Here is a 115343-nt window from a genome sequence, read left to right as displayed (position 1 = left end):
TTCCGACAGCAACTCCTGCAAGGCGGCTAGCGGCTCCGCCAGGTCCTCTTCGGCGTTGAGCAACTGATCGGCCAGGGTAGCACCGGGATTCTCCGCCAGGTCGGCCAGGAACTGCAGCTGGTCGGGCTCCAGCTCGCCCTTGCGGGCCAGGCGCCGGAACCAGAAGCGCGCACGCTCGGCAGCTTCCTCTTCGTGCCCCTCGTGCAGCAGCAGCATGGCTTCGATATAAGCCAGGGTCGGCGAATCGGGCAGGGCCTGCTGGGCTCTCACGAAGGCGGAACGGGCGCTATCCAGGTCGTCATTGTCCAGGTGCATCAGGCACAGCCGCTCCAGGGCCACGCCGCGCAGGAACAGCGGGCCGCGATCGAGCACTTCGTCGAGCAGTTCGGCGCGCTTGCGGATGAAGCCGCGCTCCTGGTAGAGGTCGATCAGCAGTTCGAAGGCAGGCTCGGCCTGGGCCGGAAGGCGCGACCAGTCGGCCCGCTGGAACAGCGATTCCAGGATCTGTTGGGCACGCCCACGCTGGCCCGTTTCGGCGGCGATGAGCCCAGCCTCGAGCAGGGCCTGGGCGGGGGCGTTGCCGCTCTCCAGGGCGGCCTTGAGCGTCGGTCCCTTCCAGTCGCGCAGCGAGAGCATCCACATCAGGTGGTCGGGCACTTCGGCAGGCATCGAGACCGCCCCGCAGCAATGTTTGGTCTTGCGCCCGGAGTCGCACCAGCAGGGCTCGTTGCGGCCTGGGCGTGCCAAAGGCTCGCAGGTGAAGCCGGCGCGTTCGAGCGGGGTCTGGCTCCACAGGATGGGTGCGAGCGCCTGGGCCATCGCCAGGTCGCCGCCCATCAGCACGGCACCCTCCTCACGCGCCCAGGCCATGAAAGCCGGATAGCGCTCCTCCTCACGGATGGCTGCCAAGGCACCCGAAGCATAGCCCAGCAGCTGTTCCACCCATACTGCCAGCATCACTCTCTCCGCCAGTTCAAAAAGGCGCATATAGTAACAGGGAAGCGTGGTTCGATGCTGCACACAAGCCAGGCATCGCTGCTGGGGCTCATCGTCGCGCCCAGGCCAGCAGTGGACGGGTGCGGGCATGCATGTCGAGGCGAGCCCCCAGGCGTACCAGGTTCCAGTAGTGCCCGTTCAGCGTGCGCGACAGCAGCAACACGTCCGCTGGCGGCTGCAGGCGGTCCATGGCGGCCCACACCTTGGGGGTAAGGTCGCGCAGGCGACGATGCACCCGTACATCGGAGAAGTCCTGCGGCCCAGGCTCGAACAGCGGCGCCACTGCCTCGGCGGATTCGCGATAGAGCGCCAACGGTGCTCCCTTCCCCTGGCGGCCGCCCAGTCGGCGCAGAGCGTCGTCCATGGCCATAGGGTCGGCCGCCAGGGTGGCATCGAGCAGTTGCATCGTTGCCTTCAGATGCGTTTCCGGCACCTCGACCACCGCACCCAGGTCGTAGATCACCAGCCGGCCCTCGGCATCGACGGCAAAGTTGCCGGCGTGCGGATCGGCATGCAGCTCACCATAGGTGAAGAGCTCCTCGGTGAGCCAGTCGGCCAGGGTCGTGGCGACACGCTGCCGCACGGCGGCGTCCTCCTCTTCCAGCTCGCGCAGCGGCGTGCCTGCCACATAGCGCATGGCCAGTACACGGGGGCCGGAGAGCTCGGGTAATGGCTCGGGAAACAGCAGGCCTTCCATATGAGCATAGCGTTGCCGATAGCGCGCCAATGCGAGGGCCTCGGCGTGATAATCGAGTTCGCTGCGCAGGCTGGCGGCGAGTTCCTCGAACAACGCGTCCAGGCGCGCCCGGGATACCTTGAGCCAACGGCCGAGGCGCATGATGCGCCGAAGCTGGGCCAGGTCGCTCTCCAGCACTTCGGCCAGGCCCGGGTACTGCACCTTGAGCACCAGCGTCTCGCCATCCTGGGTCACCGCACGATGCACCTGCCCCATGGAGGCACTGGCGAAGGGCCTGGGTTCGATCTCGCGAAAGTGGACGTCCAGCTCGCCGTACTGCTCGACCAGGGTGCGGCGTATGCTTTCCCATGGCATGGGCTCGGCCTGACGCTGCAGGCGCGCCAGCTCGTCGGCAAGATCCGGCGGCAGCAAGTCGTCCCATTGGGCCATGATCTGGGCCAACTTCATGGCCGGCCCCTTCAGCTCGGAAAGCCCTTCGAAAAGCGCCTCACCCAGCGCGCGCCAGTCGGCCTCGCCACCGAGCCGGCTGCGCAGCAGGGTGCCGCCGGTACGCGCCCCGAGACCCAACAGCCGTCGCGTCCTTCCCCGCTCCCGCATGGTAGCGCTCTCCCCTCTGTCGTTTTTCCGTCTCGGCATTGTACAGCTCGTCGCGCTTTCGGACCCTGGCCATGTTCATCGATTACTGTAAGAATATCCATAAATGAACCGACTGCAGCGGAAAGGTGACATGCGCCTGATCATCGCCGAAAAACCCAGCCTGGCCCGCGCCATCGCCGAGGCCCTGCCGGGCGGGGCACGCCGTGAAGACGGTGCCCTTCACGCCGGTGAAACCGTGGTGACCTGGTGCCTGGGCCATCTGCTGGAGCAGGCACCTCCCGACGCTTACGACCCCGCGTTCAAGCAGTGGCGGCTGGATCACTTGCCGATCCTGCCGACACGCTGGCAACTCAGCCCGCGGCCCAAGGCCAAAGGGCAACTCGCCGTTATTCGCAAGCTGCTCAAGCAAGCCGGGGAAGTGGTGCATGCCGGCGACCCCGATCGCGAAGGGCAACTGCTGGTGCAGGAAGTCATCGAGTACCTGGGCTGGAAGGGGCCCGTGGCGCGTCTGCTGGTCAGCGACCTCAACCGGCCCGCGATACAGCGGGCCCTGGCGCGGCTGGAGGACAACGCCCACTACCTGCCGCTCTACCGTGCCGCCGAGTCGCGCTCGCGTGCCGACTGGCTGTACGGCATCAACCTGACCCGCGCCTGGACCCTGACCGGTCGCCAGGCCGGGCATGACGGCGTTCTCTCGGTGGGCCGGGTGCAGACCCCGGTACTCGGGCTGGTAGTGCGCCGCGACGCAGAGATCCGCGACTTCCGACCCTACCCCTTTTACGTGCTGTGGGCCGATCTGGCGGTTACCGGCGGGCAGCTGCGCGCCTGGTGGCAACCGGTCGAGCACCACCGCCTCGACGACCAGGGCCGTCTGCTCGAACGTGCTCCGGCCGAAGCGCTGGCAGCGCAACTGCCCGGCGCCGAGGGTAAGCTGACCTCGCTCGAGTCCCGCCAGAAGCGTCAATCCGCCCCGCTGCCCTATTCGCTTTCGGCATTACAGGTAGACGCTGCGCGGCGCTTCGGGCTTTCGGCCCAGGCCGTACTGGACATATGCCAACGCCTCTATGAACGCCACAAGCTGATCACCTACCCGCGTTCGGATTGTCGCTACCTGCCCGAGGAGCATCTGGCCCAGGCGCGCGCCACCCTGGCAAGCGCCTGCAGCCAGGACGAGACCCTACGCGGTTGGCTCGCCGGGGCAGATTTCGCCCTGCGCTCCAAGGCCTGGGACGACAAGAAGGTGGGCGCTCACCATGCGCTCGCCCCCACCGGCAAGCCGGCCGAACTCGAGCGCCTGGAGCGTGCCGAAGCCGACGTTTTCCGTCTGATAGCACGCAACGTGCTGGCCCAATTCTATTCCCCATTGATCGTGCGTGAAGTGAAGGCGGAATTCACCCTTCTAGGCGAGCGTTTTCGCGCCAGCGGCCAGGAGGTGCTCCAGCCGGGCTGGAAGCCGCTGTTCACCACCCGAGACGAGGCTCCGCCGCTGCCTCCTCTCACTGAGGGTGAAGGCTGCCGCGTGATGGCCTGTGAGGTCGAGGATCGTGAGACACGCCCTCCGGAACCCTTCAACGACGCCAGCTTGATCAAAGCGATGATGAATATCGCCCGCTACGTCGACGACCCCGAAGTCAGGCGCACCCTGCGTGAGCATGATGGCCTGGGTACCGAGGCGACCCGCGCCGGCATCATCGAGACGCTGATCGAGCGCGGCTTCCTGGTGCGTCAGAAGAAGACGCTGCGTGCGACTCGGCTGGGCACAGGCCTCATCGCCTCGTTGCCCGAGGCCGCGTCCCGCCCGGAGCGTACGGCCCTCTGGGAACAGAGGCTGACGGCCATCGCCGAGCGTGACGACGATCCAGCCCCCTTCCTTGCCTCGCTAATCGAAGACTTGCATGGCCTGCTGGGCAGCGCCGACGCGAATCACCTGCGCCAGGCCATGGCCACAGCCCAGGGCGAGGCCGCCGCAGCCGCATCGAGACGACACGGGGCGAGTGGCAAGAGCCGACGCGGCCGCAGCGCTACGGGGCGGACCCGACGCAAACCGCGCTCGAAGGCATGATCCAGCGAGCTGGCATCAGGCCACCCGGCATCGGTATGCTGACTCTGTCCGATGACCAAGGCAGACCATGAACGACTTTCCCCACCTGATCGTCGGCCCCGGCGCCCTGGGCCGGCTGCTGGCCATGTACCTGGCTGATGTCGTGCCGGTGACGCTGGCCGGCCGCCGCACGTTGCCTGCCGGGCAGACCCTGACCACACCGGAAGGCACGTGCCGCTCACGCCAGCTTGCCGCGCTCGAAGTCGACCGGCTGCCGCCCGAGACGCCCGCCTTCCTGCACCTGACCACCAAGGCCTATGCCACCGAAGCCGCCTACGCCGCTGCCATGGCCCGGCTGCCCGGCACGCCGACGCTGGTGCTGTGGCAGAACGGCTACCAGGTACAGCCCGAGCTCGACCGCCGCCATCCGGGTCCGGTGCTGTGCGCCTCGACCACTGAAGGCGCCTGGGTCCATGGCGATGAAGGGGTGACCCATGCCGGTCGCGGCATCACGTATATCGGCGACCTCGCCCATCGCCATGCGCCGCTCTGCCGCGAGCTGGCCGCACTATTCGGCCAGGCGGGGCTGGCCGCCAAAGCAGTCGACGACATCGGGACCCGTCTGTGGCACAAGCTGGCGGTGAACGCTGCCATCAATCCGCTGGTGGCCCGCTTTCGCATCCGCAATGGCCAACTGCGCGACCGCCCGTTCCGCCCCATGGTGGAACGTATCATCGACGAAGTCGCCAAGATCATGACCGCCGAAGGCGTCGTAACCCCTGCATTGGGCTGGCATGCCCTGGTATGGCAGGTAATCGCTGCAACCGCCAACAACCGCGCCTCCATGCTGCAGGACGTAATGGCCGGGAGACCCACCGAACGCGAGGCCATTCTTCAGCCCCTGCTGTCCGCCGCCCTACGGCATGGGATCGCCACCCCCAACCTGAGTGAACTCGACGATTTCCTGGCGCGAGATGCACATTCCCAGCGTTGAGGAGCAGCCTGGCGGTCACGCTAACCGGCTGCTAAGCTCTTGTAGTTGGCTTCGTACGCCCGAGCTAGGCGCATATTTCGCTTTAACTCGATTCCAATAGGCGAAGCTGAACTGCATCGCACAGGGAATGGGTCAGGGAAAATGAGAGCGTGTTTCAGAGGTGCCATCAGCATGGCTGCCGGCCTGATGCTGCTGCCACACGTGGCCATGGCAGAGACGAGTGCGTCTCCCGGCGCGAACATGCCCCTGCACAACGAGCCTGCCGCCTATACCGAGGCCTCACGCGCCCTGTTGGCTTCCTTGACTTTCTCTACCTTGAGCAGGCCCTCCTACGCCAGCAGGACAAGTGACTTGATGTACCTCGATAATGGCGTCGTGCTGGAAGGCGGTGACCTCGAGACGATCGACGGTTATACCTCCGGCTTCCGCTTGACGGCGGGCTTCTCGCCGGTGAACTTACCCCAGCTCGACCTCGGTGCCGAATTCACCTATCGCGAGAGCGATGAGGTTCCGACCCGTTATTCCGATCAGGCGCTGCTGGTCAATACCACCACGCTGGGCGGAAGCCTGGTGGCCGGGGTGCGCATGGGTCAACTCGGTTTCTATGCCAAGTCGGGCTTCGCCGAATGGGAGGGCGACCCGGTCTCTCCAAGTGAGCCGCAATACATGGCGACGACCGGCACCGCCCGCATTCAGGGTTTAGGTGCACGGCTACAGCATAACCGACTGGTGAGCCGGCTGGAGTTCGAGGAAATCAATGCCCCCAGCATGGCCCACCTGAACCTGATCACGGCTTCGCTCCACTTCGCATTTTGACGTGAGCGAGCGAGACTTTGCTCTCGGCGAAGCGTCTCGTTCAAGCATGTTCTATATTCAAGCAGCGCTGCATGACATCATGCGGCCTTCACATGAACTCATGATCCTGGAGTCACCACGATGAGTCTTAGAATCGGCGATATCGCGCCCGATTTCACTGCGCAAACTACCCAAGGCACCGTGAACTTTCATGAATGGATCGGTGACGGCTGGTGCATTCTCTTCTCGCATCCTAAGGATTTCACTCCGGTGTGCACCACCGAGCTGGGCTACATGGCAAAGCTCAAGCCGGAGTTCGACAAGCGCAACACAAAGATCATCGGCCTTTCGGTGGACCCGGTGGACAATCACGCCGCCTGGTCCAAGGACATCGAGGAAACCCAGGGCACGGCGCCCAACTATCCGATGATCGGCGACGACAACCTCGAGGTCGCCAAGCTCTACGACATGCTGCCAGCCGAGGAGACCGGCAGCGCCGAGGGCCGCACCCCGACTGAAAACGCCACGGTACGCTCGGTGTTCATCATCGGCCCGGACAAGAAGGTCAAGGCAATGCTGGTCTACCCCATGACCTCAGGCCGTGATTTCAACGAGGTCTTGCGTTTGCTCGACTCGATCCAGCTCAATGCCAAGCACACCGTTGCCACGCCGGTGAACTGGCGCCCGGGCGAAGACGTAATTATCCCCCCGGCGGTCAGCGACGAGGAGGCGAAGAAAAAATACCCGGAGGGCTTCACTACGCTCAAGCCCTACCTGCGCACGGTCAAACAGCCTCAGTAAGGCTCGCCTGCGTTGCCGCCAGACATGAATCGCCCCGGCCAAGGCCGGGGCGATTCTCTTGAGGCCACCTTCCCAGTTTGGCGAACGCGGTACATTCTTAGCCCGTGTTGCGCAGGCCTGCGGCGATCCCCGCCATCGTCACCATCAAGGCGCGCGAAAGCTCCCCGCTAATGGCCCCGTCGGCGTCGCGATTACGCTGCAGCAGTTCGGCCTGCAACCCGTGCAGCGGGTCGATGTATGGGTTGCGCACCTCGATGGCCTGGCGGATCAACGGCGTCTGCTCCAGCAACTGCGGCTGGTCGAGAATCTCCAGCAAGACCGACTGCAGCTTGGTGAAGCGCTGGCGCAGCTGGGTGCCAAGCTCCTTGAGGGCGGGCTCGTCGACCAGGCGCTGCTCATAGTAAGAGGCGATGCCAACGTCACCCTTGGCCAACAGCATCTCGAGCATGTCCAGGTAGGTGCCGAAGAAGGGCCAGCGGTCGCGCATCTCGCGCAGCACCTCGAGGCCGCCCTCTTCTTCCATGCGCGTGGAAAATGCTTCTCCGCTGCCAAGCCAGGCCGGCAGCATCAGGCGGATCTGGGTCCAGGCGAAGATCCACGGAATCGCGCGCAGCGTCTCGACGCCACCATCCTGGCGTCGCTTGGTCGGGCGCGAACCTAGCGGCAGATGCCCCAACACACCCTCGGGCGTCACGGCACGGAAGTAAGGTACGAAATCGGCATTCTCGCGCACCACTCCGACATAGGCGCCGTGAGCAATGCCGGCCAGGCGATCCATCTCCTCGCGCCAGCGGGGTTCTGGCGCCGGCGGCGGCAGCAGACTCGCCTCCAGCACCGCGCAGGCGTAAATTTCCATCGAACGCAGGGCAATGTCGGGCTGACCGAACTTGAAGCGTATCATTTCGCCCTGCTCAGTCACGCGCAGGCTGCCGTTCACCGAACCTGGCGGCTGTGACAGAATGGCCGCATAGGCCGGGCCGCCGCCGCGGCCCACCGCTCCACCGCGGCCATGGAACAGGGTCAGGTCCACAGCGTGACTGCGGCACACCTCCACCAGGCGCTCCTGGGCACGATACTGGGCCCAGGCTGCCGCCAACTGGCCGGCATCCTTGGCCGAATCGGAGTAGCCGATCATCACTTCCTGGCGCTCGTCGACCAGCGCTCGGTAACCCGGTAATGCCAGCAACCGGTCGATCACGTCGCCGGCGCGATTGAGATCGTCGAGGGTCTCGAACAGCGGGGCGATGGGTAGCGAGACGACACCTCCCACTTCTTTCATCAGCAGCGCGACCGTGAGTACGTCGGAGGGCTGAGCGGCCATGGAGATGATGTAGGTCCCAAGCGCCTCGGACTGTTCGCTGGCGATGACCATGAAGGTGTCGAGCACCTCGCGGGTCTCGGCCGAACATTCCCAACGCCGCGGAATCAGTGGCCGGCGAGACTCGAGTTCGGCGAGCAGAAAGGCCTGCCGCTGCTCCTCGCTCCAGTCGCGGTAGTGGCCAAGCCCTAGCGCATCGGTGAGCTCCTCCATGACCATGGCATGGCGGCTCGCCTCCTGGCGGATGTCGAGCTTGGTCAGGGTCACGCCGAATACCGCGACCCGGCGCAGGGTATCGAGCAACGCACCGTTGGCGATGGTGTCGAGGCCGACGTCGCACAGCGAACGGTAGCAGGTCAGCAGCGGTGCGTAGAGCTGGTCGCTGCTCTCGATGATCGGGCCACCTTCATAGGTACGCCCGTCCAGTTGGGCCTTGGCCCAGTCGCGTGTCGCCTCGACCCGCTGCAGCAGGCGCTTGAGAAGCTCGCGGTAGGGCTCGGCAACGTTGCCGACTTCGGCCCGCAGGGCACTGTTGCACTTCCACATCGAGAGCTCGGCCTTGAGCTGCTCCAGGTCGCGCAAATAGAGATCGGCCGCCATCCAGCGCCCCAGCAGCAGGACTTCTCGGGTCACCCGCGAGGTGACGTTGGGGTTGCCATCCCGGTCGCCCCCCATCCACGAGGCGAACACGAGCGGCGCGGCGTCCAGCGGCAAGCGTTCACCGGCGGACTCCAGCAGCAGGCTGTCGAGGTCACGATGGAAGGCCGGCACCGCTTGCCACAGTGAGTTCTCGATCACCGCGAAGCCCCACTTCGCTTCGTCCACCGGCGTGGGGCGCTCGTGGCGAATCTCGTCGGTATGCCAGGCCTGGCTGATCAGTTCCTCTAAGCGCCCACGGGCACGGCTGGCCCGCTCGGGATAGTCCAGCGAAGATTCGATGACGGTGAGGCACTCGTCGATGGCATCGTACTTTTGAATCAGAGTACGCCGGATGACCTCGGTGGGGTGAGCGGTCAGCACCAGCTCGACGCGCATGCTGGCCAGACTCTCGACCAGCTTGCGCGGTGCATGACCGGCATTGCGAGCACGCTGCAGCAGCTCGGAGAGTACCGGCTGCGAGCCGGGCTTGTAGTCCTCGACGCGGCGAAAGCGTGCCCGATAGTGCTGCTCGGCAATGTTGGCGAGGTTGAGGAATTGGTTGAAAGCACGGGTCACCGGTAGCAGGTCGCGATCGGGCAGCTTGCGCAAGTACTCGATCAGCTCGCGGCTGCTCTGTCCGTCCCCCTGCCGGCCGCTCTTGGCCAGCCCACGGATGGTCTCGATGCGATCGACGAAGCCTTGGCCCAGATCATCGGCGATGGTGCGGCCCAGGCTGTCGCCGAGGATACGTACGTTGTCGCGTAGGGATTCGTGCAGATCGCCGCTCATGGCCGATCTCCTCCTGAAGACGATTCGGAATGTTCAACTGACGTTTCGGAAACCGGACTCTCGAGCCGCTTGGCCTCTTGCCAATGCCGCTCCATGGTGGCCAGATCGACGTCGCGGGTGGTCATGCCGCCTTCGGCCAGGGCCGCCTCGACATGGCGGAAGCGCCGCTCGAACTTGGCATTGGTGTCGCGCAGGCATCGTTCGGGATCGGCCTTGAGGGTGCGCGCCAGGTTGGTCACGGCGAACAGCAGGTCACCCACTTCTTCGGCGGCATGCATGCGATCACCCTCGGCCAGGGCCTGCTCGACCTCGTCGAGCTCCTCGCGAATCTTGGCGATCACACCCGTGGCGTCGGGCCAGTCGAAGCCCACCCGGGCGGCTCGCTTGGAGAGCTTGGCGGCACGCGACAGCGCCGGCAGAGTGCGAGGGACGTCGTCGAGCACCGAAGCGCCCAGCGGCTCTTCGCTGCGCCCGGCGCGTTCTTCGGCCTTGAGCGACTCCCAGCGACTGTGGACCTGAAGAGTCTCGACCTGCTCGGCACTGACGCCGGGCGGGCGGCGCGACGCCAGGGTACCATCGGGAAACACATGCGGATGGCGACGCACCATCTTGTCGGTCAGCGTGTGCACCACGTCATAAAAGTCGAAACGCTCTTCCTCGCGGGCGAACTGGCTGTAGTAGATCACCTGGAACAGCAGGTCGCCGAGCTCTCCGGGCAGTTCGTCCCAGGCACGCCGTTCGATGACATCGGCCACCTCGTAGGCCTCTTCCAGGGTATGCGGTACGATGCTGTTCCAGCTCTGCTCGATATCCCATGGGCAGCCCTGCTCAGGATCGCGCAGCACGGCCATCAGCGTCAGCAGGTCATCGATGCCGTGTCGGGTCTCGCTCATGTACTGCTCCCCTTATGCTTCATCCCCTTGGCACCGGTACGCAGGCGCTGTACCTCGATCACGTTGGACAGCTGCTGGATGCGTGAAAAGAGCCTGCCCAGCGTCTCCAGACCATCGACCTCTACGGTGATGCGCATCCGGGCGATGCCGTCACTGGTATCGGTCAGTGTATTCACCGACAGGACGTTGACCTTCTCATTGCTCAGGATACCCGTCACGTCGCGCAGCAGGCCGGAGCGATCCCAGGCCTGGATTTCGACCTCCACCGGATACTGGGTGCGGGCACGCTGGCCCCACTCCACCTCGATCACCCGCTGCGGCTCATCGATACGCAGCTGCAGAATATTGGGACAATCCTGGCGATGCACGGTGACGCCACGCCCCTGAGTGATGAAACCGACGATCGGCTCGCCAGGCACCGGATGGCAACAGTTGGCCATGCTGGTCTTGAGATTGCCCACGCCCAGCACGGTAATATCGCTGGTAGTGCCCCGGCCCTGGTCGCGCCGCGGCTTGGCCAGCAGGCGATCGAGCTGCTCCTGGTCGTCGGTCTCGCCGAACAGCTGCTGAGCCTGGTGCAGCACCTGGCCAATACGCAGATCGCCCGCCCCCAGCGCGGCGTACATGTCTTCGGGGCCCTGGTAGTTGACCTTGTGCGCCAGTGTATCGAGGTCCATGTCCTCCACGTCCAGGCGCTTCATCTCGCGGTCGAACAGCGCCTTGCCCTCTTCCACGTTCTGCTCGCGAGCTTGGTGCTTGAACCACGACTGAATCTTGGCGCGCGCCCGCGAGGTGCGCACGTAGCCAAGGCTGGGGTTGAGCCAGTCGCGGCTGGGCCCACCCTTGCTTGCGGTGAGAATCTCGACCTGCTGGCCCGTCCTGAGCTTGTAAGTGAGCGGCACGATGCGACCGTCGACCTTGGCCCCGCGGCAGCGATGGCCGACTTCGGTATGCACGCGGTAGGCGAAATCGATCGGCGTGGCGATGCGCGGCAGATCGATGACGTGGCCGTCCGGCGTGAACACGTAGATGCGGTCCGGGGCCACGTCACTCGAGAGCCCTTCGCGCAGGTCGCTGAAATCACCTACCTCGTCCTGCCATTCGAGCACTTGGCGCAACCAGGCGATCTTCTCCTCGTAACTGGAACTCTTGCCGCCGGTATCGTGCCCCTTGTAGCGCCAATGGGCGCAGACGCCGAGTTCGGCCTCGTCATGCATGGCGAAGGTGCGGATCTGGATCTCGAGGACCTTGTTTTCCGGCCCCAGCACGGCAGTGTGCAACGACTGGTAACCGTTCTTCTTGGGGTTGGCGATGTAGTCGTCAAACTCGTTGGGCACGTGGTGCCAGCGCGAATGAACCAGCCCCAGCACGGTGTAGCAGTCGGTCACCTCCGGCACCAGGATACGCACCGCGCGCACGTCGTTGACCTGGGAGAAGTCGATGCGCTTGCGCTTCATTTTGCGCCAGATCGAATAGATGTGCTTGGCGCGCCCGTTGACCTCGTACTGGGTGATGCCCTGTGTCTCGAGCATGCCCTTGAGCACGTCCACCACATCGTGGATGTAACGGTCGCGGTCCAGGCGCTTCTCGGCCAATTGGCGCGCGATCGTCTTGTAGTCGTCCTCGTGCAGGTAGCGGAAAGAGAGATCCTCGAGCTCCCACTTGACCTGGCCGATGCCCAGACGGTGAGCCAGCGGCGCATAGATGTCGAACACCTCGCGGGCGACCTGCAAGCGCTTCTCTCGGGGGGCGTCCTTGACCTGACGCAGTGCGCAGGTGCGCTCGGCGATCTTGATCAGCGCCACGCGCACGTCGTCGATCATGGTCACCAGCATCTTGCGCAGGTTGTCCTGCTGGTCGTGCTGGACCAGCCCCTGGCTAGGAACCTGGGCGTTGCTGATGGCCGCCATCTGCAGCACACCCTCGATCAGGTGCGCCACTTCTCTGCCGAAGCGCCGTGCCACGGCATCGACCGATATCAACCCTTCGCGCACGGCGCGATAGAGCACCGCTGCTTCGAGGGCCGGCTGGTCAAGCTTGAGCTGGGCGAGGATATCCGCCATCTCCAGACCCATGCGGTAAGTCGTGTCCCGAGGCAGCCAGGCCTTGTGAGGGCGGTCGGCTTCCTGCGCGAGGCGCCTGGCCTGTTCACAGGCCTCGTTCATTTCACCGGGATCGCGCAGCTTGACGTCTTCCTGAAGGCGCTCCAGCCAGTGACCGATGTCGACGTCACCATTGTCTGTCAGTGGCTGATCGTCGCGAACTTTCACCATCTCTCTAGGCTCCTTGCGATGACGGCTGCGTTGCACCGTGTTCGAGCAACAGCAGGGACTCCAGATGCGAGGTGTGCACGAACATGTCGGCCACCGCCACCCGTGTGATGCGATAACCACCATGCACGAGTCGTGCCGCATCGCGCGCCAGCGTGGCAGGGTCACAGGCAATGTAGACCAGCCGCGACACGGGGCGTTCGATCAGCGCACGACATACCGCATCGGCACCGTCACGGGGCGGGTCCAGCACTACCGCCTCGGGCGAAAGACGCGCCAGGAGTCCCGTCACGGCCGCTTGGTCGTTGAGGTCGAGCTGAAGGGCCTCGATATCGAGTTCATTGCTGCTCGCATTCTGCTGGAGACGAATCACCATGGCAGGGTTGCCTTCCGCCGCCGTGACCTTGGCTCCATCAGCCGCTAGCGGCAGGCCGAAGTTGCCGATGCCGGCGAACAGGTCCAGCACGCGGTGACTGGCAATCGGCGCTAGCCATTGCCGCACCGTGGCCACCAGCTCACGATTGACCTGCTCGTTGACCTGCACGAAATCGCCGGGAGCAAAGTCGAGGTGCAACTCTTGCTTGCCCCCCGGCAACCGATAACCAAGCGTGGGGGCCTCGCCCAACCACTCCTGGGCCGGCTGCTCGCGTCCCAGCAGGTGTGCCACGGCTACGCCATGGCTTTCGCCGAACGCGCACCAGCGCTGTCGGTCGGCGCGATTGGCGCGCAGCTGACGAACCACCAATACGCGAGTGGACTCGGTGGCGATCAGCTCCAGGTGCCCCACCAGACGCGGGGCCTCGAGCTCGGCCAATAGTTCCCGCAGCGGTCCGATCAGCACCGAGAGCTTGTCTTGCAGCACCTCGCAACTCTGTATATCGACCAGGCGGCTGGCGTGGCGCGCACGGAAGCCAAGATGCACGCCACCCTCGGCATCCACCTTGACCCCCAGCCGGGCGCGACGCCGGTAGCCGAGTGGATCCCCGACCAGCAGTTCGGGAGGCTCGGCGAGCTCGATGCCCTCCCGTGCCAACAAGTCGGCAAGTACAGCGCGCTTGTGCTCACGCTGAGCCTCGACGGCGAGGTGCTGCAGGTCGCAGCCGCCACACTGGCCATAATGAGCGCAGGGCGGTTCGGCCCGCTCCGCCGATGACTCGAGCAGTTCGCGGACATGCGCCTCGTCGTAGCGCTTGCGCGTGCGATGAACGGCCGCCTCGACGCGCTCGCCCGGCAGCGCCCCTTCGACGAACAGGGTCTTGCCACTGGCGGCATGTGCTACGCCACGTCCATCGTGGGCCAGCCGCTCGATGAGCGTAGCCGCATCCGCGGCCGGTGTCGCTGCAGGAGGGGCTTCGCCCGAACGCCGCTGCAGTCCCGAGACGCCGGAGCGCTGGCGCACCGGACGTCGCTTGCCAAGCATTGCCACCTCATGCCTCCGGGGCGAACAGCCCGGTAGAGAGATAGCGATCACCGCGATCGCAGACGATGAAAACGATCACTGCGTCTTCGACCTGTTCGGCGATGCGCAGCGCACCGGCCAGGGCGCCCCCGGACGAGACTCCGGCGAGAATGCCTTCTTCACGCGCCATGCGACGCATGTGTTCCTCGGCTTCGTACTGACCGATGTCGAGCACATGATCGACACGTGTGGCATCGAAAATGCTCGGCAAGTACTCCTTCGGCCAGCGCCGAATACCGGCAATGCTGGCACCGTCTTCCGGTTGCAAGCCGACGATCTGGACCTGGGGATTGCGCTCCTTGAGATAGCGTGAAACCCCCATGATCGTTCCAGTGGTTCCCATGGAACTGACGAAATGCGTGATCGTGCCCTCGGTCTGCTCCCACAGCTCGGGGCCAGTACCACGATAGTGCGCCAAGGGATTGTCGGGATTGGCGAATTGGTTGAGCGGCTTGCCCTCGCCGCGGGCGATCATCGCCTCGGCCAGGTCGCGCGCCTCTTCCATACCGCCCTCCTTGCTGACCGTGATCAGCTTGGCACCATAGGCTGCCATGGCCTGCTTGCGCTCGCTGGAGGCGCTCTCGGGCATGGTCAGGATCAGGCGGTACCCCTTGATCGTCGCGGCCATGGCCAGCGCGATTCCGGTGTTGCCCGACGTCGCTTCGATCAGGGTGTCGCCGGGCACAATGTCGCCTCTGGCTTCGGCCTGCTCGAGCATCGAAAGTGCGGGCCGATCCTTTACCGACCCGGCAGGATTGTTGCCTTCCAGCTTGGCCAGCAGGGTGTTGTTGCGACCCGCCGTAATGCGCTTCAGCCGAATCAACGGCGTATGGCCGACGATATCCTCGATGGTGGGAAACTGCATGTAAGCATCCTTAGGCTAACGTCTTTTCGGTAGTATATCCGTGCCGTCACCCACTGGACAGGCATGCCCCAACAATGTGGCATACTGGGAACAGAGGCCGTGACCAAGGAATACCGATGTCGCTCGGAAATCGCATGACACTGTGGATATTGTGTCTCCCCCTATTGGTGCTGCTGCTCGTGGCGGTTTTCGTGCTGCACCTGGATACCGAATGGCGCAAGTCTGCCCTACTTGACCGCGTCGTCACTGCTGCCGAACAGCAAGCACCGGAAATGGCCCAGGCCGTCATCGAGGCCGAGCAGTCACGTCTGGACAGCATGGCCAGACGCCTGCTCGATATCGACGAGGCACGTGGCGTGGGGATCTATTCCGACAGCGGCATGATCCAGCTGGAGCTGGGCCGTAACCGCGCCCAGGTCGCGACGTCGCCACCGCTCGAAAAGCATCTCGACACCAGCAGCGACCTTTGGCGTCTGATGGTGCCGCTCACCCCTACCGAACTGGAAGGCAGCGTGACCAGCCGGGCTTGGCTGGAGCTCGATATCGACAGCCGCCCACTCACCCTCGATTACTACCGGCGTCTTGCCACTACGGGTCTTGGCCTGCTGATTCTCGGCCTGCTGCTGTTCGTGATCGCTTCGGCCCTCGGTCGTCGCGTGGATACCAGCCTGGACGATGCCGCCGAGGCACTGCGGCGGCTGCGTAGCGGCGATTTCGAAGCACGCCTGCCCGAAGCGGGCGCCCCCGAGCTTCGGCGCCTGGCCCGGCACGTGAATGCGCTGGGTGAAGAACTCAATCAATCTCACGAGAACATGCAGCGCCAGATCGAGCAGACCACCACCGATCTGGAAGAGTCGATGGAAACCATCGAGATCAAGAACATCGAACTCGACCTGGCCCACCGCAGAGCGCTGGAGGCCAACCGAATCAAGTCCGAATTCCTGGCCAGCATGAGTCATGAAATTCGCACTCCGCTCAACGGCATCGTCGGCTTCTGCCGCCTGCTGGGGCGTTCGCGCCTCGAGCCACGCCAGCGCGAGTGGCTCGACCAGGTGCAAATCGCCTGCGACAACCTGCTGGCACTGGTCAATGATGTACTCGACTTTTCGCGCATGGAGGCGGGCCGCCTCGAGCTGGATCGTGCCGAGCTGGAGATGGTTTCACTGGTCGACGAAGCGTTGAGCCAACAGGCACCGCTGGCTCACCAGAAGGGGCTGCATCTACTGGGCCTGGTCTACGACGACGTGCCGTCACTGCTGCGTGGAGATCCGCTGCGCATTCGCCAGGTCTTGACCAACCTGATTCACAACGCGCTCAAATTCACCGAGCAGGGTGAAGTCATCGTCCGGGTGATGCTCGAGGAGCAGAACTCACAGGGGCGCGCGTTGTTGCGCGTCAGCATCAGCGACACCGGGATCGGCCTCACGCCGCAGGAACAGCACAGCCTGTTCCAGGCCTTTCGTCAGGCCGCCGCCAGTCACTCTCGCCATTACGGCGGTTCCGGATTGGGCCTTGCCATCAGCCGGCAGCTGGTCGAACAGATGGGTGGCCAGATCACGGTGGAGAGCGAACCATCACGGGGCTCGACCTTCTCCTTCACTCTGCCGCTGGATGTTATCGACAATAGTGAGACCGTTCACGAAGCCATTTTCGATAATGAACGCGTCGCCCTCTACGAGCCTCACGACCCGACACGCCATGCGCTCAATCACTCGCTGTCGCTCTGGGGAGGCCAGGTCGAGGAGCTCCGCCAACCTGATCTGATACCTCCTTATCCTTCGCTACTGGTTGCGGCTCTGCCCGCCGACCTGAACGAAGCCCTGCTGGAGGAGTGGCGATCAAGACTTCAGGCAAGCCCCTGTCCCGTGCTGCTATTGGTCAATGCGGCACCGCTGGAAATGCCGGACCTGCACCTGCCCAACGGCTGCGAGATCCTGTCCAAGCCGGTAGCGCGCCAGGCACTGGCGGATGCCCTGCGTCGCTGTAAAGCGGCGCAACCCCGTCATCAGGTCGTGGAAAAACGCCAGGCTCGCGTGCTGGTCGTCGATGACAACGCCATCAATCGCCGGCTGCTGCGGGAGCTGTTGCAACGACCCGGCCTGGAACTGATCGAAGCCGACAGTGGCGAAGAGGCTCTGGCGATGGCCGAAGGACGCTCGTTCCAACTGGTCCTGATGGACATTCGTATGCCGGGGATGGATGGTGTCGAGACGACTCAGGCTCTACGCCGCCTGGGAGGGCACTGGTCGAGCTGCCCGGTCATTGCGGTGACAGCGCATGCTCACGATAGTGAGCGCGAGCGGCTGCAGGCTTCAGGCATGCAGGAAATACTGGTCAAGCCGGTGGACTCCAACCGCCTGGAGGCCGTCCTGCATCGCCACCTCGGCCCGGTGTCGTCCTCTCCCGCAGCGGCCTTGCCCACGCCGCGTGATACTGACGTTGCAAGCGACCTGGCAGTAGTCGACATGGAGCTGGGCACCCGCCTGGCCAACGGCAACGAAAACCTGGCCCGTGAACTGCTGGACGAACTCGTCGCTTCCCTGCCGAAAACCGTGAGCGAACTGCAGGCTGCTCACGCCACCGGGGACCCGGAAACGCTACTGGATGTCGTACACGCGCTCAATGGGGCCTGCCGTTACTGCGGCGCACCCGCACTCGCCCTGGTAGCAGAAACGTTGGAAACCCGGCTGCGCTCGCGCGGGATGACCGACGTCGATACGCTGATCGAAGACCTGCTCCAAGCCATCCAGCGGCTACGCGAGTGGCACGTCGGGCCTCAGGACAAGCCTTCCAGCACCACCATCGCCAGCGCCAGCTCGGCCTCGTCGCTCAAGGACAGGTGAATGGATCTGACACCCGCCGCAGCAGCCAGTTCATGCGCCCGTCCCGAAAGCATCAAGGACGGGCGGCCCAAGGCATCGTTGGCCACCTGAATCTCCGCCCAGCGCATGCCATGGCGCAACCCGGTACCCAGCGCCTTGACGAAAGCCTCCTTGGCAGCAAACCGCTTGGCGAGAAAGGCTGCCTTGTTGACGCGCAGCGCCCAGTGCTCACGCTCAAGCTCACCGAGCACACGCACCGAGAAGCGCTCCCCATGGCGCGCCATGGCGGCCTCGAAGCGTGCCACCCGAGCGATGTCGGTGCCGACGCCGATGATCATTCGTGCTCGTGATGATCGTGATCGTGGTCGTGCTCCTCCAGCGAGGCGATGAAACCCGCCTCCTGGCCGGCTATCAGCAGCCGCTTCATCTCGGCCACTGCCTCCTTGAGCCCGACGAACAGCGCTCGCGCCATGATGGCATGGCCAATATTGAGTTCATGCAGGCCCGGGATCGCCGCGATCGCCTCGACGTTGTGATAATGCAGGCCATGCCCGGCATTGACCGTGAGCCCCAGCTCAAGCGCCATCTCCGTTGCCGCCGTCAGCCGCGCATGTTCCTCACGGGCCGCCTGCCCCGTGCACTCGGCATAGGCTCCGGTATGCAGCTCGATCACCGGCGCCCCGGCGCGCTTGGCCGCCTCGATCTGGCTAGGTTCGGGGTCGATGAACAGCGACACTTCGCAGCCTACAGCCGCCAGGCGACGACAGGCAGCAGCGATCGTATCGAAACCGCCAACTACGTCCAGGCCCCCTTCGGTGGTCAGTTCCTCGCGCTTCTCCGGTACCAGACATATATGCGCCGGTCGGATCTCCTCGGCCAGCACCTGCATCTCCTCGGTGACCGCCATCTCCAGATTCATGCGCGTATTGAGCACCTCGGCGAGGATGCGCACGTCACGCTCCTGAATATGCCGGCGGTCCTCGCGCAGGTGCACGGTAATGCCGTCGGCGCCGGCTTCCTCGGCCAGCGCCGCCGCCTGGACCGGATCGGGGTAGCGCGTGCCACGTGCCTGACGCAACGTGGCAATGTGGTCGATATTGACACCAAGCAGAATGCGCGGGGGATACATGAGGAACTCCAGCTTCGGGTCGGGATGATGCAATCAGTTTGAGGGGGAACGGCGTCGCTCGGCAAGCTGGCGCATCAGTTCGCGCGAACGCAGCGGGCGCGTGCCGAGCAAGGGGGCAAGCGCCGCCCGCGCAATCGCTTTGGCCGGGCCGGCCAGGCCGGGTGCTGCCCAATCGCCGCCGGCCAGCAGACGCAAGGTACGCCCGTCAAGGCCGCGCTCCCCTGGCACGAAGGCACGCGAGGCGGTATCGAAGCGATAGCGACACGCGGGATCGAGCTCGCCGCCCTCCGGCGTGGTATAGCGCGGCGCGGCATCCAGCGCATCAAGCAGAGCGAACTCCAGGCGCCGCAGCGCCACGGCACGACCATCGGGACGCGGCAGCGCCTCGAGCAGGGCCGTGTAGTAGGCGAACACTTCCGCCGCTGGCAGTTCCACCGGCAGCGTTCGCGTCAGCAATTCATTGGCATAGAGCCCGCACAACAACCCCTCGCCCGCCAGCAGCGCCGCCGAACCGCGGCTCTCCATCAGGCGCAGCCGCTTGAGCTCGCCTTCCCCCACCCAAGTCACGTGCAGCGGTGAGAAGGGTTGTAGCCGCCCACGCGAGCGCGAGCCAGGGCGCTGCACGCCCTGAGCCACCGCACGCACGCGGCCATGCTCGAGAGTCAGCAGCTCGACCAGCGCGCTGGTTTCACGGTAGGGGCGCTTGTGGAGAAGAAAGGCCGGTTGCGGCTGCATTAGCGGGAGCCTGGAATACATTCAAACCTAGCCGAGCGAAGGCCAGGCAAGGCAAGAAACGTCGAGATAGCGGAGTTTACATGTAAGTAAATGAGCATACCGAGACGGTTTTTAACGCAGCATGGGCGAGCGCAGGCAGGTTTGTATCATTCCAGGTCGTAGCCCAGGCTCTTCAATGCTCTCTCGTCGTCCGACCAGCCGCGTTTCACCTTGACCCACAGGTTGAGCATCACCTTGGCATCCAGGGCACGCTCCATGTCGAGCCGTGCTTCGCGGCCGATGTTCTTGATCCGCTCGCCCTTGTCGCCGATGAGGATTTTTTTCTGCCCGTCACGTTCCACCAGGATCAAGGCGCTGATATGTATTACCCTGCCTTCGTCGCGGAACTCCTCGATCTCCACCGTCACCTGATAAGGCAGCTCATCGCCGAGCTGACGCATGATCTTCTCGCGCACCAGCTCGGCGGCAAGAAAGCGCTGGCTGCGGTCGGTGATCTGGTCGTCGGGGAAATGATGAATCCCCTCGGGCAGGTGCTTGGCCACCTCCGTCTCCAGCTCTGGCACATTGGTGCCGTGCTTGGCGGAGATGGGGATGATGGCGGCGAATTCACGCCGCGCTCCGACCTCGGCAAGCCATGGCAACAGCGTGCTCTTGTCCTCGAGCCGATCGACCTTGTTCACCGCCAGGATGACGGGTGCCTCGACGTGCTCGAGCCGAGTCAGCACCACTTGATCCTCTTCGGTCCAGCGAGTGCGGTCGATGATGAAGACCACGCAGTCAACGTCGCGCAGGGCTTGGGTCGCCGCCTGGTTCATGAAGCGATTGATCGCCTTGTTGCGATCGCGGCCCAGAATATGGATGCCCGGCGTGTCGACGTAGATGAACTGCGCCTCGCCTTCGGTCTTGATGCCCATGACCTGATGCCGGGTGGTCTGGGGCCGGCGCGAGGTAATCGAGACCTTCTGGCCGAGAATTCGGTTCATCAGGGTCGACTTGCCGACGTTGGGACGACCGACGATGGCGACGAAGCCACAGGTCTCGCTCATGATTTCTGCCCTTTACGGTTCTCGAGCTGGAGCAGCGCAAGCTCGGCAGCCTGTTGCTCGGCGTGGCGACGGCTGGAGCCGGTGCCCAGCGTATGCGATTCAAGTAGCTCGATGTGACACTCCACGGTGAAAGTCTGGTCGTGAGCCTCGCCCTCCACCGTGACTACCTCATAGCGCGGTAGCGGCGACTGGCGCGACTGCAGGAACTCCTGCAGCCGTGTCTTGGGGTCCTTCTGCGTGTCCTGGAGGTCGATCGCCTCCAGGCGTTCGGCGTACCAGGCAAGTACGCGCGTCCGGGCCACGTCCATGCCGGCATCGAGATAGATCGCCCCGAGCACGGCCTCGACCGCATCTGCCAGGATCGAGTCGCGCCGGTGTCCACCGCTTTTCATCTCGCCGGAACCCAGACGCAGACACTCACCGAAGGACATCTCACGCGCCAGCTCGGCCAGGGTCTGTCCACGCACCAGGCGCGCGCGCAGTCGTGAAAGCTGCCCTTCACGAGCCTGCGGGAAACGCTCATACAGGGCCTCGGCGATAACGAAATTGACGATGGAGTCACCGAGAAACTCCAGCCGTTCATTGTTCTGGCCCCCGAAGCTGCGGTGGGTCATGGCCAGTTCCAGCAGCGAGTCATCGCGGAAACTGTGGCCGATGCGGCGGCTGAAGGCGCTAAGGGATTTGCTCACGAAGTTCCTGTTAATTCTGGTCCATCAATGGATGCTGCGAACCTGAGTGAAGCTGGGGAGGCCGCCATTCCAGTGCATCCACACGGCGAATGCCTTGCCGACGACGTTCTCTTCGGGCACGAAGCCCCAGTAGCGGCTGTCGTTGGAGTGGTCGCGGTTGTCACCCATGGTGAAATAGTGTCCGTCGGGCACGACGATCTCGCGTACCCGAGGGCCCGGGTCACGTGGGTTATTGTAGATATGATGGCTCATCTCGCCCAGTTGCTCTTCCAGCAGCCACTCGCCTGGCGCGGTGGCAGGCGCTTCGTCCAGCAGCTGCTTGGGCACGAGCTCACCGTTGATGTAGAGCTGCTTGTCCTCGTAGCGCACGGTGTCTCCCGGCAGCCCCACCACCCGCTTGATAAAGTTCACCGAGGGTTCGTTGGGAAAGCGGAACACCATGACATCGCCACGCTCGGGCTCGCCGAACTCGACGATCTGGGTGTGGGTCACCGGCAGACGCAGGCCATAGGCGTACTTGTTGACCAGAATGAAGTCGCCTATCTCCAGGGTCGGGCGCATGGAGCCGGAAGGTATCTGGAACGGCTCTACCAAGAAGCTGCGCAGCAGCAACACCACCAGCAGCACGGGGAAGAAGGAGCGAGCATAGTCTACCGGCCAAGGCTCCTTCACCGCCCGTTCGCGAGCGGTCTCGTCGAGCCCTTCCGTGGTCCCAGCCTCCACGACGGCCAGCTTGCGACGTCGAACGGAACGCCACCAGACGATATCGAGCAGCCAGATCAGCCCAGTGATGGCGACGGCCACCACCAACAGAAGAGAAAAATCCATAGTATCGCCGGTCCTAGTCGTTCACCTTGAGCACGGCCAGGAAGGCGTCTTGGGGAATCTCCACCCGACCGACCTGCTTCATGCGTTTTTTGCCCGCCTTCTGTTTCTCGAGCAACTTTTTCTTGCGCGACACGTCGCCACCATAGCACTTCGCAGTGACGTTCTTGCGCAGTGCCTTGACGGTCGAGCGCGCCACCACCTGGCCGCCGATGGCTGCCTGAATCGCCACGTCGAACATCTGACGCGGAATCAGTTCCTTCATCTTCTCGACCAGCAAACGGCCACGGCCGTGAGCATGATCCCGATGGATGATTACCGCCAAGGCATCGACGCGGTCACCGTTGATCAACACGTCCAGGCGTACCAGCTTGGCTGCCTCGAAACGCTCGAAGTTGTAATCCAGCGAGGCATAGCCCTTGGAAATGGACTTGAGGCGATCGAAGAAATCCATCACCACCTCGGACATGGGCAACTCGTAGGTGAGCTGAATCTGGCTACCGAGGAATTGCATGTCGAGCTGGTTGCCGCGACGATTCTCGCACTCCATGATGACGTTGCCGACGAACTCCTGCGGCACCAGGATGCTGGCGCGCACGATCGGCTCGCGCATCTCTTCCACGTCGGCCATGTCGGGCAGCTTGGAAGGGTTGGAGACATAGCGGATGTCGCCATTCTTCATCGCCAGCTCGTAGACCACGGTAGGCGCCGTGGTGAGCAGGTCCAGGTCGTACTCGCGCTCGAGCCGCTCCTGGATGATTTCCATGTGCAGCGTACCGAGGAAGCCGACGCGAAAACCGAAGCCCAGCGCATCGGAGTTCTCGGGCTCGTATTCCAGCGACGCGTCGTTGAGCGCCAGCTTCTCGAGCGCGTCACGGAAGTCCTCGTAGTCGTCGGCGCTGACCGGGAACATGCCGGCGTAGACCTGTGGCTTGACCTTCTGGAAGCCCGGCAGCCGCGCTACATCCGGGGTCTTGGCGTGGGTGATGGTATCCCCCACCGGCGCGCCCTGGATGTCCTTGATACCGGCTACCACGAAGCCCACCTCACCGGCACGCAGAATATTGGTCTCCTTGCGCAGCGGGGTGAAGATACCCACCTCGTTGGCCTGCCAATCACGGCCGGTGGACTTGATGCGTATCTTCTCGCCCTTCTTCAGGGTGCCATCGAACACCCGAACCAGCGACACCACGCCCAGATAATTGTCGAACCAGGAGTCGATGATCAGCGCCTGGAGCGGTGCCTCCCGGTCCCCCTTGGGCGGCGGGATGTCCCGTACCAGGCGCTCGAGCAACCCGTCGATGCCCAGGCCGCTCTTGGCCGAGACCTGGCAGGCATCGGTGGCATCGAGACCGATAATCTCCTCGATCTCGTGAGCGACCTTGTCGGGATCGGCCTGAGGCAGGTCCATCTTGTTCAGCACCGGCAACACCTCGAGTCCCTGCTCGATGGCGGTGTAGCAGTTGGCGACCGACTGGGCCTCGACACCCTGTGCGGCATCCACGACCAGCAAGGCCCCTTCGCAGGCGTAGAGCGAACGCGACACCTCGTAGGAGAAGTCGACGTGCCCCGGTGTGTCGATGAAATTGAGCTGGTAGGTATTGCCATCCTGGGCCAGATAGTCGAGCGTGACCGACTGCGCCTTGATGGTGATGCCGCGCTCGCGCTCGAGGTCCATCGAGTCGAGCACTTGCTCCTTGAGTTCGCGCTCGGTGAGTCCGCCGCAGCTTTGAATCAAGCGATCAGCCAGGGTCGACTTGCCATGGTCGATGTGGGCAATAATCGAGAAATTCCGAATATATTTCAGCTTGTCGTTGCTTGCTTCGTTGCTCATCTAGCCCAATCCGGTGTTCGACACGAGCGCGGCAGCGGCGGAGTCATCGGCGCCCGCTATCGTCATGAGAATTCAATGGCCGGTATTGTACCGGCATGGCCATGGGTTGGACAGCACAGCCGCACGAGGCCATCAAAAACGCGAACACCTCCCGCCATGAGCAGGAGGTGTCCAGTCGTCGACCAGCGTCAGGTCGAATCAGCTGCGTGCCAGGCGCAGCGCCACGAACAGGGAGCGCCCCTCACGGTAGAGACGCACGGGGACGGCGCGATCGGTGGGCATTGAGTCGACCAGCTTGCGCAACTGCTCGGCATCCTCTACCGCATGATGATCGAGGCTGACGATCACATCGCCCGGCATGATGCCGGCCTCGGCGGCCGCGCCACCGGGAGCGATGTCACGCACCAGCACGCCGCTATCGATGCCAAGTCGCTCGCGCTCGGCCTCATCGAGCTCGGCCACGGCGATCCCCAGGCGCGCCTGGGCGTCGGACTCGCTGGAGCGCGCCTGAGCCGGTTCCTCGCTGTCGGGCCAGTCGCCGATGGTCACTGTGATGTCCTGGCGCTCGCCATCGCGCATGACAGTCAGCTCGGCATCGTTTCCAGGATCCACCCGGCCGATGAGTCGCGGCAGGTTGCGCGAACGCTCCACCTCCTCGCCATCGACCTCCAGCACGATGTCGCCCGCCTGCAGGCCTGCCTGAGCCGCCGGTCCCTCCGGATCGAGATCGGCGATCAGGGCGCCACTGGGGCTATCCATGCCGAATGACTCGGCCAGGTCGCGTGACACCGGCTGGATCATTACGCCGAGCCAGCCACGACGAACTCGGCCGTCATCCCGCAGCTGGTTGGCGACATCCATGGCCACGTTGATGGGAATCGCGAAAGAGAGCCCCATGAAACCACCGCTACGGGTGAATATCTGAGAATTGATGCCGACCACCTCACCGTCGAGGTTGAACAGCGGCCCTCCCGAGTTGCCCGGGTTGATCGCCACGTCGGTTTGAATGAAGGGCACGTAGGCATCGCGCGGTAGCGTACGGTTGATGGCACTGATGATACCGGCGGTCACCGAGTGGTCGAAGCCGAAGGGGGAGCCGATGGCGGCCACCCACTCACCCACCTGAAGCTGATCGGAATCGCCCATGTTCAGCGTCGGCAGGCCCGTGACATCCACCTTGAGCAGTGCGACATCGGTCTGGGTGTCTGCTCCAATCAGTTCGGCCTCGAGTTCACGGCGATCGTTGAGGCGCACGAGTATCTCGTCGGCACCCTCCACCACATGGGCGTTGGTCAAGATGTAGCCGTCTTCGCTGATGACGAATCCGGACCCCAGCGACTGCCGCTCTCCGCCTCGCCCGGGACCGCCCGGAGGCGCCGGAAGGCGGTCGCCGAAGAAGTGCCTGAAGATATCGGGAATTTCCTGTCCACCGAAACCCTCGAAAGCCTGCGAACGATCCGGTACTACCCGGGTAGTGGAGATATTGACCACACCCGGGGCGGCCTGCTCGACCAGTTCAGTGAAATCGGGAAGGTCACGGGCGAAGGCAGACTGCCACGACAACAGCACGGCCAACAGCAGCGTCCAGAGAGAGAACTGTCGCGTCAATGACATCATAAGAGCTCCTGCATCAGCTTTTACTTCGTCTCAAGCGGTAACTTTATCAAGCGGTACCTGCTACCAAGGAACCGCGCAGCGTTTTCAAGGTGACTCGTTCACCCAAAGAGGCCAGGACAAGTCGTGCATGCCCAGGTTCATTCCGGCGCCTCGCGCCAGACCAGATTCTCCGCCACCTGCACGAGTACCCGCGGGGGCAACTCACCCATGACGACGACCTGAAGGGGACGTTCTTCTGCCACCACATGGCGAACCACGGCGAGCGAGATCCCCAAGCGATGCAATCCGGGAATCAGGCGCTCACGCCCCTCCTCGATCGGCTCGACGAACAGGCTGAGCGTCGAGAGGCCATCGCTGTAAATGCGGTGTCCCAGCGTTTGCTCCTGCCGCTCGGCATCGCTAACGATCGGCTGATCAACGAAGCCTTCGGGCAGCCAGGCCGGAAACCATGACTGCTGTGGCGGTTCCCGGTAGGCATCCAGCACTACGTCCCCTTCATGCAACTGCGGCGGCTGAAGCTCGGTGAGCTGGAACGTCTCCACGACGCGCCCGCGGTCATCGATCAGTTCGCGCTTCAACGGCAGAGACGTCTGGGCATCGAGCCACAGGCGTTGGCCGAAGCGCATCCCGTCGAGCGGTTCGATATCGAGTCGCACCGCACTGCGATTGGCAATACGCTCGTCACGCCCCATGGAGAGTCGGTAGTACTGGTCGATGTGTCGTGCGATACCTACCGGGGAGGCCGGCGCGCCTTCATCGGCACTGGACCAGTTCATGCGGCCGATCCGCCCGTGGCGCTCGAAGAAGACCGGAGGCCCATCGAGGAAGCGCGCCACTTCACGCTCGACTCCATCCTCGATGTCGCGCGAGAGCGCCAGCGTACGCACACCATCGATACCGATACGAACGGCACGCGCCTGGAATTCGAGACAATGGCTGGCCCACAGGCTGCGCTCGAACCACTCCAGCGGCGATTCGGGCTGCTCCCAATCCGTCAATTGGCGACAGTCGAATCGCTCGGCATAGGCCTGCCCTGTCGTAGACTCGGCCAAGGCAGGCGACAAATGGGCCAAGAGCGCAGCACCGCTGAGTAGGGCCAGGCGCTTTGTGAAACGCCCGCCCGACATCAGCGCTGCCCCAATGACTCGTTACCGGAACCGCGCAGCAAGGGCATCCATACGTCGCCGCTGCGATAGGCCGCGCCTTCGGCATGACGATCGAGATAGGACTGGAGCAAACGCGCCTGCTCCTGGTCGGAGCGCTGTGACTGACGGGGATTGGGCGTCATGAACAAGGGGGAATCGAAGCTGGCCCCTACCGGCATCACGCCGGACTGTCCGTTCGAGCCCGCCGGAGAGAACAGCGGCATGCCGACGGGCATCGCCTGGCCACCGCTCCCTGCCTGTGCCGCAAGGCTCGGCTGCAGCTGAGCGGAGGAGGAGCGCGACTCACCATCGGCCAGTTGGGCATTCCCAACCGGGTTAGCGAAATCGCTGCCCTGATAGAACTGCACCCCACTGATCACCATCAGGGTGACCGCGGCGGCAATGCCAGCACTGCGGGCAAAGGGATAGGAGCGGCGCGGTGCGATACGCGACTCTTCCACGAGCGGCGCCGGCTCGGCTTCGAGCCTGGCCATGACCCCGGCCGAAATGTCCGTACTGACATCGATGTCATGATCCCTGCGCAGCAGGCTGCGCATCAAGTGATAGCGCCGCCACGCTTCCACTGCATCCGGCTCGCCCTCGAGCGACTTCAGCACCCGGCGCAGCTCGAGATCATCACCTTCGCTGTCCATCAGGGCAGAAAGCGATTCCCGTGCATTCTGACTCATTCCTAACACCCCCACATCGGCAAGGCGCCCTGCCTCGCTATCAATGATTCCCGGCATTCCCGACCGCACCCAACCGGAATGCCGACAGCCCATGTTGTCGCTGTCATACAGCAGTCAATGCATCAGACGTCATCGACGCGAGACAGTTCAGCGTCGAAGCAAAAACAATGTCGAAAGCTTCACTCCGTTAACGATTCTCGGGTCCGCGACGTCGCCACCAGTGGCTGAATGTGTTGGTCCACCGCCTCCCGTGCACGGAAGATACGTGAACGCACCGTTCCCACCGGGCACTGCATGATGTTGGCAATATCCTCATAGGAGAGCCCATCGAGTTCGCGCAAGGTGATTGCCGTGCGCAGGTCGTCGGGAAGGTTCTCGATTGCTTCGAACACGGCGGCCTCGAGCTGATCCCGAGCCAACGACGATTCGGGTGTCTCGATATCGGCCAGACGTCCACTATGGTCGAGGATCTCGGCATCGGCGATATCGAGATCGCTGCCGGGAGGCCGCCGCCCTCTCGATACCAGATGATTCTTCGCCGTATTGATGGCGATGCGGTACATCCAGGTATAGAAGGCACTTTCTGCGCGAAACTTGCCCAATGCCCGATAGGCCTTGATGAAGGCTTCCTGGGCCACGTCCTGCACTTCGGCATGATCCTGTATATAGCGTCCGATCAGCCCGATGATCTTGTGCTGGTATTTCTTGACCAGTAGATCGAAGGCACGCGTATCGCCCTTCTGTGCACGCTCCACGAGCTGTTGATCGGTTTCCCGGTTACCCATTCATGCTCTCCCCGGCAGGGAAAAACCCTGAAGCGGGATAAGCAATGAATGCGTCGTTAGGTAGTCTGCATGCATGGTATCAACCTGGAGCCCGTTGGCCGCTGTAAGTCCCTGGACGTCATCGTCCGTTCCGACAAGTGTTCCTGTTTCTTGGCCTCGCATCAAGCCGGCCGCCATGCCGCCGCGCTGTAACAATCCCATGGCCATGGGGTTCCGTTGCGATTGCTGATTTCTGCCTCGGCGGGTGTATAGTAGTTCATCTTCTCGCCATCAACGCATCACGACACAGGTAGCAACATGTCAGATCAGCAGGTCAGCAACCTCAACGTCTTGTCCCAAGACGTACTGATCACCCCCGAAGCCCTCAAGAACGAGATCCCCCTCAGCGGAATCGCAGAGAGAACGGTGATCGAGGGACGCCAGACCATTCAGAACATACTCGACGGGACCGACCCCCGGCTGCTGGTAGTGATCGGCCCCTGCTCGATCCACGACGTCGATGCTGCCCTGGACTATGCTCGCCGGCTGCGCGACCTGGCCGACAAAGTGCAGGACTCTCTCTATATCGTGATGCGCGTCTATTTCGAGAAGCCACGCACCACGGTAGGCTGGAAGGGACTGATCAACGACCCGCACCTCAACGGCTCGTTTGAGATCGAAGAAGGCCTGCACATCGCACGCAAGCTGCTGGTGGATCTGTCCGAACTCGGCCTGCCGCTGGCCACCGAGGCGCTGGACCCGATCTCGCCCCAGTATCTCCAGGATTGCATCAGCTGGTCGGCGATCGGTGCCCGCACCACCGAATCGCAGACCCACCGCGAGATGTCATCCGGCCTCTCGAGCCCCGTCGGCTTCAAGAACGGCACCGACGGCAGCCTCGACGTAGCGATCAATGCCCTGCAGTCGGTGTCGCACCCGCACAATTTTCTCGGTATCAACCAGAGCGGCCAAGTGGCGATCATCCGGACCCGCGGCAACGCTTACGCCCACGTGGTTCTGCGCGGGGGCAACGGCAAGCCCAACTACGACAGCGTCAGCGTGGCCCTGGCCGAGCAGGAGTTGAAGAAGGCCGGCATCAAGGCCAACATCATGATCGACTGCTCCCACGCCAACTCCAACAAGGATCCGACGCTGCAGCCGCTGGTGCTGGATAACGTCACCAACCAGATCCTCGAAGGCAACCGCTCGATCATGGGACTGATGGTCGAGTCCAATCTCGGCTGGGGCAGCCAGAAGATTCTCGACGACCATAGCCAGATGCAATATGGCGTCTCGGTCACCGATGCCTGCATCGACTGGCCCGCCACCGAGGAGACGATGACGCGAATGGCGCAGAAGCTGCGTCCGGTGCTGGCCGAGCGACGCCAGGACTGACATCGATCGTTTTGGCAAAAGCCCCGCCTCGCTGCGGGCCTTTTTGCTGAGCACCTGGCTACCGCTCAGGCACCGTCGATCTCGCGACGAAACGGGGGCAAGGCATCGAGCAGGGCCTGGCCATAGCGTCGGGTGAGCACGCGACGGTCGAGCAACGTGATGCGCCCCTGGTCGGACTCCTTGCGAATCAGTCGCCCGCATGCCTGAACCAGCTTGATCGAGGCGTCGGGAACGCTGATGCGCATGAAGGGATTGCCGCCCCGGCTCTCGATCCACTCGGCAAGCGTCGCGCCGACGGGATCGTCGGGCACCGCAAACGGCAACCGGGTGATGACCACGTGGGTCAGGTAGTCGCCGGGCAGATCGATGCCCTCGGCAAAGCTAGCCAGGCCGAAGATCACACTGCCCTCACCGGCATCCACCCGCGCCCGGTGGCGCTCGATCAACTCGCGCTTAGGTAGCCGGTCCTGCGCCAGCACTCGATCACGCCACTGCCCAGGAAGCGCCTTCTCCACTGCTCGCAACTGTGCACGTGACGAGAACAGCATCAGCACCGCCTCCTTCTCGCCGAGGCCGGCGACGAAGTCGATGATGGCGCGCTCATGCCCATCGCGGTCGCCCGGGTCGACGGCCTGTCGCGGCACGCTGAGCACCGCACGGGAATAGTCGAAGGGGCTAGGCAGGCGCTGATAACGATAGCGGTTGGCCAGGCCGGCACGCTCCTGCAGGCGCTCGAAGCGACCCAGCGCAGTGAGCGTGGCCGATGTCACTACGGCCCCGAAACAGCTGCCCCACAGAGTTCGAGCCAGCGTCGGCGCAGCTGACACGGGGCTCGCCGAGAAGGTCAGTTCGGGATCGGCACCGAAGCGCTCCAGCGTCAGCCAGCGCGCCCGTGGCGGCTCGCCATCGATATCCGCTTCGGCATAGGCCTCCCACAAGCCGTGGGCTTCCAGCGCCCGACCATGCAGCAGCGCCAGCAGCGGCAGCCAGGCCTCGGCCTGCTCACGCGGAAGTCCGGTGTGCTTGTCGGGGTCGAGACTCTCACGCAGGATGTCGCTCATGGTTTCGAGCGTACGCGAAAGCTCGGCGAACCCCACCACAAGGTTGCCGGCGTGCTCGCGCAGGGCATCGGGTGTCCGCCCCATCTCGAAGCGATACTGGTGGCCCTCCTCGCCCTCCTCCAGCCCATGCTGACGCCCGGCCAACTGATGGCCCAGCGAGAAGGCCTCACCCAGGCGCGGCTCGAGTGCCGCGATGGTCTCCGGCAGGCCGGCCAACAGCCGCGCCAGCGTCGGTTGTACCGCCAAGGCCTGGTTGAGCTCGGTCAGCGATTTCTTCAGATTGCCCAGCCAGCGCAACGCACCGTTGATGCCCACACGATGGGCGAAGTGGTTCAGCGCCTTGTCCGGCAGATGGTGACCTTCGTCGAAAACATAGATGCAATCTCCGGGAGGCGGCAGCACCACACCACCGCCCAGAGAGAGATCCGCCAGCACCAGGTCGTGGTTGGCGACGATGATGTCGGCACTCTCCAGGTCACGACGAGCACGGAAGAACGCGCAGGCAGCGAAGTGGCCGCAGCGACGGTTGGTGCACTGGCGATGATCGATGGTCAGGCGCCGCCAGTCGCTATCTTCGATCGAATCGGGCCAGCTCTCGCGGTCTCCCTCCCAGCGGCCGCTGCCGTAGGCGTCGGCCATCTCCTGTACCAATGCCTGAAAGTGGTCGCCGCCGCCCTGCGCCAGACTCTGCTCGAACAGTGACAGGGTGGGGTTACCCTCGACGCCATCGAGCGCTTGCTCCAGGCGCGTCAGGCACAGGTAGCGCCCGCGCCCCTTGGCCAGGGCATAGTCGAAATCGAGGCCGCTGTGCGCCTTGAGGGTCGGCAGGTCCTGCAACAATACCTGCTCCTGCAGCGCGATGGTGGCCGTGGCAATCACCAACCGCTTGCCCTTGGCCTTGGCCACGGGCAGCGCCGCCAGCAGGTAGGCCAGGGTCTTGCCGGTACCGGTGCCGGCCTCGAGCACACAGACATGCTCGTCGGAGACCCGTCGGCCGGCGTCGTCGGCCTCGATGGCGCCCAGCGTGCGGGCGATCTCGGCGATCATCAGCCGCTGGCCGTAGCGTGGCGTCAGTCCTTGAGCCTCGAGCACTCGGCGATAGGCGGCCTGTATCTCGCCCTTGAGGGCCTCGTCGAGCATGGGCGTTACAGCAGCCCCTCGGGCGGATGCACGCAGGGCAGCTTGTCCTGAATGTAGCGCTCGATTTCCGGCAGCGAGAAGGCGTCCTCCTCACCGACGAAGCTGATCGACACCCCGGCAGCCCCGGCGCGGCCAGTACGGCCGATGCGGTGGACGTAGTCCTCCGGGTCCTCGGGCAAGGTGTAGTTGATCACGTGACTGACATCCTCGATATGGATGCCGCGTCCCGCCACGTCGGTGGCCACCAATACCTGCACCTCGCCCTCGCGGAAGCGCTCCAGCGTCTTGATGCGCTGGTTCTGCGGCACGTCGCCGGAGAGCATGGCCACATTGATGTCGGCCTTCTTGAGCAGCCCCTCGAGCTTGCGCACCAGGTCGCGGCGGTTGCCGAACACCATCACCCGGTCGAAGTTCTCCTGCTTGAGCAGGTTGACCAGCAGACGCGCCTTGTCGTCATCGCCGACCATGTAGACGCGTTGATCGATGTTGGCCTTGTTGTCGACCGTGACTTCGATCTCGACGTGGGCCGGCTCATGAGTCCACTGGCTTGCCAGGTTGAGGATGTCGTGGGAGAAGGTGGCCGAGAACAGGAAAGTCTGGCGCTCTTCCTTTTTCGGCGTGTGGCGAATGATGCGCTTGACGTCGGGGATGAAGCCCATCGACAGCATGCGGTCGGCTTCGTCGAGCACCAGCACCTCGACCTGGGTAAGGTCGGCGTCGCGTTTCTCGTGGAAATCGAGCAATCGTCCCGGCGTCGCTACCAGGATATCGACCTTCTTGCCCAGTTGCTCACGCTGCTTCTGGTAATCCATGCCGCCGACGACGCTGGCCACGTTGAGATCGGTGAAGCGCGCCAGAGCCTTGGCGTCCTTCTCGATCTGCAGGGCCAACTCACGGGTCGGGGCCACGATCAGCGCACGCGGTGCGCCGGGCTTCTGACCTTCGGGCGTCTCTTCCTCGAGAAAGTAGGCCATTATCGAGATCAGGAAGGCGGCGGTCTTGCCAGTACCCGTCTGGGCCTTGCCGACCACGTCGCCACCCAGCAGGGTGTGAGTCAACGCCTCGGCCTGGATCGGCGTGCAGTACTCGAAACCCAGGGCATGAATGGCGCGCATCAGCGGCAGGGGTAAATCGAAGTCGTGAAAGCGCCACTTGCCCGCCACGGGTGGCACCTGAAACTGGCGCAGGTCCCAGCTCGACTGGCGGCGCCGAGGCTTGCGACGACGACGCTTGGGCTTGCGGTTCTCGGCCGGGGCTGTGGTCTGTTCCGACTCGCTCATAGGCTATGTATCACGTCCGTAGCAATGGATGAAGGAAACACTGCACGAATGCTTGCGCGACCGAATCGCTGCATTGCGCTTCGACTCGCTCGTCGATTCGTTCAGCGTTTCCTGAACTTCGTACAGCCGCATATTGTACCAGCCTATGGCGCCGAGGGCGCGCCTCTTGCATTGGACTGGTAGAATGGCGCTTTGCTGCCACTCGACACCCCATGGAGCCAGGCCCGATGACACGCCGCAAGAAGACACGCTCGCTGGCCGACAAGGTGACCATCCGCACCGGCAAGCGCAAGGACTACAAGAAGTGGCGCCATGAGAACCCCGACCAGGTGGTCTCATCGCGCCGTTTCACCCAGAAGAAGCGCCAGCAGCGCAAGCTGCAGGCAGAGCGCAAGCTGGCCCGGCAGGAACAGGGTGCCAGCATCGCCATTCACCCTGAACGCAATGACACACCTACCGAGGAGCGCGACGAGTGATACGCCTGGTCTCGTTCAACATCAACGGGCTGCGCGCCCGCATGCATCAGCTCGAGGCATTGATCGCCACTCACCAGCCGCTGGTGATCGGTCTGCAAGAGACCAAGGTTCACGACGACGAGTTTCCTCGCGAGGCGGTCGAGGCCATGGGCTATCATGTCCACTACCACGGCCAGAAGGGGCACTACGGCGTCGCTCTGATGTGCCACAAGGCGCTATGCCCCAGTGGGCCGGAAGAGGTCTTTTTCGGCCTTCCGGGCGACGGCGAGGAGTCCCAGCGGCGGTTGATCGGCTTGCGGCTGCGTACCGCCGATGGTGAAGCACTGACCGTTTGGAACGGCTACTTTCCTCAGGGCGAGAACATCGGCCACCCCACCAAGTTCCCCAACAAGCGTGAGTTCTACGCTCAGCTGATCCAGCTGCTGCGCGACCAGCACCGCCCCGACGAGCGGCTGGTGGTGATGGGGGATTTCAACATCTCCCCCGAGGACATCGACATCGGTATCGGCGAGGCCAGCCGCAAGCGCTGGCTGCGCGAGGGCAAGACCAGCTTCCAGCCCATCGAGCGGGAGTGGCTCGGCACACTCAAGGCGTGGGGGCTCAGCGACAGCTATCGGGTGCGCTATCCCGAGGTGGACGACCGCTTCAGTTGGTTCGATTATCGCTCCCGCGGGTTCGAGCGCGAGCCCAGGCGCGGCCTGCGCATCGACTACATCCTGGTCACGCCACCGCTGGCCGAGCGCGTTCGCAATGCCGGCATCGACTACGATCTGCGCGGCATGGAGCGCCCTTCGGATCACGCTCCGGTATGGACTGACTTCGAGGTCTAGAATCTCATGCCTCGTCCCGTTGGGAGCTGCTGCTCCTAGCGGGCCGAGAGCCAGCCCGGGTCTACATTCTACCCGTTGCCTTGCGCCTGCTGCATGGCCTCCCGGGCCAGTTCGAGCCGTCCCCAGGCGTGCGCCAGCAAGCCCAGGCGCCGCCAGTCCTTGCCGCTATTGCTGCGTTCGGCGACAGCGCGCCAAGCCTCCAGCGCCCGCTCGCGATCGCGGGCCTCTTCCCAGGCGCGAGCCAGCAGGCGACGATTAACCAGAGAATTGGGCAGTGTCTCGTCGGCTAGCGCCGCCTCCAGGTACTCCGCCGCCCGGGCCGGGGTACCGGCGGCCAGGTGCAGTTCGATTCGTTGGCGCAGGTCTTCCTCGCCAGCCAGCACCCCCAGTTGCCAACCGGCCTCCCAGATTGCAACGGCCCGTTGCGCATGGCCGAGCCCATGGGCCAGCGCCGCGGCTCGCCGCCACGCTTCGGTGTCAGATTGCTCGTTCAGTGCGGCTTCCAGGCTTGCCAGCGCCTCCTCGCCACGCCCGGCTCGCTGAAACACGGCGGCAGCCAGCGCCTGACGGCGTTCGCTCGGTTCCGGATTGTCGGCCAGAGCACGATCGACCCAGCTCGCCGCCTCCTCCCAGCGCTCCAGCTCGGCCAAGGCGCGGGCCAGGCGCCAACGGTCGTCCACGCTGCCTTCATGCCGCTCATGCCACTCGAGCAGCAGCCTTACCGCCTGTTCGGCCTGCCCTGAGGCCAGACGCAGCCTCGCCTCTTCGTGCAGCCATCGATTACGCTGGGACTGCGGCGCCTCTTGGATCCGGCGAGCCTCGCGCAGGTGGTCTGCCGCCGCTTCGTGCCGCCCCGCGCCGGCTTCGCCACCGGCCGCCAACTGACGATAGAGCGCGCTGGCCCAACGGTCGGCGGCATTTCCCCCTTCGAAGCGGCGTGCCTGTTCGCGGGCTCGCTCACTCACGCTGTCGTGCTCGCCCTGCTGCAGCTCGCGCTGGAGCCGCTCGAGGTCGGCGATGACGTCGCCGGACAGCGCCGGTGTGTCGGCCAGCGCCGGGGCAGCCAGCAGCCATCCGACACAGGCCAGCATGCAGATCACGATACGAACCGTCATATCATCACCTCAACTGGAACTCGAGGCGCTGGCGAGCGCGGCGCACCCCATTGGCCGGCTCGAACTGCCAGCGCGCCACGGCCTGTTCGGCGGCCGAGTCGAAGACGTTGCGCGGCTGCGATTCGGCGACGCGGATCGACGAGCGATCGACGCTACCGTCGGGGCGAATCTGGAACTGCAGCTCGACGTGCCCTTCGAGACCGCGACGCTGCGCACGGGAAGGATACTCCGGCGGTACGCGGCTGGTCGGGGCGATCTGCCCCACATCTACCGGCCCCTGCTCGGCGGGAGCGGCCTGCTCGGCTGGTGGCTCCGACACGGCGCTCGGCGCCGCTGTAGACGGGCTCGGCGCGGGCGTCGCCTCGGGTGTCGGTTCCACGGCCGGCTCGGGTTCGGGCTGCGGCTGAGGAGCCGGCTCGGGAGGCGGTTCAGGCTGCGCTTCGCCCAGCTCGGGCAGGCTGGTGTCGAGCTCAGGCGTTTCCGCCGGCTCGGACGGTAGCTCCGGCTCGGGCATGGCGATGCTGCTTTCCACCGGGGGCAGCGGCTCCGGCCGTGGCGGAGGCGTCGCCTCAGCTTGCGGTGGCGGTGGCTCGGCGCTGGGCTCGACCACTTCCTCCTCCACCCATTCGGGGGCCTCGACCACGCTCATCGTCATGCTCTCGTCGATCACGTCGAACTCCTCCTCCGGTGGCGTGACCAGCAGCCCCAGCAGCCAGAACAGCAGCAGCGCCAGGGCCACGCCACCCAGCGAGGAAAACGAAATGCGTGTCACGGCCGGCTCCGGCTGGCGGCTACCGCTACCTGCTCCACACCGGCCTCGCGGATACTATCCATGACTTCGATCAACAAGCCCGTCGTGGACTCACGGTCGGCCTGGATCACTACCGAGCCGTCATCGCTCACCAGCCCGGCCACCTCGCCACCGACACGATGCAGATCCACCGCGCGGCCGTCGACCCACACGGACCCTTCGGGGGTGATGGCGACCATCACCTGAGCATCGGGCCGCGGCGAAGTGGCACTCGATTCGGGCCGCTCGATCTCCACCCCGCTCTCCTTGATGAAGCTGGTGGTGACGATGAAGAAGATCAGCATGATGAAGACGACGTCCAGCATCGGCGTCAGGTTGACTTCGCTGGCTTCGCCATCCTCGGCGCCAAGGCGGCGTCTACGCATCGTTATCCTCCACGGCGCGGGCCAGGCGGTCGTGAAGCCGCTGATCCTCGCGTCGAATGATGTGCTCGAGGCGGCTGGTGAAAAGCAGCCCTACCACCGCCACCGCCATACCGGTCAGAGTGGGTAGGGTGGCACGTGCCACGCCATCGGCCATGGCTCGAGCCTGGCTGGTGTCGGTCATGGCCAGGCTGTCGAAGACGGCGATCATGCCCGTCACGGTACCCAGCAGGCCCAGCAGCGGGCACAGCGCCACCAATAGCCGGAGCCACGGCAGCGGACGCCGCAGGCGCCCGATCAACTCCCGCGCCCAGGCTTCGCGCAGCGTCAGCGCACTCCAGCTCAGGTGGTCCTGGCGCGCCGCCCAGCGGTCTATCAGGGCTCGCCTGGCCCGGCGATAGGTGATGCGGAAGTACCACACCCGCTCCAGCGCCAGGCTGAACAGCAGCATCGCCACCAGGGCGATCACTACCAGAACCGCCCCCCCTGCCTCGACCAGGCGTTCGAGCGGTTCAAGCCAGAGCGGGATCACGGCGCGCGCTCCCGGTAACGCTATCGGGCCCATGCGGACGCTGCTCGAGCTGCTCGGCCAGCGCCGCGCTCGCCTGCCCCTCGACCAGGCCCGCCAAATGTCTGCTGCGGCCCGCCAAAGCGGTATGGGCGAAAAGCAGCGGCACGGCGGTAATCAAGCCCAGCACGGTGGTCACCAACGCCTGGCTGATACCGCCGGCCATCAGTTGGGGATCGCCGGTTCCGAATACGGTGATCGCCTGGAAGGTCACGATCATTCCTGTCACGGTACCCAGCAACCCCAGCAGCGGCGCCACGGCAGCCAGCAGCTTGACCATCGGCTGGCCGCGTTCGAGGCGCGGCAGCTCGGCAAGCACGGCTTCATCGAGGCGGGCTTCCAGCGCTTCCGGCACGGGGTCGTCCTGCAACGCATGGAAGCGCTGCAGCACGCGTCCGAGAGGGTTGTCTTCCCGCAGCGTACCGAGATCGCGCAGCTGACGGCGCATGGCCAGGCTCACTTTCAACAGGTAGGCATACTGAAGCAGCGCCACCAGCAGGCCGATGGCGCCCAACCCGACCACCACGTAGCCCACGGCCCCACCTTGATGGAAGCGCTCGAGCAGGCTGGGTCGCTGGGCCAAGGCCGCCATCACCTCTCCGCGGGTCGGGTCCAACGACAATTCACGCGATTCGCCGGCATGGAAAGCCGCCAGACTGCCGGCTACTTTAGGCGGCGTGCGCTCGACCACCGACAGCGCCTCGCCGTCAACACCACGCCGCAGCAGGTGGCTATCGGTAAAAGCGGCGAAGTCACCCAGGCGCACGACTTCACGGGGCAGGATTTCACCGCCGGCATTCGCTACCGGCGCATCGAAGCGGACCACGCGACCGGTGTCGACGGTCAGCGCTATCAGGCTGTCGGCAAATGCCTCCAGTTGTTCGAGCTCGAGCACCTCGGCGTCGTCGACGCGCGGTGGCAGTACGGCACCGCCAATGAGCAGCCAGCTGTCAGCCAGGCTGTCGCGCAGCTCGCCGCTGTGCCGTTTCAGCGAAGCCAGAATCGCCTCGAGATCGTCGCCCTGTTCATCCTGGCGCGCTTCGAGCGCTTCGGCTCGCGCGGCCTGTTCGCGGGCCCTCTCCTGCAATTCTGCGTTACGCGCTTCGGCCTCGGCATGCGAGGCCCGCACCTCCTCCAGAGCCGCCTCGAGCGCCTCGCGATCCTCGACCAGCTCGGCCAGACGCGCGCGGTCGCGGCTCTCGGCGGCCTCGCGCTCGGCACGCAGACTCTCGAGCGGGTCCGACTGGGCCAGGGCCAGGCTTACGCTCAACCAGAGCGCTGCCAGCAAACCCACAGCAAAACGTGTCGCTCTCATGTGTCGTCCTCCGCCGACTCGAGCGGCTGCGATAGCGGCACGCTGAGCAGTTCCGGTGCACGGCGATCGCGAGCAATGCGCAACCCATTGCGGACATTGCGTCGCTGGTCCTCGTCAAGCGCTGCCCAGCTGCCCGCTTCGGCCAGCCACACACGTCCGGCGCGGCCGTCAGGGGTGAGGTAAAAGAAGCCCACCCGCCCCAGACGCAGATAATCGACCTCGCGGCGCGACTCTCCTTCGCCGAGATAGCCGCGCCAGGCATCGACTTCGCGCCCGTACTCAAGTTCGGCGCGCCAGGCCTCGACGATTCGCTCCCAACGCTCGGCGGAGGACAGTTCACCGGCTTGGGAGCGCAGGCTGGCGACTCGTGCCAGACGCTCCTCGCGCAGGAAAGGCATGTCGTTTTCGACCCACTGCTCGAGCCGTTCGACCATCCGCTCCTGTAGCTCCGGCAAGGCGTCGCGCGTCTCTTCCAGGGTATCCAGGGCCTGCTCGCGGCGGCTCAGGGCACCCGTCTGCCGCTCGATTCGCGGGGCGAGCGTGGCGTTCTCCCGCGCCAGGCGTCGTTCGGCGCGCTCCAGCTCGCGTAACTCCTCGAGCATGGCACGCATCTCGTCGTCGGCTGCATCGATGCGCGACTGCAGCTCGGCCTGGCTGTGCTGGGCCTGCCTGGCTTCGTCGCGGACATCCGGGTCGGCAAGGGCCACGGAAACAAGGCCCAGCCAGAGAAGGCTCATGATGCGGAGGTGGCGAAACGGTCTCACTGGCTGACTCCCGAGACGTGAATGGCGAGCGGTCGCCTTGGGTTGGGCGGCGTCAGATGATGCCACTAATGATAATTGTTATCAATACACCAGGCCACACCTCCACATCCAATTCTCCTGGCTGAGGCTCCCCAGGCTGACTGTGGTCGAACATGAATTGCGTAAAGAAATGTGCGCTTTTCTTGCCAAAGCGAAACGAAGCGAAGCGGTACATTCACCTTGTCCTGCCCGAAAGAAAGACCCCAGGGACGACGATGGGCAACTGATTGCCCGGCCATGCAACGCGAATCCTCATTGCTCAGCATGTGCTCTTCTTCTGCCGCAGCCGACACCACTCCGCCTTTCTACGGCGGCCTGCTTACTTGATCCAGGCGGTAGCACCATGCGTTCCTTCATCCATGCCTCTCTCAGCAGCCAATGGAATGGCGGCTTCGTGATGGAAATCTTCATCACCAACCAAGGAACCGAATCGATCGTCGACTATCGGGTCGAATTCACACTGGACGGCACCATTACCGATATCTGGGATGGCGTAGTCGACGCACACAGCAGCGATCGCTATGCCATCATCGGCGATGACACCGACAACGATATCGCCCCGGGCGAGACCGTGCGATTCAAGTTCAAGGTGCTGACCGAGAGCGGCATGATGCCTTCCGAGTTGACGGTCAACGGCGCCACTCCCGAGTTTTCCCCCGAAGCGGAAACGCTGCTGGTCGCCGAGACCCAGTCGGTCGAATCCAGCCCGTTCGACGACAATGGTGAAGCCACCGTCGGCCCCGAGACCACTGCCGCCGAGCTGCAAGCCCTGATCGATGCTGCCCCGGAAGGTGCCGTTCTGCACCTGACCGCCGGCGACTATCGATTCGATGCCATGATCAGCGTCTCGCGCTCTGACATCAGCATCGTGGGGGCCGGGCGCGGCGAGACGCGCATCACCTTCACCGATGAAGTCCTCGCCTCCGGAAGCTCACATGCTTTCCTGGTCGAGAGCAAGGCGACCCAGTTCGCCGGCTACCTCGAGCAGAATACCGCCATGGGCGACGACACCCTCTCGCTCAAGACCGACCATGGCCTGCAAGCGGGCGATATCGTGCGCATCTGGCAGGACAACACGGAAGAGTACTTCGCCGAAATCGGCGATACCTCCTGGCAGAAACTGAATGCACCGTTGCGCACCAGCATGGCCACGGTGGTTGCCGTCGACGGCGGTACCGTCACCCTCGACCGCGGCGTACACTTCGGTTTCGATGGCGGCGCGGCCAAGGTACAGCGCTACGACGCGCTGGAGAACGTGACCCTGCAGGGCTTCACGGTGGGCTATGAACTGGGCCCCGCTGACAAGGCCGATTTCAGCAACACGCTCTCCGACCTGACCAATTACCAGGCGATCAAGCTGAACGGCACGGTGGGTGCGCAGGTCAGCGACATCGAGGTGATCAATGGGCCCTCCACCGCCTTCGAGTTCGCCCTCTCCCTCGACCTGCATGCCGACTCGCTCGGTGCGCACGGCGCCTTCAACAAGGGCAGCGGCGGCAACGGCTACGCCTTCGAGCTGCGCGAGAGCTACGACGGCAACTTCACCCAGCTCGAAGACACGGGCATGCGTCATAGCGTGCTGTTCTCCTCGTGGCGCTCCTCGGTGGGAAACGATATTCATGTGCGTGCCACCGACCGCGACATCAACTTCCATGGCGGCCAGGATCACGGCAACACGGTGCATGTCGAACAGTCGATTCGTGACGCCGATGCCGACGGCCTCTCACCTGTGTTGTGGTACAACGATGGCGGCGAGACCTTCGGCGCTATCACCGAGGCCGGCGCCAACCAGATCCGCTTCGATTATGTAGTCGGCTCACGCCGCGATGACGAAATACATGGAACCGACGACGGCGTCTATCTCGACGGAGCCCTGGGTCACGATACGCTGATCGGCGGTGCCGGAAACGACATCCTGCGCGGCGGCCTGGGCAATGACGTTCTCGAGGGTGGTGCCGGCCTCGACACCGCCCACATGGAGCAGAACTACGACGCCTATACCGTTCGGTTCGACGGCGACGGCAGCATCCAAATGGCGGGGAGCGGCGGAGACACCGATACATTGATCGGCATCGAAAGGGTGCTGTTCGCCGATGGCATCGTGCTCGATATCGCAACGCGCACGCTCATGCAGGGTAGCGTGCCCGTGGCGCCTACTCCCGAGGAGATCCTCACCCCTCCCGAGCAGGAAACGGCTGCCGACGAACCCGTAGCCGAGGAGGAGATCGTAGCATCGGAACCTATCGAGCCGACGCCGGAAACCAGCACTACCGAGTCCATCACGACGACCGAGCCCAGCGAAGCGGAGAGCGCAGTCGACACCTCGACTCCGGACTCCTCCAAGCTCGACGTCGGGCTGGCCGTGGTCAGTCGTTGGTCGGGTGGCTATGTGATGCGTGTAGAGGTCGCCAACCATTCGAACAGCGACGTAGCCAGCCCCGAGATAACCTTCACCCTGCCCGCGGAAATCACCACTTTTTACGGCGCCACCCTGCTGGAGCGTGACGGCGACACGTATCGGATCGCCTACGATGGCGGTGATGCACTCAAGGCGGACAGCGCCATGCGCTTCTCCTTCAAGGCCTACGCGCCGGTCAGCGAACCCCCGACCTCGCTCGCCCTGAACGGTACCGAACTAACGCTGCACCCGGAGGCGCTGGTTGTCGGCGAAGCGGCGGATCCCGCGCTGCTCGCCGCGCTCGATCCCGCCCCCACGGCGGCGGATTTTCTGGCGCTCACCAGCAATATCACCAAGACCTGGTCGGGCGGCTACATGTCCGAGTTGCTGGTCACCAACACCTCGGACGTCGTCATCGAGCAACCATCGGTGAGCTTCAGCCTGCCGGGGACCATCACCGATATGTGGAACGGCGAATATACCGCAACTGATGAAGGCTATATCGTGAACGCTATCAATGGCGGCACGGCGCTGGACCCCGGCGAGACATGGCGCGTCTCCTACAAGGTGCGCGACGACAGCGATGCCCTGCCCGAGAACCTCAACGCCGAAGGCGAACTGGTTGGCGTACCCACCGTGGAGGACGATGGGCACATCGGCGCCGAAAGCGACGACGCCCTGCTGGGCACAGCGGCCAGCGATACCCTATACGGTGGCCTGGGCAGCGACAGCCTGACCGGCAACGAGGGCGGCGATCGCTTCGTCTACCTCTCGACCTTCGAGTCCACGGCCTTCGATAGCGACATCATTCTCGACTTCGATCGCGCCGAGGGTGACCTGGTCGACCTCTCTGGCATCGACGCCGATCTTGCCACCGAAGGCGAGCAGGCGTTCGCCTGGGTCGGCAACGCCGCCTTCAGCGGCACCGCCGGCGAGTTGCGCAGCGAGGGCGGACGGGTCCAGGGCGACGTCAATGGCGACGGTGTCGTCGATTTGCAGATAGATGTCCTGGGTATAGACAGCGTGCGCGCCGAAGACTTCATGCTCTAGGTAACGCGACTCGCAGTCGCTTTTCACGCATACACGCCCGGCCATGTGTCGGGCGTAGTTATGAGGCGATAGGTGGTAGAGAGAGTATGGCAGGAACAACAGAGGCCCACTCCGTAGAGCAGGCCCCGAGGTTAGACGAAACGCTAGGTCAATAACGCCAAGTCAAATTAGCCATGACGCTGCGCGGCGCACCGGAAAAGGCCTGGTCCCACTTAAGGCTCGTCAGGTACTCCTCGTCGGTCACGTTGTTGACGTTCAAGGAAGCCGTCAGGCTCTCGTTGATATCGTAGCTGGCCATCAGATCGACCAGAGTATAGGCATCCTGATGCGTCTCGCCAGGAACGTAGTCACGCTCGCGATGGATGTCGTCCTGCCAGCGCACTCTCGCCCCAACCTTGAGCTGTGGCATGAACGGCAGGCGATAACTAGTCATCGCACGCAGAATATTTCGAGGGATATAAGTATTTGTCGCCTCCCCCTCGGCATCCTCGATCTCAAGATAGGTATAGCCGACGCTGGCCTGCCAGCCCTCGGCGAGTTCGCCTGCCAATGTCACCTCGACGCCCTCGCTGGTGATGCCGTCGCCGCCCGTGTAGATCGACGTGCCATCGGGCAAAGTACCAGCCGGCTGGGCTACGTTGTTCTGCTCCATGCGGAACAGTGCCAAAGAGGCATCGGCCCCGCCGTTGAACAGATCTGCCTTGATGCCGACTTCCTGGGCCACGCCGTCGATGGGGTCAAGATAGTCACCGTTGCGGTCGATCTCGGTCTGTGGCTGGAAGATTTCTGTATAGCTGGCATAGACAGACGCTTCATCAGTGATATCAAAGATTAGGCCGGCATAGGGCGTCAGAACGCTGTCATAAGTCGTATCCTGCGAGCTGCCGTACTGTTCCCCGACGGTGTCTAGCCAGCTAAGTCGCGTACCCACGACACCCGTCCAACGATCGGCGAGATCCAGTTTAGCGGCGCTGTAGAAGCTTCTTTCCTTCATCGTTGCATCGTTATCGAACGACGGTTCCCCGAAGCTAGGCTCGGGGTAATCGCCATCCCAACCATCCAACGGAGGCAAACCTTGGGATGCCGTATCATACAGAGAACTCTGCTGGTTGCGACTCTGACTCCAATCACTGCCCAGAACAAGTTGATGAGTCCGGCCCAGCAGGTCGATGTTACCCTTGGCGTGCAGGTCGGCAATCCACTGCTCCAAGTGACGATCGTACTTGCTGATGTAGAGCTGGCTGGCATCGACGCGGCCTGTCGCGGCATCCGGCACGCCATATATATAAAACAGCTGGGTATCCGAGAGCATATCCAGATGCGTCACGGTGCCCTTGAGGGTCCAGTTCTCGCCCAGCTCCTGAGCCAGCTCCAGAAAGCTGCGTCGCGTTTCCACATCCCAGTAGGACCAGTCGGGAGCCGACGAAGTGGAAACATCATAATTGGTAGGATTGCCCGCCGAGTCGTATAACGGCAATGAGCCCCACATGTTGCCGTCGGTATCGTTCTGCTGCCAGGTATGCCCAGCAGTCAGCCGGGTAGAATCAGTGATATCCGCTTCCAGCACACCGTAGAGCAGTCCACGCTCGCGACTCAGGCGATCCAGATAGGAATCGGCTTGCAGACCCGAAGCCACCAGGCGCCCCCTCACCTTTCCCTCGCTATCGAGCGGCCCAGCCACGTCCACGTCTAGACGTCTTTGTTCCCAACTCCCCAAGGTACCCGAGACGGAAGCCTGGGGCGTATCGGTCGGACGCTTGCGTACGAAATTGACGGTAGCTCCAGGGTTACCCGAACCGGATATCAACCCCGTCGCACCGCGCACCATCTCGACACGGTCGTAGATGACGGTGTCCATGTCTCCATGGACGTTGTTATACGGCATCGGCACCCGCAGGCCATCGACCTGGAAGTTCGACACTTCAAAGCCGCGAGCCGTGTAGTAGGTCCGATCCGTCTCCAGCCGCTCCACCGTCACACCGGGGGTGCTTTCCAGCACGTCGTTGACGGTATCGAGCTGGAAATCATCCATTTGCGCTCGCGTCACGGTCGATACCGACTGCGGCGTCTCACGTGGCGTCAGGTCAAGGCGGGTCGCAGTGCTGGTGCGCGGTACCCGGTAGCTGTCGGAGCCCTCGGTGACGAGAGACAGCGCCTCGGCCTCGACGGTTATGGTTTCGAGTTCATCAGCGGATGCCGATGATTGGTCTACATCCTGAGCCAGCAATACAGGCGACATCGCCATGAGGGTTCCAACGGTAGCCAGACCCAAGGCCTGACGTATGGCCTTAGAAAGAGGATCGAGCTCTCTGGAATTCAGAGCAGAATAATGCATTTAGAGTTAGCCTCAAAAGGAGAACGGGATCAAATGATAATGAGTATACTTAATCTTACGCAAGAGATTCTCATTTCAGAAATCAATGAGACCGCATGCCTTTTGAGTTGAAATATCAAATGTTAAACATTATCATTCAACAGCTACACCAAGGCTCCGCCCGAAGAGCCGGACGGATCAAGCTCATTCTATAAGCAAGGGTCGATATACGATGACACACAAGACGCACATCGCCTGGCTGGCGCCGGTGATGCTCGGCTACGCTCTGCCGGGGATGGCATTCGCCGAGGCCGATGGAACCAACGCCTCCAGCGATCTCTCTCCACTGGTCGTCACCGCTACACGAAGCCGCAGCCAGGCCGGCGAGACGCCTCAGAAGGTCACTGTCATCACCCGCGAGCAGATCGAGCAGCAGCTGGCGATTACCCGCGACCGCGGACAGATCCTGGGTAACCTCATCCCCGGCTACTCCCCCAGCCGCCAGAAGATGACCAACTCCGGCGAAACCTTTCGCGGCCGTGCCCCGCTCTACATGATCGATGGCGTGCCGCAATCCACGCCCATTCGCGACAGCGCCCGCGAGAGCTACACCATCGACCTCGACATGGTCGAACGCATCGAGGTGATTCATGGTGCCAGTGCCGAGCACGGCCTGGGCGCCACCGGCGGCATCATCAACTTCGTCACCAAGCGCGCCGAAGGTGGCGGTATCGATCATCACGTTTCGAGCCAGACCACGTTTGACGACGAGCTCGACTCCGAAGGCCTTGGGCATCGTCTGGGCTATCGCCTCAGCGCACAACGTGGTGACTGGGATTTCATTGGCGGTATTACCCGCCAGGAGCAGGGGATATTCCGTGATGGAGGCGGACGCAATGTCGGCATCGATCCGATCCAGGGTGAGATCCAGGATTCGACCAGCTACGACCTCTTCGGTAAGCTCGGCTACTGGATCGATGACGAGCAGAACCTGGAGTTCTCCCTCAACCGCTTTGAGCTGGAGGGCGACAACGACTATGAGCCCGTGGTGGGGAATCGGGTGGATGGCATCCCGACCAGCGCCGAGCGCGGCTCGCCTGATGGCGAAGCGTCTTACAATGAATCCACTACCGCTCAGCTCACCTACCGACACGGCGACTGGTTCGGCAACGAACTGGATGCCAAGGTCTATCACCAGCGCTTCCGCGCCCAGTTCGGCCCACATCCCACGGCCTTTCCCTACCAAGATGACCAAGGCAATAGTCGGCTCGATCAAACCCGTAACGAATCCGACAAGCTGGGCGCCAAGTTCACACTGAGTCGCGACGGCTTGTTCAATGACCGCGTGTCGCTGGCCACTGGCGTAGACCTGCTGCAGGACGATACCCAGCAGAGGCTGGTACAGACCGATCGCAGCTACGTACCCGAGACCCAGTTTCATAATGCTGCAGCCTTCCTGCAGGGTTCGCTGGAAGTAATCGAGCCGCTGACGCTTCATGCCGGCGTTCGCTATGAGCATGCCCAGCTAGACGTCGATACTTACCAGACAGTCGACAGAAGTGATGTTCAACAGGACGCGGTCACCGTTGAAGGCGGCAAGCCGAGCTTCGACGAGACGCTGTTCAATTTCGGACTGGTCTATCAGGCCACCGAGTCGGCACAACTGTTCGCCAACTATTCCGAAGGCTTCGGCATGCCAGACGTGGGGCGGGTATTACGAGGCATTTCCAGCGAAGGACAGTCGGTCGATACGCTGCTAGAGTTGACCCCCATCGTCACCGATAATCGAGAGGTCGGTGCCCGCTTCGACTGGGGGCGTGCTCGTTTGGAGCTGAGTTACTACGAGTCGGACTCTGACTTGGGTGAACGCCTCCTGCAGGACGAAAGCGGCGTATTCGTCGGCAACCGGGAGAAGACCGAGATCCGTGGCGTGGAGCTTGCTGGTGACTTCGACGTGACCGATACCCAAGGCCTGCGCCTTACTTATGCTCGTAACCGGGGCAAGTCGGACACTACCGGTGATGGCCAAGTCGATACCGAACTGACCGGCCTGAATATCGCTCCCGAGCGCCTTACCTTCGGCTGGAGTGCCGCCTGGAGTGATGACCTCTCGACCCACCTCCAGGCAAGTCACTTCTTCAATCGAGACTTCAACGACCAGCAAAATCCCGATCTACGTCGCTTCAACGGCTATACCCTATTAGATGCCTCGCTCGGCTATCGTCTGCCCGTGGGCCAGCTCTCATTGGGTGTTGAAAACCTCACCGACAAGGAATACATCACCTATTATTCTCAGACTGCCCGCCCCGGCGACGATCAGTACTTCGCCGGCCGCGGCCGCACTTTCACACTCGGCTACCAGCTCGATTTCTGATCGCCTGCCCCGCTGAGGTCTGGCTTACTGCTTGACGGCGCCTACGGGCGCCGTTTTTTTGATTGCTTGTATCAGCGCCACCACTCGGGATGGGCTGCCATGATTTCTCGCCGACGCTCCGCTTCCCGAGCCTGCTTGTCGAGCACGGGCGCCAACAGCGCCTCGGCGCGTGCCGGTGTGAGCGCGAAGAGGCCGTCGTCGTCGCCGACGATCAGATCGCCCGGCGAGATCGCCACGCCATCGATGGCCACCGCCATGTTCACCTCGCCTTCCAGTTCCTGGGCGCGGGTGGTCAGCGGGCTTGAGCCACGCGAATAAATGGGCAGCCCCAGCCGTACCAGCTCGGCCGTATCGGTCACCCGTCCCGAGGTCACAACGCCGGCCAGCCCCTTGCGCAGGGCCGCATAGGTACGCAGCTCGCCCCAGCAGGCGCGCCGCTCATCGCCGGCAACGTCGATCACCAGCACGTCCCCTGGTTCGGCCATTTCCAGCGCCTGGCGAATCACGCTGCCATCGAGATGCGGGATGCGCACCGTCAGGGCCCTGCCCAGCAACCGTGTGGGATGGCGCAAAGGCGTGAGGTCGGTGATGGCCCCCAGGTCGGTAAAGTGACCCAGAGTGGAAGTCGCAACCTCGCGGTAACGGGCCAACAGCTCGGGCGAAGCGCCCGACACCCGAGGACGAATATCGAACATGCTCGAGACTCCTTGTCATCGCCGGCTGACTCAGCTTCGCCAGCGGTATAGCAGGTAGACGAAGAACGGGGCGCCGATGCCGGCAACGAAGATGCCTGCGGGCAGGTCACGGGGCAGGAAGGCGATTCGCCCCAGCAGATCGGCATGCAGCACGATCAGGGCGCCGATCAGGGCGGTCACCGGCACCAGGCCGGTATGGCCAGGTACCGCCAATCGACGCGCGATATGCGGGGCTAGCAGACCAACGAAACTCAGCCCGCCGGCAAAGGCCACCGCCGCGCCGGCCAACGCCACGGACAGCAGCAACAGAGCCAGGCGACTACCCTGCAGCGCCGTGCCGAGCCCGACGGCCAGCTCGTCGCCCAGAGCCAGGACATCCAGGCGACGCGCCAGCACCAGCGCCAGGGGCAGCCCCACGAGCGCCCATGGGGCAAGTACCGCCACCTCGCGCCACTGTGCGGCATAGAGACTTCCGGTCAACCATACATAGGCCTGCATCGCCGTCGTATCGGCAGCGAGCACCAGCACCAGCGTAGTGCCCGCGCCCAGCGCGGCGGCAATACCGATGCCGATCAACACCAGCCGCGCCGGGGTCATGCCGCGCCCCGTCAGAACGATGATGACCAGTGCCACCAGCAGTGCGCCGCCCAGCGCCGCCAGGGGTAGCCAGGCTTCGCCCAGCGCCGCCCCGCCCAGCGCCAGGAAGCAGACCGCCGCCAGCGAGGCGCCACCGGTGATGCCGATCACGTCCGGCGAGGCGAGCGGATTGCGGACCAGGCCCTGCAGCAGCAACCCGGCCACCCCCAGGCAGGCTCCGACGAGTATCGCCAGCACCACCCGAGGCAGGCGGATTTCATGGACGATCAGAGCGATGTCGCTGCGCAAGGGAACCAGCAGCGCCTCCAGCACTACCCCAGGTGAGGTCGCTTGACTCCCCAGGCTCAGCGAAGCCAGGACACTGGCCGTAAGCACCAGCGCCAACAGTAGCGTCACCGCCAGGGTGCGGCGTTCGAGGCGCAAGGAGAAGCGTCCTCCGGCTGTGCGTACGACGACGGGAGGGCTCATGGCGCCAGGCTCCTGCGGCGAGCGAGATAGAGGAAAAACGGCGTCCCGAGGAGCGCCGTCATCACCCCCACCGGCACCTCCTGGGGCGGCATCAGAAAGCGTGCCAGGGTGTCGGCACCCAACAGCAGGCCAGCGCCGAGCAGGACACAGCCGGGCAGCACCCAGCGATGATCGCGCCCGAACAGGGCGCGCACCATGTGCGGAACGATCAGCCCGACGAAGCCGATCATCCCGGCCAAGGCCACGGCGCCGCCGGCCAGAACGATGACCGCGGCCCCGGCCAGCAGCTTGACCCGGGCGGTACGCTGTCCCAAGCCCTTGACCACCTCGTCATCCAGCGCCAACAGATTGAGCTGACGCACCAGCAGCAGGCAGACGCCGGCAGCAACCAGGAAGAACGGCAACAGCGGCGTCACCATTTCCAGATCACGCCCCGCCACCGAGCCTGCCAGCCACAACAGCAGGCTTTCGAAGCCCTCCTGGTCGACGATCAGGAGCCCTTGCGCCAGCGAGACGAACAGGGCGGTGACCACTATCCCGCCCAGTACTACCCGCAACGGTGAGAAGCCGCCATCGCGCCCGCGCCCCAGCAGCGCGACCAGCAGCGCCGCCGTCAGAGCGCCGAGAAAGGCCACCCAGGCCAGTGCCAAGGGGGAACGCAAAGCGAAGGCGCTGCTCGCCACTACCACGAAACACATGGCGCCGGCATTGATGCCGAGAATGCTCGGCGCCGCCAGGGCGTTACGCGTCAGCGTCTGCATCAAGGCGCCGGCTACCGCCAGGCTGGCCCCCACCACGGCGGCGATCAGCGCGCGGGGCAGGCGCTCGGTACGCAGGATCAGATGTTGCACCGACCCCGGGTCGGGCGCGAGAAAGGCCTCCACCAAGGTGCCGGGCGCAATCGTAGTGGCACCCAATGCCAAGCTGGCCAGACCGGCAGCAAGTGCCAACAGCAACCCTGCCATCAACCCAAGCAGCCTGGCCGAAGGGGTAGTCAGCATGCCCTGCCCTCTCCTTGGCGCACGGGGTCGTGCAGTTCGTAGTGGTCATAGAGCTCGTCCAGCAGCCGATGGGCGGCCAGGATGCCGGCGCCCATGCTCCAGATCACCGGATCGACGTAGTAGACATGCCCCTGCTCCACCGCATCGAGACTTTGCCACAACGGATGCGCCGTCCAATCGCGGTGGAGTTCGGCCACCGCCACATCGTCACGCATGAAGACGAAAATCGCGTCGGCATCTAGGGCCGGCAAGGTCTCGCGACTGACCAGCTTGATACCCCAGCCACTGCCCTGCTGCCCAGCCGGGCGCAGAAACCCCAGTTGGTCGAGGACACTTCGGGCAAAGCCGTCGTAGTAGAGGCGTACATGATCACCGCGGAAACTGACCACCGAGACCTTCTGCGGCCAGGCGTCGCCCAGCCGGGCCTCGGCACGACAGCGGAAGTCGGCGACGCGTGCCCGCCACTCGGCGAGCAGTGTCTGTGCCTCGGCTTCGCGACCGGTTGCCTCGCCCATCAGCTCGAGCATGGCTTCGACGTCGTGGGCGCTACCGGCAATCACGGTCGGTGCGATGCGCGAGAGCAGCGGATACACGGCGGCATGGCGATAGCGGGCTCCCACGACCAGGTCGGGCGCAAGCCCCGCCACCGCCTCCAGGTCCGGCTGGGTCTCCAGCCCCAGGTAGCGCACGTCCGCGGGCAGCCTGTCGCGCAGATAGCGATACATGGGGCGCTCGAGCCACGACTCGACCACCCCGACCGGCTCGAGCCCCAGCGCCAGCGCAGTATCGGTGGCGCCCTGGTAGAGCGTTACGATGCGCTGCGGTTGGCCCTCGATGCGAGCCTCGCCCAGGGCGTGTTCGACGCTGCGCGCCGCCTCGGCATGGGCCGCCAGGGGCAGGCAGCTCGACAACAGCATCAGCGCGGTGAAGCGACTGCAGGTGTGCAAGAAGAGCATGAGAATCATTCGTTACCGGAGTCGGCGACCTTTATACAGGTTCGGCACCGACAACGCACGTGACGTCCCGCTCCTGCCTGTTCGATTCCATGACATGGAACGGGTTGGGCAGGCTCGACTTGCCCGACGGCATGCTGCCTGGCACTCCTTGCTGCTCGAACAACGGCCGCAGCATGCACTTCAACGGCCAGCGCGACGCTTCGAACAATACGGCATTCAGGGTGCGTCGCTGCAAGGCGTCGAACGGCAGGGCCGCAATCCGTGCCTTCAGGCGAATGCGCATCTCATGCCATAACCGCGCTTCCGCCAATCCAAGGTGAGCATAATGCTGCGTCAGGCTCTCGACGATGGCCAGCAGGTTGACCTGGATGCCCAGCGTCTGCAGATAGAACAGCAGGTCCTGCGGAGTGTCGTTGTAGAGGCTGTTCGAATAGCCCGGGCGAATGTGGTAGCAAGGGTCGTCGATGCCGTGACGATCGAGCCATGGACGATGCAGGCGCACCGAGTCGTGATCACGCAGCAGCAGCCCGTCGAGGCGACCGTCACGACATACCAGAACGGCGTTCTGGCCATGAATTTCCGGCATCAACCCCAGGCGGTAAAGGCGCAGTGCGATATCGAAGAAGGTGTCGCACACTTCGCCGAACAGGGCGATCGCTGCCGTTTCGGTATCGCTCCACCCACGCTGCTGCCGCCATGCGTCGAAGGGGTGCTCGCCGACACGCGCCATCTGAGCGCTCGATACACCCAGCGCCGCCATCGGCACCAAGCGCACGGAGGGGTCTTTCAGCAGTGAAGCCGGATACTCCCGTGCCAGTGCCCCCAAGTGTCGGGGTGGATCGTCGAACAGCCCGCTACCCTGCGGCAGGTAGGACCACCAGCGGCGCTCGTCGCACAGGTACAGCCGTGCCTGGAGTTCCGGATCCCGCTCCCTGGCCTGCTCGAGCAGCGTCTGGCCACGCTCGCCGTTGAGTAGCTTGACCGCCGGCAGGTAGCGCGCAGCCCCCAGCGAGAAGACCGCCATTGGCAGCTTGAGGTGGAAGCGGCTCTCATTCAGCGGGGCCAGCGAGCGCAGCGACGACGTCGCGCCGAAGTCGCCGATGGCGATTTCAAGTGCCACCCCCTCCCCTGTCGCCAGCATGTCGCCGAGATATCGCGGCAGCCCATGCTCGAATTGCCAGGGGTGCACCGGCAGCGCCAGATAGGCCTCCCGGCTCAGGCCGCGCCGCGCCATTTCAGCGTCGAGCTCGGCGCGTTGGGCCTCGTTAAGCAGCAGCAAGGCCGGCTCCGGCGCACTGGGCGTCGCCCCGCTGCCTGTCATCAGGCACTCTCTCCGCATCGCCAGCCAACGCATACGGATGGTTTGCGCGAACTCCGCCGCATGGCACCGATGGCTCGCCTCGTCGAGCCCTTCCTTGGCCTTGGCCAAAGGATGGAAAGGCCGGTCGCGCAGAGCGGCACGACGCTCCAGGGCACGCAGGCTCGCCGCCGCGGAATGCGCCAGCGGCATGTCCAATGGCGCCGCCTCGGCGATGGACTGGCGGGTCTGCCACAGAGTCGTGGACAACAGGCGACGTACGTTGGCCACGCCCGGCTGCTGGCGCTGAACGTCGTCCAGGCAGTGCTTCACTACGAACTCGAGCAGCTCGGCCGGCGCCAGGCGCCTCCAGGTGGCAAGGGTGCCATCGGCGCGGTAGCTCGCCGCGAACACGCCGGCTGTCGCGACATGCCGGTGCGACGGCAATATCGCACTGCGCAGCGGAATCAATACCGCCTCTCCCACCTGGCGCACCGTCCACCAGCGCAGCCACCGCGTCTCCGGCGGCCAGGCCTGAGTGGCAGGCAACGTATCCGGCGACGGCCAGTCGACGGGCTGGTCGTCGAGAAAACCTTCAGCCAGCAGCGTGTCGACGAGATCGCCCAGCAGCCGCGCCTCGGCGAGGCGCCCTGCTTCGGCAAGATCCGCATCGGTCGGTGAAGAAAACGCAATCATCGGACAAGCTCCTTGTCGTCGTGGCAATCATCGAGGTAGAGGTGCCGGGGGTGGGCATGGCCCAGGAAATCATGATGCGAGATGGTCCAGCCGTAGGCACCGGCACGATGGAAGAGCACCACGTCGCCGATTCGCAGCCGTGCCACCGGCACGTCGCTGGCCAGCACATCCTTCGGTGTGCACAGTTCGCCGGCCAGAGTCACGCGCTGAGCGTTGAGTTCAGGGCGTGGGAAGGGATATGGCCAAAGCTGGCATGGCAGCACCTCGAAGGGGTGGTCGTGCTGCCAGGAAGCGGGCAAGCGGAAGTGATGAGTGCCGCCACGCAGGATGGCGAAGTGGCGCCCATGGCTTTGCTTGAGATCGATGACCTCGGCAGCGTAGTAGCCGCAGAAGGCGGCTATGTAGCGTCCCGGCTCGAACAGCAGCTCCGCCCCGGGCAGCGGGTCGCCAGCGAGCAGAGTGCGCATCGCGTCGACGAAGTCCGCCCAGTCGAAGTCCGTGCGCTCATCGTAGGAGACGCCAAAGCCACCGCCGGCATCGACGCAGCGGATCTCCAGGTCGAAGCGCTCGGCCCAGCCCCGCACCCGCGCCAGGTAGGTGGCTACCAGCCGTGCATGCAGGCGCGCATCGAGGTTGTTGGAGATCGAGTGCATGTGGAATCCATCAAGCCGCAGCGCCGGGCTGCGCCGGGCCTCTTCAATGGCTTCTTCCACCTGCGACTCGTCGATGCCGAACTGGGTGGCCCGCCCGGCCATGGTGACGGTAGCCTCGGGCAAGGTATCGTGCAGGTTCACCCGCAGCAGGATCGACACTACCCTGCCACGGCGCTCGGCGATCAGGTTGAGCCGGCGCAGTTCGTGCAAGCTCTCGACGTGAATGCGCTCCACGCCGAGGGCGAGCGCCTCCTCGAGTTCGGCATCCTTCTTGCCGGGGCCGCCGAAGATCACCGACGCCGAGTCACTGACCTCACGGATACGGCGAATCTCGCCGATCGAGGCGGCTTCGAACCCCGCCACCAGGGGCGCCAGGGTCGCGATCAGGCGCCGGTCGGGGTTGGCCTTGACGGCGTAATAGAGCCGGCAGGGCTGCGGCAGCCCCGCCAGCATGGCGCTGACGTGCTTGCGCAGCGCCGCCAGGTCGTTGAGAAAGGCACAGACCGGCTCACGCGTACCGTCGGGAGCCGGCTCGGCGAGAGCTGCCAGGCAACGCTTGATTGCCTCGGATGGCGGGCTCCATGGCGCCTGGGCCAGGATCTTGGCCGCGCTGGTCATGGTCTCGCCTCCTCTCGATAAGGGGCCAGCTTCGCTTGCAGGGCGCGAAAGGCGGTGCCGCGCTCGTCGCCCAGCACGAAGGCGTGCACACCCTTCTCGCGCCAGTAGTCGCGCCGCGCGGCACTTCGAGGGATCGCGCAGAACGGCACCTCGGCACTCCGACAAGCAGCATGGATGTGCTCCAGCGCCTCGTGCACCTCCGGCGCCTCGGTCTGCCAGGGCAAGCCCAGCGACTGCGACAGGTCCGCGGCACCCTCGAGCAGCATGTCCACACCGGGCACATCCAGGATGGCCTCGAGGTTCTCCACCCCTTCCCGACTCTCGATCATCGGCACCAGCATGAGCTCGTCGTTAGCGCGTTGCAGGTAATCGACCAGGTCGTCGGCACCGAAGCGCCCCGGGCGGCCGCTGTTCATGCCGCGCCGCCCCAGTGGATGGAAGCGCAGGCATTCGTTGAGCGCCTGCAGGGGCTCGGGGCAGCGCACGTCGGCAAGAACGATGCCCCGGGCACCGCCGTCGAGCAGCGGCACCACGATGGCCGGGTCGGGGCGCGACACCCGCACCAGCGCGGTGAGCCCGGCGAGCTCCGCGGCACGCAGCATGTGCTCTAGAGTCTCGGGATTCACCAGGGTGTGCTCGGTATCGAGGATAACGAAGTCGAAGCCGGCCTGGCCGATCATTTCGACGGTTACCGCCGTGGGAATCGAGGCGAACAGACCAAGCGCCGTCTCACCTCGCGCCAAACGGCGCTTGAGTTCATTGGGCGTCAACATTGGCTCTCCTCAGGCGCCTGGCCGATGCGGATGCAGCGGGTTGTCACGTATGGCGAAGCGCTTCTCGGTATCACCGAATAGCCGTCGCTTGGTCAGCTCCTCGATGCTCACCGTCGGCGCGAAGAGATCGAACAGTGCGAAGCGCGGCTCCAGTTCGGGATGCGCGGCCTGGTAATCCCGGATGACTTTCGCGGTCATCGACCAGAAGCTTGCCTCCGACAGGTCGTAGTGCTGCTCCAGGCACAGGCAGAGCTCGGTGAGGGCTATGAAGACGAAGGCGTCGTAGGTGAAGTCGCGTACCTCGTCGGCACTTTCAGTCTGGATATAGGAGTTGCGATTGACGGCAGCGTGGCTGGCCGGCTCCGGTACCAGGCTGGGCGCACGCGCGGGCTCGGCCAGCAGCGCCGGGCTGTAGCGCACTCCATCATGGAAGTCCTTGAGCGCGATGCGTTCGGGCCAGCCGTCGCGATGGATCAGCAGGATGTTCTGGCCGTGGGATTCCAGGCCGATGCCGTGGGCGAAGAGCAGGTGAATCAGCGGCGTCACCGTGACCTCGAGCAGCCGCCGGGTCCAGGCCGCTACGCCATGCTGCCGCACCCAGCCGTCGAGCATCGGCACCCCCGTGGCGGCCAGTTGAGTCAGGCCGTTGAAGGCCAACGCGCGCTCGTCCGGATGCAGATAACGGTGCAGGCTCTCGCGCCACACGGCGCCCAGGGTGCCGTAGGCCAGACTGCGCTGCGGCTCGGCCAGGCGCGAGGCGTCATAGGCCACTCCCAGCACCTCACGCAGGATGACGACCCCGCACTCGCGCGCCGCTTCGTCACGCGTCACCAGATCGTGCAGCCAGTCGCTGATGCGCGCACTGTTCTCCACGGTATGGGCAGCCAGGATACGGCTGGTGGATGTGTTGACGATGCTCAACGCCAGCTTGAGGTTGGCCCGCCGGGGCCGGCTGGCATTGGCCAGGGTGCGGATCGACTGCTGAGTCAGGTAGGCGTCGTCGCCGATGCCCAGGTAACAGAGTCGCCCATCGGCCAGCTCGGCCTGGAAGGTGGGCAGAATGACGTGACTCCACTGCCAGGGATGTACCGGCAGGAATACATATTCCTGCGGGCGCCGTGCCGACGCGACGAGCAGGCGCCGGAAGCGTGCCAGCGTCGCCTCTCCCAGCTCCTCGCGCAGAAAGGCAGCCAGGCTCAGCGAAGCCGACAGCGAGACCCGGCTGTGCTCACGAGCCACAGCCAGCCAGACCGGCCGTATATCCCGGCGGAACTCGGGACCATAGACCGCGTTGTCGTCAAGCGTGAAGCCGAGCCGTGACTTGTAGCTCGGGTGATAGGGATGGCCCTCCTGCAGCCACCCTTCCCAGGCATCATGGTCCCACGTAAGGTCCGGGGTGGTCGGCATACCGCTCAATATCCGCGACTGGGCATCCTTGAGCAGGGTCTGCTGCAGCTCTTCCATCAGAAAAGGCAAGCGTTCTGCGGGAACCACTGCACCCACCACTTCGGCCATGAAGCCGGCCAGGGTCGCCTCGTGCTGGTGGCCGTTCGCATCGCGGCGCTGAACGGGCCGGGTCGTCAGCCGGATCCGACCGAAGCTCGCCTTTCGCGCACCCCAAGCGGTATAGCTCACCTCACGCCCTTGGACGTCACGCCCCGTCAGCGAGAACGCGCACTGTTCACCCGGTCCAGACGTCTCCTCGACGACCGGCAGGACCGCTTCGAACAGCAGGCCTTGGATGAACTGGCGCAGCACCCGCTGCTGCACGCGCCAGTACTCCGGCGACGACGGTAGTTGCCCGAGGTCGACGCTCGTTTGCGGGGATCGTAGGGTCGCTTCCATGGGGTCATCCAACTCGCTTGATGGGGTTGAGGATATCGACGAACAGCGGACTTGCGCCCCGCTGTCGGAGGCAACTGAGTAGATTGGCCTTGGCCGGCCAGTGGTTTGCCTGCAGCAGGTCTTCGGCGTAGGCCGCAAGCCGTATATCTTCCGCTTCGCTCAGCCGTTCCAGGCAGGTGCCCACCTGACGCCAGAAGCGCCCCTCGCCGACGCCGAGGTGAGTTGCCAAGGCGTTTACCACGCCTCCCAGGTGGTTGACGAAGAAGTAGTACTGCGTGCGCCACCAGGCGACCTCCGGCGAGTAGAGCAGCGGGCTATCCGCCGCGATGCCAAGCGAAGGCCACACCGCCAAGCGGGTTACCCGCTCACGGTCCAGGCTCACGCCCTCCAGATCGCGCATGTAGAGCGTGGAGGGCCAGCCGCGTTCCAGACGCAGCAGGCTGTTCTGTAGATGGGCCTCGAAGCTGACGCCGGTGCGCGCCAGAATCTCGAGAATCGGTACCAGCGAGACCTCCAGATAGGCCGCGAACCAGCGATCCAGGTCCACCTCGCCGCCTGCACCATGGCGAATCGCGGCAATCAGCTTGGGCTCCGCCTCGCCGGGATAGGGCTCCAGCAGCGAGGCGAGTACGCAGGCATCCTGTGCCTCGACCGGCATGGGTCGATAGATCACCGTGAAGGCAGCAGCGCGATGACTGTCCAGCGCCGGGTGCTCAGGGTCCAGGGTGCGATAGCCGGTCTCCATTACCACCTGGAAGGCGTCGCTCTCCAGCTCACTGCGAAGATGATGAATGAGCCGTGCGGCATCCAGCGTACGACGCGACTGCTCGAGTGTGTTCTCACGAATCAGATTGGTGATGCGTACCTGTAACGGCAGTTTGTAGCCCTGGCCGATTGCCGGCAGCCACACCGAGCGCACCGAGGAAGTGGGATAGGCCAACGGTCCCTGGGCGCTAAGATCGATAAGCAGCCCCTCCTCCAGCAGCAGGTGAATGTCCGGCTGACTCAGCAGATAACCCGCCTGCCAAGGATGAATGGGTAGCAGGGCATAGTGGTCGTAGCGTTCGCCGAGCCGTTGCCGGGCCACTTCATGCACGGCGTCAGCCAGGCCGTCTTCAGGCCCATCGAGCCACGCTTCCACCAGCAAGTCGCGGCGCACGGCCAGGTAGTGCAGTTGGAAGCAGGCACCGCGCTCGGGGCTGAAGTCGTCGAAGGCACGTCGTTCCACGCCCTGGGAGCATTTGGGGAAGGGATGGAACGGATGCCCGAGGTAGAGCGACTGTTCGGCAGCGATGAAGTCCAACGCCGCTTCCGGTGCGGTGCCGCGATGGTGGTAGAAGTCATCGATATGCGCTGCCATGCGGGTAAAGCTGTTGTTGATCTTGTCGCGCATGTCCCACAGCCGCAGCTCGTGGGTATTGTCGGTGGCCGGCGCACTCAAGGATTCCAGCAGCCGCTGGATGATGTCCTGCATGTCGAGTGGTGTCACTCTCCCTTGGTCGTCGCGCAGGTAGAAGGCCGCACCATAGCGATGCTGCCCCGACAGGGAAAAGTCACGTAGCGTGCCGATCAGCTCGCCTGCGGACAACCGCAGGCAAAAGGGCTCGCCGACATCGAGCAGCGACGCCACCAGGCCGGTCTCGGCATGACGCGGATCGTGGCATCCCGTCTCGCGCAGGAAGCTGTTGAGCAGCGCGCGCAGGGTGGTCTCCTTGGCCAGCAGCTGACTGGCATAGGAGGGACAGCTCGCGCGCGGAGTCGGCACCGCGGCCTGACTGGCCTCCCGCTCACTTGCGGGAAATCTGGGTAGCTCGATGTGAATCATGGGCTGGCTTTACCTCTCGGCGGTTGGAAGGAAGCGACAACGCCAAAGGCGTCGCCACGAGAATCAGGGCAGCCAGGACGAGAAAGGCCTCGCTCAATGCCGCCAGGGCGGCCGCTTCGGGACCCATACCCTCGGCGGCGAGTTGCAACGTACGCAGATCGTGGTGCAGGGCCAGCATGGCGACGCCCAGCGCCGAAGCGAGCCGGCGGCCCAGATTGTTCATTGCCGAGGCCTGGGCGACACGCGCGTCCCCCACGGCGTTGAGACCGATCGTGGTCGCCGGCAGGTAGCCGAAGCCGAGCCCGACCCCGCGTGAGGCCATCAACACGCCAATCAGCCACAGGGGCGCGTGATGTCCCAGCTTGGCCAGACCTATCAATGCCATTGCCGATACCACCAGGCCGCCGGCCACCGCATGCCGCGCCCAGCGGCCGTCGGCAAGGCGCCCTGCCCATGGTGAGCAGATAGCCGCCATTAGCGCGGTGGGCAGGAACGACAGGCCGGTCGTGAGGGCGTCGTAGCCCTGGACACGCTGCATCCAGATCGGAATCAGCAGCAGACAACCGAAGGTGGCGACGGCCTGGGCGCAGGCGATGAGCACGCTGGCACGGAATGGAGGGATGGCGAACAGGCGGAGCTCGAGCAGCGGATGCGAAGCGCGACGCTCGACCCGGACGAAGACGACCAGCAGCGTAAACCCAACGCCCAGCGGCACCCAGTGCGCGGCCTCGAGCAGGTCGGCAGGCGAGGTCATGCCTCCCAATGCGACAAGCACTCCGCCTACGCCCAGGGTCACCAGCACGAAGCCGGGCAGATCGAAGCGACGCCCGCGGTCGCGCTCACCCTCCTCGAGGCAAAGGTGACCGCTTGCCAGCGCCAGGATGGCAACCGGTAGATTCATCAGGAACAGGGCCTGCCAGGAACTCATTTCCAGCAGCAGCCCGCCAACACCTGGCCCGATTGCCGGCGCAATCATTACGGCGAGGCCCCAGATTCCAGTGACTCGCCCACGCCGTTCGGCGGGCCAGGCGGCGAAGATCAGCGGCACGGAGAGCGGAATCATCAGGCCGGCGGCGACACCCTGAAGGGCGCGTGCCGTCAACACCCAGGCCAGGCTCGTTGCCAGCGCACCCAGCAGCGAAGCCAACAGGAACAGCCACAGTCCCAGCAGATAGAAGCGGCGCATTCCCCAGCGCTTGGAAAGAAAGCTGGTCAGCGGCATGGTCATGCCCATGGCCACAAGGAACAGGGTCATGACCCAGCTCACCTGGATGGCAGCGGCATTGAACACCCGCATGAGCTCGGGGATCGCCAGATTCAAGGCGCTGTTGTTGAGACTGACGGTAAAGGTTCCCAGCAGCACGGTGACGAGCACTCGGCGCGCGGCATTATCCCTGGATGACATTCCTTTCTTCCCTAGCCCCATGCGGTTGAATGGGGACGAGCCTTGACGATGCCGCAAGGCTGGCACAGCTAATTCTTAAACACAAATGGTTATCAAACACATTTGGTAATTATATGTAATACGTCGCATCGGAAATGAGAAACGCTTATACTCGTCGTCTGCATTCAAGCTGTGATAAGGCCCATGAACACTTCTCGCTCCCAAGCTTGCCGCCTACTGGGCGAAGGCCTGACCGCCGGGTATGAGGATCGTCGCGTTCTCGAGAACGTTGACTTTCGCGTCGCCGAGGGCCGCCTCACGGTGCTGCTAGGCCCCAACGGCAGCGGCAAGTCCACCCTGCTCAAGACCCTGGCCCGCACGCTGACGCCACAGCGAGGCCGGGTGCTGCTCGACGGCCAGGAGATACACCGCTATCGCACCCGGGACGTCGCCCATCGCCTGGGCATCCTTCCCCAGAGCCCCACGGCGCCCGAGGGCATGACGGTCCGCGAGCTTATCGGCATGGGGCGTTTCCCCCACCAGCGACTGTGGCGGCAGTGGTCGAAGCAGGACGAAGAGGCAGTCTTAGAGGCCATGGCCGTGGCCCGGGTCGCGGACTTTGCCGAGCGGCCGGTCGACGCCCTTTCCGGTGGCCAGCGCCAACGCTGCTGGATCGCCATGGTGCTGGCTCAGGATACCGATCTCATCCTGCTCGACGAGCCGACCACCTTTCTCGACCTCAAGGTCCAGGTCGACCTGCTGGAGCTGCTGGTACGGCTGGCCCACGAACGTGGCCGAACCCTGCTGGTGGTACTTCACGACCTCAACCTGGCCGCCGCCCATGGCGATGTGCTGGTGATGATGCGCGACGGTCGCATCGAGCATAGCGGCCCCCCGGAGGCGGTCTTCACCGCGGCGAACCTGAAGCGAGTCTTCGATCTTGATGCCGAGGTGATCAATGCCCCCAGTACCGGCCGGCCGGTCTGCATCCCGGCTCTGGGCAGCGCCACCTCCCCGGCCAGGCGCAAGGAGGAGCTGTCGGCATGAGTGCCACCCAACGTTTCTGTGCCTTGGAAAGCCTCGCACTGGGCGACCCCCTGGCAGGCAGCGCCGCCCACGCCGAGCGCAACCTGCTGCTCAGCTGGCCACGGGCGAAATGGCAGCGCAGCCTGCGCCAGGCCAGCGACATGCCCGACGCGGTGACGGCTCAATTGGAAGCCATCGCCGAAGCGGGACGGCGGGTCAATCTGATTCATCGGCGCGACCATCCCAGCGAACGCCACTGTCTCTACCTGATGCCCGAGAATCGACGTTTCGAGGTAACACGTGAGGTGCTACCCGTCTTTCTGGATGCGCTGGGACGGGGTAAGCCGTTAACAACCTGGGAGGCGTCCCCTCCTGCCGGCCCATTGCTGCTCTGCTGCACCCATGGCAAGAAGGACAAGTGCTGCGCCAAGTTCGGCTATGCCGCCTACAAGGCACTGAACGCAGCGGTAGAGGAGCGTGCCCTGCCCTTCGAGGTATGGGAGAGCACTCATCTGGGCGGCTGCCGGTTGGCCGCCAGTGCCGTAGTCTTTCCTGCCCTGCGCAAGTACGGCCGCATCAACGAGGAGGACGTTCTGCCGCTGCTCGAAAGCGAGATGGCGGGCCGCCCCTACTTGCCCTGCTACCGCGGCGACTCGCGCCTTAGCCCCATGCAACAGTGCGCCCAAGTCGCCGCGATGGAGTGGCTGGCGGCCAAGGGCATCCCTGGCAACGTGTCAGTCGAGCAGCCAAACAGCGAGGCGTCGAGCCATTGGCGGCTGGAAGTGGATTGGCACAGCACCAACGCCTCGGGACGGCTCGCGGTGCGCTGCGAGCCGAGAATGCTGCGCCGCTACGACACCTGTGCCGACTTGATCGAAGCTCCGCCCTCGGCAAGCCAAGTATGGGTAGCGACACAGGTCGAGGCCATCGAAATGGCCAAATCGCTTTCTTGAACTCTATTGCTCGAGTCACACCATGCACGAATCGTTCGGTCTTTTGCGCCGACTGGCCGGGACACTCGGCTGGCTATGCCTGGCAGCCACACCATCCTTGGCCAGCAGCAACGGCTTGGCCACGCTCGACTGGACCCTGGCGGAAACGCTGGTGGCCCTGGACGCTGCTCCTGACGCCGTCGCCCAGGTAGAGGACTATCACAACTGGGTCGGCGAGCCCCCACTGCCTGGTAATGTCCTGGATATCGGGCTTCGCTCGCAGCCCAATGTCGAGCTGCTCGCGCACCTCGAACCAGAAACCATTCTGATATCCCCCATGTTCGGGCATCTGGCACCTCGCCTGGAGCAGATAGGTGCAGTCGATACCCGGGAGATCTACACGCCGCAGGGGGATACCTGGAATCAGATACTCACCCTGACCCGAGTACTTGGCATGGCAAGTGATCGCCGCGATGAAGCCGAAGCGCTGATAGCGGCTACCGAAGCGCGTTTCGAGTCACTGCGTCAAGCGCTGCCGGAAGAAGCGCCACCCTTGCTGGTCGTGCAGTTCATGGACGAGCGGCATGTCAGGGTCTTCGGCGTACATGGCCTGTTCCAGGCCGTGATGGAACGCCTGGGCCTGGAGAATGCCTGGCAAGGGGAAACCAACTATTGGGGGTTCTCAATGGTCGGTCTGGAAGAGCTGCTTGGGTTGGAAGCACGCTTGGTGGTAGTGGAACCCTACCCCATCGGCGCCGAGGAGAAACTTGCCGATAGCGCCCTCTGGCAGCACCACCCCAGCGTTCGCGATGGCAACTTGATCACCCTGCCACCGGTATGGAGCTTCGGCGCCCTGCCCTCGGCGCAGCGCTTCGCCGAGCTGCTGGTGGCCGCGCTGGTTCGCTCCCCCGATGCCTGAGCGTCTGCCATCGACTGCTGACGGGCTCCTTCAAAGTCTCCTCAGCCCCCACATGAAGTAGGCGCCACCGATCAGCGAGGCAACCAGGCCGGCTGGTATCTCGTAGGGGAAGATGATCTGGCGACCCACCCAATCGGCCAGCACCATTAGCAACATTCCCACCAGTGCCGCCCCCAGCAGATGCTGAGGCGCCCTGGACAGGCCCAGCAAACGCGCCATATGCGGTGCCAACAGCCCGATGAAAGAGAGCGGACCTACCACCAGCGTGGCGCATGCCGTCAGCAGGGCCACCAACAGCAGCAGCAGCAAACGGGCACGATTGAGCGCGATACCCAACGCCTGGGTGGTGGAAGCACCCAACGGCAGAATATCCAGCCAGCGAGTGAGCGGCAGAGCACACAACGTCAGCAGTGCCGCCAGCGTTCCAACCGCCAGAGCGCTGGTAAGATCGACATAATAGGTCGAGCCGGCCAGCCAGGCGATGATCTGTTGCCCGCGCGGATCGCCACCTGCCAGCATCACGCTGCGCACGGCATCGAACAGCGCAGTGACCGCCACTCCGGTGAGCAGCAGGCGCTCGGGCACGAAACCGCTTCGTCGATTGAGCGTCACCAGAACCAGCAAGGTGGCAAAGGCGCCCAGGGTACCGATTCCGACCAGCATCCCACTGGTTGGAGCAGGGAGCAGGAAGATGCCCAGAATCAAGGCGATGGCACAGCCACCGCTGATTCCCAACACCTCCGGGCTGGCCATGGGATTGGCGGAGAGGCGCTGCAGCAGCGTGCCGGCCACCGCCAGCATCAAGCCGCTGGCCGCCGCCGCCACTACTCGGGGCATGCGCCACTGCATGACGCGCCAGTTATCCGGCGACAGCCAATACCAGCCATTCACCCCTTGCCCCAGCAGCAAACCCAAGCCGACGGCCAGCAGCAGGCCGATTGCCAGACGCGTAGCCAGACGCCCAGGCGCGGGATGTCGATTCATCAGCACCGCAGCCGGCTGCGGCGCCCGATTGCCCTGCAGCTTCAAGCGCGGGATCAGCCACATCAGCAGCGGCGCTCCCAAGGCACCGGTCACCGCACCGGTGGGGATCAGCGTCGGCAACACACCGGCGAAGTTCTGCAGCAGCAGGTCGGAGGTAGCCAGCAGCACCGCGCCCAGCAGCGTGCCCCAAAGCAAACGCTGGTAAAGACGCCGTGCTCCGGCCATGCGCACGATATTGGGTGCCGCCAGGCCGATGAAACCGACAACCCCCACTACGCTGACGATGCTGGCGGTGATGAAGACCGCCAGTCCCATCCCGGCAAAGCGCAGATACTTGAGCGATACGCCCAGGCTCTTGGCACTGGCGTCGTCCAGCTCCAGCACCGCCATTGGGCGCAACAGGAACCAGGCAGCCACGGCACCGATAGCTAATCGCGGCCATAAGATCGCCACGCCGTCCCAGCCGTTCTGGGCCAGCGATCCTGCTCCCCAGATCAACAGGCCCGACAGCGCCTCATGATTGAACAACAACAAGGCCGTGGCCAACGCCCCCAGATAGAGGTTGACCACCAGCCCCGCCAGCACCACCACGATGGGCACCAGCCCACGTCGCCAGGCCAGCATGAACACCAGCCCCATCGCCAGCCCGCCACCGGCCAGCGCCACCCACTCGCGACCGACGGCCATTAGCCCGGGGGCCAGCAAAGTCGCCGCCATCAGCGCCAAGTTGGCGCCTGATGCCACGCCCAGGGTCGTCGGCGAAGCCAACGGATTACGCAGCACCTGCTGCATCAGCACCCCGGCCAGCGCCAGGCCGCCGCCGGCAAGTAGCGCAACCGAGAGCCGTGGCCACCAGGCATAGTGCAATAGCAGTTGGTCAACTTCCTCGTACGACGGAAATAGCAGAGACTTCAGGCCCAGGGCCAGCCCTCCCTGGGTCTCGAGCCCAAGCCATAACAACACCAGCAGCGGCAGGCTCAGCAGCCAGCAGGTCAGCGCCGGCGAAACGGTACGCATCGTGTTTCCCGTCATCCCCGCCATCCCTGCCGACAGCCACCCGGCTTCGGTCTCATTCTCTGCAGCATGCTTGCATCGATCATGCTTCGGCTCTTTCTCATTGACTCTTGAAGACGTATTGCTGGATGAGATCTTATCTGAAAACGATTATCAGTTGAATCGCCTCCTCCCTTGATTGACAGCGACACTCTCACCAATCAAAATGCAAATAGATCTCATTGAGATTTTTCGGGGCTCCCATGACCGCAGAACGCACCCAGCTTTATTACACTTGCGTCTTTCTGCACGTCTCCTTCCAGGCCATCCGGAACGCGGTGGCTACCTCCGCCAAGCTAGACGAAACGCCTTGCTGGTTGGATGCACAGATGCTTCGCATGCTCCTCAGCGAGCTGCAGCGCTGCCGATGTGAAGCTGCACCGTTCAAGGAGGCCTGCCAGTTGTTGGATACCGCCACTTACCACTGTCAGCTGCTCATGGCGCAATGCCCCGCCGCCCTCGACCGCCAGCTCTGCCGGTATCATCTGGAAGCGATCATGGCTCCGCTGAAACAAGCCACGCTGCAACTCTCGGGCAACACCAAGCGTACCTCTGGCATCACCCGCCCAACGGCTGCGCAGTTGGCTGGGATGGTAAGTACATTCGAGTTTGGTTTGTCCGGTAGATGAGAGCAACGATTCTCGTTTACCCTGTAAAGATCGAAACCCGTCAAGGAATCCAGCATGTTCGAAGTCAAGGGCGCCACCTTCCAAATTGATGGCAAACTGCTACTGAAGCCCATCGAACACTGCTTTGTGGAGGGCAAGGTCTATGGCTTGATTGGCCATAACGGCTCGGGCAAATCGACATTGGTCAAGCTGCTCGCCCAGCAGCATCCAGTGAGCCAAGGCGAAATCCGGCTCGACGAGCGGCTCTTGAGCGACTGGGGCCAGCGCGAATTTGCCCGACGTGTCGCCTATTTGCCCCAGCATCTGCCCAGTGCCGAGAACCTGACCGGGCGTGAATTGATCGCCTTCGGCCGCTACCCCTGGCACGGCCTGCTGGGGCGACATACAGCCCAGGACAAGGCAGCGATCGAGCGGGCCATCGAACTCAGTCACACCGAGGCCTTTGCCGACCGCCTGGTGGATACTCTCTCCGGCGGCGAGCGCCAGCGCGTATGGCTGGCCATGCTGCTGGCCCAGGAGAGTCGTTTCCTGCTGCTGGACGAACCGTTGGCAGCACTTGATATCGCCCACCAGATGGAAGTACTGGCACTGATCCGCAAGTTGTGCGACGAACTGAAGCTATGCGTGATCATCGTGCTTCACGACATCAACATGGCCTCGCGCTACTGCGATGAGCTGCTCGCGCTGCATAGCGGCCGATTGCTGGCCCACGGTTCGCCCGACGAGATGATGACCGATTCCACCCTGGAAGCCATCTACGGCTTGCCTATGCAGGTCATGACCCACCCCAGCGGAGAACACCGGATTGCCGTGGCATGCTGAGTCAGAAACTCCAAACGAAAATCGCCGCAGCCAAGGGCTGCGGCGATTCGGAACATACCGTTGCGTTCAGGTCATGAAGTGGCCTGCTGGTAACGGCGCTCCACGTCCTCCCAGTTGACCACGTTGAAGAAGGCGCTCACGTAGTCGGGACGCTTGTTCTGGTACTTCAGGTAATAAGCGTGCTCCCATACGTCCAGCCCCAGCACCGGGGTGTTGCCGTGCATGTGCGGGCTGTCCTGGTTCAGGGTGTTTTCCACGACCAGTTTCTTCTCGGGCGTAACGCTCAGCCAGGCCCAGCCGCTACCGAAACGACCCAAGGCTGCCTTGGTAAAGGCCTCCTTGAAGGCATCGAAGCCGCCCAGCTCGCTGTCGATAGCTTGAGCCACCTTACCTTGGGGCTGACCGCCACCGTTCGGTGACATCATCTCCCAGAACTTGGAGTGGTTGGAGTGGCCGCCACCGTTGTTGATGACCTCCTGCCGCTTCGCTTCAGGCACCCGATCGATGCTGGCCATCAGCTCGTCCACCGGCACGTCTTCCAGTCCGGTGCCCTCCAGGGCGGCATTGAGCTTGTCGACGTAGGTCTTGTGGTGACGCGAGTGATGGATTTCCATGGTCATGGCGTCGATGTGTGGCTCGAGCGCGTCATAGGCGTAAGGAAGCTCGGGCAGTGTATGCGGCATATTCGCTCCTCCATGAAGGCGATTGAGTTCAGGGACGTTCGTCCACGACTTCAACCATCTAGCATGGCAAAAGCTGGCGCTTGACGCTAATAGCGAATTTGAAATTTCGATATAGCCAAGCCTAATGAACCGCACGTGGCGGGCGTCAACACGCCGAAAGCCGGCCACATCGGGCCGGCTGTCAGTGCACTAGTCCAGCGCTTACAACTTGCTTTCCAGCTCCGGCAGGATCTCGAACAGATCGCCGACCAGGCCGTAATCGGCGACCTGGAAAATCGGCGCCTCCTCGTCCTTGTTGATGGCGACGATCACCTTGGAGTCCTTCATGCCGGCCAGGTGCTGGATGGCGCCGGAAATGCCCACGGCGATGTAGAGCTCCGGCGCGACGATCTTGCCGGTCTGCCCCACCTGCATGTCGTTGGGCACGAAGCCGGCGTCCACCGCGGCGCGCGAGGCGCCGATGGCGGCACCCAGCTTGTCGGCGATGCCGTCGAGCAGCTTGAAGTTCTCGCCGCTGCCCATGCCGCGCCCACCGGAGATGACCACCTTGGCCGCGGCCAGCTCGGGGCGATCGCTCTGGGCCAGTTCCTGCTTGATGAAGGTGGACTGGCTGTTGTCGACCACCGTGTCGACGCTCTCGATGGCGGCGTTACCGCTTTCACCTACCGCATCGAAGCCGGTGCTGCGCACGGTGATCACCTTGAGGCTGTCGGCGCTCTTGACCGTGGCGATGGCGTTGCCGGCGTAGATCGGGCGCTTGAAGGTGTCGGCGTCGACCACCTCGACGATCTCGGAGAGCTGGCTGACGTCCTTCAGCGCGGCGACCCGCGGCAGCACGTTCTTGCCGGTGGTGGAGGCGGCGGCGAGGATATGGGAATAGTCGCCGGCGAGCTCGACCAGCAGCGCAGACAGCGGTTCGGCCAGCTGATGGGCGTAGACGGCGTTGTCGGCCACGCGGACCTTGTTCACGCCGTCGAGCTTGGCCGCGGCATCGGCCACGGCGCCGACGTTCTCGCCCGCGACCAGCACGTCGATGTCACCACCGATGGCCTGGGCGGCGGCAACCACGTGGGCGGTAGCGCCAACCAGGACGCCGTCGTGATGTTCGGCTAAAACCAGGATGCTCATGAAATCGGCTCCCTTCAAAGCACTTTGGCTTCGTTCTTGAGTTTGTCCACGAGCTCGTCGACGGAGCCCACCTTGATGCCGCCCTTGCGCTCGGCCGGCGATTCGACCTTGAGCAGCGTGAGCTTGCTGGCCACCTCGATGCCGTAATCGGCCGGGGTCTTGACGTCGAGCGGCTTCTTCTTGGCCTTCATGATGTCGGGCAGCTTGGCGTAGCGCGGCTCGTTGAGGCGCAGGTCGGTGGTGACGATGGCCGGCAGGGTCAGCTCGACGGTCTGCAGGCCGCCGTCGATCTCGCGGGTGACCTGGACCTTGTCCCCGTCCACCTGCACTTCGGAAGCGAAGGTGCCCTGGGGCAGGCCGGCGAGCGCGGCGAGCATCTGGCCGGTCTGGTTGTTATCGGTGTCGATGGCCTGCTTGCCGAGGATGACCAGCCCGGGCTGCTCCTCTTCCACCACCTTGGCCAGCAGCTTGGCTGCCGCCAGCGACTCGACGCGCTCTTCGGTCTCGACATGCACGGCACGATCGGCACCCAGCGCCAGCGCGGTGCGCAGCTGCTCCTGGGCGGCCTTGGGGCCGATGGTCACCGCGACGATCTCGGTGGCCACGCCTTTCTCCTTCAGCCGCACGGCCTCTTCCACGGCGATCTCGCAGAAGGGGTTCATGGCCATCTTGACGTTGGTGAGGTCGACGTCGGAGTGATCCGCCTTGACGCGGATCTTGACGTTGTAGTCGATGACGCGTTTGACCGCGACGAGTACTTTCATGGTGTCCTCGCTTGGTTCGATGGGTGAACCGTCTGGTTTTGGACTCGCTGACGCCCAGCGCCTTCAAGGAAGGTCAACGATCCCTTAGAACCGGTTGGTATTCCTTTATATTTCATGCAAGCGTTTGATAGGCATCAAACCAAAAAACCTTGCCAATGTGCCACAGGCCGAATGGTGGCAACAATCCCCTGACAGTGCGGTGTTATCCTACATTGCCATCGTAGGGGTGTCCTGAGTCGTTTATTATGCCTATCATGTAGAATATCGAGAAGCAAACGACCGTTTTATTTTACTTCGACGTTGGTGGCACGGTTCCGACGCCGAAGCCGAGGGAGGAGCGACTGGCATGTCTGAGCAAGTAGAACGCGATTCGATGGACTTCGACGTGGTGATCGTTGGCGCCGGCCCCTCGGGGCTGTCGGCCGCCTGCCGCCTGATGCAGCAGGCCAATGAGGCAGGTCAGGAGCTGACGGTGTGCGTGGTGGAGAAAGGCTCCGAGGTGGGTGCACATATTCTATCCGGGGCCGTCTTCGAGCCTCGCGCCCTGCAAGAGCTGTTCCCCGACTGGGAAGAGCGTGGTGCCCCGTTGACCACCCCCGCGACCCGCGATGAGGTCTATCTGCTCAAGGATGCCGAAAAGGCCCAGAAGCTGCCCAACGCCCTGGTGCCGAAGAGCATGCACAATACCGGCGGCGACATGAAGCGTTACGTGATCAGCGCCGGCAACCTGTGCCGCTGGCTGGCCGAACAGGCCGAAGGGCTCGGCGTCGAGGTATTCCCCGGCTTCGCTGCCCAAGAGGTGATCCACGACGAAGACGGCACCGTGCGCGGCATCCTCATCGGCGACATGGGCGTGGCCGCTGACGGTACACCCAAGGACAGCTACATGCCGGGCATGGAGCTGCGCGCCAAGTATACGCTGTTCGCCGAGGGCGCCCGCGGCCATCTGGGCAAGGCACTGATCTCGCGCTTCAAGCTCGACGAGGGCAAGGACCCCCAGCACTACGGCATTGGCCTCAAAGAGTTGTGGGACATCCCCGCCGAGAAGCACGAGCCGGGGCTGGTGCTGCACGGTTCGGGCTGGCCGCTGGCCAGCGACACCCACGGCGGCTGGTTTCTCTATCATGCCGAGAACCATCAGGTGGTGGTCGGCCTGATCATGGACCTCTCCTACAAGAACCCCTGGCTCTCGCCGTTCGACGAGTTCCAGCGGATGAAACATCACCCGGTGCTGGCCAAGCACCTCGAGGGCGGCAAGCGCGTGGCCTATGGGGCACGGGCCATCACCAAGGGCGGCCTCAACTGCCTGCCGAAGATGACCTTTCCCGGCGGCCTGTTGATCGGCTGCGATGCCGGTACGCTGAACTTCGCCAAGATCAAGGGGCTGCACACGGCGATGAAATCCGGCCTGGTGGCCGCCGAGACGGTATTCGAGGCGCTGGCCGATGGTGACGAGGGCGGACGTGAGCTGACCGCTTTCAGCCACAAGTGGGAGCAGAGCTGGGCCTACGCCGAACTCGAGGAGACCGCCAGTTTCGGCCCGGCGCTGCACAAGTACGGCACCGTAGGCGGTGGGGCCTACAATTTCGTCAACCAACTGCTCGGCGGAAAACTGCCCAACCTGCACGACACCACGCCGGACCACGCTGCCCTCGAGCCGGCCGAAAAGTTCGAAAAGATCGACTACCCCAAGCCCGACGGCAAGCTCTCCTTCGACAAGCTCTCCTCGGTATTTTTATCGAATACCAACCATGAGGAGGACCAGCCGAGCCATCTGAAGCTGCTGGATCCGGCAATTCCCGTTCAGGAGAACTTGCCGAAGTACGCCGAGCCCGCTCAGCGCTATTGCCCGGCCGGGGTCTACGAGATAGTGGAAGACGACGACGGCAAGCCACGCTTCCAGATCAACTTCCAGAACTGCGTGCACTGCAAGACCTGCGACATCAAGGATCCGGCGCAGAACATCAGGTGGGTAGCGCCGGAGGGCGGCGGCGGACCCAACTACCCGAACATGTAAGGGTGACAAGCAGACGAAGGGCGTGCCATTGGCACGCCCTTCGTCGTGCTGCAAGAAGAGAAACTCGGGAAGAACTGCCCGTGGCCTTCACTCAGCTGCGACCAGCGGCAGCCTGGGTGGTTGCCGACACCAGCCGAGACAGCAGAGCGTGCGCTTCATCTGCGCGCGGTAGCTCGGGGGTTAACAGACCCAGCTCATGCACGGTCTCGAGACAGTGTCGCACGGCGTCGATACCGAAGCCGCGGCCGGCTAGGATCTCGCGATAACTGACGGTATGCAGGTCAGTGAAGCCACTAGAGAATTCGAACTCTTCTCCGTCGCAGGTGATGCTGCGATAGGTGGAGTGTTGGCCGCTCACGCGCTCGGGCAGATCCTCGGCATCGATGGAAAGAAACCAGCGTACCCGCGCCTTTTCGTATTCGAGATAGCCGGCGGCTTTGTGCTCGTCGTGGTAGTGCAGCACCAGCTTCTGCAGCTCGCCGAAGATGAGGTACAGCATATCGAAGAAGTGAATGCCGATTTCAGCTATCACGCCGAACGATTTTCGCGGGTCGCCCTTCCAACTGACCAAGTACCAGGGCCCGCGTACCGTGATATAGGTCAGTTCGACCTCGTATCGGCCCTCGCGTCGCTCGGTCAGCACCTTGTCACGCAACTCATGAATGGCCGGATGGTGGCGTAGCTGCATGACGCTGTATACGCGATGCCCGGTCTCTCGCTCAATGCAGCGAAGCTCATCGAGCTGAGCCGGGATAGACACCAGCGGCTTCTCGCAGATCACATCGCAGCCCAGGTACAGCCCGGCGGTAATGTGCGCACTGTGCAAATGGTTGGGGGAACAAACCACCCAGTAGTCGACCCCCTTCCCCTTCTGCCGCCTGAGCCACCAGGCATGCTCCATGAAGCTCTCGAACTCGGTGAAAAACGCACAGTCGGTCGAGATGGAATCGATAATGCCTACCGAATCGTTGATATCGTAAGCCGCTACCAAGGTGTGTCCCGTCTCCTTGATAGCCTGCATGTGTCGAGGCGCGATGTATCCGGCAGCTCCGATGAGGGCAAAATTCATCGTCTTCTCCCTCGGTTCCCTTGACCGCCATGCTCCCTGTCCTTCGGCTGACCTGCAGGTCGCTCACAGGTAATTAAAGCCTAGCTCAGTCAGCCTCGTGCCACCGGCCTTGACGGGTCACGAACCCATTCGCTCCACGATCCAGGGAAGAGTCGGGGCATGGGGCGACCGGCAATGGCATAAGCCAGGATGTTGTGGCAGGCGGTCACGCCTGAGCCGCAGTAAGCCACGATGGCCTCGCCACGGGGAAGCTCGGCATCCAGCGTCTCGGACGCTTTGAAGCGTCCAGCTTCGGTCAGGTTGGCAGCACTGGGTCGACACACCGCACCGGGAATGTGTCCGGCAACCGGATCGATGGGCTCGGCCTCACCGCGAAAGCGCTCCTCACTACGGGCATCGACCTTGAGTTCCCGCCCCGAGAAGACTTCGTCTGCGCTCATGCAGGCGCTGTCATCGAAGCTCGGCTGCCAGCGGCTCGGTTCGGGTTGCACCTCCTGTCCCAGCTCAAGCTCGCCGCCCTCCTCCTGCCAGGCACGCAGCCCCCCGTCGAGTACGCGGACGTCAGGATGGCCCGCCCACACGGCCAGCATCCACCAGGCCCGAGCCGCGGCCAGTTGACCGCCCATGTCGTCCAGCACCACAACGGGGACGGCAGGTGAGATTCCGAGCCGCTGTAGCGTGTCGGCAAAGGCATCGGACGGCGGCAATGGGTGGCGGCCGCCTGCACCGGGTTCTGCCGCAAGGTCGCGATCGAGGTCGAGATGCAGGCTACCCGGCACGTGCCCGGCTTCCCACAGGCGATGACCGGCTGCGTTATCACCCAGCCGGGCACGGCAATCGAGAACTCTGGGTGGATTTCGTCCTTGCTGCGACGCGGCCAGCTCGGCGGCAGTGATCAGCACTTGGCTCATGCGCGTTCTCCTTGGACAGGCACGGTACGCGCCCCCTCGCTGGCAAGCAGTTCAATGGGAGCTCGGCAGGCCAACAGGCGACGCCGCCCGGCCTGTTTGAAGTTTACCTCGATGACCGGATCCGCGGGATCGCCCTCCACCACCACGACCTCGCCCTCGCCGAATACCGCATGGCGCAACCATTGCCCGGGGCGATACGGCTGTGTTGAATAGGTCGCGCCCGGCTCAGCAACTGCTGGTGCGCGTTGCGTCAACTTGACACCCTCACGATCCACTGCGGCCAGGTAGCGCGAGACCAGCTCGGGTGAAGCGACTGTCAGCGAGGCATCTCCCTGCGCTGGGTCCGACAGCCGAGCCGCGACTTGGCGGCAATCTTCCCATGCCGTCTCGGCAAGGAAGCGACTGGGACGATGGTCGCCACCGTCGTGTAGCAGCAGCAGGCGCTCGCATGCGCGGGTTACGGCAACGTAAAACAGGCGTCGCTCTTCTTCCAGACGCTCGGGCGACAGCGGATTGTCGCGGCTGTAGTGGGGAAAATCTTCTTCATTGACGCCTGCGACCATCACCAGCGGCCATTCCAATCCCTTGGCGCCGTGCACGGTGGTGATCAGCAGCCCGTCGGCATGATTTTCGACAGGGCGCTCGAGCAGTTCGATGAAGGCGTCGATGTCACGTGTCTCCCCCGCCTGCTCGACGAGCACGTCGAGCAGGCGCACGTCCTCTTCGCCTTTCTCGCGGCGTGCGGCGGCGCGCTTGAGTACCTTTTCGGCATCCAGGGAGTCGATCACATGCGTCAGCAGACGCGCCGGCTCCCAGCGGCCGAGACGGGGAAGTTCACACAGTAGCGTCCAGCGCCGCTTCAGGTTGCGGCGCTGCATGGGTTTGAGGCCGGCCAGCAAGGGATCGTCCCGTTCAGGGTAGTGCTGCGTCTGCGCCAGCCGCTGTGTCAGGGCAACGAGACGTTCACGGGCAACGAACGGTGTGGGTTGCTCGAACATGCGCAGAAGATGTGCCGGGTCGAGCAGCAAGGCCGGGGTCCGTGCCAGGCGCAGGTAGCCGGCGAGTGCCTGCACCAGTGGCAGACGGAAGACGAAGCGATCCTCGCGGGAGAGGCGAAACGGGATGCCGGCTTGCAGCAGTTGCAGTTGAACGGGCACCGACAATGCCCAGCTGCGCACCAGTAAGCACGCCTCGCTCAACGCTCGCCCGACGTGTTGCCAGCTGTCGAGGGTAGCCAGTAACGCCGCTCGCCCCTGTTCGACGGTCAGTTCGGTGCGTGGATTACCGGGGGCGGCAAGGCATAGCTGGTCGGGCCGCCGCCGATTGGCGGCGATGGCATGGTTGGCCAGCAGTGCCAGCGAGTGGCCATGGCGGAAGGTGGTGGAGAGCGGGTAATCGGTCGCCGCACCGAAAGTCGCGGTGAAATGCTCGCGCATGGTGTCGGGATGGGCTCCCCGCCACTCGTAGATGCACTGGTTGGCATCCCCTACCGCCATCACGTCGGCGTCGCGTCCGGCGAGCAGTGCCAGCAGGCGCAGTTGGGCCTGGTTGATGTCCTGGTACTCGTCGACGATCGCCTGGTCGAGAAAGCCCTGGACCCGTCGTACCAAGCCGGCATCCGCCTCCAGCGCGCGCAGGGGCCGATAGAGCAGGTCGGAATAGGTCATGAGACCGTGCTCTAAGAGCAGCGCCTCGAGGCGCTCGAAGGCCTCGGCAAAGTGCTCGGTGCCTTCGTCGTAATCGAGCCGCTCCAGGAGGGTGCCCGCCGGCATCATTTCGGCCTTCACCAGGCCGCAGAAAAGCGCCAGCGCCTCCAGGGTATCGGCCTCAAGAGCCATCTCACGCTGTTCGCCATCCTCCAGTACGTCAAGGGTAGCCTGGCGCAGCAGCCGCTCCACCTGCCAATCGGCGGCGATCAGTCGGCGCGGTGCCAGTGCGCCCCAGCGGGTGAGGCTCGCGGTCAGACGATGTCCCAGCGAATGAAAGGTACGCACGTCCGGCAGGCGCTGGCCCACTGGCGCCATCTCGACGAGCCGACGCTGGAAGTCGTCGCGCGCCGAGCGGTTGAACATCAACACCAGGACCCGGTTCGCCGGGACCCCGCGTGCGAGCAGGTGCAATACGCGCGCAACCAGGGTGGTAGTCTTGCCGGCACCCGCCACGGCGGCTACCCGGGCATGACCGGCATCGTGCTCGACAACGGCACGCTGCTCGACGGTCAGCCTCACGGAGCCTCGGCGGGCAAATTGCCCAGCGGCTGCCATACGCCTGCACTGGTCAAGCCGAGTTCGTTCCCACCGCCCTCCTCCTGGCGCTGTTCGGCACAGTCCACCAGGCGGTAGAAGACGTTGCGACCCAGACGGGCCGAGAGGCCGAAGCGCACTGGCACCTCCGGCACCTGCGTGCCGTCAGGCGTGGCACTCAGCTGCAGCCGATGCACGTCGTCCAGTCGCAAGCGGTCGCCGGCATTGGTAGTGAACCACCAATCCCCTGCCGTGTCCTGCTCGGCATCGACCACGACGAAGGGGCGATCGACCACATGGATACGCTGCTTCTCCACCGGGGTGACCAGATAATAGTGGCCGTCGTGTTCACGTCGCAGCAGCGTCGAAAGCAGCCTGACCAGGCGGGCGCGTGTCATTTCGCTGCCTTCGTGGAACCAACGGCCGTCGGCGGCAATCTCCAGGTCCATCTCCCCGGCCTGGGTCGGCTGCCAGCGGTCCACAGGAGGAATGACCCCATCGGGCTCGACGTGGTTGAGCAGTGGGTCCAGGTTCATGCTTGTCCCTTCGACATGAAATTCTCCCCCTGGCTACACCAGGCCGGCCCGGGCCAGGACATCGCGAGTCTCGTCAGATACCTCCGGAGCGGCCTGGCGAAACAGCTGGTAGAAGTTGGCCGTGGTCTGCATGGCAACCTCGTCGATGCTGATACGACGCTCTCTGGCGATGCACTGGGCCACTTCCACTACCCAGGCCGGCTCGTTAGGCTTGCCGCGATGCGGCACCGGCGCCAGGTAGGGGCTGTCGGTCTCGATCAGCAGCCGGTCGAGAGGCACACGGCGCGCCACCTCGCGCAGGCTCTCGGCATTACGAAAAGTGACGATACCCGACAGCGAGATGTAGAAGCCGTGACCAACCGCCTCCCGCGCCATCTCGAGGTCTTCGGTGAAACAGTGCAGCACCCCGCCGATGGCCGGATCGCTGTGTTCACGAATCAGTGCCAGGGTGTCCTCGCGGGCATCGCGGGTATGCACGATCACCGGCAGCTCGAGCTCGGTGGCGGCAATCAACTGACACCTGAAGCGCTCGCGTTGCACCTCCCGCGAAGGCACGTGCTCAGGCGTCTTTTCGAGATAATGGTAATCCAGCCCGCACTCGCCGATGGCCACGGCACCGAAGCGCTCCGCCGTCTCTTTGATAAGCTCGAGGTCGGGCTCGCGCTCAAGCAAATGCATCGGATGCACGCCAGCGGAGATCGCCACGTCGGCGTGCTCACGAGCGATCCCGGCCAGGCTCGGCACGTCCTCGAGGGTCACCGCAATGGCAAGGAACTGGCGCACGTCGCGTGCGCGGGCCGCCTCCAGAGCGACGGTGAGGCTGCCGTCGTGAGTCTTCGGATCGAGGCGGTCGAGGTGACAGTGAGAGTCGACAAACATGCAGGGTGAAACTCGTCAGTTGTATGGCCCGAAACGGCAGTGCTTACCATCACAGGGTATAGGTCGGGGCGCCTTTGTCCAGTTGGCCTGCCAGCAGGGCCTCGATACGGCCGCGCACGGCCTGGTCCTCATGGCTGAAGTGAATACCGATACCCGGCACTCGCCTTCCTGCCACGCCATCGGGCGAGACCCACACGACCTGGCCGGTCACCGGCACTCGCTCGCTCTCGCCGGGCAGGGTCAACAACAGATAGACCTCCTGGCCCAGCTCGTAGCGCTCGCGAGTGGGCACGAAGATACCGCCCCGTTCCAGCAGCGGCATATAGGCGGAGAGCAGCGTCTGCTCGTCCTGGATCGTCAGTGACAAGGCCTTCTGCGGTGCCATGAGTTCTCCTCCCTTCGCCCTGCGTCAGGAGCGCAGCAGGGTCGACCAGCGTACCAGCCAGGCCTCGAGGACCAGCTGAGGGTTGGGATTGCCGCCCGCAGCCAATAAACGGCGCTGCTCGCGGGCGAAGTCCAGTAGCCGGAACCAGTCCCGCACCCGGGCGTTCTTGACCGCCTGGCGGTAAAGCGGCAACAGGTCGGGGTTGCGTACTTCTTCGGTTTCCCCCGACAAGCCCAGGCGGATGAGATCCTCGAGCCAGGCAATACCGTACCACAGGATCGACTCCAGGGACTGTCGGTCGAGGCGGGCCGCCTCGGCTACCGGCTCAGCGCCGCGCACCAAGGCATCGAAGGTTTCATGCAACTGCTTGCGCAACGCCCTGGATTCGGGGGTGGCCAGCTCGGCCGCCAGCAGCGGCAGGCCGCCCGAGACCTGATACCAGAACGCGGCTTCTTCGCGACCGCCCAGTTGCGTCGACAGCCACTCCAGGTTCAGTTCGGGCTGCGGCAGCGGCAGGCTCCAGTGCTGGCAGCGCGAGCGAATGGTGGCCAGCATGCGCGAAGGAACGTCCGCGAGCAGCACGAACTGGGTCCGCCCCCCCGGCTCCTCAAGGCTCTTGAGCAGCGCGTTGGCGGCGGCCACGTTCATCGCCTCGGCCGGCGATAGCACGATCACGCGATAGCCCCCCTGCTGGGCGGTCTGGGCCACGAAGGCATTGACCTCGCGGATGGGGTCGATACGGATCTGCCGCTTGCCCTCTTCCGGTGAGACTCGCAGCAGGTCGGGATGATAGCCGGCCGCCAGCATGCGGCAGCCGTGGCAATGACCGCAGGCCACCTCGCCCGGAGAGGTGCACAGCAAATAGCCGATCAGAGCTTCGGCGAAGCGCTGCTTGCCGACACCATGCGGCCCCGAAAGCAACAGCGCATGAGGCAGCCGAGCACCGCGGTGCAGCGTCAGGAACTGTCGCCACAGCGGCTCCTGCCAGGGCAGCGGGGTCGGCAGAGAGGGCTCGCTCACAGCCATGCCCCGAGCCGCTCATCCAGGCATGCAGCAAGGCGCGCCTGCACGGTTTCCAAGGGGGCATCCGCATCGACGACCGCCACCCGCCGGGGGGCTGCGCCGGCACGTGCCAGATAGGCTTGCCGCACGGCCTCGAAGAAGGCTGCGTGCTCCTGCTCGAAGCGATCGCGAGTGTCGCCGCTGGCGTCCAGGCGACCCTGCAGGCGTCGCTGGGCGGCGTCCACCGGCATATCGAGCAGCAGCGTCAGATCGGGCTCGAGCCCCTGCTGCACGAAGCGCTCCAGCTCGGCGATACGGCCCGGGTCGATGCCACGTCCACCCCCCTGGTAGGCGAAGGTGGCGTCGGTGAAACGGTCGCAAAGTACCCAGGCGCCACGCTCTAGTGCAGGACGAATGCGCTGCGCCAAGTGCTGGGCACGGGCGGCGAATACCAGCAGCAACTCGGCATCGTCGGCGAACGGTTCGTCGACCTGCGGCGAGAGCAGCAGCTCACGAATGGCCTCGGCCCGCGGCGTGCCGCCCGGCTCCCGGGTGCGCACCACCTCGACGCCGCGTGCCAACAGCCACTGGGCCACCCACGCCAGATTCGTCGACTTGCCGACTCCCTCGCCGCCTTCCAGAGTGATGAATCGTCCACGCTGTTGCATCGGAGCTCCTGTGCGTCCGGCCGCTCAACGGTTGCGAATGTAGCGGTTCACGGCATTATTGTGTTCGCGCAGCGTACGCGAAAAGTGGTGCCTACCGTCGCCCCGCGAGACAAAGTAGAGGGTCTCGCCGGGCAGCGGATCGACGGCGGCCTCGAGCGCGGCTCGCCCCGGCATGGCGATGGGGGTCGGTGGCATGCCATCGATGGTATAGGTGTTGTACGGAGTCGCTTCCTGCAGGTCGGCGCGGGTGATACGTCCCTCGTAGCGGTCACCCATGCCATAGATCACGGTCGGGTCGGTCTGCAGGCGCATGCCGCGCTCCAGGCGACGCTTGAAGACACCGGCAATCTCGCGACGCTCCTCGGGGGCTCCGGTCTCACGTTCGATCAGTGACGCCATGATCAACGCCTCATAGGGCGTCTCGATAGGCAGGTCGTCGCTGCGCTCTGCCCAGACCTCGTCCAGCACTTGCTCCATGCGTGCCAATGCCTGACGCAGGATGTCGGCGTCGCTCATACCCTTGTGGTAGCGATAGGTGTCGGGAAAGAACCAGCCCTCGGGGTGACGCCCCTCGCGGTCGAGCAGTGCCATGATCTCCTCGTCGCTGAGGTCAGCGGTGCGGCTCTCGAGCTTGGGTGCGGCATCGAGACGGGCACGCATCTGACGGAAGTTCCAGCCCTCCGGAATGGTCAGTGGATAGGTGACGACCCGGTCGCTGCCGAGCAGTTCGACCAGTTCACGCCCGCTCATGCCCGGCTCGAGCATGTACTCGCCGGCTCGCAACTGCGGAGTGGTATCGGGTTCGACTCGCGTCAACAGGCGAAACACCCACTCGTCCTCGATCACACCGCGCGCCTCGAGGTCCGCGATGACTCGGTTGTACCCCGCCCCACGCGGTACTTCGTAAAGGGTTTCCTCATCCACCGCGATGGGGGCGTCGAGCCGGCTCTGCCAATAGCGATAGCCGGCGAACACCGCTACGGCCGCCAAGACGACCAGCACCACCAGAAACTTGACCAAACGCAGCATGCGCCTTCCTCGTTGCCCTATTCATTGCCCACGACACTCACTCCGCGGAAACAAGCCGGCGAAGACCGCCTGGCCATGTTCGACCCGCACGGCTTAATTTCCGCAGTCTGTCGGGTATCCCAGTAGCCCATGGGCCTCACGCTGAACGCTGCGATGAAGGTCGAGCAGCGTCCAACGTCGCTGTATGACGCCATCGGCGGCATCCAGGCGCACGACGGGCCAGAGCCCTTGGATGGAGTTGCCGAGCCACACGGCCTCGGCTTCCATCAGCACCTCCGGTCCCATGGTGACTTCCGTGACCGACAGCCGTTCCATCAGGCCGGCTCGCAGCGTACCTGCCACACCGCAACCGTTGAGTCGCGGTGTTTCGAGCCGTCCCTGGCGCTGCCAGAAAAGGTTCATGCAGGTAGCTTCGATCAGGTTCCCCTGGCTGTCGCAGAGCAACCCTTCCGCCACCTCGGGTTCACTCCACTCACTGCGCGCCAGCACGTTCTCGAGCCGATTGAGGTGCTTGATTCCCGCGAGCAGGGGCTGGATGCCCAGTCGCAAGTGGCAATGTCGCACCCGCACGCCCGTCTCCCACCGCTGGGCTTGTGGCGTAAAGCGGGACAGCTGCCACAGCAGGCGCGGCGCGGACGAAGATGAGGGGAGGTAGCCGCGACCGCCGCTGCCACGGGTCAGAACCAGTTTGAGTACCTGCAGTCCAGTTCCCGCCTGAGCCGGCAGGCCGTCGAGTTCGTCACTAGCCGGCATGGGAATGCCCAGCACGCGACACCCTCTCGCCAACCGGGCCATGTGTTGCGGCCATAGCAAGGGTTCGCTATCGCGAACCAGCACGGTTTCGAACAGCCCGTCACCATAGGCCAGGCCGCGGTCGTCGACCGGAATCTGTGCTTGCGCTAACGGCCGAGTCATCAAAGATGCTCAGCGCAGCCGGGAAAACACCAGGGTACCGTTGGTGCCCCCGAAGCCAAACGAATTGGATAGCGCCACGTCGATCTTCATCTCACGCGCCGTATGCGGCACGTAGTCGAGATCGCAGCCCTCCTGGGGATTGTCCAGGTTGATGGTCGGCGGTGCGACCTGATCCCGAATTGCCAGAATGCAGAAGACCGCTTCGACGGCGCCGGCAGCGCCCAGCAGGTGACCGATCATCGACTTGGTGGAACTCACCGCCACGGAAGAGGCTTCCTCACCCAGCACCTTTTTCACCGCACGGGTCTCAGCCAGATCTCCGGCCGGGGTCGAAGTGCCATGTGCATTGATGTAGTCGACTTTCGAAGTATCCAGGCCCGCATCGCGTATGGCATTACGCATGGACAGCGCCGCCCCGTTGCCGTCCTCGGGCGGTGCGGTCATGTGGTAGGCATCGTCGCTCATGCCGAAACCGGTCAGCTCGGCGTAGATGCGTGCGCCACGCGCCTTGGCGTGCTCGTACTCCTCGAGCACCAGAACGCCCGCGCCGTCCGACAGCACGAAGCCGTCGCGGTCGCGATCCCAAGGACGACTGGCGGCCTGAGGATCGTCGTTGCGGGTCGACAGCGCCCGCGCTGCGGAAAATCCGCCCAGGCCCAGCGGCGTGGTGGCCATCTCGGCGCCGCCGCAGATCATCACGTCGGCATCGCCGTAGGCGATGGTGCGTGCGCTGTAGCCGATGTTATGGGTGCCGGTAGTACAAGCGGTGGTAATGGCGATATTTGGGCCCCGGAAGCCATGCTGGATGGCCAGGTTGCCGGAAATCATGTTGATGATCGATCCGGGTACGAAGAACGGCGAGATACGGCGCGCACCGCCCTTCTGGAGCGCATTGTGGTTCTGCTCGATCATTGGCAGCCCACCGATACCGGAACCGATGGCGACACCGATACGCTCAGCGTTCTCCTCGCTGCACTCGATACCGGCATCCTTGATGGCTTGCGCTCCCGCTGCCACCCCATACTGAATGAACAGGTCCATTTTGCGCGCATCTTTCGGGTTCAGGTACGGGCTGATGTCGAAGTTCTTGACCGAACCGCCGAAGCGAGTGTTGAAGCCGGTAGCATCGAAATGCTCGATGGGGGCAATACCGCTGTTGCCGGCCAGGATATTTTCCCAGCTCTCATCGACGGTATTGCCCACCGGCGTGACCAGTCCCAGCCCGGTCACCACAACTCTACGAGCCATCAGAAATCCTCCAGACAACCTTGATGACACGGCCCTTCTCCCAGACCGCCATTTGCGCGCATTATACCGGACATGCTCCTTGCATGGGCAGCCACGGTCTCGATACAAAGCAAAAAGCCGCCCTGGCACTCAGGACGGCTTTTCAAGGGCCCTCAACGGAACCCTCACCTCAGCAAGCGGTGACGACCGCGCCCTTACTGATGGGCGTTGACGTAATCGATGGCTTCCTGAACGGTGGTGATCTTCTCGGCTTCCTCATCGGGAATTTCGGTATCGAATTCCTCTTCGAGCGCCATGACCAGCTCGACGGTATCCAGGGAATCAGCGCCAAGGTCCTCGGTGAAGGAGGAGCTGTTCTGGATATCCTCTTCCTTGACATTCAGGCGCTCGGCCACAACCTTCTTCACGCGCTCTTCGATGGTGCTCATTATACGTACTCCAGTCGTTCAAGTTAGCCGTTCAGATGACCAGCCGTTTGGTCCGCAAACTCAAGCTGCGGGGTAGTTTATAGACGCCCCCCTGTCGGCGCAACCACCGACCCTCAGGGGCTTCAACGCATGTTCATGCCACCGTTGACCTGCAATGTCTCGCCGGTGATATAACCGGCGCCCTCGCTCGCCAGGAAACCGACGGCAGCTGCGATCTCACCGGGCTCACCAAGGCGCGCCAGCGGAATCTGCGTCAACAGCGCCTGGTGCTGCTCCTCGGGCAGTGCCCGCGTCATGTCGGTGGCAATGAAGCCAGGCGCCACGGCGTTGACGGTGATCGCTCGCGATGCCACCTCACGCGCCAGGGCGCGAGTGAAGCCTTCCATGCCCGCCTTGGCGGCAGCATAGTTGGTCTGGCCGAGATTGCCCATGGTCGCCACGACCGAACTGATGCTGACGATACGACCGAAGCGAGCTCGGGTCATGCCGCGCAGGCAAGCCTTGGTGACCCGATAGACTGACTTGAGGTTGGTATCGAGCACCGCATCCCATTCGTCTTCCTTCATGCGCATCAGCAGATTGTCACGCGTGATGCCGGCATTGTTGACCAGAATGGTGGGCGCGCCGAACTCCTCGGTAATGCTCTTGATCACGGCATCGACACTGGCCTGGTCGGTCACATCGAGTGCCCGGCCGGCCCCCTCGATACCGTGGGCACGCAGGTCTTCATCGATCCTGGCCGCACCCGACTCGGTGGTGGCGGTACCGATCACTACGCGCCCCTGCCGGCCAAGCTCATGAGCAATGGCCTGGCCAATGCCACGGCTGGCACCGGTCACCAAGGCGATTCTGCGTTCGCTGGACATAACCTGTTCCCGCTCCGAATGCTGTTTGGTCCTGGGGCTCGATGCCCCTCCTTGTATGGGCTGGCCGTGCCTTACTGACCGACCGCCTCGCGCGCCAGGCCGAGCGCTGCCTCAAGACTGTCGGGGTCATTCACCGCCAGCCCCTTGCTGCCTTTGACGATGCGTTTGCCGAGGCCGGTAAGCACTTTGCCCGGCCCGCACTCGATGAACACCGAGGCACCCGCCGCCTCCATCGCTTCGACACATGAAGTCCAGCGCACCGGCTGGTAGAGCTGCTCGACTAACCGCGTACGCAATGTCTCGACATCGGCATGGGCATGGGCGTCCACGTTCTGATAAACGGTATAGCGCGGTGGACGCATGTCGAGGTCGGCAATGGCAGCCTTGAGTCGCTCGGCGGCCGGCCGCATCAAAGCACAGTGCGAAGGCACCGAGACCGGCAACGGCATGGCACGCTTGGCGCCCGCCTCCTGGCACAGGGCGATGGCGCGCTCTACGGCGGACTTGTCACCAGCGATCACCACCTGCCCCGGGGCATTGTAGTTCACCGCTGCCACGACCTCATTCTGCGCTGCCTCGGCGCAGGCTGTTTCAACGGTGGCAGCCTCGAGCCCGAGGATGGCCGCCATGCCACCCCGACCGACCGGAACCGCCTCCTGCATCGCCTCGCCACGCAAACGCACCAAACGAACGCCATCGGCGAAACCCATGACGCCAGCACACACCATAGCACTGTATTCGCCCAGACTATGTCCCGCCATGGCACCGGGGCGAGGGCCTTCCAGCTCCTGCCATACACGCCAGATGGCAACACTGGCCGTCAGCAGCGCCGGCTGGGTACAGGCGGTAGCGTTCAGAGCCTCGTCGGGCCCCTCCTGGACCACTTTCCACAGGTCGTAGCCCAACGCATCGGCGGCTTCTTCGAAGGTCGTCCGCACGACGCTATAGCGTTCCGCCAGCTCCCGCAGCATACCCACCTGCTGGGAGCCTTGCCCGGGAAAGACGAGGGCAAGGGGTTGAGTCATGTCGTTCACCATTGCTCTTGTTGAGTGCTGTCACAACGGGCATCAAGCTCCACGGCGAGTCGCCTGGGCAAGTCACGCCTGACTTCCTGCACGGCCCGCGACACAGCATAGAAAAAGCCAGTGGCATCGGCACTGCCGTGACTCTTGATCACGATGCCATCGAGTCCCAGCAGGCTGGCGCCATTGTAGCGCACCGGATCGAGTTCATTCTTCAGCCGGCGTAGCGCCGGCCTTGCCAACATGCCGACCAGACGGCTGCTCCAGTGCGACTCGAAGGTCAACTGAACCCGCTCGATCAGCATGCGCGCCAATCCTTCGCTGGCCTTGAGTACCGCATTGCCAACGAAACCATCACACACCACCACATCGGCGGAGCCGGCAAATATCCCGTCCCCCTCGATGAAGCCGATATAGTTCAGCGAGCCCATCGCTCTCAGCAGTGCATCCGCTTGGCGCACCGCCTCACTGCCCTTGGTGCCCTCGCTGCCCACATTGAGCAACGCCACCCTGGGTGCGGCGAGCTCGTCTACATGGCGCGCCATGACCTCCCCCATACGGGCGAAGTCCACCAATCGCCCCGCAGTTACATCGACATTGGCGCCGAGGTCCAGCAGGTAGCAACGCCCGTCGCTGCGGGTCGGGATGGCAGTGCAGATGGCGGGGCGCGGGATGCCCGCCACGGTGTCTAGCGCGCGCCGAGCCAGGGCCATCAAGGCACCGGTATTGCCAGCACTGACACCCGCCGCAGCATTGCGGTTGGCCACGTGGGCGAGCATCAACGCCATGCTCGTGTCGCCGCCATGCCGCAGCGCATCGGAGGGTCGCTGATTCTGGCGAATCAGACCCGATGCATGATGGACGCACAGATGCGAACCAGCCGCGGCGAGATGCCGCGGCAGATTCTCGAGCTCGTTTGACAGCTGGTCGCCCGGGCCGAACAGATCGACTTCCAGTCCCGGGCAAGCCTGGACTGCAGCAGCCGCACCGTGAACGGCGACAGCGGGACCGACGTCTCCGCCCATCGCATCGATGGCAATCCGCACGTTCAGGTGCCGATGGTCATCGACAGTGGGTCGACTCAGGCGTCGACCACCTTGCGGCCACGGTAGAAACCGTCCGGAGAGACGTGATGACGCAGGTGAGTGGTGCCGGTTTCCTTGTCCTGAGACAGGGTCGGTGCGCTCAAGGCGTCGTGGCTACGACGCATGCCGCGCTTGGAACGAGTCTTACGGTTCTGTTGAACTGCCATGGGTGTCACTCCGAAGTGAGACGATAAACAATCAGGATTTGTCCTTGAGGTGACGCAGCACCTCGAAAGGACTAGCAGGAGTCGGCTCGCTTGATTCGGCCTCCTCGCCGCTGCTCAGCTGGTCGCGCGAGACACGGCAATGCGCCTCGTCGTGGTAAACCACCTGGGGCAGACTGAGGATCAGTTCATCCTCGATCACCTCCAGCAGGTTCAGCTGTTCGTTTTCCACCAGCACCGGCTCATGGGTGCTCGGCAGCTCTGCCGCCAGCGCATCGCTCGAAACCATGCCCAGCAGGAACTCGCTCTCGACATGCTGGGCCATGGGCTCGAGGCAGCGCCGGCAAGGCAACTGCAGCTCGGCTTCGACACGACCGCGGATCTCGCGGCGGCCCTGGGCGTCGATACCGAAATCGAGCCATACCTGACAATCGCCTGCCTGCGCACCCACCTGCTCGGCCAGACGCTCGAACTGGTCGAGAGCCATCAGGCCGGAGAGGCTTTCGCTGCGGGCGGCAAGCCGGTAAGGCTCGACCCTATTGGGTAGTCGTGAGGTCAACATAGGCGCGCAATGATAGGCACTCCCCATGCCCCTGTCAAAGTCGCCTTCTCAACAAGTTACAATGCCCGCTCGCTCGGATCCCCGATGACCCTTTTCGCACACCCCAGGAGCGCACCATGCCTCGACTCGTTCTCGCTTCAGGCTCCCGCTGGCGCCGTCAACTCCTTGACCGTCTGGGGCTGCCATACGCCTGGACAAGCCCCGACATCGACGAGACACCTCGCCCCGGCGAAGCACCCGAAACGCTGGTACATCGGCTGGCTCTGGCCAAGGCCAGCCGCGTGGCCGAAACACACCCGGAACATCTGGTGATCGGCTCGGATCAGGTCGCCGTGTTCGACGGTGACATTCTCGGCAAGCCCGGCGACACAGCGACGGCTCTGGCACAGCTGGCGCGTTTCTCCGGCCGTCGCGTGACCTTTCTCACCGGCCTCGCACTGATCGATACCCGCAGCGCACGCCACTGGGTCTGCCATGAACGCTACGACGTCCTCTTTCGCCAGCTCACCGAGGGCGAGATAGCTCGCTACGTCGAGCGCGAGCAACCCCTGGACAGTGCCGGCAGCTTCCGCATGGAGGGGCTCGGCATTACTCTGTTCGAAAAGCTCGAGGGCGACGACCCCAACACGCTGATCGGCCTGCCTCTGATTCGGCTGTGCGCGCTGCTTCGCGAAGCGGGCCTCGACCCGCTAGGGGATCAGGGCAACTGGTAACGTACGGGCGAGCGGCTGGACGGTACGCCCATCCATTCGGCGGCTACGCGACCGAACTGGCGGCTCAGGCGTTCGAAGGGAGCCAGTCGCGGCGTGTAGTCGTGCAAGCGCACCTCGCCGAGCAGCTCGCGACTCAGGGCATCGAGACTGCTGATGCCATCGATCAGTCCAAGCTCCAGGGCCTGCTCGCCATTCCAGATCAGGCCGGTGAAGAGCCGTTCGTCATCGGCCAGGCGATCACCGCGCCCCTGCCGCACGGCCTCGATGAACTGGTCATGGGTGGTATCCATCACCGTCTGCCAGAATTCGCGCTCTTCCGGCGCCACAGGCGAGAAGGGATCGAGAAACCCTTTGTTTTCGCCGCTGACATAGATGCGCCGCTCGATACCGAGGCGCTCGATCGCCTCTTCGAAGCCGAAGCTGGCGAAAATGACGCCGATGGAGCCCACCAGGCTCGCCGGCGCCGCAACGATCTCGTCAGCCGCAGCCGCCATGTAGTAAGCACCGCTGGCGCCCACATCCTCGATCACCGCGATGATCGGCTTGTCGCCCTCCTCGCGCAGGCGCAGGATCTCGTTATAGACACGCTGGGACTGCACCGGGCTCCCCCCCGGGCTGTCGATATGCAGCACCACGGCAGTAGCGTTGGCCGCCTCCCAGGCACGGTTCAGCCCTTCGATGATGCGCTCGGCGCTGGCTGGCGACTCGCTGTCGATCACCCCGCGCACCGTAACCACTCCCAGGTGCTGGCGCTCCGGCTCAGTGATCGGATCGCCGAACAGGCTATAGAAGGTGGCCATCAACGAGGCCAGGATCAAGGCGGCAAAGAGGAATCGGAAGAACAGCTTCCAGCGCCGCGAACGACGCTGCTCGACTAGCACCCCGTCTATCCAGCGGTCGAGCATCTCCTGCTGCGCCAGGCGCTGGCGCTCGCGCAGCGCTTCGGCGCTCTCGGCTGCCGGTGCCGGCTTTTCGCTCTTTTCCCGGCGCGCCTCGCCAGCCTGCCCGGAGGTCAACTCCGGCCCTTCGGTCCAGCGGTCTTCACGCTTGTCATCGCTCATCAGGTCGCCTTCCTTTCACCTCTATCGATTCAACCAGTCAAACAGCTCGGTAACCGCCCCGGCAGTATAGACAGGGCGGCTCGTCGCCAGCCGCTCGGGGGCATGTACACCCCAGGTCACGGCAACCCGATCCATGCCGAGGGCGCGCGCCATCTCCAGGTCGTACTCGGTATCGCCCACCATGACGGCCTCCTCGACCGGCACGTCGAGTTCGACCAGCAGCTCCTCGAGCATCTGAGGGTGTGGCTTGGAGCGGGTCTCGTCGGCAGTACGGCTGGCATGGAACCAGCCGCCACTGCCGCTCTCGCGGAAGATCCGATCGAGCCCGCGCCGGCTCTTGCCGGTTGCCACGGCCAGGCGTCTCGCGCCTTGCTTGCGCAGCGCGGCAACACCGGTCTCGACGCCGGCGAAGAATGCCATCGGCGTGCTATCGCCCTCGACGAAATGGTGGGCATAGCGGCTGCGCAGCAGCTCGAAGCGCTCGGCATCTATGCCCGGGCACAGCCGGTCGATGGCTTCGGGAAGTCCCAGGCCGATGATGTCGCGCACGGCGGCGTCCTCGAGGTGCCCCCAGCCGGCATCGCGCGCCGCCGCCTGCATGCAGGCGACGATACGAGCGGCGGAGTCCATCAGGGTGCCGTCCCAGTCGAAGATCACCAGTCGATAGCGCATCGCAACTCCTGTAGAAGTTCCAGTGGCATGTCGAGCCTCAGCGGCTCTCTCGGGCTCGTTCGAGCACCTCCTCGAGCTCTTCGGGAAGCGGCGCGCGAATCTGTACCGGGCGTCCGCTACTGGGCTCGGGAAAAGTCAGCGACTCGGCATGCAGGAACAGACGCGACAAGCCCAGGTGGCGAGCCAGCGACATGCCTTCCCGCGAGCCGTACTTGTCGTCGCCGAGCAGTGGGTAGCCGGCATGAGCGGCATGCACGCGGATCTGGTGGGTACGCCCGGTCACAGGCTCGGCCTCGATCAGCGTAGCCTTGGGGTACGCCTCGCGAACGGCGAAGCGGGTTCTCGCCACCTTGCCGGCCGCATCTACACGCACCCGGCGTTCGCCATTGCCGGCATCGTAGCGATCAAGACGGGCACTGACGAACTCACGGCGCGCGGGCCATCGCCCCGCCACCAGCGCCAGGTAGCGCTTGTCCATCTGGTGATGCTTGAGCGCCTCGTTGAGCGTCAGCAGCGCCGGGCGCGACTTGGCCAACAGCAGGCAGCCCGAGGTATCGCGATCCAGGCGATGGACCAGCTCAAGGAAATCGAGATCCTCCCGCACCTGGCGCAAGGCCTCGATGAGACCGATCTTGACGCCGCTCCCCCCATGCACCGGAAGACCGGCCGGCTTGTTGAGCACCAGCCAGCCCGGACCCTCTACCAGCACGCTGCCGGCCAGCAGGTTGCGCAACCCCTCACTGACCTGCTTGACCGCCTCGCGCGGGGCCAGCTTGAGCGGCGGGATGCGGACCATGTCGCCCACCTGCAGGCGATAGTCGGCCTTCACCCGCTTCTTGTTCACCCGCACCTCGCCCTTGCGCACGATGCGGTAGACCAGCGTTCGCGGCACGCCTTTCAGGCGCGTTATCAGGAAGTTGTCGACCCGCTGGCCCGACTGGCCTTCGCCCACCTCCACCCACTGTACGTCGCGCCCCTCGGCCATGACACTCCCGCTGAAAATCCGTTGTGAGGCCGCATTCTAACGCACTCGACGACGCGCTGCGCCAATTGCTGACGATTGCCAATACTGCTATATTGCGAGCTCGCTCGGATGGATCCCTTCGGTCCCATGGCGCCTGCACGACAGACACGCAGGCCGGAGCGACGAAATCGGGCGACGACGACCCTACAATGGGTCCCGACGCCAACGAGTGATAGACGCAAGAAGTAGACAAGTAGTGACGCCACGCCCGGACCCGACTCGCGACAGTGACAGGCGAGCGGTGGCCACGGGAATCGTTCCACATCGTGCCGGTGGCCGGCGTTGGCGAATCGATGAATGCCAGGTGTCTGGCGGTGACAGCAGGGCCGGATGGGAGAAGCCCCACCGAGACATGTCCTGCCTCCGCCACGTACTCAACATGATCATGTCGTATTGGGCCCGTTTCGGGTACCGGTACGATCGGGCGCCACTGCGCATCCGCGACATGCGCTGAGCACAAGCACGCAGCACCCAGAGGTTCGCCTTCTTCGAAGCCTACCGGCGCGTCCAGTTTGCGAGACAACATGAAACGGATGCTCATCAATGCGACCCAGCCCGAAGAGCTGCGCGTCGCGCTGGTAGACGGACAACGCCTGTATGACCTGGACATCGAATCGGGTGCCAGGGAGCAAAAGAAAGCCAATATCTATCGCGGCAAGATTACCCGCGTCGAGCCCTCCCTCGAAGCCGCCTTCGTCGACTTCGGGGCCGATCGTCACGGCTTTCTCCCTCTCAAGGAGATCTCCCGCGAATACTTCCTGAAGGACACCTCGGGGCGCCCCAGCATCAAGGAGGTGCTCAAGGAGGGTCAGGAAGTCATCGTGCAGGTCGACAAGGAGGAGCGCGGCAACAAGGGTGCGGCGCTGACCACTTTCATCAGCCTGGCCGGCCGCTTCCTCGTGCTGATGCCCAACAATCCTCGCGCCGGCGGTATCTCACGGCGCATCGAGGGCGAAGAGCGCACCCAGCTCAAGGAAGCCATGGGCCAGCTCACGGTACCGGAGAAGATGGGCGTGATCGTGCGCACCGCCGGTATCGGCCGCAGCAGCGAGGAGCTGCAGTGGGACCTCAATTACCTGGTCCAGGTGTGGGAGTCGATCACCGAGGAGGCCGGCAAGCGCCAGGCGCCTTTCCTGATCTATCGCGAATCGGATGTTATCATTCGTGCCATGCGCGACTACCTGCGCCAGGACATCGGCGAGGTGCTCATCGATGATCCGACGGTGCATCAGCGCGCCCTGGCTTTCATTCGCCAGGTCATGCCCTCGTACCAGCAGAAGATCAAGCTCTACGCCGATGAAGTCCCGCTGTTCTCGCGCTTCCAGATCGAATCCCAGATCGAGACCGCCTACGAGCGTGAAGTGAAACTGCCCTCCGGTGGTTCCATCGTCATCGACCACACCGAGGCCCTGGTCTCCATCGATATCAACTCGGCGCGCGCCACCCGTGGCAGCGACATCGAGGAAACCGCGCTGCAGACCAATCTCGAGGCGGCCGATGAGATCGCCCGCCAGTTGCGCCTGCGTGACATCGGCGGTCTGGTGGTGATCGATTTCATCGACATGAGCCCGGCGCGCAATCAGCGTGAGGTCGAGAATCGCATGCGCGACGCGCTCAAGCTCGACCGCGCCCGCGTACAGATCGGTCGCATCTCGCGCTTCGGCCTGATGGAAATGTCGCGCCAGCGCCTGCGCCCGTCGCTGGGCGAAACCAGCGGCGTGGTCTGCCCGCGCTGCAACGGCCAGGGCACCATTCGCGACGTGCGCTCGCTGTCGCTGTCGATCATGCGCCTGATCGAAGAAGAGGCGATGAAGGAGCGCAGCGCCCAGATCCGCGCCATTCTGCCGGTGCCGGTCGCCACTTACTTGCTCAACGAGAAGCGCTCGGTACTCGCCGACATCGAGAAGCGCCAGGGTGTGCGCGTCCTCGTGTTGCCCAATCCCGACATGGACACGCCGCACTACGATGTTCAGCGCTTGCGCGACGATCATATCGAGGAGGAAGGCGAGCAGGACAAGTCCAGCTTCGAGCTGTCGGTAGATACCGAAATCGGCAAGGAGCCGGACACCAGCATCGCCAAGCCGGTCGCCCGCACCGAGGCGGCCGTCAAGACAGTTATTCACAACGAGCCGGCCCCAGCCTCACTGCAACAGGAGCCGGCCCCGCAGCCCTCTCCTACGGCTGCCACCCCAACTGCCGCCCCTACGGGCGCAGCCCCGGCTTCTGGCGTACTCGGTCGCCTGCTGAAGGGTGTCAGCAAGTTGCTCGGCGGGGGCGAAAGCGATACATCCACTTCGCAGCAGCCCCGCAAGCCGGTCACACCTCCTCAGTCTCGCAGCAGCGAGGAAGAGCGTGGCGAGCGCAACGGTCGCCAGCGGCGTCGCTCGCGTGGCGACGCCCAGGATGACAACCGCAGCCAACGCGGCCAGACTCGCCAACAGGAAAACGCCCGCAGCGACTCACGCCAGGAGGCGCGCCAGGACAACGCAACTGGCCGTAGTGAAGGTCGTGTTGAAGGCCGCAGCGAAGGACGCGGCGGTCGCGGTCGCAACCAGGCGCGTGCCGACAAGCCCCAGGCTAGCGAAGAGGGACGTCAGGGCAGCAAGCCACGCAGCCGTGACGAAGCTCCTCGTCGCCAGAAGGCCGAGCCCCAGGAAAAACCCGCCGAGCAGGCGGCCGAACCGACCAGAGCCGATGATGGCAAGCCCAAGCGTACGCGCAACAACCCGCGTAACCGCACACGTCAGCATGCCATCAATCCGCAGGCCGAAGCCGAGCAGAAACGACTGCAGGCAGGCGAGCAGGCGGAACTCGCCACCGACGAGGCAGAGGTCGAGCAAGCCAAGGCTGAATCACCCAAGTCGGTAGAGAAGCCCGCCGAGCCGGTCAAGGCCGAGCAGCCCAAGCCGGATGCGCCCAAGCCGACGGAGAAGCCCGCCGAGCCGGTCAAGGCCGAGCAGCCCAAGCCGGATCAGGCCAAGGTCGACGCACCCAAGCCGGTGGAGAAGCCTGCCGAGCCGGTCAAGGCCGAGCAGCCGAAGGCGGATCAGGCCAAGGTTGACGCGCCCAAGCCGGTGGAGAAGCCTGCCGAGCCGGTCAAGACCGAGCAGCCGAAGGCAGATCAGGCCAAGGTCGACGCGCCCAAGCCGGCGGAGAAGCCCGCCGAGCCGGTCAAGGCCGAGCAGCCAAAGGCAGATCAGGCCAAGGTCGACGCGCCCAAGCCGGCGGAGAAGCCCGCCGAGCCGGTCAAGGCCGAGCAGCCGAAGGCAGATCAGGCCAAGGTCGACGCGCCCAAGCCGGTGGAAAAGCCTGCCGAGCCGGTCAAGGCCGAGCAGCCGAAGGCGGATCAGGCCAAGGTCGACGCACCCAAGCCGGTGGAAAAGCCTGCCGAGCCGGTCAAGGCCGAGCAGCCGAAGGCGGATCAGGCCAAGTTCGACGCGCCCAAGCCGGCGGAGAAGCCCGCCGAGCCGGTCAAGGCCGAGCAGCCGAAGGCGGATCAGGCCAAGGTCGACGCGCCCAAGCCGGTGGAAAAGCCTGCCGAGCCGGTCAAGGCCGAGCAGCCGAAGGCAGATCAGGCCAAGGTCGACGCGCCCAAGCCGGCGGAAAAGCCTGCCGAGCCGGTGGAGTCAAAGCAACCGGAACAGGCCGAGGCAGAAGCTCCTGAGTCGGAGGAAAAACCTGCCGTCGAAGAGTCGCCTGCAGCCGCTCGTCGACGCCGCCGCGCGCACAATGACCCGCGCGAGATACGTCGGCGCGAGCAGGAAGCGCATAAAGGCAACCAGGGCTGACAAGCCACGCCGCAAACGAATGGCCCGCGCACTTGAACTGCGCGGGCCATTTTCGTTGCTAAACGGGTGTTTGCCGAGCGACTTCGTTAGCGGTGGACTCAAGCCAGCCTGGGTTCGCGCTCCAATACCACGCCGAAACGTGCCTGAACCTGCTCGACTACGCGATCGGCAAAGGCCAGTAGCTCTGCGGCGCTGCCGCCCCCAAAGTGAACCAGCACCAGAGCCTGGCGGTCGTGCACGCCGAAATGGCCGCTACGCCAACCTTTGAGGCCGCATTGATCGATCAACCAACCGGCAGCCAGCTTGACACGCCCATCCGGCAGTTCGAAATGCGGCATCGCAGGCCATGACGTCATCAGTTCAGCGGCCCGCTCCGATTCGACGATGGGATTCTTGAAGAAGCTGCCGGCATTACCAAGCTCTGCCGGGTCGGGCAGCTTCTCGCGGCGAATGGCGCATACCGCCTCGGCCACCTCGAGCGGGCCTGGGCACGGTCCTACCCGCTGGGCCAGATCGCCATAAGCCAGGCGTGGTGAGGCCACCCGGGTCAGGCGTAGCGTCAAGCCGGTAATGACTACCCTTCCCTCCAACTCGCCCTTGAAGATGCTGTCACGATAGCCGAAGGCACACTCCTCGGGAGTGAGTACGGCACTGCGGCCATCCTCCACGAACAGTACCTGGACCGCCTCGAGCACCTCGCATAGCTCGACGCCATAGGCGCCGATGTTCTGGATCGGTGCGGCGCCGCAGAAACCCGGAATCAGCGCCAGGTTCTCCGTCCCCCATAGCCCGCGGCCGGCCAGGGCCATGACCAACGCATGCCATTCGACCCCTGCCCCAACATGCACCAGAACGCTGCTGCCCTGTCGCTCCAGCCACCAGTGGCGCAGCGCCGGCTTGAGCACCAGCCCCGATAACCGCTCGGGAAGGATCAGATTGCTGCCTCCGCCGAGGACGGTCAGGATCCAATCCCGCTCGGCCGCCTGGCGCAGCAGTCGTCGCAGCGGCTCGATGGCCGCCGGCGCGGCGAAGTGCTCGGCACGGCAGGGCAATCCCAAGGTGTTGGCCGAACTCAGATCATGTTCGGCCAGAGTGGCATCGCTCAACGCCGCGCCCCCTCAAGACGCCGGGTGATATCCTCGACCAGGCCGCGGGAAGCGGACTCGATCAGGTCCAGCACCTCCTCGAAGCCCCGCTCGCCACCGTAAAAGGGGTCGGGTACCGGGCGGTCGACATGACCGGCAAAATCGAGGAAAAGGCCTATGTGGGCCTGACACTCCTCGGGACACAGCTGGCGCAGCGCCGCCAGGTTGTCGTGATCCATGGCCAGAAGGTAATCGAAGCGCTGGAAATCCTCGCCCGACAGTTGGCGCGCGCGAAGCTCGCTCAAGTCGATGCCACGACGACGGGCGGCGTCCGCGGAGCGCGGGTCCGGCGACTTGCCCACGTGCCAGTCACCGATGCCGCACGAGTCGACCTCGACACGATGCGCCAGCCCTGCCGACTCGAGCTCCCGACGAAACACGCCTTCGGCGGTGGGTGAACGACAGATATTGCCGAGACAGACGAACAGAACGCGCATGAGTCTCCTCCTGCTTACGAATTCTCGATCAGCAAGGCCCTGACGCGCTCCAGGTCCTCGAGCGTATCGACACCGGCTGGATTGGGCTCGGCAGCCAGGGCCACCTGGATGGCATGGCCGTGGTGCAGCGCCCGTAGCTGTTCCAACTGCTCTAGCTGCTCCAGCGCCGCGGGGCTCCAGTCGCGATACTCCGCCAGGAAAGCAGCACGGTAGGCGTAGATTCCGATATGGCGAAGCCAGGCATCGGTCTCGAGCCACTCCGGACGCGTGGCGAACGACTCGCGATCCCAGGGAATGGGGGCGCGCGAGAAATAGAGAGCACGGCCGGAAAGCGCCCGCACCACCTTGACCACGTTGGGATTGAACAACGTCTCGACGTCGGCGATAGGCTCGGCAAGGGTCGCGATGGAGGCGCCGGGGTCGTCATGCAGCCGCATGGCGACCTGGTCGATCAAGCGCGGCGGAATCAGCGGTTCGTCGCCCTGCACGTTGACCAGCACGGCGTCGTCGGCGAGCCCCAACTGGTCGACCACCTCGGCCAGACGGTCGGTGCCGGAGGAATGGTCGGCGCGGGTCATCACCACCTCGGCCCCCAGCGGCAGCATGGCGTCTCGTATACGTGCATCATCAGTGGCCACCACCACGCGACTGGCGACGCTTTCGCTGGCACGTCGCCAGACATGCGCCACCATGGGCTCACCGCCGATGTCGAGCAGCGGCTTGCCCCGAAGCCGAGAGGAGCCGAAACGTGCCGGAATCACCGCAATGAAGGCGTTTTCCTGCGCCATCACACCTCTCCGGTACGACCGGGTGAAGCCGGCAGCTTCTCGTCGACCTCCATCCGGCGCGCCTCTTCGGGCAGCATGACCGGAATGCCGTCGCGCACCGGATAGGCCAGGCCATCGTAGTGGCACAACAGTTCCTCGGCCTTGCGGTCGTACTTGAGCTTGCCCTTGCACAGCGGGCAGACCAGCATGGCCAGCAATTCCTTGTCCATCGTCTCACCTCTATCGTCCACGAGTTCCGTCCACGAGTTTCATGCTCTTATACATTTGACCATACGGTTATCGCAGCCCTGCCAGCCGACTGTCCAGCCAGGCGACGAAGTCTGCCGACGGTTCGGCTTCGACCTCGAGTACCCAGCCCTGCGCGAGAGTCATGGCATCGCATTTCTCTGCATCCTTGGCCGTCATCACTACTGGCAGGTCATCGTCGAAAGCCAGGTCCTGCGGCAAGAAGCGATGGTGATCGGCGAAGGCATGCGCGCTTGCTGCTACGCCCAGGTCGTTCAGAGTCGCGAAGAAGCGTCCGGGATTACCGATTCCCGCGACCGCGTGCACTGGCCCCCGAAAAGGCAGCGGGTCCAGGGGAAAGCTCGCGCCGTCCGCCAACGAGCGCCAGCGCACCGGGGCCAAGCGAAAGGCGTGGGTTCCCTCGGGCAGTGCGATAGCCGCTTCACCATTGACCAGCACGGCGTCCACCTCACTCAGGCGCGACAAGGGCTCACGCAGCGGGCCCGCCGGCAGGCAACGTCGATTGCCGAAGCCACGGAGACCATCCACTACTACCAGTTCGACATCGCGTCCCAGCGCCAGGTGCTGCAAGCCATCGTCGCTCAGCAGAATATTGCAGCCCTGTTCGAGCAGCGCCCGGGCCCCACGCGGGCGGTCAGGGTCGACCACCACCGGCAGGCCGGTCTGGCGCGCCAGCATGCGCGGCTCATCACCGCTCTGGGAGATCGGCGTCCGTGTCGTGACATGCAAAGGATAGTCTGCGCCCCGCCCCGCCTTACCGCCGTACCCCCGCGACACGATGCCAGGCCGCCAGCCGCGTTCCTTCAGGTAGCGGGCAAGCCAGGCCACCAGGGGAGACTTGCCCGTCCCTCCCAGGGTCACGTTGCCGACCACGATTACCGGTACCGGGGCTCGCCACACCGTACGATGACCATCACGGTAGGCTGCCGCACGCCGCGCTATGGCCCATCGATAGATCGACTCGAGCGGGCGCAGCGCCTTGAGCCAGACGGCATTGCCATAGGCCGCCTGCAACCAACGCTCGCCCAGGCCATCGCTCATGACACCGAGGCTTCCTGGAACTGCAGCCGATGCAGCGCTGCATAGGCTCCATTGTGTGCCAGCAATTCGGCATGGCTGCCCTGTTCGACGATCCGACCCTGTTCCATGACAATGATGCGGTCCGCCCGTTCGATCGTAGAGAGGCGATGGGCGATGACCAGCGTGGTCCGCCCACGGCAGACCACCTCGAGCGCTTGCTGAATATAACGCTCCGACTCGGTATCCAGCGCCGAAGTGGCCTCGTCGAGCACTAGCATCGGCGAGTCCTTGAAGATCGCCCGGGCGATGGCCAGGCGCTGACGCTGTCCACCGGAGAGCATCACGCCATTGTCGCCGACGATGGAGTCGTAGCCTTCAGGCAGCCGCTCGATGAATTCATGGGCATAGGCTGCCTTCGCCGCCGCCTCGATGCTGCTGCGCTCGGCCTGCGGTACGCCATAGGCGATGTTGTCGGCCACGCTGGCGTTGAACAGGGTCACCTGCTGCGACACCAGTGCAATCTGACGGCGCAAGGGTGCCAGGCGGTATTCGTCGATAGGCACGTCGTCGATCAGCACCTGGCCGGAGGTAGGTCGATAGAAGCGTGGCAGCAAGCCGGCCAGGGTCGACTTGCCACTGCCCGAGCGTCCCACGATGGCAACCATCTCGCCGGGCTCGATGGCCACGTCGATGTCCTTGAGCACCTCGGGCTGATCGTCGCCGTAGCGGAAGTGAACTCCACGCAGTTCTACCCTGCCGCGCAGACGCTCGGGTTCACGGGTGCCTTCGTCGGGCTCTGTCGGCACCCGCATCAGGCCGAACAGCTCCCCGGCCGCGGCGATCCCTTTCTGGATCTCGCTATTGATCTCGGTGAGCTGGCGCACCGGCTTGGCCATCAGCGACGCGGCGGTGATGAAGGCGACGAATTCACCGGGCGTCATGTCGGCCAGCAGCGCCGGTGACATCGCAAACCACACCAGTATGGCCAGTGACACGGCGATCATCAGCTGGATCACCGGCGTGCTGACCGCCTTGGTCAGGGCTTCCTTCATCTTTTGCTGGCGGTTGTAGTCGCTGGCCCGGGCGAAGCGCGCCTTTTCAAAGGCCTCGGCGCCGTGGGTACGCACCACGCGATAGCCGGTGAGGGCCTCGGAGGCTACATGGGTGACGTCGCCCATGGAACTCTGGATGCGCTGGGAGATGCGCCGAAACCGCTTGCTGGCATAGCTCACTACGCCGCCGATCAGCGGCGTCACGGCGAGGAACAACAAGGTCAGCATCCAGTTGGTCCACAGCAGGTAGGCCAGCAGACCGAGCACGAACAGTCCTTCACGCAGCAGAATCGTGATGGCGTTTGTCGCCGCTCCGGTAACCTGCTCCACGTGGTAGGTGACCCGCGAGATCAGGTGACCGCTGGAATGGGAGTCAAAGAATCTTCCCGGAAGGTGCAGCATGTGGTTGAACACGTTACAGCGCAGGGCATGTACCACGTTGCGTGCCACGTTGCTCATGAAATAGGTACCGAGAAACGTCCCCACCCCCCTGACCGCGAACATGAACACCACGAACAACGGCAGAAAGAGGCGAAAGGAGGCATCGGGGTCCTGGATGCCGTCGATCAGGCGCTTCATCATCTCGGCCAAGGCCGTGCTGGAGGCCGCATAGAGCGCGTAGCCGACGATCGCCAGGGAGAAGGAGATCCAATGTGGCTTCACGTAGGCCAGCAGTTGCTTATAGAGGGCCCAGCCCGAGTATTGGGTCCGGTCTTGAGTCACGGTGTCTCCGCTTGCGTGGATGTTGCCTGTGTTTCGCGTGTGGCGATGCGAACTTGACGGATGCCGAGCACTCCCGCCTGGTCGAGCGCCCGCACCACGTCGGCGTGCACCGCCCTGGCATCGGCCTCGATCACCAGCCCGTGCTGCCTGGCCTGGTCGGCCTCGGCGGCGAGTGCGTCGCCAAGCTCGGCGGTAGCCAGTTCACGCTCGCCCAGCCGGTAGCGCCCCTGTTCGGTCACCACTAGAGTGACCGGCGAAACCTCGAGGTCAATGCCGCCTGCGCTTTCGGGAAGCGTGAGCTCAAGCGCCTGGCGGGTTTCGAAAGTGGTCGAAACCATGAAGAAGATCAATAGCAGGAAGACCACGTCGATGAGCGGCGTGAGGTTGACCTCCACCGGATCACGGCGACGGCGCGCAAACCTCACGAGCGCCGGGCCTCTGCAGATGGACGCTCTGCCTCACGCTGTTCGCTGAAGCCCAGCTCGCCACGGTAATGGGCGAGAAATTCCACCACCTGGCCCGCCTGTTCCTCCATGCGCACGGTGATATCTTCGACCCGCCGCTGGAAGTAGCGATGAAACATCAGCGCCGGGATCGCTACGGTGAGGCCCGCTGCGGTAGTGACCAAGGCGCGCGAAATGCCGCCAGCCAGTTCGGCGGTACGCCCGGCACCGTCGGCGGACACGATCACCGCAAACACTTCGATCATGCCGACCACGGTGCCCAGAAGACCGATCAGGGGGGTAATCGCGGCAATGGTGCCCAAGGGGCTCAGAAAGCGTTCCATGTCGTGGATGACGGCGGTCGCGGCCTCCTGCAGCCGTGCCCTGACCTGCTCGTGACCCAGGCGCGCATTGCGCAGCCCCGCAGCCAGCACGCCACCCAGCGGCGAATGGCCCTCGAGCCAGTAGAGGTTGACCTGGCCACGGGCCACCAGCGAGCAGACTTCCTGGCCCAGGCCGTAAGGTGCAATACGCTTGGCACGCAGGGTCCAGAGGCGCTCGATGATGATCACCGTCGCCAATAGCGAACATCCCAGCAGTGGGATCATCAACCAGCCGCCGGCGATGAGCGCGTCCATCATGTCCATCGGTTTCCCCTCTTCACGCAACGACCGTCGCGATCAATGGCGCGATTCTACCCCATGGCACCAGCCTTCGACACCGCCGCGGCGCCAGGGTATGTCACGCTCGGCGTGAAGCGACACCTGCTCTTCGCGACCCAGCCAGAAAGTTACGGCGCCATCCAGGGCGGTGCTCCATTGACAACTGCCGGCGCGGCGAAAGCGCCGCACCACTTCGTCGTGAGGGTGTCCGAAGGCGCTGTGTCGAGCAACACTGTAAATCACGTGGCGCGGCGCCACCCACTGCACCAGATGCGGTCCCGAGCTGGTGTGGCTGCCATGGTGCCCGGCCACCAGTAGCGTGACCGGCAGCTCCACGTCGAGCAGAAACATTCGTTCGATCTCGCGGCCGACATCACCGGTAATCAACAAGCGGTCGCTGCCAGCCGTCACTTCCAATACGCAGGAGCGATCGTTATTGGAAAGCTGCTCCGTCTCCTCGGGCGGCCAGAGCACCCGATAGGACACACCATCCCGCTGCCAGGCCTGTCCGCGCCGGCAGCTTTCGAAGGGTACGCCGATGGATTCACCGGATGGGGCCAGATACCGCCCTACCGCATGTTCCGCAGCCAGCACGGCAACGCCACCGGCATGATCTAGGTCTCCGTGGCTCACTATTACCTCATCGAAGTGTTGCCCCGCCGGCCACAGCGAACTCAGCGGGGCAAAACCCGAGGCGAAGCGGGGACCGCTATCGTAGAGCAGACGATAATTGGCGCTACGCAGCTCGATCAACTGGCCCTGGCCGACATCCTGCACCCTCACCCGCAGGGCGCCTGGCTCGGATAGAGGTGCCGTCAGCCCCAGCATGGCCGGTACCAGCAGTAGCGCAGCCCCCAGGCGCAATGTCCTGGTCAGGCCGGGAAGCGCCCATAGCAGTGCCACGAGGCCGAGCATGAGGGCCAGAGGCAGGACCTGCTCCGGCGAGGGCCACCACAGCGGCAAGCGCTCCACGGCCAGCTCCAGCAATCCAACCAGCAGCCGTGCGGCGTACTCGAAGAGCCGCCAGCACCAGTCGCCCAGGTACGGAAGGGGCGCGAACAGCCAACCCAGCAGACCGAGTGGCACCAGCAGGAGGCTCACCAGCGGCACCGCCACTAGGTTGACCAGCGGCGCCGCCGGGGCCAGCCTGGCGAATGCCAGCAGTACGGCGGCCGCCATCAACGGAGCCAGCAGCAGCTGAGTACGCACCAACCCCCGACCCCAGCCGGAAACGCCCCGCGGCCGCGGGCGCCCCTGCCAGATCAGGATCAGCAGCGCCACGGCCAGGAACGACAGCCACAGCCCGGGGCGCCACGCCGACAGAGGGTCGAAGGCTATCACCAGCCCCAGAGCCAGCCACCACGCCTGCCACGGGCCGGGTGCATGTCGCCCGCTGGCCACCCATAGCCCGATCAGCGTCATGATCATGGCGCGCATGGCCGGTGGCTCCAGCCCCGCCAGCCAGGCATAGCCGACGGTCGCGACACCGGCCAGCCACCATGGCCATACCGCCATTCGCCAGCGGCGCGGCACGACCAGCCGGGCCAGAGCGCGTGAAGCCAGCAGCACGAAGGTCGCCACCAGCCCCACGTGCAATCCGGAAATCACCACCAGATGGGTCGTGCCGCTGGCGTTGAGCAGATCCCAGTCGTCGCGCCCGAGCCGCTCGCTCGCTCCCAGTGTCAGGGCGGCCAGCCAGCGCCGGGTCTGCGGGGAGAGCTGGCGTTCATCGAGATAGTTGAGCGCGCGCTGGCGCAACGATGTCGGCGCCGCCGCCAGTCGCTCGGCCCCGGGCTCGCTGCGCACGTAGCCGGTGGCCTGGATTCCCTCGCGCCAGAGCCAGGCGCCATAATCGAAGGTACCGGGGTTGGCGAACCCCCCCGGCGGTCTCAACCGCACGGTCATGGCCCAGCGCTCCCCTGGCTCGACCTCAGGCGCCTCGAAGAAGCTTAGCCGCACCCGGCGCAAGGAATCGCACGGCAGCCTGGCGGAGTCCCACGGCCGGCACGCATCGACGCGTACCATCAAACGGCTGAGCCGCCCTTCCTTCTCGACGGATTCGATGCGCCCCTCCAGGGCGAGATCGGCGCGCAGTAACCCGTCGGGCAGCTCAGCACCCTGGGCCAGCAATACCTGAGACGCTGCGAAGGCAAAGACCGCTGCCAGGGCGACAGCCCGCCATTCGCCTCTCGCGACCAGGAACAGCAGGCACAACGACCAGGCTTCAAACAGTCCTGACGGCGCCCAGCGTCCCAACCCTACGCCGACCAGCGCTGCCAGCGCCAGCGGCATTGCCATACCCCGTCGCACTCCCTCGCCCCCTTCTTCCCCGACCCCAGGCCCGATTCACTCCGTTGAGCCACATTCCGCCCCCAGCATGGCGAGCCTGCTTGCATACATGGATAATACCCGGGTCCCGAAGCAGCGAGCCAATCCGACATGCCGCGGCGATTCCTGCAGCGCTACATGCCCAACCCCGAGACGCTCAGGCGCCAGCGCTCGCTGCGCTTCATGAATCGAATGATCGGCGATCCCGGGCTTTGGGTGCTCACCCGGCGCACCGTGGCCAACGCTTTCTCCGTTGGACTGTTCAGTGCCATGCTGCCGATCCCCTGCCAGATGGTGGTTGCAGCCTTCGGCGCCTGGCTGCTGCGCTGCAATCTGCCGCTCTCCGTGGGTCTGGTGTGGATCACCAACCCCTTGACCATGCCGCTGGTTTTCTATGGCAACTACCGGATCGGCGCTTGGCTGATGGATACTCCGGCGCGAGAGGCTCCTACTCGCGTCTCGACCCGCTGGATCGCCGAACGCACCGCCGACATCGTGCCTGCCGTGGCGTTGGGCTCGGTGGCAACAGCTATAGTGCTGGCCCTTGTGGTGAACCTGCTGGTACGCCTGGCATGGCGCTGGCACGTCTCCCGCAGCTGGAAACAGCGTGCCACGAAGCGCCGGCTGAGACGCCGCGAAACGAGCGATTGAGCCCCTTGGACAAGGGGCTCTGAAGGGAATGTCAAATCGAAGGCACCTTGGCAGAGCAGGACTCAGGCTTGCTCGCTGAGACGCCCCCCATCCAGCCTCATTACTCGATCCTGGTGGGCGGCGAGCGAGGGGTCGTGGGTCACCACAACGAAGGCACATTCGGTGGTGCGGGCCAGCTCGTCCATCAGGGCCAGGATACTGGCAGCGGTGCTCTGGTCGAGATTGCCGGTGGGTTCGTCCATCAGTACGAGGCTGGGGTCGGTGACCAGGGCTCGGGCAATGGCCACGCGCTGACGTTCGCCACCCGAGAGCTCGCCCGGCTTGTGGTCGGCACGATGCTCGATGCCCACCTTGACCAGCAGCTCGCGAGCCCGCGCCTCAGCGGTCTTCTTGCGCTGTCCGCGAATGATCAGCGGCAGTGCTGCGTTCTCCAGCGCGGTGAATTCGGCCAGCAGATGGTGGAACTGATAGACGAAGCCGATATGGCGATTACGGAACTTCCCCAGTGCCGCCTCACCCAGGTCGAGCAGGGATTCGCCGGCAATGGCCACCTCGCCACGCGTCGGGCGGTCCAGCCCCCCCAAGAGATTGAGCAGCGTGGTCTTGCCCGACCCCGAGCTACCCACCACGGCGACACGCTCCCCGGCGCATACCTCGAGCGATAGGCCATCGAGCACGGTGACGTCCTGAGGCCCCTCGCGATAGATACGCGTCAGGTCGCGGCAGGCCAGCATTACCCTGCCACTGGCCGTACGCTGCGTGAGGCCCCCCTGGTTTGCGGTGGTCAAATCACTCATAGCGCAGTACCTCCGCAGGCTGCACGCGCGAGGCGCGCCAGGCCGGATAGAGAGTGGACAGGAAGGTCAGGCCGAAGGCGGCGCCAATGATGTTTCGCACGTCATCCCAGTGCAGGCGTGACGGGAGGTCGCTGATGAAATAGACACCGGCGTCGAGAAATTGGATACCAAGGGTCGATTCCACCCAACCGATCAGGTCGGAAACGGTCAATGCCAGCAGGATGCCGAGCCCCACGCCAATGGCGATACCGATGATGCCGATCGCCAAGCCCTGGACGACGAAGATGCCCATTATCGAGCGCGGTGTGGCGCCGATGGTACGCAGTATGGCGATATCGGCGTGCTTGTCGGTTACCACCATCACCAGGGTCGAGACGATGTTGAAGGCGGCCACGGCGATGATAACCGTGAGCAACAGCGCAATCATGCGCTTCTCCATCTGGATCGCCTGAAACAGGTTGCCATGGGAGTAGGTCCAGTCGATACCGCGATAGCCCATGCCCAGCTGGTTGACGATGGCGCGCGTCTCGGCCCCTGCGGCGAACAGGTCGTCCAGCTCCAGACGTAGCCCACCCACGGCGTCGCCCAGTCGTGCCAGGGTCTGCATGTCCTCGATGTTGGCATAAGCCAGGTTGGCATCGAGATCGGCGCCGACGCTGAAGATGCCGCTCACTGTGAAACGCTTGAGGCGCGGAAAGACACCGGCCGGGGTAATCGATGCCTCGGGCACCAACAGCGTGACACGGTCACCCACGCCAACCCCCAGATGACGCGCCAGCAGGGAGCCCAAGACGACGTTCCACTCGCCCGGCTGCAGGTCGTCGAGGCTGCCTTGGCGCATGTGGCTACCGATGATCGAGACACGATCCTCCCACTCGGGATGAATGCCGTTGACCATGGCACCCTCGTTGCGCCCACTCACCGAAAACATGCCCTGCTGCTCAACGTAGGGCGCAGCACCGATCACCCGCTCGCGCTGCATCAGCTGTTCGGCCAATGCCTCCCATTCGACCAGGCCGCTGGGGGACTCGATCTTGGTATGCGGCACCATGCCGAGAATGCGGGTGCGCAGTTCATGGTCGAAACCGTTCATTACCGAGAGCACCAGGATCAGTACCGCTACGCCCAGCATCAGGCCCAGCATGGAGGTCAAGGATATGAAGGAAATGAAATGGTTGCGGCGCTTGGCGCGCACATAACGCAACCCTATCAGCAGTGGTAGGCGGTCGAGCATCATCGCGTTCCTTGTCAGAGGTGGCCATGGTACGGTTTTTTCCGCTGCGCTGCATCGGATGCGTTGGGTTTCCCAGAAGCTTGCATCATTGGCGGTGCGAGCCTACATTTCGCCGACTCGGTACACGGCACCGTTCTAAGGAAGCACTGAACAAATCGACGAGCGAGATGAAGCACAAGGCGCATGGAGCACAGGAACCGGAGCATATGGGGTATATGTGAGGGTTCCGCGCACCGCGCAACGCAGTGATGCGCTCGCGTAGGCATTTGTGCAGCGCTTCCCTAAGACGCGACTCAAGAGGCTTTGCTCATGGCCAATCGCCTGCTTCCCGAATGGCACCCACAGGATGCCGTTCAGCTCACCTGGCCCAGTCCGACCAGTGACTGGGCACCCTTGCTCGAGCGCATCGAGGCCACCATGGAAGCGATGGTGGTGGCCATAGCGCACGATCAACACATGCTGATCGCGGTGCCCAGCGCCGCCACACGCAACCATCTCGCAAGGCGCTTCGCCAACCTTGGGGTCGATCCTGCACGCCTGCAGTTCGTCGTAGCCGAAGCCGATGACACCTGGACTCGCGACCATGGCCCCATCGCCATCGAACGCGACGGTAGACTTCTGCTGCTCGACTACGTTTTTACCGGCTGGGGCGGCAAGTTCGAGGCCGAGCGCGACAATCGCCTGACCCGGTGCCTGGCCGAAGCGGGCGCCTACGCCTGCTCGGTGGAGAGCCGCGACATCGTTCTCGAAGGCGGCGCCATCGATACCGACGGCAAAGGCACCCTGCTCACCACCCAAGCCTGCCTGCTCAACCCCAACCGCAACCCTGAGCTGGACCGTGCAGAGGTGGAAGCGCTGTTGAAGGCCGATTTCGGCATCGAGCGGATCCTGTGGCTGGCCAGCGGCCACCTTGAAGGCGACGATACCGACAGCCATGTGGACACCCTGGCGCGTTTCTGCGACCCAACGACCATCGCCTATGTGCGTTGCGACGATGAAGCCGACCCGCACTACCCGGCCCTGGCCGCCATGGAGGCGGAACTCAAGGCGTTTCGCCGCGCCGACGGCGAGCCCTATCGCCTGGTACCGCTGCCCTGGCCACGGCCCTGCTTTGACCCGATGGATGGGCATCGGCTGCCGGCCACTTACGCCAACTTCCTGATCGTGAACTCCGCGGTGCTGGTGCCGGTCTATGGCGATGCCGCCGATAGTCGGGCGCTCGCTGTCCTGGCCGAGGCCTTTCCCGGCCGGGAGATCGTACCCATCGACTGCCTGAGCGTGATTCGCCAGCACGGCAGCCTGCACTGTCTGACCATGCAGCTCCCCCGGGGCAGCCTGAACGCCGCTACACAGCAAGGAGAAACCTCATGACCCGCACCCTGAAGGTCGGCCTGGTCCAGCAGCCCGCCTGGCCGGACAAGGAGCGCAGCCTGGCCGAGAGCGAAGTTGGCGTACGCGAGCTGGCAGCCGCCGGTGCCGAACTGGTACTGCTCCAGGAGCTGCATGCCACGCACTACTTTTGCCAATATGAGGCCACTGAGCTGTTCGACCTGGCCGAACCGCTGGACGGCCCCACCGGACGGCGGCTCGCTGCCCTGGCGGCCGAGCTAGGCATCGTACTGGTCGGCTCGCTGTTCGAGCGCCGCGCCCCAGGGCTTTATCACAATACCGCGGTAGTCTACGACCGCGACCGCGGCCAGGTGGGCGTCTACCGCAAGATGCACATCCCCGACGACCCGGGCTTCTACGAAAAATTCTACTTCGCCCCGGGCGATCAGGACGATAGCCGCAAACAGGGCTTCCAGCCCATCGACACCTCGGTGGGCCGGCTGGGGCTGCTGGTGTGCTGGGACCAGTGGTATCCGGAAGCGGCACGACTGATGGCACTGGCGGGTGCCGAGGTACTGCTCTACCCCACCGCCATTGGCTGGAGCCCCTCGGACGACGACGCCGAGAAGGCGCGCCAGAAAGAGGCCTGGACGCTGATCCAGCGCAGCCACGCGGTAGCCAACGGGCTGCCGGTGATCGTGGCCAATCGCGTCGGTCACGAACCGGATCATTCCGGCGTCGGCGACGGCATCGACTTCTGGGGTGGCAGCTTCGTCGCCGGGCCCCAGGGCGAGCTACTGGCCCACGGCGGCACCAAGGCCGAGCGTTTGCTGGTCACCCTCGACATGAGTCGCGGCGAGGACGTACGACGCATCTGGCCCTACCTGCGCGACCGCCGCATCGACGCCTATGGCGACCTGACCCGGCGTTACAGGGATTAATAATCGGTTCAACGCACTTTGCCGGGAAACGCGGCACGGATCTTCAGGAAAAAGTACGCTGTGTCGCGGTACCCGTAGGCCATCCGCTTGATGACCTTGATTCGGTTGTTCATGCCTTCCAGCACACTGGTGTTCAGCCGGTGCCGGGCACTGGATAGGATTCCCTCCAGATAGGGCGCCAGGCGCTTAGCGAAGCGTTCCAGAGCCTCTATGCCGCTGCTGATGGCCATGTCGTACCACTCCTGCCAGGCGTTGCGGGCAGTGACCTCGTCGTCGGCAAACCATAGGGTCTTCAGCTGATCCTTGAGCAGATACGCCGTGGTAAGTGACGCATTGGCCGCCAGCAGCTCCTTCAGCTTCACCGCCTGCTCGGGCTTGAGATTGTCGGCATTCCGCAGCAGCAGCCAGCGGCTACCCTTGATGACCTTGCGGGCCGCCTTGTCGCCGCGCAGCTGATTGGCCTGGTCGACGCGCACCCGATCCATCACCTCGCGCCCGTACTTGGCCACCACATGGAAGCGGTCGTAGACCACCTCGGCGTTGGGACATTGGTCCTTCACCTCGAGATCGAAGGCCGTATTCATGTCCATGGCGACGGCCTCGATCTGCTCTCGCGCCTCGCCGAGCCACTCAAAGAATGGGCGAACTGCCTCGCGGGAGCGGCCTTCGCCGACCCATACCACCTGTTGGGTGTCAGCGCAGGCGACCACAATGGCGTAGCGGTGCCCCTTGTGCAGGGCGAACTCGTCCATCATCAGGCGTCGCAAGCGTGTCGGATCCGGTTCCGGCAGATCACGCTCCAGGCGCTGCTTGTCGATGGTCTTGACGGTATGCCAGTGCAAACCGACCAGGTCCGCGACATGCCGAATCGGCAGCAACGTGACCAGACGCTCTACCCACTGACGCAGCGTAGTGGTGACTGGCGATCGTCCTGGCAGCCAGTCGATACGCTCCCGTGTCGGGCCGCAGAGGGGGCAGCGAAGACGTCGGACCGGGACGTTGAGCTCCACTCGGTAGATCAGCAGTGGCGCCTCGCGGACGCGCCGGCGATACACGTCATGTACCAGTAAACAGGCGTGGTCGCAGCCGCTGCAGACGGGCGGGACCCGGTCATCGGGCTCCAGTTGGAGCCGCAGTGTCTGAGGATCCAGGAACTCGTGGTGGGTGACGGTGAACCCTTTCCAGAATAGGCAGAGCGGGGTAGCATTCATGGCAACGGCGGTGTCCGTAGGCTGACGTTTTGGCGAATATCAGCTTACCCGGATTTACCGCCGTTTCTCTATCCTGCCCGCGCCGCAAGCCCTGCCTGTTTCACGCTGATCTGCGATGAACCTAATAATCCAGCTGTGAAATACGTACCGCCATAAACGGCGCTGGAGACAAGCCGGAGAGGAGGTCTTTTGCCATGGGTGAGGAGCATCGCTCCGAACGGGCTGGCCATGGATGGCCAGCACCGGTCCTGCAAGCGGAGCAGGATGCGAGAGCGAAGCAGGGCAAAAGTAGCGCCTAGGGAAGGGTTTACAGCGCCTCCTCGAAGGTTTGGTGCCAGATCAGCCGTGGGCACAGATCACAGAGGCTTATCGGGTCGGGATTAAGAAAAACCCACCGCTGCTGAGGCAGGCGGTGGGTTTCCTTTACAGCCGAGCTCAGGCCTCCGGCGCCTTCCAGAAGTCGCGAATCGAGGCGATTCCCTGGGCACCCACGGCGCGGGCGTGGTTGGCGTCGAAGCGGGTCATACCGCCCAGCGCGAACACCGGCATGGCAGCACGCTCCACCAGTTGCTGGAAATCATGCCAGCCCATCGGCGCCACCTCGGGATGCGACGGTGTGGTACGCAGCGGCGAAAGGGTAACGAAGTCGCAGCCGATGCGAGCCGCCTGGCCGAGCTGCCGGTGGTCGTGGGTCGAGGCCGAAAGCCACTTGTCTTCTGCGATGGGCCGACGCTCGAGGCTCATCAGTCGCTCGCTGGTGAGGTGAACGCCGTCGGCATCGACCTTCTCCAGCAAGGCGGGATCGGCATTGAGCAACAGCTGCGCGCCGTGCTGACGGCAGCGCGCCAGGGCCCGCTCGGCACGTGCCAGATAAACGGCCTCGTCAAGGTTCTTGGCACGCAGCTGCACCAGGCGCACGCGATCTTCCACCAGCGCCCGCTCCAAGCAGGCGTCGAAGATATCCTCGTCGGCCTCCTCGGCGGAGATCAGGTACTCTGTCGGTAGCATCACTGCCTGCAGGATGGGCAGGTTGGCCGCCGGAAACGGGTAGTTGACCAACTCGTCGAGCGGTACCCAGCGCACCGCTTGTCCTTCACGCCCGAACGGCTCGCCACTGAACTCATGCACCTGCCAGACATCGAGCAGAATGTGTTTGTCAGGATATTCATGATGGATGCGAATCAGCGGCTGAGCGCGCCTGATCTCCACCCCGAGCTCCTCGTGAAGTTCGCGCTTGAGACCTTCCAAACCGGTCTCGTAGGGCGCCAGCTTGCCCCCCGGAAACTCCCACAGCCCACCATGGTCGACGTTGGAGGGGCGGCGGGCAATCAGCGCCTTCTGGCCATCGCTGCTGATGATGGCGGCAGCCGCCACGTGCACCCTTCTCTTCACCATTACGTTCATTGACTCCTACCCGCTTGTCCCGCGCCGTCACGAGCGACGCAGGGGTGATGTTCTTGCGGCGTGGCCCTGCCTGGCAGGGATGGCCTAGCTGCGATATTCGGCGTTGATGCTGACGTAGTCATGAGACAGGTCCGACGTCCAGACCGTAGCACTCTCCTCGCCCCGTCCCAGCGCGATACGGATAGTAATCTCTTCCTCGCGCATCACCCGGCTGCCGTCCTCTTCGGTGTAGCCGGCAGCCCGGCCACCCTTCTCGACCAGCCTCACGTCCCCTAGATCGATAGCCACTCGCTCGACATCGAAATCACTCACCGGGGCGCGCCCCACCGCCGCCAGGATGCGCCCCCAGTTGGCGTCGGAAGCGAACAGCGCCGTCTTGACCAGCGGCGAGTGCGCCACGGTAAAAGCGACGCCCAATGCTTCTTCACGGCTCGCCGCCTCGGACACCTGCAGCGTGACGAACTTGGTGGCACCCTCGCCGTCGCGAATGATCGCCTGGGCCAACTCGGTCATGACCCGCTGCAACCCGTTGCGGAATACGGCGACCTGCTCATCGCTGGCCACCTCGGCGCCACGCCCGGTGGCGATCAGCACGCAGGCGTCGTTGGTCGAAGTGTCGCCATCCACGGTGATGCAGTTGAACGAACGATCCACCGTCTCGCGCAGCAGCAAGTCGAGCAGCGATTGTTCGATGGCGGCATCGGTCGCCACGAAGGCCAGCATGGTCGCCATGTTGGGCTTGATCATGCCCGAACCCTTGCTGATGCCGTTGATGGTCACCTCACTTCCACCTATCGTCAGCGTGACGCTGGCGCCCTTGGCTCGGGTGTCGGTGGTCAGGATACCCTCCCCCGCCTGTTGCCACGCCTCGCCATCGGCCCCCAGCGATTCCAACGCCGACGGCAAGCCGCCCAAGAGCCGCTCCATGGGCAGCGGCTCGCCGATCACGCCGGTGGAAAACGGCAGCACACTTTCCTCCGGCACGCCCGCGAGTCGAGCAAGTTCCGCACAGGTCGCATGGGCGTCGCGCAGGCCAACCTCGCCGGTACCGGCATTGGCATTGCCGGTGTTGATAACAAGCAGGCGAGCGCCTTCGCCGCGCGCCTGACAAGCGGCCAGATTGGCCTTGGCCACCGTGACGGGTGCGGCGCAGAAGGCGTTGCGGGTGAAGCTGCCCGCCACTCGGGCGCCCTGAGGGATCTCGATCACCACTAGGTCGCGCCGCCCCGGCTTCTTGATGCCGGCCATGGCGGTACCCAGACGCAGCCCTTCGATAACCGGCATGGCCGGAAAACGTGTCTCACCCACAGCCATGGAAAAATTCACTCCTCAATCGTTTAGGACGACCTGTCAGCTCAGCTGACCGCAGCACTGCTTGTATTTCTTCCCCGATCCGCACGGGCAGGGATCGTTGCGCCCCACTTTGGGCCCTTCGCGGCGCATGGGCCGGCCATCGGCCGCGGCTGCCGGCGCGGGAGCGCTCTGAGCCTCGCTCTCGGTGAGTTCCGGGTCATCGTGACGACTCGCGGCGGTCGCCTTCTCGCGCTCCAGCGCCTCACGCCGCTGACGCTCGAGCTCATCGACCTCCTCCGGCCGGCGCACATGCACGTGGCTGGTGATACGGGTGATATCGGCCTTTATATTGGTCAGCAAGGTCTGGAACAGCTCGAACGCCTCGCGCTTGTACTCCTGCTTGGGGTTCTTCTGAGCGTATCCGCGCAGGTGAATACCGCGACGCAGGTGATCCATGGACTGCAGATGCTCCTTCCAGCGCGTGTCGAGCACCTGCAGCATGATCTGTTTCTCGAAGCGGCGCATCAGCTCGGCGCCGGCAATGTCGACCTTCTCCTGATAGATGCCTCGGTGCATCTCATGAAGGCGCTCGCGCAGCTGCTCTTCGTGGAAACGCTCGTCCGCCTCGGACCACTCCAGCACCGGGGCTTCGAGGCTGAACTCGGTCTTCAGGTGTTCCTGCAGGCCGGCAAGGTCCCACTGCTCCGGCAAGCTCTGCGGCGGCACGAACTCGCTGATAGCGAGGTCGAGTACCTCGTCGCGGATGCCCAGCACGTTCGAGGAGACATCCTCGGCGGCCAGGATCTCGTTGCGCTGCTCGTAAATCACGCGGCGCTGGTCGTTGGCCACGTCATCGTACTCGAGCAGCTGCTTGCGAATGTCGAAGTTGCGACTCTCGACCTTCTTCTGTGCGCGCTCCACGGCGTTGGTGACCATCTTGTGCTCGATGGCCTCGCCGCGCTCGAGGCCCAGCGCCTTCATCATGCGCTGTACGCGGTCGGAGCCGAACAACCGCATCAGGCTGTCTTCCATGGAGAGGAAGAAGCGCGTCGAACCCGGGTCGCCCTGGCGGCCGGCACGTCCGCGCAACTGGTTGTCGATGCGGCGGGATTCATGGCGCTCGGAGCCGACCACGTGCAGGCCACCGGCCTCCAGCACTGCCTCGTGGCGCACTCGCCACTCCTCGCGCAGTTTCTCTACCTGCTGCTCGGTGGGATTTTCGAGCTTGGCCGCCTCGGCCTCCCAGTTGCCACCCAGAACGATGTCCGTGCCACGGCCGGCCATGTTGGTGGCAATGGTGATGGCACCGGGGCGCCCGGCCTGGGCAATGATCTCGGCCTCGCTCTGGTGCTGCTTGGCGTTGAGCACGTTGAACTTGAGCCCCGCCTGCTTCATCAACCCCGCCAGGTACTCGGAGGTCTCGATGGAAGCGGTACCCACCAGCACCGGGCGCCCGGCCTCGGTCTCGTCCTTGACGTCGTTGATGATCGCCTCGAACTTCTCCTCCGCCGTGAGGTAGACCAGGTCGTTGAGATCGCGACGAACCAGCGGCCGGTTGGTGGGGATGACGATCACGTCCAGGCCATAGATCTGGCGGAATTCGAAAGCCTCGGTGTCGGCGGTACCGGTCATACCGGCCAACTTGTCGTAGAGGCGGAAGTAGTTCTGGAAGGTGGTCGAGGCCAACGTCTGGCTCTCGCGCTGTACCGGCACGCCCTCCTTGGCCTCCACCGCCTGGTGCAAGCCTTCGGACCAACGCCGCCCAGGCATGGTGCGGCCGGTGTGCTCGTCGACGATCACCACCTGATTGTTGGCAACGATGTAATCGACGTCGCGGTGGTAGAGGTGGCGGGCGCGCAGCGCCGAGTGCATGTGGTGCAACAGGTTGAGGTTCTGGGCGGCATAGAGCGAGTCCTCCGGGCCCAGCAGCCCCTCGGCGCGCATCAGCTCCTCGACCTTGTGGTGGCCGGCCTCGGTGATTTCGACCTGCTTGTGCTTCTCTTCGAGCACGAAGTCGCCGCTAACGGGAGCATCGGCGTCTTCGGAGACCTCGCCCTTCTCCAGTTGCATGGCCAGGCGGTCGACCACCTTGTAGAGCTCGGTGTTCTCGTCCACGGCACCGGAAATTATCAGTGGCGTACGCGCCTCGTCGATCAGGATCGAGTCCACCTCGTCGACGATGGCGAAGCTCAGGTCGCGCTGGACCTTGTCTTCCAGCGAGAAAGCCATGTTGTCGCGCAGGTAGTCGAAGCCATACTCGTTGTTGGTGCCATAGGTAATGTCGCAGGCGTAGGCGGCACGCTTCTCCTCGGAGGTCTGGCCGGAATAGATAACGCCCACGGAGAGGCCCAGGAACTCGTACAGCGGACGCATCCACTCGGCATCGCGGCGCGCCAGGTAGTCATTCACGGTTACCACGTGCACGCCGTTGCCCGGCAGGGCGTTGAGATACACCGCCAGGGTGGCCACCAGGGTCTTGCCCTCGCCGGTCTTCATCTCGGCAATGCGCCCGCGGTGCAATGTCATGCCGCCGATCATCTGCACGTCGAAGTGGCGCATGCCCATTACCCGCTTGCTGGCCTCGCGCACCGTGGCGAATGCCTCGGGCAGCAGGGCATCGAGGCTTTCACCCGCCTTCAGCCGCTCGCGGAACTCCTCGGTACTCGCCTGGAGGGCGGCGTCGTCGAGCGCTTCGAACTGTGGTTCCAGCGCGCTCACCTGCGCCACCTGCCGCTGCATGCGCTTGACTTCGCGGTCGTTCTTGGAGCCGACGACCTTGCGTAACAAAGTATTGATCATGAAACGTCCATTCTGCGTATCGCGGTTAGCCGGCGCTATGCAAGACTGGCGCTAGGCCAGCCGCCACCGGCAGCATTCGTTGGCTTACGAGCAACACGACAGGTGGGGAGGTCCACGGCGGGAAAAGACATCATGGGCGGCGGCCCAGCGACGCGGTGGCATCAAACGCGGTGGAGCGACACGCTTCGCCTTAACCGCCGGGCGCCGCCGCGGCCAATGCGGCATGGCACGGCGGCGGGCCACGTGACGACAGCGGGCGCGCATCAAGGTCGGAGCAAGAATGCAGGTCTGTACCACCCGCTCGGCAAGACGCAGCGTTTCCGCCTGGCTCAGGCCAGCCGGCAACAGACAACTCACCAAAAGCCCGGCCAGCCACCAACGCGACCGCTGTCGACAGCGGGTCGACACAGCCGATGGGCTGGCGACGCTACGATCCTTTGGCTGGGCGGTCATGCTGTCGCTGTTCTCCGAGCGTGCTAGGCTTGGCGTGTTGGTTCGGATGAGAAAACAAGCCCATGAGTATAAAGGTTAAGCGCTCACGAGCACAGCCCATGTCTCGGCTACTGGGAGGCAATGGGGAACTGGCGCCGCTGATGCGCACGGCAAGGCTGATCGCCCGGGCGCAGCAGCACCTGCGCGAGCATCTTCCGGAAGAGGTGCGCGAGCACCTGTTCGTGGGAGGTTACCACGACGGCAAGCTGGCACTGCTCACCGACCGAGCGGTATGGCTGACCTGGTTGCGCTACGAGCAGCCGCGTCTGCTCGAACTGCTGCACCAGCTGCCGGAGTTCGCCGCGGTCACCGGCTTCAGCCTGAAGGTACGCCCCGTGCGACCGCTCAAGGTGCCGCCCCGCCAGATCCGAACGCTGCCAGCGCCGGCCGCCGACGAGATTTCCGCTTGTGCCGCCGATGTCGACGACCCTCGGCTGAAGCGTGCCCTGGAACGACTCGCCTCTCACGCGGAGCGCGGCGATTAGCGCTGCCTGCTGCGCGTGATCAAGCCAGGCGGTAGGTAATACCGTCCACCTCGACTTCGCGAATGTCATCATAGGAGACGGTAACGC

Annotated in this window: 99 protein-coding genes (2 of these 99 running past the window's edge); 22 read left to right on the top strand and 77 right to left on the bottom strand. The window is 64.2% G+C overall.

From position 1 onward, the window contains the following. Positions 1–957: the 5' portion of an SEC-C domain-containing protein gene (locus HNO52_RS08150; protein ID WP_197568647.1), read on the bottom strand. It extends 861 nt beyond the left edge of the window; 957 of the gene's 1818 nt are visible here — the first part of the coding sequence; its start codon is at positions 955–957; the stop codon falls past the left edge of the window. An 88-nt stretch (positions 958–1045) separates the two neighbouring features. After that, positions 1046–2290: an ABC1 kinase family protein gene (locus HNO52_RS08145; protein ID WP_197569146.1), complete on the bottom strand. Its 1245-nt coding sequence runs from the start codon at positions 2288–2290 to the stop codon at positions 1046–1048. A gap of 130 nt (positions 2291–2420) precedes the next feature. On the opposite strand from HNO52_RS08145, the gene HNO52_RS08140 reads away from it, so the two are divergent. The 4 genes from HNO52_RS08140 to HNO52_RS08125 all read left to right on the top strand — a co-directional run bounded on the left by HNO52_RS08140 (position 2421) and on the right by HNO52_RS08125 (position 6921). Next, positions 2421–4352 carry a DNA topoisomerase III gene (locus tag HNO52_RS08140; protein ID WP_197569145.1) on the top strand — a complete coding sequence of 644 codons (1932 nt, stop codon included), beginning with the start codon at positions 2421–2423 and terminating at the stop codon, positions 4350–4352. Positions 4353–4419: 67 nt separating this feature from the next. After that, positions 4420–5325, top strand: coding sequence for a ketopantoate reductase family protein (locus tag HNO52_RS08135; RefSeq protein ID WP_197568646.1), 906 nt, complete (start codon positions 4420–4422; stop codon positions 5323–5325). A 171-nt stretch (positions 5326–5496) separates the two neighbouring features. Continuing rightward, positions 5497–6141 carry a hypothetical protein gene (locus HNO52_RS08130; RefSeq protein WP_232090647.1) on the top strand — a complete coding sequence of 215 codons (645 nt, stop codon included), beginning with the start codon at positions 5497–5499 and terminating at the stop codon, positions 6139–6141. Between the two features lie 120 nt (positions 6142–6261). Continuing rightward, positions 6262–6921, top strand: a complete 660-nt coding sequence (locus tag HNO52_RS08125) for a peroxiredoxin (RefSeq protein WP_197568644.1) — start codon at positions 6262–6264, stop codon at positions 6919–6921. Between the two features lie 97 nt (positions 6922–7018). On the opposite strand, the gene ppc is transcribed toward HNO52_RS08125, so the two are convergent. The 5 genes from ppc to cysM are packed head-to-tail and all read right to left on the bottom strand — an operon-like array spanning position 7019 to position 15154. Further along, a complete protein-coding gene (gene ppc, locus HNO52_RS08120) occupies positions 7019–9667 on the bottom strand; it encodes a phosphoenolpyruvate carboxylase (RefSeq protein WP_197568643.1) in 2649 nt (882 codons plus the stop codon). Further along, positions 9664–10560: a nucleoside triphosphate pyrophosphohydrolase gene (gene mazG, locus HNO52_RS08115; protein ID WP_197568642.1), complete on the bottom strand. Its 897-nt coding sequence runs from the start codon at positions 10558–10560 to the stop codon at positions 9664–9666. The genes ppc and mazG overlap by 4 nt, the downstream gene beginning before the upstream one ends. Then, the gene (relA, locus tag HNO52_RS08110; RefSeq protein ID WP_197568641.1) at positions 10557–12833 is read right to left on the bottom strand and encodes a GTP diphosphokinase; all 2277 of its coding nucleotides are present in this window, start codon (positions 12831–12833) and stop codon (positions 10557–10559) included. Before relA ends, mazG begins: the two co-directional genes overlap by 4 nt. Positions 12834–12837: 4 nt before the next feature. Continuing rightward, positions 12838–14256, bottom strand: a complete 1419-nt coding sequence (locus tag HNO52_RS08105) for a TRAM domain-containing protein (RefSeq protein ID WP_197568640.1) — start codon at positions 14254–14256, stop codon at positions 12838–12840. Between the two features lies 1 nt (position 14257). Next, a complete protein-coding gene (gene cysM, locus HNO52_RS08100) occupies positions 14258–15154 on the bottom strand; it encodes a cysteine synthase CysM (RefSeq protein ID WP_197568639.1) in 897 nt (298 codons plus the stop codon). A gap of 134 nt (positions 15155–15288) precedes the next feature. Here cysM and HNO52_RS08095 point away from each other — a divergent pair, with 134 nt between their 5' ends. Then, positions 15289–17997, top strand: a complete 2709-nt coding sequence (locus HNO52_RS08095) for an ATP-binding protein (protein WP_232090645.1) — start codon at positions 15289–15291, stop codon at positions 17995–17997. Here HNO52_RS08095 and acpS read toward each other — a convergent pair. The 11 genes from acpS to rpoE form a co-directional block, all read right to left on the bottom strand. After that, positions 17931–18314 carry a holo-ACP synthase gene (gene acpS, locus HNO52_RS08090; RefSeq protein WP_197568637.1) on the bottom strand — a complete coding sequence of 128 codons (384 nt, stop codon included), beginning with the start codon at positions 18312–18314 and terminating at the stop codon, positions 17931–17933. The genes HNO52_RS08095 and acpS overlap by 67 nt on opposite strands. Continuing rightward, a complete protein-coding gene (gene pdxJ / locus HNO52_RS08085; RefSeq protein WP_197568636.1) occupies positions 18311–19105 on the bottom strand; it encodes a pyridoxine 5'-phosphate synthase in 795 nt (264 codons plus the stop codon). The genes acpS and pdxJ overlap by 4 nt, the downstream gene beginning before the upstream one ends. 33 nt (positions 19106–19138) lie before the next feature. Further along, a complete protein-coding gene (recO, locus tag HNO52_RS08080; RefSeq protein WP_197568635.1) occupies positions 19139–19840 on the bottom strand; it encodes a DNA repair protein RecO in 702 nt (233 codons plus the stop codon). A 146-nt stretch (positions 19841–19986) separates the two neighbouring features. Beyond that, positions 19987–20886, bottom strand: coding sequence for a GTPase Era (gene era / locus HNO52_RS08075; RefSeq protein WP_197568634.1), 900 nt, complete (start codon positions 20884–20886; stop codon positions 19987–19989). Further along, positions 20883–21575, bottom strand: a complete 693-nt coding sequence (gene rnc / locus HNO52_RS08070) for a ribonuclease III (protein ID WP_197568633.1) — start codon at positions 21573–21575, stop codon at positions 20883–20885. The genes era and rnc overlap by 4 nt, the downstream gene beginning before the upstream one ends. A 24-nt stretch (positions 21576–21599) precedes the next feature. Further along, positions 21600–22403, bottom strand: a complete 804-nt coding sequence (gene lepB, locus HNO52_RS08065) for a signal peptidase I (protein ID WP_197568632.1) — start codon at positions 22401–22403, stop codon at positions 21600–21602. Positions 22404–22416: 13 nt separating this feature from the next. After that, positions 22417–24234 (bottom strand): translation elongation factor 4, encoded by a 1818-nt coding sequence (gene lepA / locus HNO52_RS08060; protein WP_197568631.1) that lies wholly within the window; start codon positions 24232–24234, stop codon positions 22417–22419. A 198-nt stretch (positions 24235–24432) separates the two neighbouring features. Then, complete coding sequence (locus HNO52_RS08055; protein WP_197568630.1) at positions 24433–25851, bottom strand: DegQ family serine endoprotease; 1419 nt, start codon at positions 25849–25851, stop codon at positions 24433–24435. A 137-nt stretch (positions 25852–25988) separates the two neighbouring features. Further along, entirely contained in the window at positions 25989–26978 is a 990-nt protein-coding gene (locus tag HNO52_RS08050) for a MucB/RseB C-terminal domain-containing protein (protein ID WP_197568629.1), read from the bottom strand. Continuing rightward, complete coding sequence (locus HNO52_RS08045) at positions 26978–27685, bottom strand: sigma-E factor negative regulatory protein (protein WP_197568628.1); 708 nt, start codon at positions 27683–27685, stop codon at positions 26978–26980. The genes HNO52_RS08050 and HNO52_RS08045 overlap by 1 nt, the downstream gene beginning before the upstream one ends. A 179-nt stretch (positions 27686–27864) precedes the next feature. Further along, a complete protein-coding gene (gene rpoE / locus HNO52_RS08040) occupies positions 27865–28470 on the bottom strand; it encodes an RNA polymerase sigma factor RpoE (protein ID WP_197568627.1) in 606 nt (201 codons plus the stop codon). A gap of 297 nt (positions 28471–28767) precedes the next feature. Between rpoE and HNO52_RS08035 the strand changes: the two genes are divergently transcribed. Beyond that, entirely contained in the window at positions 28768–29844 is a 1077-nt protein-coding gene (locus HNO52_RS08035; RefSeq protein WP_197568626.1) for a 3-deoxy-7-phosphoheptulonate synthase, read from the top strand. A gap of 65 nt (positions 29845–29909) precedes the next feature. Here the strand turns inward: HNO52_RS08035 and dinG are convergent, their stop codons facing one another. After that, a complete protein-coding gene (gene dinG, locus HNO52_RS08030; protein WP_197568625.1) occupies positions 29910–32045 on the bottom strand; it encodes an ATP-dependent DNA helicase DinG in 2136 nt (711 codons plus the stop codon). A 5-nt stretch (positions 32046–32050) separates the two neighbouring features. Continuing rightward, positions 32051–33325 carry an ATP-dependent RNA helicase RhlB gene (gene rhlB / locus HNO52_RS08025; RefSeq protein WP_197568624.1) on the bottom strand — a complete coding sequence of 425 codons (1275 nt, stop codon included), beginning with the start codon at positions 33323–33325 and terminating at the stop codon, positions 32051–32053. Between the two features lie 227 nt (positions 33326–33552). Between rhlB and HNO52_RS08020 the strand changes: the two genes are divergently transcribed. Both HNO52_RS08020 and xthA read left to right on the top strand, forming a co-directional pair. Beyond that, on the top strand, positions 33553–33801 hold the full coding sequence (locus HNO52_RS08020) for a hypothetical protein (RefSeq protein WP_197568623.1): 249 nt from the start codon (positions 33553–33555) through the stop codon (positions 33799–33801). Beyond that, positions 33801–34631, top strand: coding sequence for an exodeoxyribonuclease III (gene xthA, locus HNO52_RS08015; RefSeq protein ID WP_197569144.1), 831 nt, complete (start codon positions 33801–33803; stop codon positions 34629–34631). The genes HNO52_RS08020 and xthA overlap by 1 nt, the downstream gene beginning before the upstream one ends. 68 nt (positions 34632–34699) lie before the next feature. Here the strand turns inward: xthA and HNO52_RS08010 are convergent, their stop codons facing one another. Genes HNO52_RS08010 through HNO52_RS07985 form a run of 6 tightly spaced genes read right to left on the bottom strand, consistent with a single transcriptional unit; the run spans position 34700 to position 39566 of the window. Continuing rightward, positions 34700–35746: a tetratricopeptide repeat protein gene (locus HNO52_RS08010; RefSeq protein WP_197568622.1), complete on the bottom strand. Its 1047-nt coding sequence runs from the start codon at positions 35744–35746 to the stop codon at positions 34700–34702. A 4-nt stretch (positions 35747–35750) separates the two neighbouring features. Then, positions 35751–36518 (bottom strand): energy transducer TonB, encoded by a 768-nt coding sequence (locus HNO52_RS08005; RefSeq protein ID WP_197568621.1) that lies wholly within the window; start codon positions 36516–36518, stop codon positions 35751–35753. Then, positions 36515–36922, bottom strand: a complete 408-nt coding sequence (locus HNO52_RS08000; protein WP_197568620.1) for an ExbD/TolR family protein — start codon at positions 36920–36922, stop codon at positions 36515–36517. Before HNO52_RS08000 ends, HNO52_RS08005 begins: the two co-directional genes overlap by 4 nt. Further along, positions 36915–37484, bottom strand: a complete 570-nt coding sequence (locus HNO52_RS07995; protein ID WP_197568619.1) for a MotA/TolQ/ExbB proton channel family protein — start codon at positions 37482–37484, stop codon at positions 36915–36917. The genes HNO52_RS08000 and HNO52_RS07995 overlap by 8 nt, the downstream gene beginning before the upstream one ends. Then, complete coding sequence (locus HNO52_RS07990; protein WP_197568618.1) at positions 37432–38802, bottom strand: MotA/TolQ/ExbB proton channel family protein; 1371 nt, start codon at positions 38800–38802, stop codon at positions 37432–37434. Before HNO52_RS07990 ends, HNO52_RS07995 begins: the two co-directional genes overlap by 53 nt. Further along, positions 38799–39566 (bottom strand): DUF3450 domain-containing protein, encoded by a 768-nt coding sequence (locus HNO52_RS07985; RefSeq protein WP_232090644.1) that lies wholly within the window; start codon positions 39564–39566, stop codon positions 38799–38801. The genes HNO52_RS07990 and HNO52_RS07985 overlap by 4 nt, the downstream gene beginning before the upstream one ends. Before the next feature lie 382 nt (positions 39567–39948). On the opposite strand from HNO52_RS07985, the gene HNO52_RS21220 reads away from it, so the two are divergent. Beyond that, positions 39949–43053, top strand: coding sequence for a cellulose binding domain-containing protein (locus HNO52_RS21220; RefSeq protein WP_197568617.1), 3105 nt, complete (start codon positions 39949–39951; stop codon positions 43051–43053). A 148-nt stretch (positions 43054–43201) separates the two neighbouring features. On the opposite strand, the gene HNO52_RS07975 is transcribed toward HNO52_RS21220, so the two are convergent. Then, positions 43202–45298, bottom strand: a complete 2097-nt coding sequence (locus tag HNO52_RS07975; protein ID WP_197568616.1) for a TonB-dependent siderophore receptor — start codon at positions 45296–45298, stop codon at positions 43202–43204. Between the two features lie 301 nt (positions 45299–45599). On the opposite strand from HNO52_RS07975, the gene HNO52_RS07970 reads away from it, so the two are divergent. Then, the gene (locus HNO52_RS07970; RefSeq protein ID WP_197568615.1) at positions 45600–47741 is read left to right on the top strand and encodes a TonB-dependent receptor; all 2142 of its coding nucleotides are present in this window, start codon (positions 45600–45602) and stop codon (positions 47739–47741) included. Between the two features lie 71 nt (positions 47742–47812). On the opposite strand, the gene HNO52_RS07965 is transcribed toward HNO52_RS07970, so the two are convergent. The 10 genes from HNO52_RS07965 to HNO52_RS07920 are packed head-to-tail and all read right to left on the bottom strand — an operon-like array spanning position 47813 to position 60570. Beyond that, the gene (locus HNO52_RS07965) at positions 47813–48436 is read right to left on the bottom strand and encodes an RraA family protein (protein ID WP_197568614.1); all 624 of its coding nucleotides are present in this window, start codon (positions 48434–48436) and stop codon (positions 47813–47815) included. 30 nt (positions 48437–48466) lie between these two features. Continuing rightward, positions 48467–49501, bottom strand: coding sequence for a FecCD family ABC transporter permease (locus tag HNO52_RS07960; protein ID WP_197568613.1), 1035 nt, complete (start codon positions 49499–49501; stop codon positions 48467–48469). Beyond that, entirely contained in the window at positions 49498–50502 is a 1005-nt protein-coding gene (locus HNO52_RS07955) for a FecCD family ABC transporter permease (RefSeq protein ID WP_197568612.1), read from the bottom strand. The genes HNO52_RS07960 and HNO52_RS07955 overlap by 4 nt, the downstream gene beginning before the upstream one ends. Beyond that, on the bottom strand, positions 50496–51458 hold the full coding sequence (locus tag HNO52_RS07950) for an ABC transporter substrate-binding protein (protein WP_232090643.1): 963 nt from the start codon (positions 51456–51458) through the stop codon (positions 50496–50498). Before HNO52_RS07950 ends, HNO52_RS07955 begins: the two co-directional genes overlap by 7 nt. Positions 51459–51489: 31 nt before the next feature. Further along, entirely contained in the window at positions 51490–53451 is a 1962-nt protein-coding gene (locus HNO52_RS07945) for an IucA/IucC family protein (RefSeq protein ID WP_197568611.1), read from the bottom strand. Continuing rightward, positions 53448–54722 (bottom strand): type III PLP-dependent enzyme, encoded by a 1275-nt coding sequence (locus HNO52_RS07940; RefSeq protein ID WP_197568610.1) that lies wholly within the window; start codon positions 54720–54722, stop codon positions 53448–53450. The genes HNO52_RS07945 and HNO52_RS07940 overlap by 4 nt, the downstream gene beginning before the upstream one ends. After that, on the bottom strand, positions 54719–55495 hold the full coding sequence (locus HNO52_RS07935; RefSeq protein WP_197568609.1) for an HpcH/HpaI aldolase family protein: 777 nt from the start codon (positions 55493–55495) through the stop codon (positions 54719–54721). The genes HNO52_RS07940 and HNO52_RS07935 overlap by 4 nt, the downstream gene beginning before the upstream one ends. A gap of 9 nt (positions 55496–55504) precedes the next feature. Continuing rightward, positions 55505–57340 (bottom strand): IucA/IucC family protein, encoded by a 1836-nt coding sequence (locus HNO52_RS07930; protein ID WP_197568608.1) that lies wholly within the window; start codon positions 57338–57340, stop codon positions 55505–55507. Between the two features lie 4 nt (positions 57341–57344). Next, complete coding sequence (locus tag HNO52_RS07925) at positions 57345–59165, bottom strand: IucA/IucC family protein (protein WP_197568607.1); 1821 nt, start codon at positions 59163–59165, stop codon at positions 57345–57347. Beyond that, positions 59128–60570, bottom strand: a complete 1443-nt coding sequence (locus HNO52_RS07920; RefSeq protein WP_197568606.1) for a DHA2 family efflux MFS transporter permease subunit — start codon at positions 60568–60570, stop codon at positions 59128–59130. Before HNO52_RS07920 ends, HNO52_RS07925 begins: the two co-directional genes overlap by 38 nt. 183 nt (positions 60571–60753) lie before the next feature. Here HNO52_RS07920 and HNO52_RS07915 point away from each other — a divergent pair, with 183 nt between their 5' ends. Genes HNO52_RS07915 through HNO52_RS07905 form a run of 3 tightly spaced genes read left to right on the top strand, consistent with a single transcriptional unit; the run spans position 60754 to position 63426 of the window. Beyond that, positions 60754–61596, top strand: coding sequence for an ABC transporter ATP-binding protein (locus HNO52_RS07915; protein WP_197568605.1), 843 nt, complete (start codon positions 60754–60756; stop codon positions 61594–61596). Next, on the top strand, positions 61593–62528 hold the full coding sequence (locus HNO52_RS07910; protein ID WP_197568604.1) for a ferredoxin family protein: 936 nt from the start codon (positions 61593–61595) through the stop codon (positions 62526–62528). Before HNO52_RS07915 ends, HNO52_RS07910 begins: the two co-directional genes overlap by 4 nt. 22 nt (positions 62529–62550) lie before the next feature. After that, on the top strand, positions 62551–63426 hold the full coding sequence (locus HNO52_RS07905; RefSeq protein WP_197568603.1) for an ABC transporter substrate-binding protein: 876 nt from the start codon (positions 62551–62553) through the stop codon (positions 63424–63426). Between the two features lie 30 nt (positions 63427–63456). Here the strand turns inward: HNO52_RS07905 and fhuB are convergent, their stop codons facing one another. Continuing rightward, the gene (gene fhuB, locus HNO52_RS07900) at positions 63457–65427 is read right to left on the bottom strand and encodes a Fe(3+)-hydroxamate ABC transporter permease FhuB (RefSeq protein WP_232090642.1); all 1971 of its coding nucleotides are present in this window, start codon (positions 65425–65427) and stop codon (positions 63457–63459) included. A gap of 239 nt (positions 65428–65666) precedes the next feature. On the opposite strand from fhuB, the gene HNO52_RS07895 reads away from it, so the two are divergent. After that, complete coding sequence (locus HNO52_RS07895; RefSeq protein WP_232090641.1) at positions 65667–66092, top strand: hypothetical protein; 426 nt, start codon at positions 65667–65669, stop codon at positions 66090–66092. Positions 66093–66146: 54 nt separating this feature from the next. Next, a complete protein-coding gene (locus HNO52_RS07890; RefSeq protein ID WP_197568601.1) occupies positions 66147–66914 on the top strand; it encodes an ABC transporter ATP-binding protein in 768 nt (255 codons plus the stop codon). Between the two features lie 71 nt (positions 66915–66985). Here the strand turns inward: HNO52_RS07890 and HNO52_RS07885 are convergent, their stop codons facing one another. The 3 genes from HNO52_RS07885 to HNO52_RS07875 all read right to left on the bottom strand — a co-directional run bounded on the left by HNO52_RS07885 (position 66986) and on the right by HNO52_RS07875 (position 69489). Next, the gene (locus tag HNO52_RS07885; protein ID WP_197568600.1) at positions 66986–67597 is read right to left on the bottom strand and encodes a superoxide dismutase; all 612 of its coding nucleotides are present in this window, start codon (positions 67595–67597) and stop codon (positions 66986–66988) included. A 201-nt stretch (positions 67598–67798) separates the two neighbouring features. Further along, positions 67799–68725, bottom strand: coding sequence for an electron transfer flavoprotein subunit alpha/FixB family protein (locus HNO52_RS07880; RefSeq protein ID WP_197568599.1), 927 nt, complete (start codon positions 68723–68725; stop codon positions 67799–67801). 14 nt (positions 68726–68739) lie between these two features. Beyond that, positions 68740–69489, bottom strand: a complete 750-nt coding sequence (locus HNO52_RS07875; protein ID WP_197568598.1) for an electron transfer flavoprotein subunit beta/FixA family protein — start codon at positions 69487–69489, stop codon at positions 68740–68742. 346 nt (positions 69490–69835) lie between these two features. Between HNO52_RS07875 and HNO52_RS07870 the strand changes: the two genes are divergently transcribed. Further along, positions 69836–71506: an electron transfer flavoprotein-ubiquinone oxidoreductase gene (locus HNO52_RS07870; RefSeq protein ID WP_197568597.1), complete on the top strand. Its 1671-nt coding sequence runs from the start codon at positions 69836–69838 to the stop codon at positions 71504–71506. A gap of 91 nt (positions 71507–71597) precedes the next feature. On the opposite strand, the gene HNO52_RS07865 is transcribed toward HNO52_RS07870, so the two are convergent. From HNO52_RS07865 to HNO52_RS07785, 17 genes are all read right to left on the bottom strand, one after another. Next, positions 71598–72575, bottom strand: a complete 978-nt coding sequence (locus HNO52_RS07865) for a Gfo/Idh/MocA family oxidoreductase (protein WP_197568596.1) — start codon at positions 72573–72575, stop codon at positions 71598–71600. Between the two features lie 89 nt (positions 72576–72664). Continuing rightward, a complete protein-coding gene (locus HNO52_RS07860) occupies positions 72665–73486 on the bottom strand; it encodes a sulfurtransferase (protein WP_197568595.1) in 822 nt (273 codons plus the stop codon). Next, on the bottom strand, positions 73483–75714 hold the full coding sequence (locus HNO52_RS07855; protein ID WP_197568594.1) for an ATP-dependent helicase: 2232 nt from the start codon (positions 75712–75714) through the stop codon (positions 73483–73485). Before HNO52_RS07855 ends, HNO52_RS07860 begins: the two co-directional genes overlap by 4 nt. Continuing rightward, the gene (locus HNO52_RS07850) at positions 75711–76265 is read right to left on the bottom strand and encodes a DUF1285 domain-containing protein (RefSeq protein ID WP_197568593.1); all 555 of its coding nucleotides are present in this window, start codon (positions 76263–76265) and stop codon (positions 75711–75713) included. Before HNO52_RS07850 ends, HNO52_RS07855 begins: the two co-directional genes overlap by 4 nt. A gap of 33 nt (positions 76266–76298) precedes the next feature. Next, the gene (locus tag HNO52_RS07845; protein WP_197568592.1) at positions 76299–77144 is read right to left on the bottom strand and encodes a TatD family hydrolase; all 846 of its coding nucleotides are present in this window, start codon (positions 77142–77144) and stop codon (positions 76299–76301) included. Positions 77145–77193: 49 nt separating this feature from the next. Continuing rightward, a complete protein-coding gene (locus HNO52_RS07840; protein ID WP_197568591.1) occupies positions 77194–77529 on the bottom strand; it encodes a PilZ domain-containing protein in 336 nt (111 codons plus the stop codon). Between the two features lie 24 nt (positions 77530–77553). Then, a complete protein-coding gene (locus HNO52_RS07835; RefSeq protein ID WP_197568590.1) occupies positions 77554–78555 on the bottom strand; it encodes a DNA polymerase III subunit delta' in 1002 nt (333 codons plus the stop codon). Beyond that, positions 78546–79199 (bottom strand): dTMP kinase, encoded by a 654-nt coding sequence (gene tmk / locus HNO52_RS07830; RefSeq protein WP_197568589.1) that lies wholly within the window; start codon positions 79197–79199, stop codon positions 78546–78548. The genes HNO52_RS07835 and tmk overlap by 10 nt, the downstream gene beginning before the upstream one ends. Positions 79200–79223: 24 nt before the next feature. Beyond that, entirely contained in the window at positions 79224–80228 is a 1005-nt protein-coding gene (mltG, locus tag HNO52_RS07825; protein WP_197568588.1) for an endolytic transglycosylase MltG, read from the bottom strand. Positions 80229–80321: 93 nt separating this feature from the next. Then, the gene (gene pabC, locus HNO52_RS07820; RefSeq protein ID WP_197568587.1) at positions 80322–81143 is read right to left on the bottom strand and encodes an aminodeoxychorismate lyase; all 822 of its coding nucleotides are present in this window, start codon (positions 81141–81143) and stop codon (positions 80322–80324) included. Between the two features lie 9 nt (positions 81144–81152). After that, a complete protein-coding gene (gene fabF, locus HNO52_RS07815; RefSeq protein WP_442907172.1) occupies positions 81153–82394 on the bottom strand; it encodes a beta-ketoacyl-ACP synthase II in 1242 nt (413 codons plus the stop codon). Between the two features lie 191 nt (positions 82395–82585). Continuing rightward, positions 82586–82819, bottom strand: a complete 234-nt coding sequence (gene acpP, locus HNO52_RS07810) for an acyl carrier protein (protein WP_008956801.1) — start codon at positions 82817–82819, stop codon at positions 82586–82588. A 122-nt stretch (positions 82820–82941) separates the two neighbouring features. Next, complete coding sequence (fabG, locus tag HNO52_RS07805) at positions 82942–83685, bottom strand: 3-oxoacyl-ACP reductase FabG (protein ID WP_197568585.1); 744 nt, start codon at positions 83683–83685, stop codon at positions 82942–82944. Between the two features lie 71 nt (positions 83686–83756). Beyond that, entirely contained in the window at positions 83757–84710 is a 954-nt protein-coding gene (gene fabD, locus HNO52_RS07800) for an ACP S-malonyltransferase (RefSeq protein WP_197568584.1), read from the bottom strand. A gap of 5 nt (positions 84711–84715) precedes the next feature. Continuing rightward, positions 84716–85753 (bottom strand): phosphate acyltransferase PlsX, encoded by a 1038-nt coding sequence (gene plsX, locus HNO52_RS07795; RefSeq protein ID WP_197568583.1) that lies wholly within the window; start codon positions 85751–85753, stop codon positions 84716–84718. A 35-nt stretch (positions 85754–85788) separates the two neighbouring features. Continuing rightward, positions 85789–85959 carry a 50S ribosomal protein L32 gene (gene rpmF / locus HNO52_RS07790; RefSeq protein WP_021820795.1) on the bottom strand — a complete coding sequence of 57 codons (171 nt, stop codon included), beginning with the start codon at positions 85957–85959 and terminating at the stop codon, positions 85789–85791. 31 nt (positions 85960–85990) lie between these two features. Next, positions 85991–86518 (bottom strand): YceD family protein, encoded by a 528-nt coding sequence (locus HNO52_RS07785; RefSeq protein ID WP_197568582.1) that lies wholly within the window; start codon positions 86516–86518, stop codon positions 85991–85993. 116 nt (positions 86519–86634) lie between these two features. Between HNO52_RS07785 and HNO52_RS07780 the strand changes: the two genes are divergently transcribed. Further along, the gene (locus HNO52_RS07780; protein WP_197568581.1) at positions 86635–87231 is read left to right on the top strand and encodes a Maf family protein; all 597 of its coding nucleotides are present in this window, start codon (positions 86635–86637) and stop codon (positions 87229–87231) included. Here HNO52_RS07780 and sppA read toward each other — a convergent pair. The 3 genes from sppA to HNO52_RS07765 are packed head-to-tail and all read right to left on the bottom strand — an operon-like array spanning position 87216 to position 89949. After that, on the bottom strand, positions 87216–88292 hold the full coding sequence (sppA, locus tag HNO52_RS07775; RefSeq protein ID WP_197568580.1) for a signal peptide peptidase SppA: 1077 nt from the start codon (positions 88290–88292) through the stop codon (positions 87216–87218). The two genes, HNO52_RS07780 and sppA, sit on opposite strands and share 16 nt — an antisense overlap. 21 nt (positions 88293–88313) lie before the next feature. Beyond that, entirely contained in the window at positions 88314–88964 is a 651-nt protein-coding gene (locus tag HNO52_RS07770; RefSeq protein ID WP_197568579.1) for an HAD family hydrolase, read from the bottom strand. A 37-nt stretch (positions 88965–89001) separates the two neighbouring features. Then, positions 89002–89949: an RluA family pseudouridine synthase gene (locus HNO52_RS07765; RefSeq protein ID WP_197568578.1), complete on the bottom strand. Its 948-nt coding sequence runs from the start codon at positions 89947–89949 to the stop codon at positions 89002–89004. Positions 89950–90512: 563 nt separating this feature from the next. Here HNO52_RS07765 and rne point away from each other — a divergent pair. Further along, positions 90513–93776: a ribonuclease E gene (rne, locus tag HNO52_RS07760; RefSeq protein WP_197568577.1), complete on the top strand. Its 3264-nt coding sequence runs from the start codon at positions 90513–90515 to the stop codon at positions 93774–93776. 98 nt (positions 93777–93874) lie between these two features. Here the strand turns inward: rne and murB are convergent, their stop codons facing one another. From murB to HNO52_RS07715, 9 genes are all read right to left on the bottom strand, one after another. Beyond that, on the bottom strand, positions 93875–94882 hold the full coding sequence (murB, locus tag HNO52_RS07755; RefSeq protein ID WP_197568576.1) for a UDP-N-acetylmuramate dehydrogenase: 1008 nt from the start codon (positions 94880–94882) through the stop codon (positions 93875–93877). Continuing rightward, the gene (locus HNO52_RS07750; RefSeq protein ID WP_197568575.1) at positions 94879–95358 is read right to left on the bottom strand and encodes a low molecular weight protein-tyrosine-phosphatase; all 480 of its coding nucleotides are present in this window, start codon (positions 95356–95358) and stop codon (positions 94879–94881) included. Before HNO52_RS07750 ends, murB begins: the two co-directional genes overlap by 4 nt. A gap of 14 nt (positions 95359–95372) precedes the next feature. Continuing rightward, on the bottom strand, positions 95373–96146 hold the full coding sequence (kdsB, locus tag HNO52_RS07745) for a 3-deoxy-manno-octulosonate cytidylyltransferase (RefSeq protein WP_197568574.1): 774 nt from the start codon (positions 96144–96146) through the stop codon (positions 95373–95375). After that, positions 96146–96355, bottom strand: coding sequence for a Trm112 family protein (locus tag HNO52_RS07740; protein ID WP_197568573.1), 210 nt, complete (start codon positions 96353–96355; stop codon positions 96146–96148). The genes kdsB and HNO52_RS07740 overlap by 1 nt, the downstream gene beginning before the upstream one ends. Before the next feature lie 67 nt (positions 96356–96422). Then, positions 96423–97433: a tetraacyldisaccharide 4'-kinase gene (gene lpxK / locus HNO52_RS07735; protein WP_197568572.1), complete on the bottom strand. Its 1011-nt coding sequence runs from the start codon at positions 97431–97433 to the stop codon at positions 96423–96425. Next, on the bottom strand, positions 97430–99187 hold the full coding sequence (gene msbA / locus HNO52_RS07730; RefSeq protein WP_197568571.1) for a lipid A export permease/ATP-binding protein MsbA: 1758 nt from the start codon (positions 99185–99187) through the stop codon (positions 97430–97432). Before msbA ends, lpxK begins: the two co-directional genes overlap by 4 nt. Further along, positions 99184–99612 carry an ExbD/TolR family protein gene (locus HNO52_RS07725; RefSeq protein ID WP_197568570.1) on the bottom strand — a complete coding sequence of 143 codons (429 nt, stop codon included), beginning with the start codon at positions 99610–99612 and terminating at the stop codon, positions 99184–99186. The genes msbA and HNO52_RS07725 overlap by 4 nt, the downstream gene beginning before the upstream one ends. After that, positions 99609–100277: a MotA/TolQ/ExbB proton channel family protein gene (locus tag HNO52_RS07720; protein WP_197568569.1), complete on the bottom strand. Its 669-nt coding sequence runs from the start codon at positions 100275–100277 to the stop codon at positions 99609–99611. Before HNO52_RS07720 ends, HNO52_RS07725 begins: the two co-directional genes overlap by 4 nt. Positions 100278–100310: 33 nt before the next feature. Further along, complete coding sequence (locus tag HNO52_RS07715) at positions 100311–102590, bottom strand: DNA internalization-related competence protein ComEC/Rec2 (protein WP_197568568.1); 2280 nt, start codon at positions 102588–102590, stop codon at positions 100311–100313. 141 nt (positions 102591–102731) lie between these two features. Here HNO52_RS07715 and HNO52_RS07710 point away from each other — a divergent pair, with 141 nt between their 5' ends. Next, the gene (locus HNO52_RS07710; RefSeq protein ID WP_197568567.1) at positions 102732–103271 is read left to right on the top strand and encodes a DUF2062 domain-containing protein; all 540 of its coding nucleotides are present in this window, start codon (positions 102732–102734) and stop codon (positions 103269–103271) included. A 62-nt stretch (positions 103272–103333) separates the two neighbouring features. Here HNO52_RS07710 and HNO52_RS07705 read toward each other — a convergent pair whose 3' ends face one another. Further along, entirely contained in the window at positions 103334–104068 is a 735-nt protein-coding gene (locus tag HNO52_RS07705) for an ABC transporter ATP-binding protein (protein WP_197568566.1), read from the bottom strand. Beyond that, positions 104061–105302, bottom strand: coding sequence for a lipoprotein-releasing ABC transporter permease subunit (locus HNO52_RS07700; RefSeq protein ID WP_197568565.1), 1242 nt, complete (start codon positions 105300–105302; stop codon positions 104061–104063). The genes HNO52_RS07705 and HNO52_RS07700 overlap by 8 nt, the downstream gene beginning before the upstream one ends. Before the next feature lie 309 nt (positions 105303–105611). Here HNO52_RS07700 and HNO52_RS07695 point away from each other — a divergent pair, with 309 nt between their 5' ends. Both HNO52_RS07695 and HNO52_RS07690 read left to right on the top strand, forming a co-directional pair. Next, the gene (locus HNO52_RS07695; RefSeq protein WP_197568564.1) at positions 105612–106673 is read left to right on the top strand and encodes an agmatine deiminase family protein; all 1062 of its coding nucleotides are present in this window, start codon (positions 105612–105614) and stop codon (positions 106671–106673) included. Beyond that, the gene (locus HNO52_RS07690; RefSeq protein WP_197568563.1) at positions 106670–107572 is read left to right on the top strand and encodes a carbon-nitrogen hydrolase; all 903 of its coding nucleotides are present in this window, start codon (positions 106670–106672) and stop codon (positions 107570–107572) included. The genes HNO52_RS07695 and HNO52_RS07690 overlap by 4 nt, the downstream gene beginning before the upstream one ends. Before the next feature lie 8 nt (positions 107573–107580). Here HNO52_RS07690 and HNO52_RS07685 read toward each other — a convergent pair whose 3' ends face one another. From HNO52_RS07685 to secA, 4 genes are all read right to left on the bottom strand, one after another. Further along, positions 107581–108783, bottom strand: a complete 1203-nt coding sequence (locus HNO52_RS07685) for an ISL3 family transposase (RefSeq protein WP_197568562.1) — start codon at positions 108781–108783, stop codon at positions 107581–107583. Between the two features lie 435 nt (positions 108784–109218). Beyond that, positions 109219–110178, bottom strand: coding sequence for a Nudix family hydrolase (locus HNO52_RS07680; protein WP_197568561.1), 960 nt, complete (start codon positions 110176–110178; stop codon positions 109219–109221). 93 nt (positions 110179–110271) lie between these two features. Continuing rightward, positions 110272–111501 carry a bifunctional glutamate N-acetyltransferase/amino-acid acetyltransferase ArgJ gene (gene argJ / locus HNO52_RS07675; RefSeq protein WP_197568560.1) on the bottom strand — a complete coding sequence of 410 codons (1230 nt, stop codon included), beginning with the start codon at positions 111499–111501 and terminating at the stop codon, positions 110272–110274. A gap of 36 nt (positions 111502–111537) precedes the next feature. Then, positions 111538–114279, bottom strand: coding sequence for a preprotein translocase subunit SecA (gene secA, locus HNO52_RS07670; RefSeq protein ID WP_197568559.1), 2742 nt, complete (start codon positions 114277–114279; stop codon positions 111538–111540). A gap of 551 nt (positions 114280–114830) precedes the next feature. Here secA and HNO52_RS07665 point away from each other — a divergent pair. Next, entirely contained in the window at positions 114831–115256 is a 426-nt protein-coding gene (locus HNO52_RS07665) for a DUF721 domain-containing protein (protein WP_232090639.1), read from the top strand. Positions 115257–115275: 19 nt separating this feature from the next. On the opposite strand, the gene HNO52_RS07660 is transcribed toward HNO52_RS07665, so the two are convergent. After that, positions 115276–115343, bottom strand: the 3' portion of a protein-coding gene (locus tag HNO52_RS07660) for a hypothetical protein (RefSeq protein ID WP_197568557.1). The gene runs 193 nt beyond the window's last position; only the last 68 of its 261 coding nucleotides appear in the window; its start codon lies beyond the right edge, outside the window; it ends in the stop codon at positions 115276–115278.

It is taken from the genome of Halomonas sp. MCCC 1A13316 (genome assembly GCF_014931605.1).
GTDB lineage: Bacteria > Pseudomonadota > Gammaproteobacteria > Pseudomonadales > Halomonadaceae > Halomonas.
Note: the sequence above shows the minus strand (reverse complement) of the source record. Positions and strands in the feature narration are given on the sequence as shown.

Excerpts from the sequence above, each read along its gene's own strand:
- sppA (WP_197568580.1), bottom strand. The coding sequence starts at position 88,292 with ATGAGCGATGACAAGCGTGAAGACCGCTGGACCGAAGGGCCGGAGTTG.
- dinG (WP_197568625.1), bottom strand. The coding sequence starts at position 32,045 with ATGCTCGACGAGGCCCTCAAGGGCGAGATACAGGCCGCCTATCGCCGA.
- HNO52_RS07915 (WP_197568605.1), top strand. The coding sequence starts at position 60,754 with ATGAACACTTCTCGCTCCCAAGCTTGCCGCCTACTGGGCGAAGGCCTG.
- HNO52_RS07870 (WP_197568597.1), top strand. The coding sequence starts at position 69,836 with ATGTCTGAGCAAGTAGAACGCGATTCGATGGACTTCGACGTGGTGATC.
- tmk (WP_197568589.1), bottom strand. The coding sequence starts at position 79,199 with ATGCAACAGCGTGGACGATTCATCACTCTGGAAGGCGGCGAGGGAGTC.
- HNO52_RS07680 (WP_197568561.1), bottom strand. The coding sequence starts at position 110,178 with ATGGTGAAGAGAAGGGTGCACGTGGCGGCTGCCGCCATCATCAGCAGC.
- HNO52_RS07875 (WP_197568598.1), bottom strand. The coding sequence starts at position 69,489 with ATGAAAGTACTCGTCGCGGTCAAACGCGTCATCGACTACAACGTCAAG.
- HNO52_RS07770 (WP_197568579.1), bottom strand. The coding sequence starts at position 88,964 with ATGCGCTATCGACTGGTGATCTTCGACTGGGACGGCACCCTGATGGAC.
- recO (WP_197568635.1), bottom strand. The coding sequence starts at position 19,840 with ATGCAGCCGCAACCGGCCTTTCTTCTCCACAAGCGCCCCTACCGTGAA.
- acpS (WP_197568637.1), bottom strand. The coding sequence starts at position 18,314 with ATGATCATCGGCGTCGGCACCGACATCGCTCGGGTGGCACGCTTCGAG.
- kdsB (WP_197568574.1), bottom strand. The coding sequence starts at position 96,146 with ATGGCGCAGGAAAACGCCTTCATTGCGGTGATTCCGGCACGTTTCGGC.
- lepA (WP_197568631.1), bottom strand. The coding sequence starts at position 24,234 with ATGAGCAACGAAGCAAGCAACGACAAGCTGAAATATATTCGGAATTTC.
- pabC (WP_197568587.1), bottom strand. The coding sequence starts at position 81,143 with ATGACTCGGCCGTTAGCGCAAGCACAGATTCCGGTCGACGACCGCGGC.
- mazG (WP_197568642.1), bottom strand. The coding sequence starts at position 10,560 with ATGAGCGAGACCCGACACGGCATCGATGACCTGCTGACGCTGATGGCC.
- HNO52_RS07995 (WP_197568619.1), bottom strand. The coding sequence starts at position 37,484 with ATGGGCCCGATAGCGTTACCGGGAGCGCGCGCCGTGATCCCGCTCTGG.
- HNO52_RS07945 (WP_197568611.1), bottom strand. The coding sequence starts at position 53,451 with ATGATTGCGTTTTCTTCACCGACCGATGCGGATCTTGCCGAAGCAGGG.
- HNO52_RS08095 (WP_232090645.1), top strand. The coding sequence starts at position 15,289 with ATGACACTGTGGATATTGTGTCTCCCCCTATTGGTGCTGCTGCTCGTG.
- acpP (WP_008956801.1), bottom strand. The coding sequence starts at position 82,819 with ATGAGCACCATCGAAGAGCGCGTGAAGAAGGTTGTGGCCGAGCGCCTG.
- HNO52_RS07700 (WP_197568565.1), bottom strand. The coding sequence starts at position 105,302 with ATGCTCGACCGCCTACCACTGCTGATAGGGTTGCGTTATGTGCGCGCC.
- HNO52_RS07880 (WP_197568599.1), bottom strand. The coding sequence starts at position 68,725 with ATGAGCATCCTGGTTTTAGCCGAACATCACGACGGCGTCCTGGTTGGC.
- HNO52_RS07705 (WP_197568566.1), bottom strand. The coding sequence starts at position 104,068 with ATGAGTGATTTGACCACCGCAAACCAGGGGGGCCTCACGCAGCGTACG.
- HNO52_RS07905 (WP_197568603.1), top strand. The coding sequence starts at position 62,551 with ATGCACGAATCGTTCGGTCTTTTGCGCCGACTGGCCGGGACACTCGGC.
- HNO52_RS07685 (WP_197568562.1), bottom strand. The coding sequence starts at position 108,783 with ATGAATGCTACCCCGCTCTGCCTATTCTGGAAAGGGTTCACCGTCACC.
- rne (WP_197568577.1), top strand. The coding sequence starts at position 90,513 with ATGAAACGGATGCTCATCAATGCGACCCAGCCCGAAGAGCTGCGCGTC.
- HNO52_RS07835 (WP_197568590.1), bottom strand. The coding sequence starts at position 78,555 with ATGGCTGTGAGCGAGCCCTCTCTGCCGACCCCGCTGCCCTGGCAGGAG.
- HNO52_RS07925 (WP_197568607.1), bottom strand. The coding sequence starts at position 59,165 with ATGATTCACATCGAGCTACCCAGATTTCCCGCAAGTGAGCGGGAGGCC.
- fabD (WP_197568584.1), bottom strand. The coding sequence starts at position 84,710 with ATGACTCAACCCCTTGCCCTCGTCTTTCCCGGGCAAGGCTCCCAGCAG.
- HNO52_RS07715 (WP_197568568.1), bottom strand. The coding sequence starts at position 102,590 with ATGGCAATGCCGCTGGCGCTGGCAGCGCTGGTCGGCGTAGGGTTGGGA.
- HNO52_RS08145 (WP_197569146.1), bottom strand. The coding sequence starts at position 2,290 with ATGCGGGAGCGGGGAAGGACGCGACGGCTGTTGGGTCTCGGGGCGCGT.
- HNO52_RS07910 (WP_197568604.1), top strand. The coding sequence starts at position 61,593 with ATGAGTGCCACCCAACGTTTCTGTGCCTTGGAAAGCCTCGCACTGGGC.
- HNO52_RS08125 (WP_197568644.1), top strand. The coding sequence starts at position 6,262 with ATGAGTCTTAGAATCGGCGATATCGCGCCCGATTTCACTGCGCAAACT.
- HNO52_RS07840 (WP_197568591.1), bottom strand. The coding sequence starts at position 77,529 with ATGGCACCGCAGAAGGCCTTGTCACTGACGATCCAGGACGAGCAGACG.
- HNO52_RS07955 (WP_197568612.1), bottom strand. The coding sequence starts at position 50,502 with ATGCTGACTACCCCTTCGGCCAGGCTGCTTGGGTTGATGGCAGGGTTG.
- rpoE (WP_197568627.1), bottom strand. The coding sequence starts at position 28,470 with ATGGGTAACCGGGAAACCGATCAACAGCTCGTGGAGCGTGCACAGAAG.
- HNO52_RS07845 (WP_197568592.1), bottom strand. The coding sequence starts at position 77,144 with ATGTTTGTCGACTCTCACTGTCACCTCGACCGCCTCGATCCGAAGACT.
- HNO52_RS07940 (WP_197568610.1), bottom strand. The coding sequence starts at position 54,722 with ATGACCAGCGCGGCCAAGATCCTGGCCCAGGCGCCATGGAGCCCGCCA.
- ppc (WP_197568643.1), bottom strand. The coding sequence starts at position 9,667 with ATGAGCGGCGATCTGCACGAATCCCTACGCGACAACGTACGTATCCTC.
- HNO52_RS07765 (WP_197568578.1), bottom strand. The coding sequence starts at position 89,949 with ATGGCCGAGGGGCGCGACGTACAGTGGGTGGAGGTGGGCGAAGGCCAG.
- HNO52_RS07860 (WP_197568595.1), bottom strand. The coding sequence starts at position 73,486 with ATGAGCCAAGTGCTGATCACTGCCGCCGAGCTGGCCGCGTCGCAGCAA.
- HNO52_RS07895 (WP_232090641.1), top strand. The coding sequence starts at position 65,667 with ATGACCGCAGAACGCACCCAGCTTTATTACACTTGCGTCTTTCTGCAC.
- lpxK (WP_197568572.1), bottom strand. The coding sequence starts at position 97,433 with ATGAGCGATGGCCTGGGCGAGCGTTGGTTGCAGGCGGCCTATGGCAAT.
- HNO52_RS08050 (WP_197568629.1), bottom strand. The coding sequence starts at position 26,978 with ATGTCGGGCGGGCGTTTCACAAAGCGCCTGGCCCTACTCAGCGGTGCT.
- secA (WP_197568559.1), bottom strand. The coding sequence starts at position 114,279 with ATGATCAATACTTTGTTACGCAAGGTCGTCGGCTCCAAGAACGACCGC.
- mltG (WP_197568588.1), bottom strand. The coding sequence starts at position 80,228 with ATGCTGCGTTTGGTCAAGTTTCTGGTGGTGCTGGTCGTCTTGGCGGCC.
- HNO52_RS08130 (WP_232090647.1), top strand. The coding sequence starts at position 5,497 with ATGGCTGCCGGCCTGATGCTGCTGCCACACGTGGCCATGGCAGAGACG.
- HNO52_RS07695 (WP_197568564.1), top strand. The coding sequence starts at position 105,612 with ATGGCCAATCGCCTGCTTCCCGAATGGCACCCACAGGATGCCGTTCAG.
- era (WP_197568634.1), bottom strand. The coding sequence starts at position 20,886 with ATGAGCGAGACCTGTGGCTTCGTCGCCATCGTCGGTCGTCCCAACGTC.
- HNO52_RS07720 (WP_197568569.1), bottom strand. The coding sequence starts at position 100,277 with ATGGACATGATGGACGCGCTCATCGCCGGCGGCTGGTTGATGATCCCA.
- HNO52_RS08020 (WP_197568623.1), top strand. The coding sequence starts at position 33,553 with ATGACACGCCGCAAGAAGACACGCTCGCTGGCCGACAAGGTGACCATC.
- HNO52_RS07950 (WP_232090643.1), bottom strand. The coding sequence starts at position 51,458 with ATGCTCTTCTTGCACACCTGCAGTCGCTTCACCGCGCTGATGCTGTTG.
- HNO52_RS08055 (WP_197568630.1), bottom strand. The coding sequence starts at position 25,851 with ATGATGTCATTGACGCGACAGTTCTCTCTCTGGACGCTGCTGTTGGCC.
- HNO52_RS08000 (WP_197568620.1), bottom strand. The coding sequence starts at position 36,922 with ATGCGTAGACGCCGCCTTGGCGCCGAGGATGGCGAAGCCAGCGAAGTC.
- HNO52_RS07965 (WP_197568614.1), bottom strand. The coding sequence starts at position 48,436 with ATGTTCGATATTCGTCCTCGGGTGTCGGGCGCTTCGCCCGAGCTGTTG.
- lepB (WP_197568632.1), bottom strand. The coding sequence starts at position 22,403 with ATGGATTTTTCTCTTCTGTTGGTGGTGGCCGTCGCCATCACTGGGCTG.
- HNO52_RS07740 (WP_197568573.1), bottom strand. The coding sequence starts at position 96,355 with ATGGACAAGGAATTGCTGGCCATGCTGGTCTGCCCGCTGTGCAAGGGC.
- relA (WP_197568641.1), bottom strand. The coding sequence starts at position 12,833 with ATGGTGAAAGTTCGCGACGATCAGCCACTGACAGACAATGGTGACGTC.
- HNO52_RS08135 (WP_197568646.1), top strand. The coding sequence starts at position 4,420 with ATGAACGACTTTCCCCACCTGATCGTCGGCCCCGGCGCCCTGGGCCGG.
- HNO52_RS07780 (WP_197568581.1), top strand. The coding sequence starts at position 86,635 with ATGCCTCGACTCGTTCTCGCTTCAGGCTCCCGCTGGCGCCGTCAACTC.
- HNO52_RS07890 (WP_197568601.1), top strand. The coding sequence starts at position 66,147 with ATGTTCGAAGTCAAGGGCGCCACCTTCCAAATTGATGGCAAACTGCTA.
- HNO52_RS07750 (WP_197568575.1), bottom strand. The coding sequence starts at position 95,358 with ATGCGCGTTCTGTTCGTCTGTCTCGGCAATATCTGTCGTTCACCCACC.
- rpmF (WP_021820795.1), bottom strand. The coding sequence starts at position 85,959 with ATGGCAGTTCAACAGAACCGTAAGACTCGTTCCAAGCGCGGCATGCGT.
- HNO52_RS07785 (WP_197568582.1), bottom strand. The coding sequence starts at position 86,518 with ATGTTGACCTCACGACTACCCAATAGGGTCGAGCCTTACCGGCTTGCC.
- HNO52_RS07960 (WP_197568613.1), bottom strand. The coding sequence starts at position 49,501 with ATGAGCCCTCCCGTCGTCGTACGCACAGCCGGAGGACGCTTCTCCTTG.
- fabG (WP_197568585.1), bottom strand. The coding sequence starts at position 83,685 with ATGTCCAGCGAACGCAGAATCGCCTTGGTGACCGGTGCCAGCCGTGGC.
- HNO52_RS08045 (WP_197568628.1), bottom strand. The coding sequence starts at position 27,685 with ATGAGTCAGAATGCACGGGAATCGCTTTCTGCCCTGATGGACAGCGAA.
- HNO52_RS07885 (WP_197568600.1), bottom strand. The coding sequence starts at position 67,597 with ATGCCGCATACACTGCCCGAGCTTCCTTACGCCTATGACGCGCTCGAG.
- HNO52_RS08140 (WP_197569145.1), top strand. The coding sequence starts at position 2,421 with ATGCGCCTGATCATCGCCGAAAAACCCAGCCTGGCCCGCGCCATCGCC.
- HNO52_RS07690 (WP_197568563.1), top strand. The coding sequence starts at position 106,670 with ATGACCCGCACCCTGAAGGTCGGCCTGGTCCAGCAGCCCGCCTGGCCG.
- HNO52_RS07975 (WP_197568616.1), bottom strand. The coding sequence starts at position 45,298 with ATGGCGATGTCGCCTGTATTGCTGGCTCAGGATGTAGACCAATCATCG.
- HNO52_RS07990 (WP_197568618.1), bottom strand. The coding sequence starts at position 38,802 with ATGAGAGCGACACGTTTTGCTGTGGGTTTGCTGGCAGCGCTCTGGTTG.
- cysM (WP_197568639.1), bottom strand. The coding sequence starts at position 15,154 with ATGCAGTTTCCCACCATCGAGGATATCGTCGGCCATACGCCGTTGATT.
- HNO52_RS07665 (WP_232090639.1), top strand. The coding sequence starts at position 114,831 with ATGTCTCGGCTACTGGGAGGCAATGGGGAACTGGCGCCGCTGATGCGC.
- HNO52_RS08035 (WP_197568626.1), top strand. The coding sequence starts at position 28,768 with ATGTCAGATCAGCAGGTCAGCAACCTCAACGTCTTGTCCCAAGACGTA.
- fhuB (WP_232090642.1), bottom strand. The coding sequence starts at position 65,427 with ATGCGTACCGTTTCGCCGGCGCTGACCTGCTGGCTGCTGAGCCTGCCG.
- HNO52_RS07970 (WP_197568615.1), top strand. The coding sequence starts at position 45,600 with ATGACACACAAGACGCACATCGCCTGGCTGGCGCCGGTGATGCTCGGC.
- argJ (WP_197568560.1), bottom strand. The coding sequence starts at position 111,501 with ATGGCTGTGGGTGAGACACGTTTTCCGGCCATGCCGGTTATCGAAGGG.
- HNO52_RS07710 (WP_197568567.1), top strand. The coding sequence starts at position 102,732 with ATGCCGCGGCGATTCCTGCAGCGCTACATGCCCAACCCCGAGACGCTC.
- HNO52_RS07850 (WP_197568593.1), bottom strand. The coding sequence starts at position 76,265 with ATGAACCTGGACCCACTGCTCAACCACGTCGAGCCCGATGGGGTCATT.
- HNO52_RS07930 (WP_197568608.1), bottom strand. The coding sequence starts at position 57,340 with ATGGAAGCGACCCTACGATCCCCGCAAACGAGCGTCGACCTCGGGCAA.
- HNO52_RS21220 (WP_197568617.1), top strand. The coding sequence starts at position 39,949 with ATGCGTTCCTTCATCCATGCCTCTCTCAGCAGCCAATGGAATGGCGGC.
- pdxJ (WP_197568636.1), bottom strand. The coding sequence starts at position 19,105 with ATGTATCCCCCGCGCATTCTGCTTGGTGTCAATATCGACCACATTGCC.
- HNO52_RS07920 (WP_197568606.1), bottom strand. The coding sequence starts at position 60,570 with ATGTCATCCAGGGATAATGCCGCGCGCCGAGTGCTCGTCACCGTGCTG.
- rhlB (WP_197568624.1), bottom strand. The coding sequence starts at position 33,325 with ATGAGCGAGTCGGAACAGACCACAGCCCCGGCCGAGAACCGCAAGCCC.
- HNO52_RS07935 (WP_197568609.1), bottom strand. The coding sequence starts at position 55,495 with ATGTTGACGCCCAATGAACTCAAGCGCCGTTTGGCGCGAGGTGAGACG.
- HNO52_RS07865 (WP_197568596.1), bottom strand. The coding sequence starts at position 72,575 with ATGAATTTTGCCCTCATCGGAGCTGCCGGATACATCGCGCCTCGACAC.
- HNO52_RS08010 (WP_197568622.1), bottom strand. The coding sequence starts at position 35,746 with ATGACGGTTCGTATCGTGATCTGCATGCTGGCCTGTGTCGGATGGCTG.